Here is a 115,343-nt window from a genome sequence, read left to right on the forward strand (position 1 = left end):
CGCTTCGCCGCGCCGCTGGCCGACCGCTTCTACGTGATGGAGCACGGCAGCATCGTCGAACGCTTCGATGCCGGCGATCTGCAGGCAAAGATGCCGGTGCTGCATGAACTGCTGGGCGTATGAGTCTGACGAGGAGCACCCATGAACCTGTTTGAAATCCCCCTGCCGGCCCTGCTGTCGCAACTGCTGCTGGGGCTCGTCAATGGCGCCTTCTACGCCATGCTGAGCCTGGGCCTGGCCGTGATCTTCGGCCTGCTCAATGTCATCAACTTTGCCCACGGCGCGCTGTTCATGCTGGGCGCGGTGCTGGCCTGGGCCGGCATGTCGTATGCCGGCCTGAGCTACTGGGCGATGCTGGCACTGGCGCCGCTTGCGGTGGCCGGCGTCGGCGTGTTGATCGAGAAAACCATGCTGCGCTGGATCTACAGGCTCGACCATATCTACGGCCTGCTGCTGACGCTGGGCATCACGCTGGTGATCGAAGGCGTGCTCCGTTCGGCCTATGGCGTTTCAGGCCTGCCCTATGCCCCGCCTGAAGCGCTGCTGGGCGCAACGGACCTGGGCTTCATGCGGCTGCCGAACTACCGCGTGTGGGTGGTGGTCGCATCGCTGGCGTCGTGCCTGTCGACGTGGTACGTGATCGAGAAGACCAGGCTCGGCGCGTATCTGCGCGCCGGCACCGAGAACCCGAAGGTGGTCGAGGCATTCGGCGTCAACGTGCCGAGGATGGTGACGCTGACCTACGGCTTCGGCGTCGCACTGGCCGGCTTCGCCGGCGTGCTGGCGGCGCCGGTGATGCAGGTGTCGCCGCTGATGGGGCAGAACCTGATCATCGTCGTGTTCGCGGTGGTGGTGATCGGCGGCATGGGTTCGATCCTCGGCGCGATCCTGACCGGCCTGGGGCTGGGCGTGATCGAGGGGCTGGCCAAGGTGGTCTACCCCGAGGCGTCGTCGACGGTGGTGTTCGTGGTCATGGTGGTCGTGCTGCTGCTGCGCCCGGCCGGACTGTTTGGAAAGGAGAAGTGATGAACGGATCGACTATCGCTACCCTCGGCATGCAGCCGGCACAGGCCGCGCGCCGCCTGCCGAAGCGGGCGCTCTACGGCGCGCTGCTGGCTTGCCTGCTGGCCGCGCCGCTGGCTGGCGCGTATCCGGTGTTTGTGCTCAAGGTGCTCTGCTTCGCGCTGTTCGCGTGCGCGTTCAACCTGCTGATCGGCTATGCCGGCCTGCTGTCGTTCGGCCATGCGGCGTTCTTCGGCGGTGCGGGCTATGCGGCCGGCCACGCCATAAAGGTGTGGGGCGTGACGCCCGAGATCGGGCTGCTGCTGGGCACCGGAACCGGCGCGCTGGTCGGCCTGGTGATGGGGGCGCTGGCGATCCGGCGCCAGGGCATCTACTTCTCGATGATCACGCTGGCGTTGGCGCAGATGCTGTTTTTCCTCTGCCTGCAGGCGCCGTTCACCGGCGGCGAGGACGGGCTGCAGGGCATCCCGCGCGGCAAGCTGTTCGGCGTGCTGCCGCTGTCCAATGACCTGACGCTGTACTACGTGGCGCTGGCGATCGTCGTGGCGGCGTTCGCGCTGATCGTGCGCACGGTGCATTCGCCGTTCGGCCAGATCCTGAAGGCGATCAAGGAGAACGAGCCGCGCGCGATCTCGCTGGGCTATGACGTCGACCGCTTCAAGCTGGCTGCCTTCGTGCTGTCGGCGGCGCTCGCGGGTCTGGCGGGTTCGGTCAAGGCGCTGGTGCTGGGCTTCGAGACCCTCAGCGACGTGCACTGGTCGATGTCGGGGCTGGTGATCCTGATGACGCTGGTCGGCGGGCTGGGCACTTTGGCCGGCCCCATCGTCGGCGCCTTCGTGATCGTGGCGCTGGAGAACAAGCTGGGCGACATCGGCAACCTGCTGGCCTCGGCCACCGGGCTCCAGTGGTTCAACGGGCTTGGCGAATCGGTGTCGATGGTGACCGGCTTCATCTTTGTCATCTGCGTGCTGGCGTTCCGCAAAGGCATTGTCGGCAGCTTCGGGCGGCAACCGGACTAGCTGCATTCGCTACGCGTTAACCCTTGGTTGACCCGCTACCCCACTCGCGCATAGACTTTTTATGAACATATAGTTCATTTATGAACATAAAAGTCAGCGCGTGCCCGACCGATTCCGGAACGCCCCGCTGGCGTTACCGGAACGGCAACATGACTTTGAAGATCGGCATCAACGGCGCCGGCATCGGCGGACTGGCCGCGGCCATCGCGCTGCGCAGGCTCGGCCTGGACGCGGTGGTGTATGAACAGGCGCCCCGCTTTGCCCGGGTCGGCGCGGACATCAACCTGACGCCCAACGCGGTGCGCGCGCTGGACGGCCTTGGCGTCGGCGACGCGCTGCGCGAGACCGCCGCGCGGCCTTCGCACCGGATCAGCCGCATGTGGGATACCGGTGAAGAAACGTCGCGCCTGCCGATGCAGGAAGACGCCGAGCGCCGCTACGGCGCTCCGCAGCTCACCATGCACCGCGCCGACCTGATGACCGCGCTGGAAGCCGCGGTGCCCGCCGCGACCGTACGCCTGGATCACAAGGCCGTGGCGATCGTGTCGGACGCCGACGGCGCCACGCTGCGCTTTGCCAGCGGCACGGAAGAGCGTGTCGACGTGCTGGTCGGCGCCGACGGCATCCATTCCACGGTGCGCACCGCGCTGCTGGGCCAGGAAAGCCCGATCTTCACCGGTGTGGTCGCGTACCGTGCCGTGGTGCCCGCCGATAAGCTGGCCGGCGTGCCCAACCTGGGCGCCTTCACCAAATGGTGGGGTCCGGATGCCGCCACGCAGATCGTCACCTTCCCGCTCAACCGTGGCCGCGACATCTTTGTCTTTGCCACCGTGGCACAGGAAGCGTGGCGGCACGAGTCGTGGACCACGCCGGGCCGCGTGGAAGACTTGCGCAGCGCCTATGCCGGCTTCCATCCGGAAGCGCGCGCGCTGCTCGATGCCTGCGACGACGTGCTGATTTCTGCGCTGTACGTGCGCGATCCGCTGCCGCGATGGTCGTCCGGCCCGGTCACGCTGCTGGGCGATGCCTGCCATCCGATGATGCCGTTCATGGCGCAGGGCGCCGGCATGGCGATCGAGGATGGGGTGGTGCTGGCGCGCTGCCTGGCCGATGCGGCGAAAGATGGCGCTGCCGCCGTGCCCGCGGCGCTGGACCGTTACCAGGCTGCGCGCCATGAGCGCACCAGTCGCATCCAGATCGGCTCGCGCAGCAATGCGTGGCTCAAGGAAGGCGGCAATGCCGACTGGGTGTACGATTACGACGCCTGGAACGTGGCGCTGGGGTGAACGTATCCTTTGGGGGGTTGCTCCCCCACTCCCGCTTGCGGGGAGCGCCTGCCAGGGGTGGTAGTGAACCATAGCGCGCTCACATACCAACGGGCCCGCAATAGAGATCACCAGCCTGACGGCCGCGCGCGCGGCCGTCTTCCGTTAACACCAAAACCTCAGATGCCCAAGTCCCGTCCGCCGACCGAACCCGACCTCGACGACAGCGCCGAAGCCGAAGACGCCCGCGAAGCCCAGCTGGTTTCGCCGGTGATCCGCGGCCTGCGTCTGCTGCGCTATATCGCCGAAGGCGGTCCCACCGCCAACCTGAGCGAGGTCGGCCGCCGCATCGACGTGAACCGCGTCACCGTGATGCGGCTGCTGGACACGCTGGAGCACGAAGGCATGGTCGAACGCCTGCCTCATGGCGGCCACCAGGTCGGCTTCAATTTCCTGAAGCTCGCGTCGCGCGTGCTGGCATCGAACGACCTGACCAGCCTGGCCGCGCGCGTGCTGGCCACGCTGAGCGGTTCGCTGCAGCTGTCCGCGTACCTGGTGGTGCGCGACGGCGGCGACGCGCTCTACCTGCTGCGCCACATGCCGGCAGCGACGCTGGTCAGCAATATCCAGGTGGGCAGCCGCGTGCCGGCGCACCTGACCACGCCCGGCCGGATGCTGATCGCCGGCCTGCCGCCGGAAACACGGAAGGAATTGCTGGGCCCGGACCCGCTGCCGACCGTCACCGGCCAGAGCCCGGCCACCCATGCGCGGCTGGCCGATATCCTGGCCGCCGACCGCGAGCGCGACTGCGCGTGGAGTTTTTCGGCCTACGAACCGGGGATCGATTCGTGCGCGGCGCCGGTGCGCGGCGCCGATGGCGAAGTCGTCGCGGCCCTCAGCGTGGCGGGACCGCAGCAGCGCTTCGAGTCGGACGGCACGCTGCGCGCACGCGTGGAAAAGGAAGTCAAGGCAGCGGCGCGCGACCTGTCGGCGCTGCTCGGCCATCGCCCCGAGCGCCAGCGCTGACGCCAGCGGCAGCTATTTCGCCGTCATTCCGCGGTAATCCCGTACTCGCGGATCAGCTTTGCCCACGACGCGGTCTCCTGGCGAATGCGCGCGTCCAGCGCCTGCGGCGTGCTGCCGGCGGGCTCCATGCCCTGGCGCTGCAGTTCCTCTCGCACTGCCGGCGTAGCCAGCAACGCGCGCACGTCAGCGCTGAGCGCATCCGCCGCCGGCTGCGGCGTCGCCCTGGGCACCAGCAGCGCATACCAGGAACTGACATCGATGCCGGCCACGCCCTGCTCCGCCAGCGACGGCACGCCCGGTGCCGCAGGCGAGCGTCTGGCCTGCGTCACGGCCAGCGCGCGCAGCTGGCCCGACTGGATGAACGGCGCCAGCGTAGGCCAGGTGCCGAACAAGATCGGCACCTGCCCGCCCACCACGTCATTGAGCGCCTGCGTGGTGCCCTTGTACGGCACGTGCAGCAGCGCAATGCCGGCCTTGTGCCGGAACAGCTCGCCCGCCAGGTGCAGCCCGCTGCCGACGCCTGGGCTGGCGTAGCCCAGCGGCTTGCCGCTCTTGTCCGCCTGCTGCGCCAGCTTCACCAGCTCCTGCACGCTGTTGGCCTTGACCGACGGATGCACCGCCAGCACGTTGGGCGACCCTGCCAGCAGCGACACCGCGCGGAAATCGCGTTCGACGCTGTAGGTCAGCGCCGGCATCAGCGTGGGATTGATGGTGAGGTTGCCGGCCGGCGCCACCAGCAGCGTGCAGCCGTCGCCAGGGGCGCGCCGCACGGTGTCGATGCCGATATTGCCGTTGGCGCCCGGCTTGTTGTCGACCACGAACGGCGTGCCGCGCTTCTGCTGCAGGCCGTGCGCGAGCGTGCGCGCCAGCTGGTCGGCCGGGCCGCCGGCGGGAAACGGCACCACGATACGCACATTGGCGCAACTGGCCGCCTGCGCCACGGTCCACGGCATCGCCGCCAGGGCGATTGCCGCACCCAGCCATCGGCGTCGTCGCGGCGAATGCTTCGATTGCCTGGATTGCTGCATGTCGCTGCCTGTACAAACGCCTATACAAACGGTTTCGGCATGACCGGACGGTAGTCGAGCAGGCGCGACAGCTCTGCCGCCGCCTGCCGGACTTTCTCGACCATGCCGTCCAGCTGGTCGGGTTCGATGCGCGCGGCGGGGATGGTGGCACCGAGCGCCGCCACAACCTTGCCGGTGCGGTCGCGCACCGGCGCCGCGATGGTGGAAATGCTGGCCTCGAAGAAGCCTTCATGCAGCACGTAGCCGCGCTCGCGGTCGCGCTGGACCATCTCGTACAGCTCCTGGACCGTGCGCGGGGTGCTCTCGGAATACACTTCAAGGCGGTCTTCGGGATACAGCGCGCGCAGTTCTTCCAGCGTCAGGTCTTCCAGCAGCACCCGGCCCAGCACGGTGGCGTGCGCCGGCAGCCGCGTGCCGACGTTGACCGTGCTGGCGAACGGCCGCGCCGCGACCGACTTGGCCACGTAGACGATCGAGCGCCCGTCGCGCACCACCAGGTTGCACGGATAGTGGATCTCGTCGCGCAGCCGGTCGAGCAGCGGCCGGCCCAGTTCGGTCAGTTCCAGCGAAGCCAGGTAGTCAAAGCCCAGCCGCAGCACCGCCATGCCCAGGCGGAATTCGCGCCCGCCATCGGTGCGCTCGACAAATCCCATCATTTCAAGCGTGGCCAGCAGCCGGAACACGGTCGAGCGCGGCACCTTGAGGCGGCGCGCCAGGTCGGCGGCGGACAGCGTGCGCTCGCGGCTGCTGAACTCGCCCAGCAGCCGCAGGCCGCGCTCCAGGCCGGGCACGATGTACTTGTCCTGGCCGCTGTCCTTGTCGTCCTCTGGCGGCGTTTCGGTGGTCATGGTCTGTCTCTGCAGGTTTCGGTCTTGGCGTAACGCTTTCATATACCACGCCTGAAACCGATAGGGTACCTGTTCCGGGGATGAGACCCGCGATTCGGCCAGGTTTGGGGCTTGACGACCAGCACTTTGTTGATGCTCCGGCCCTCTCCCCCGGCCCCTCTCCCGCGAGCGGGAGAGGGGAGCAAACAAGCGGGATAGAAAGGATTGCGGGCAGCGCCGCGACGGCGCCAAGCGGGCGGAACCGGGCATCCCAAGCGCCACCAGATATCAGCCGCAGCGCCTAGCCCCCAAGAGCCTCACCGCAAATACTCCCGCAACCAAGCCACACACTGCTCCCCCTGCGCCGCCGGCCACCGCACCACAATGGTCTCGTCGCGACGCCGCAACTCAACGCAAATATCGCTCAACGGCCTAGCATCGCCACGCCCAAGCAGCCGCGCAAACAGTCCCGGCGCAGCAATTGGCGCCCGAACCGCATGACCATTGGCCGCAGGCACGGCAGCGGGTTGCAAGCGCACCGCCGAAGACAGCTGCGGTTGTGCCTGCCCTTGCGGCGGAGCCTGCAATTGCCCCTGCGGCGACAACCGCACCAGCAGGTTGGCGCCAAACTCATCCCACATCCGGTCTGCCTTGGTCTTCATCACACTCAGCCCGAACGTGCCGAGCCGCCCCAATACATCCACCTGCACCCTGATGCGCAGCTGCGTCGAGCCATCTTCCTGTGGGGTCAGGAAGATCTCGCTCGACTGGCGCAGCGAACTTGCCACCGACGCATCCTCGCCGGTGCCCTCGGTGCGCAGGTAATGCGGGGCGCGGGTTTCGACGATCTTCGTATGCAGCCGGAAGCGCGCGTTGATAAAGGCAATCTTCACCGCCATGTGCGCGATGTACTCGACATCGCTCAGCACCTCGATCGATTCCATGCCGGGGACGCACGCGCCCATTACGTTGGGGTCGAGCAGCAGTTCCCATACGCGCGCCGGCGGCGCCGCGGTCACAAGGGTCTTTTCAATTTCCACGCATTTTCTCCGCGGCGGACAGCACGGATTCGACGATGCCCACATAGCCGGTGCAGCGGCACAGATTGCCGTTCAGGCCGTGGCGGACTTCGTCCTCCGTCGGGTTGGGATTGTTGGCAAGCAGCGCGCACGACGCCATCAGGAAGCCCGGCGTGCAATAGCCGCACTGCAGCCCGCCGTTGTCCATGAAGCACTGCTGCAGCGGATGCAGCTGGCCGTCGGCGGCCAGCCCTTCCACCGTCATCACATGACGCCCGCGCGCCTGCACGGCAAGCATCAGGCAGGACTTGACCACCTCGCCGTCGACCAGCACGGAGCAGGCGCCGCAGATGCCGGTCTCGCAGCCGCGCTTGGTGCCGGTCAGGCTGAGGCCGTCGCGCAGCAGGTCGGAGAGCAGGCGCCGGGCCGGCACTTCCACCTGGTGTTCTTCACCATTGACGGTGAGTTCGATGCTGACTTTGTTCATGGCGATTCCTTACTCCGAGGCCACGCCGAACAACTCGGCGATAGTGCGGCGCGCGACCACGCGCACCATCTCGCGGCGGTACGTGTCCGAGCCGCGCATGTCCGAGACCGCATTGATGTCGGTGGCGACGATGGCGGCCGTCTCGGCAGCCAGTTCGGCGGTCACGATCTTGCCGGCGAGCAGCGCTTCGGCGCGGCCCAGCCGCGCCGGGATCGGCGTCGACGCGCCCACTGCGAGCCTTGCTTCCACGCAGAAAGCGCCTTCACGGCGCACCGCCAGCGCCACGCTGGCAAGTGGCCGGTGCTCGGCGGCGGTGCGCAGGAAGCGCGCGTAGCGGCCGTCGGCGCCCGCGCCCGGTGCGGGCACGCGGATCTGCGTGAGCACCTCGTCGGGCGCCAGCGCGGTCACGTAGTAGTCGACCAGGAAATCTTCGATCGGGATCGCGCGCTCGCCGCCGCTGCCGCTGACCACGACCTGCGCCCCCAGCGCCAGCAGGCAGCCCGGCGGATCGGTGGCCGGGTCGGCGTAGCAGAGGTTGCCGCCGATGGTGCCCTGGTTGCGCACCTGCGGGTTGGCCACGCGCGCGGCCATGCTGGCCAGCATCGGGTAATGCGCCTGCACCAGCGTCGAACGCGCCACCTCGGCATGCCGCGTCAGCGCGCCGATGCGCAGGCCCTCGCGCGCATCGAAGCTGATGCCGCGCAGCGCTTCCAGCCTGCCCAGCGACACCAGGTGGCCGGGCGTCAGCATGCGCTGCCGCATGCCGAGCATCAGTGCGGTGCCGCCGGCAAAGACGCGGCAGCTGTCGCCAAGGTCGGCCAGCATGCGGCTGGCCTCGGCCACCGACGCCGGCTCCAGGAACTCGAAATCACGCATGGGCGGCCTCCCCGTCCTGCTGCTGCAAGGCGCGCAAACCCGCCAGCACCTTCTCCGGCGTGATCGGCAGCGACTGGATGCGCACGCCCACGGCGTCGAATACGGCATTGGCGATCGCCGCCGCACCAGGCAGGATCGCGGTTTCGCTGGCACCCTTGGCGCCATACGGCCCGTTGGGATCGTTCGATTCAACCACGTCGGTGCGCAGCATCGGCACCGCGTCGGCGGTGGGCATGGTGTAGTCGGCAAGGTTGCCGTTCATCAGGCGGCCTTCCTCGTAGTGCAGGTTTTCGTACAGCGTCCAGCCGATCGCCTGCACCGTGGCGCCATGGGTCTGGCCATGCACCGCAAGCGGGTTGATGGCCTTGCCGCAGTCGTCGGCGACAAAGCTGTCGACCACGGTGACCTGGCCCGTGCAGGTATCGACTTCCACCTCGACCGCATGCGCCGCGAACGAGTGCGACGGCGCGACGTTGCCGTAGTAGTTGTCGTCATGCATCACGGTGGGCGCGTCATAGGTGGCCCGCACATGGATGCCTTCGCCGCCGTGGCGGAAGATGTGCAGCCGCGCGATCTCGGCCAGCGTGGCGGACTTGTCCGGCTGTCCGGATGCAACGATGCGGCCATCGGCAATCGTCAGGAGCTCGGCCGCGACGCCCAGCTTCTCCGCCGCCAGCGCCAGCAGCTTCTGCCGCGCCTCGCGCGCGGCGCGCAATGCCGCGTTGCCGGCGATGATGGTCACGCGCGACGCCAGCGATCCCAGGCAGAACGGTGCGGTGTCGGTGTCGGGCACCATCACCGTCACGTGCGACAGCGGGATGCCCAGCTCCTGCGCGCAGATCTGGCTGAGCATGGTGTTGGCGCCCTGCCCCATGTCGCATTCGCTGGTCTGCAGCATCACGCGGCCGTCTTCGTTGAGCTTGAGCAGGATAGTCGAGCCGTCCCAGTTGCCCAGCGTACGGTTGCCGCTGACATGCATCGCCGCCGCGATGCCGACGCCGCGCCGGCGCGTGCCGGTGCCGCGCGCGGCGAAGTTCAGGGTGGCGCGCTTCTGATCCCATCCGATCGCCTTGCGCGTCATCTCCAGGCACTCGGCCATGCCGGTGCTGCTGATCTTCCAGCCATGCACGCTGGTCGCGCCGGCGGGAATCGCATTGCGCTTGTGCACTTCAATCGGGTCGATGCCGAGCATGCCGGCCAGCACCGTCAGGTGGCAGTTCAGCGGAAACTGCATCTGCTGGCCGCCGAAGCCGCGGAACGCGCCGCGCGGCGGGTTGTTGGTATAGGCCATCACCGCGTGCGAGCGCACGTTGCGCACCTGGTGCATGTTGTCGCTGCGCATGGCGGTGACATGCATCACGTCGCCGGCCAGGCCGGCATACGCGCCGCACTCGGCGGTGATGCGCACGTCCTTGGCCACGATCATGCCGTCCGCGGACAGGCCCATGCGCAACCAGACCGTCATCGGCACGCTGGCGCGCGCGCCCTGGAAGTCCTCCAGCCGGCTGTTGACCAGCCGCACCGGCCGGTCCAGCTTGCTGGCCAGGAACGCACAGATCAGGCTGTTGTTCTCCTCGACGATCTTGGCGCCAAAGCCGCCGCCGGTGGTGGCCTGCACCACGCGGATGGTCGACACCGGCCGGTCCAGCGCCTCGGCCAGCCGCATGCGAGCCAGGAACACCGACTGGGTCGAGGCCCACAGCGTCAGCCGGCCGTTGCCGTCCTGCGCCGCGACCGACGCCATCGGCTCCAGGTAGCCCGGGTACTGCGAATGCATGTCGTAGGTGGCCTCATACACAACGGCGGCGCCGGCGAAGCCCGCTTCCACGTCACCGCGTTCGATCCGCATCTGGTGGCCGATATTGCGCGTGCCGGGGTGCAGCTCAGGCGCGCCTTCGGCCAGCGCCGCTGCCGGCGTCAGCAATGCCGGCAGCGGTTCATACTCGACGCGGATCAGGTCCAGCGCATCGCGCGCCACCTCGTCGCTGACTGCCGCCACGGCCGCCACTTCCTCGCCCACGTGGCGCACCACGCCGCAGGCCAGGATGCGCTGTTCCTTGCGGTGCGGGCCCCAGCTGCGGGTGGGCACGTCGTGTCCCGTTACCACCAGCTTCACGCCGGGCAATGCGCGCGCCGCCGACGTGTCGATGCCGACGATGCGCGCATGCGGGTGCGGGCTGCGCAGCACCTTGGCGTGCAGCATGCCGGGCAGCTTGATGTCGCCGGCATACTGCGCGCGCCCCATGACCTTTTCCCGCGCGGTCACCTGCGGCGTGGACGTTCCCACGATGGCCTTGCTCATGCCGGCCTCCTGCGTGTCGTGCTGCAAATAGCGTGTTGCATGAATCGATGCGCTGGATGCTCTCACTCCGCGGTGATGCCGAGGTCGCGGATCACCTTGCCCAGGCGCTCGTAGTCGCCCGCATTGACCTTGTCGAGCGCGGCCGGCGCGCCGCCCACCGGGATGGCACCGAACGTGGCCATCTTCTCGGCCACGTCGGGCAGGCGGATCACGTCATTGAGCTGCTGGTTCAGCACCTTGACCACTTCCGGCGGCGTGCCCTTTGGCGCCATCACGCCATGCCAGGCACCGACTACCACGTCCTTGTAGCCAAGCTCGGCCAGCGTCGGCACGTTGGGCAGCAGCGGCGAGCGCTTCGCGTCCGTGATCGCCAGCGGGATCAGCCGGCCAGTGTTGATGTACTGGGCCACCGGACCCAGCGTGACGTAGGCGAAGTTCACATGCCCCGCCACCACGTCGTTGACCGCCGGCGCCACGCCCTTGTACGGCACGTGCTGGATCTTCACGCCGGCGGCGCGGTTCAGCATTTCACCGGCGATGTGCATCGGCGACCCGGCACCCGGGCTGCCGTAGGTGAAGGTCTTGCCCGCCCTGGCCGCCGCGATCATTTCCGGCAGGGTCTTGACACCAGCGGCCGGGTTGGCCACCAGCAGCACCGCCTGCACCGCTGTCTGGATCACCGGCGTGAAACCGTGCAGCGGGTCGTAGCTGGCGGCCGGCGCCAGCTTGAGCACCATCGGCGCGAGCGTGAACGGGTTCGGCGTGTAGAGCAGCGTGTAGCCGTCGGCGGGCGCCCGGCTGACAAAGCTGGCGCCGACCACCCCGCCGGCGCCGGGACGGTTCTCGACGATCACCGGCTGCTTCAGGCGCGCGGACAGCTTGTCGGCATACAGCCGCGCCATGGCGTCGGTATCGCCGCCGGGCGGATAGGCGACGACCATGGTCACGGTCTTTGCCGGATAGGGCGCGGCCACCGCGCTGCCCGCGGCAAGTGCAAGCGCGGCCATGGCAGTGGCGGCGAGAAAATGGCGGCGGGGGCGATCATGTCTCATCAACAGCTCCTGTGGGGGCGCAGTCGCGGCGTTGGAGGTGGGCTGTTGTGCACACCGCGAAAACAGGGTTGGCTTATGGATCACAACACTGCGGTTGTTTTATTGGTAAAACATATGTTCACATCAGGAACGTGACTACTGTAGGTGGCAAATATTGACAACTCAACTTACTGAAAACACCAATTGACTTTTTATATTCGCTCATTGATTTTTTCTGGTGGTAATGACGAGACATTGGCACCGGACTCGCTGCGGCCTGTGAGACAATCTGGCCCGCCCACCGGCCCCGACCAACCTGCCGGCAGACCCCAGACAAGAGGACCGCATGCCCCGTGACGCCGCGCCCGCCCAGGGCCAGCCCGCGCCAGAACTGACCGCCAGCCCCTGGACCGATCTCGACGAGGCCGGCAACGGCCTGACTGTCGACAATTTCCTGACCACCATGCTGAGCCAGCTGGTGACCGCGCTGCGCAGCACCGTCACCAAGCCCTACGCCGAGCAGTTCGGCCTGACCGTGCCGGAGTGGCGCATCCTGGCGCTGCTGGCGCATGCGAAAGAACTGCCCTTCTCCGAGCTGGTCACGCAATCGACCTCGGACAAGGCGCTGGTCAGCCGCACGCTGCGGCTGCTGGAAGACCGCGGGCTGGTACGCCTGACTTCGGCCGGCAACACGCCGCGCAAGAAGCTGATCTGCGCCATCACCGAGGCCGGCTCGACGCTGCACGACCAGGTGATGCCGCTGGCACGCAAGGGCCAGGCAGAAGTGATCCGGATGCTGTCGCCGCAGGAAAGGGAGGCGGTTTATCAGGGGCTGCGCAAGCTGCTGCGGGCGCAGGGATAGCGCAGCGCCAGGTCGCACAGCAAAAGAAAAAGGCCGCCCCGGATCCCGGCGCGGCCTTCAAAGATAAACGGGACAAGCACGCGCCCGTTCAGACCTCCAGTTCCTCCAGCACCTGCCCCTTGGTCTCGATGCCGAAGAAGTGAACGGTGACGGCTGCCAGCGCGGGCACCACGGCCAGCGCGAAGAACGCCACGTTGAGGGTGCCGTTGCCGATGGTGCCGGCGATCAGCGTCGGCGCGAAGATCGCGGCCAGTTTCAGCCAGGCGCCGCCCAGGCCGCAGCCCATCGCGCGCACGCTGGTCGGGTACAGCTCGGGCGTATAGACATAGGCGGTGATAAAGCCGCTGGCCAAAAAGCCCATCGCCAGCGCGCAGAAGGTCGCCACCACATACACCGACGCGGCGTGGAACACGCCGGCCAGCACCAGCGACAGCGCGCACAGCAGGAACGACACGTTGATCACCGGCTTGCGGCCGACCTTGTCGACGATCATCGCGCACACCAGCGAGCCGACCACGCCCAGCACCGAGGCGCCCGCGGCCAGGTTCAGCGCCAGCTGCAGCGGCGCGTGGTAGACGGTCTTGTAGACCGTGGGCAGCCAGGTCGACAGGCCGTACTGGATAAAGCCGCAGGTTGCCCACAGCATCCACACCGCGATCGTGCGGCCCAGGTAGGCCTTGCTGACCAGGTCGCGCACGCGCCGGCGCGGATGCTGGGTCATGCGGTCATAGGCGCTGGCATTCTGCGGCGGCGGCAGCGGTCCCCTGGCGCGTGCCTCGAACGCACGCAGCGCCGCGTCGGCTTCTTCCAGGCGGCCCTTCTCGGCCAGCCAGCGCGGCGATTCCGGGATCACGCGCTTCAGGATGAAGAACAGCACCAGCGGCACGCCGCCGATGAAGTACATCACCTCCCAGCCGTAGTGCGGCACCAGCCAGGCGCCGACGCCGTTGGACACCATCAGGCCGATCGGGAACACCACCTCGTACAGCAGCACGAAGCGGCCGCGGCCATGCGCGCGTGTGACTTCATTGATATAGGTGGCGGCCACCGGCAGCTCGCCGCCCAGGCCCAGGCCCTGCACGATGCGCAGCAGCAGGAAGATCTCGAACGACGGCGCGAAGCCGCAGGCAATGCTCATCAGGCCGATGATGCCCGCGCTCCAGCCGATCGAGCGCAGCCGGCCGAAGCGCTCGGCCAGCCCCGGGAACAGCAGCGCGCCGACCAGCTGGCCGACCGACGGCGCGGCGATCAGGACCCCGATCTGCGCCGGCGTCAGCGACCATTGCGCGATCAGCAGCGGCAGCGTGGCGGCAATGGCGATGACATCGAAGCCGTCGAAGAAGGTGGCCAGGCCGATCAGCAGCCGGGCGCGGATATGCATGGCGTTGCCCGGCATGCGTTCGATGCGGGCGACGATGTTGCCGCGCGTGACCGGGCCGCTGCGGGCAGCCGCAGCGCTTTGGCCGGCGCTGTCGGCCGTGGTCACGATACCTGCGGTGGCGGCCACCGGTGCGCCGGGGGACGCTGCGTCTTGTCTCTGTGTGAACACGGTACTTCTCGGTTTGATTCTTCGGGGGTTGCTCCCCTCTCCCGCTTGCGGGAGAGGGGTTTGGGGAGAGGGCAGGCGCTGCAGGCGGCATACGCCCGGCTTGCCCGGCGGCCTTGGATGAGGAAATCGGGACCTGGCAACGCGCTGGCTGCGGCCAGCGCTGGCCCTCTCCCCCGCCCCTCTCCCGCGCGCGGGAGAGGGGCGAAAACACTCTCGGAACGAGCAATCGCGAATTACAAGTCCAGCACCAGCTTGCTGCCCTTGCACCCGGACACGCATACCATCATGGTCTTGTTGCTGGCGCGCTCGCTGTTGCTCAGCACGCTGTCGCGGTGGTCCGGGCAGCCTTCCAGCACGGCGGTTTCGCACGAGCCGCACACGCCTTCGCGGCAGCTGTACTCGACCTCCACGCCGGAATCGAGCAGCGCATCGAGCAGCGACTTGCCCGACGGCACCTTGACCAGCGAGCCGGTGCGCGACAGCTGCACCACGTATTCGCCCTCCTGCACCGCCTCGGTCGACGGGTCGGCGGCAAAGCGCTCGATATGGACATTGGGGTAGGCATGCGCCTCGCATGCGGCCTCGAACGCATTCAGCATCGGGCCCGGGCCGCAGCAATAGAAATGCGTCTGCGCGTCCTGTCCGCCCAGCATCGCCTTCAGGTCCGGCGGCGCGCCCGCTTCGTCGTCGAAGTGGAAGCGCACCGCATCGCCATAGGCCGACAGCGGTTCGACGAATGCCGCCTCGGCGCGCGAACGGGCGCAGTAGATCAGCGTGAACGACTTGCCCAGCTCCGCCAGCCGGCGCGCCATGCAGACGATCGGCGTGACGCCGATGCCGCCGGCCACCAGCACGGTATGCGCGGCGCTCTCGTCCAGCTCGAAGTTGTTGCGCGGCGCACCCACCGTCAGCGTGGCACCCACGCGCAGCTGCTCATGCACGTAGCGCGAGCCACCGCGGCTGCCGCGGTCCAGCAGCACGCCCACGGTGTAGCGGTTGCGCGCTTCCGGCGCGCCGCACAGCGAGTAGCTGCGCACCAGGCCATTGCCCAGGTGCAGGTCGATATGGGCGCCCGGGCTGTACTCGGGCAGGGTCTTGCCTTCGGGATCTTGGAGTTCGATGCTGACCACGCCGCGCGCTTCAAAACGCATGGCCTGGACGCGCAGGGTCAGGGACTGGTGGGCACTCATTGCTGCTTCCTTCTGTCGCGCTTCTCTCTCTTACCGCTTCTCGGTCAGGAACTTGCCTGCCGGGCCGCCCGCGTTCTTCTGGCGGCGGGTGTTGCCGTCGATGCCGCCCTCGATCGCCCATTCGGCGAACATGGTCGGGCCCGGCTCGAAGGCGCGCGGCTCCCAGTGCTCGTCGAGCTGGTCTTCATCGGCGTAGTATTCGATCAGGCCGCCGGCCGGGTTCTTGAAGTACCAGAAGTAGGCCGAGGAAATCGGATGCCGGCCCGGGCCGAGCTGCGTGTCCCAGCCCTTGCGCGAGACATGCATGCCGCCGCCGAAGACTTCATGGATGTCGCGCACGGTGAAGGCGACGTGGTTCAGGCCGCTCTTCGGTTCCGGCAGCTGTAGCAGGAACAGGTCGTGGTGGCCGCCATCCGCGGTGCAGCGCAGGAACGCGCCGCGGTCCGGGTAGCGGTCCGACGGCACGAAGCCGAACTTCTCCACATAGAACTGCTCGGTGGCCTTGACGTCCTTCACGAAGAACACCACGTGGCCGACTTCGATCGGCGTGGCGTGGTCGTAGATCGGGCTGCGCTGGTTCAGGCGCGGCTTGTCGTTCCACGTATTCATCAGCGCGCATTCGACCTGCACGTCATGCTTGCGCGTGACCTGGAAGCGCACCGCCAGGCCGTTCGGGTCGGTGCAGCCGATGCGCAGCGTGGCGCCTTCGCCTTGCTTCACGAAGCCCGGCGCATCGGCGATCGCGTCAGCCAGATGGTCGAGCGATGCCTGCGACTCGACGCCCCACACCACTTCGCGCAGCGTCGGGCCGGCCTCGATCGCGGGCGGCAGCGAAGCATCGTCGATGCGGCGCACCAGCACGCGGCAGCCGTTCAGCGTTTCGAAGTCCAGGCCCTGCGCGTCATCGCGCTTGATGGCCAGGCCCCAGTCCGAGAAAAAGCCACGGCAGGCGTCAAAGTCATCCGCGCCGTAGACGATCTCGTCGATTCCCAATACCTTGATCATTGCTTCTCTCCTGCCTGCCGGGCTCAGTGGCTGGCCCACGGCAGCGGTTGTTCGTTCAGGCCCCAGTACACGCTTTTCTGCTCCATGTACTGCAGGATGCCCAGCCGTCCCTTCTCGCGGCCCAGGCCGCTGTCGCGCCAGCCGCCGAACGGCGTCGAGATCGAGAACTGCTTGTAGGTGTTGATCCACACATTGCCCGCCTGCACCGCACGGGCCACGCGCCAGGCGCGCTTGTAGTCGCGCGTCCAGATGCCGGCGGCCAGCGCGTAGACGCTGTCGTTGGCCTGTCCGATCAGGTCGTCCTCGTCGTCGAACGGGATCGCCACCAGCACCGGCCCGAAAATCTCTTCCTGGCAGATGCGGGCGTTGTTATCCAGGCCTTCGATGATGGTGGGCGTGTAGAAGTAGCCGTTGGGCAGGCCGGCCACGTCGGGACGCACGCCGCCGGTGCGCAGCTGGCCGCCTTCGTGCACGCCGGTCGCGACGTACGATTCGATGCTGTCGCGGTGGCGGTCGGTGATCAGGGGGCCCATCTGGGTACGTTCATCGGCGGGGTCGCCAACGCGCAGGTGCGAAGCGGCGGCCGCCAGGCGGTCGATGAACGGCTCATACTGCGAACGCGCGACGAACAGGCGCGAGCCGGCGATGCACGACTCGCCCGACGAGCTGAAAATGCCGTACAGCACGCCGTTGACCGCGTGGTCGAGGTCCGCGTCGTCGAACACCATGGTCGGCGACTTGCCGCCCAGCTCCAGCGACACCGGCATCATCTTGTCGGCGGCGATATGCGCGATGTGCTTGCCGGTGGTAGTGCCGCCGGTGAACGACACGCGCCGCACCAGCGGATGCTTGGTGATGGCATCACCGATCACCGAGCCCTTGCCCGGCAGCACGCTGATCAGGCCCTTGGGCACGCCGGCTTCTTCGCAAATGCGCGCCAGTTCCAGTGCCATCAGCGGCGTGACTTCGGCCGGCTTGACCACCACGGCATTGCCGGCGGCGAGCGCGGGGGCCATCTTCTGCGCCTCGCTGGCGATCGGCGAGTTCCACGGCGTGATCGCCGCGACCACGCCCATCGGCTCGTAGACGCTCATGGTCAGGCAGTCGCCGCGCTGCGGCGTGATGGTTTCTTCCAGCGTTTCGCAGGCGGCGGCAAAGAACTGGAAGGTGCCGGCTGCGCTGGCGACCAGGGCGCGCGTTTCGCTGATGGGCTTGCCGTTGTCCAGGCGCTGCCGTTGTGCCAGCGGCTCGGCTTGTGCGCGGATCAGTTCGGCCACGCGGTACAGCACAGCGGCACGCTCGTGCGGCTTGCGCTGGGCCCAGCCGCTGGTAAGGAAGGCATGGTGCGCGCCCTGCACGGCTTCTTCCACGTCAGCCGGGCTGGCGGCATTCAGTTCTGCGACGACCTCGCCGGTCGCTGGATAGCGCGTGCCGTAGCGGTCGCCCGTGCCGAGGCGCCATTCGCCGGCGATGCAGATGGGGAGGACTTCTTGTGGGTTCATGTCGTTGCCTGCTAAGTCTGTGGGGCGTGGCTGCCGGAACTAGATCGATACCGCATGCGCGCGGTTGCCCAGCGCCCGCACCACGCTGAACACCGTCAGCGCCGACGTCTTCGGATTCGCCGCCAGCGGCTTGCCCCGCATCGTCAGCTCGAACCCGCCAAACGCCCCGCGCGCTTCCACGTGATGCACGTTCTCCACCGCATGCGGATCGGCCAGCAGCTTCACCGCAGTGCGATCCAGCCCGAGGCCGGCCAGCGACACCGTGGCGGCGACGTTGGCGTTCTTCGGGTACAGGCGCGCGGCGTCGCGCGCCGTGCCTTCGAAGATCACCGTCGCCTCGGTCAGCGCATCCAGGTCGAACAGCTTCTCGGCCGGGGTGCCAGCCCAGGCGCGCGCCGGCTTGCGGCCGGTGTAGATCACTTCATCCAGCCCGCCGACGCGCGCCGCGGCCAGCGCGTCGATGGCGCCGATGGCACCGGACAGCAGCTGCACCTGCGTGCCGCCACGGCGTGCCGCCGCTTCCAGCCGCTCGGCCATGCCGGGCTCGGACAGCGCGCCCACCGACACCACCATGCACGGGATGCCGCGCTCCAGCGCCGGCACGATGTGCTCTTCCAGCGCATGGTGGCCGGCGCACTCGACCAGCAGGTCGGGGCGCTGGTCGTCAAGGTGCGTGGCCACGCGGGCGCTGGGCGCCAGCGCGGACAGCGCGCCGCGGGCCTCGTCCATCGCGCTCTCGGGCACGATCACCACGTCGAAGGCGACGTCGGGATCGCTCTTGAGCAGCTCAAGCACGCCCCGGCCGATCGCACCGCACCCAATCATGGACACATGCAGCATTTTTCTGCTCTCCTCAGGCGCTGACGGTGGCCTGTTCCGAAGCCGGGGTTTCCTTGTTCACCGGCGGGCCGGCAAACACGGTCTTGAAGCTGCCGATCGACAGCATGTCGATTTCCAGCAGGAACGGGCCGGGCTCCACCGTGGCCTGCTCCAGCGCGGCGCCGACTTCGGCCAGGCTGCTGACGCGCGCATGGCGCAGCGACAGCGACCTGGCCAGCGCGGCGTAGTCGGGCGTATGCAGGTCGACGTAGTGGCGGCGGCCGCCGTACTGCGCGTCCTGGATGTTCTTGATCACGCCGTAGCCCTTGTCGTTCATCAGCACGATGACCATGTCGGCACGTTCCTGCACGGCAGTCGCCAGCTCACCCAGGTTCAGGATGAAGCCGCCGTCGCCGGCCAGCGTGAAGGTCTTCTTGCCCGACGCGGTGGCCGCCGCGCCGATCGCGGCGCCGATGCCCATGGCCAGGCCCTGGCCAATGCCGCCGCCCAGCGCATGCACGCCGGCGCGCGAGTCGAAGATGCGCAGTTCGCGATTGCCCCAGGTGCTGTTCGACACGGTCACGTCGCGCACCCAGTTGAAGTTGCGGCCGACTGCGCCTTGCAGCGCCTGCACCAGTGCCGAGTACGGGCCCAGGCCATCGACCAGGCCGTTGACGGCGACGTCATGCGCGCGGCGCAGGTCGGCGGCGAAGGCCGGATCGACCTTCATGCGCTTTTCGAGCCGATCCGCGAGCGCGTCCAGCGCCAGCGCGGCATCGCCGCTGACAAAGTAATCGCTCTGGTAGCAGCGGCCTTCGGCGGCGGGATCGGCGTCGATGCGCAGCAGCGGGCGCGGCAGCTTCAGTTCGTACTTCAGCGTTTCATTGCCGCGCAGGCGCGAGCCCACCACCAGCATCGCGTCGCAGGTCTGGTAAAAGGCCTCGACCGGCTTGTGCAGGTTGTAGGCGCCCAGCGAGCGCGGATCGTCTTCCGCCACGATGCCGCGGCCTTGCGTGCTGGTGACCACGCCGAAGCCCAGGTCCAGCAGGCGCTGCACCTGCTTGCTGGCGTGGCGGGCACCGCCGCCCAGCCACAGCAGCGGGCGTTTGGCATTCACCAGGCGCTCGGCCAGCGCGTCCAGCGCGTGCGCCGACGGCACATGCTTAGGCACCGGCAGCGGCTGCAGGTCGGCCGGCAGGTCGATCAGCGCGGCCTGTATGTCGATGGGGATCTCCACGCTGACCGGGCCGGTCGGCGCCGTCAGCGCGGTCTGCACCGCCAGCTTGATGGTGCTGATCGCGGTGTCGGCGCTGCGGATGCGGAAGGCGGCCTTCGACACGGCCTTCAGCATGGTGAGCTGGTCCGGCGCTTCGTGGATGTAGGCCAGGCTCTGGTCCAGGTACGGCGTCTCGATCTGGCCGGTGATATGCAGCATCGGCGTGCCGGCGGTCAGCGCTTCGACCATGGCGCCGGCGGCATTGCCCGCGGCGGTGCCGGTGCTGGTCAGGCACACGCCCAGGCCGCCGGTGGTGCGGGCGTAGGCGTCGGCCATGTTGGTGCCGCCCGCTTCGCCGCGTGCCGGCACGAAGCGGATGTGGCCGCGCTCGCCCATGGCGTCGAGGATCGGCATGTTGTGGATCGAGATCACGCCGAACGCGGCCTTGACCCCGCACTGCTCGAGAAACGCCGTGATGGCGCAGCCGACGGTGACCTGCTGTTGTTCGTACTGGTGTTGATTAGGCATGACGGGAGTGTCCTCCGGAGATATCGATATGGCTGCCCGTGGTGTACGAAGACAACGGCGAGGCAAGGAACAGGATGGCGCGGGCTGCCTCGACGGGCAGGCCCAGGCGGCCAAGGGGAATATGTTTCTGCTGGGCCAGGCGCGCGGTCCACGCGGCCCAGTCCAGGTGGCGGTCTGCTTCAGGACGCGCCTCGAAGCGGCGGCGCCACTGGCCCGATTCGACCAGCCCGATCAGGATGCCGTTGACGCGGACACCCTTGGGCGCGAATTCGGTGGCCATCGAGCGCACCAGGTTCAGCACGCCGGCGCGCGCGGCGGAGGTCGCCACCATGTGCGGCTCGGGCTGTTGCGCCAGCAGCGAGTTGACGCAGACGATCGCGCCCTGGCCCGACTTCTCCAGCTGCGGCAGGAAGGCGCGCGTCGGGTGGATCACCGAGAAGAACTTGAGCTGCAGTTCGTCCATCCAGGCCGCGTCTTCGGTATTGGCGAAGGTGGACACGCGGCCCTGGCCGGCGTTGTTGACCAGCATGTCGACATTGCCGAGCTTCTGCTGCACGTCGGCCGCGAAGGCGGCGACCTGTTCCGGCTTGAGCACGTCGCAGGTGGCGGCATGGAGCCGGCACCCGGGGAATTTCTCGCGCAACTGCGCTTCGGCGCTGCGCAGGCGGGCTTCGTCGCGGCCGCACATGGCGACGGCGGCGCCCGCTTCGAGCAGCAGTTCGACGGTCGCCAGCCCGATGCCGGAGGACCCGCCGGTAACGACGGCAACCTTGCCGCCGAGTTCAATCATGGACATTGTCCTCACTCCCGATACAGATTCACGACCTTGCCGGCGCTGTGCAGCGACAGCCGGTAGTCAAGCAGGCGCGACAGCTCGCCCGCTGTGCTCCTCACCTTCTCCACCATCGCGTCCAGCTGTTCCGGATCGATATGCGCAGCGGGGATGGTGGCGCCCAGCGCCGCCACCACCTTGCCGGTGCGGTCGCGCACCGGCGCGGCAATGGTCGAGATGCTCGATTCGAAAAAGCCTTCCTGCAGCACGTAGCCACGCTCGCGGTCGCGCTGGACGATGGCAAAGAGCGCATCGACCGTGCGCGGCGTGCTGTCGGAGAACACTTCCAGCTGCGCCTCCGGATACAGCGCGTGCAGTTCCGCCAGCGGCAGGTCTTCCAGCAGCACCCGGCCCAGCACCGTGGCATGCGCGGGCAGCCGCGTGCCGACGTTGACCGAGCTGGCGAAGGGCCGCGGCGACACCGCCTTGGCCACGTAGACGATCGAACGCCCGTCGCGCACCACCAGGTTGGTCGGATAGCCGATCTCGTCGCGCAGCCGCTCCAGCAGCGGGCGGCCCAGTTCGGTCAGCTCCAGCGACGCCAGGTACTCGAACCCCAGCCGCAGCACCGCCATGCCCAGCCGGAAATCGCGGCCGCCATCGGCGCGCTCGACAAAACCCAGCATTTCCAGCGTGGCCAGCAGGCGGAACACGGTGGAGCGCGGCACCTTCAGGCGACGCGCCAGTTCGGCGGCCGACATGGTGCGGTCCTTGCTGCTGAACTCGCCGAGCAGGCGCAGCCCGCGCTCCAGGCCCGGGACGATGTACTTGTCCGGGGTTTCGTTGGCGGCTGGCGTCGTCGGGATGGCGTTGGTGCTCATGGTCAGTGCGTGCGGACAGGCCGATGGCGCATCAGCGCTTGATCTTCGCGAGCGGGTGCTCGGGCGGGTAGGTCGGCGTGACCGGCTTCTTGGCGCCGAGCATCACGCACATCAGCGCGTCTTCCTCGCCGATATTGATTTCCTCGCGATACACGCCCGGCGGCACCGAGACCAGGTCGCGGTCGGTCAGGACGGTCTCGAAGCGCTCGCCATCCTTTTCCAGGATCAGCTTGATCTTGCCGCGCAGGACGAAGAACACCTCTTCCACGTCGGTGTGGATATGCGACGGGCCTTCATGGCCGGCCGGGATGATCATGGTGGAGAAGGTGAAGTGCTCCGACGGCACGGTGTTGGTGTCCGCGGCCACGCCGGTGCCGCCGGTGCCCAGGTAGCGCATCTGCGCGCGGCGGTACTTGGGGTCGTAGTCGGCCTGGAACTTCAGCGCGTCCCAGTCGTACTTGCGCGTGGAGAAGCGCGCCACGCGGCTTTCCATCCACTGGTCGAACGAGGCGCCGTCCGGCTGGTCCCAGGAACGCTTGATGTTTTGCTGTTGGGAAAGATCGCTCATTTGGATTCCTTCGGTTTTCTTCAGTGGATTTCGGATCAATGCATGACAAAGCCGCCGTTGACCGCCAGCGTCTGGCCGGTCACGAAACGGGCAAGGTCGGACAGTGCGAACAGCACCGCGCCGCAGACATCGTCGGGCAGCTGCTCGCGCGAGATCGCGCGTTGCTCGCGGTACAGGTCGTGCCGGTGCTGGGGCACGTACTCGGTGGCTTCCACCAGCGTCAGGCCCGGGGCCACCGCGTTGACAGTGATCTGGTCGCGGCCCAGCTCGCGCGCCAGCGAACGGGTCATGCCGATGATGGCGCTCTTGCTGGCCACATAGGCGAGCAGGTTGGGCGCGCCCCACAGCGGCGTGTCCGAGGCCAGGTTGACCACCGCGCCACGGCCGCTGGCGCGCAGCGCCGGCAGGCAGGCAGCGGTCATCAGCCAGGTGCCGCGCACGTTGACATTCATCACGCGGTCCCAGGTGGCGATGTCGATGGCGCTGGCATCGCGGCCGCCCGAGTCGGTCACGGCGGCGTTGTTGACCAGCCCGTCGAGGCCGCCCAGTGCCTTCACCGCGGCATCGGCGCAAGCCTGCACCGAGGCGGGGTCCGACAGGTCCAGCAGGACCGGCACCACCTTCAGGCCGCGGGCGCGCAGCGCGTCGGCTTCCTGCTGCAGGCGTTCGGCCAGGATGTCGGCCATGGCCACGCTGGCGCCGGCTTCCGCCAGCGACTTCGCGAAGGCCAGCCCGAGGCCGCGTGCGGCGCCGGTGACCAGCACCTTGCGGCCGGCCAGCAGAGCGTTGTTGGTGATGGCCTCAGGCATGGCTGGCGGCTCCGGCGGCTTGCGTGGGCTTGAGCATCGCCACCGGCTCGTCGGCGATTTCCTGGTCGGCGCGGCGCTTCAGCAGACGGCGCACGCGCGTGATGCCGGCGTCGTGCTGGTACAGCATCTCGTGGTCGCGTGCGTTGGGGGCCATCATTTCCAGCACCACGCGGTCCTGCTCCAGCACGTCCCAGTGCAGCTGCTCCAGGCGGTTGCGATAAAGGAAGCGCCACACGTCGCGCTCCCAGCCCTGCACGTGGCGGGTGCGCCAGAAGAACACCATGCAGTGGTCTTCATCCACCGGCGTGGCCATGCCGACGATGCCGAACGGGCCGCCGGGGCCGACCTTGGCGCGGTACGGGATCGCCAGGCGCAGCCACAGCGTGCCGGTCTCGCCGAACTCCACCCAGTCGAAGTTGACGCCGCGCTGGCCGGTCTTCTCGAACACCAGGCCGTGCTCGGTCTCGCGGATCTGCATCACGGCGGACTTCTCGCCGGATGCCATCGAGTGCGACACCGCGTGCAGGTAGGCGCCGTGCATCGGGTCCATCACGTTGTCGATGGCGTAGCGGTAATTGCAGTCCCAGTGCGCCACGCACAGGAAGTTGCTGTGTTCTTCGCTGACCAGTTCTTCCGGCAGGCGCAGCTCGTCGGGGCTGCCTTCGCCCTGCGGGGCCTGGTCGCCGAACCACAGGAAGATCGCGCCGGCCTTTTCCTGCACCGGGTAGCTGCGCACGCAGGTGCGGCCTTCCAGCGGGCAGCTTTCCACCGCCGGCACGCTCTTGACCTGGCCGTCGCCGCCGACTTCCACGCCGTGGTACCAGCAGGCGACGCGGTCGCCCAGGTTCCAGCCCATCGACAGGCGCGCGCCGCGATGCGGGCAGCGGTCTTCCAGCGCGTGGACCTGGCCGGCGCCGTCGCGCCACAGCACGATGTTCTGGCTCAGGCGGGTGATGCCGATCGGGGCATGGCTCACCGCCCACGAGGCGGCGACCGGGTACCAGTAGTTGCGCAGGCCGGTGTTCAGGCGGGCTTCGGCGCGGGCTTGCTTGTTCGATTCCATCTTGTTCTCGCTAGGGACGCGGTTCTGGCGTGGTTCAGGCGCCCAGGCGGCGCATTTCGGAGAGGAAGCGCTCTTCGGTCCATGGCTGGCCGTCGACGCCCAGGAAGCCGGCGGCGTTGAACGCGCGCACGATGTCCTGCGGGTTCTGCGCGCCGCCTTCGAAGGCGGCCTCAAGCGCGTCGCCCAGCGCGTTCTCGTAGGCGCTCGGCGCGGTGGCGCGGGTCTGCCAGACAATGTTGGCAACCTTGCCGGGTTGTTCGATATGGCCCTTGCCTGCGACGTTGTTCGGCGCCGGACGCTCCCAGGGCACCAGGTTCGGGTTGTACGAGAGGCTTTCCATTGCGCTTTGCTCCATGTCTTGCAGCTTGGGGGACCGTGTTCCGACGCCGCCCGGGCGCGACCTGCTTTTGCGCCCGTCGTGTTTTACTAATGAAACACTGGTTTAGATATTGAACACAGGTACGACTATAGACAACACAACCGTAAAAATTGACTGGGGTAAACCCGCGAAGCCGGGGCCAGGCGGCGCAGTCGGCGCATGACAGGCGCGCCAGCTGAGTGGTGCCGCGCAGTTGGCGGCGCCGGAAAGGGTAAGGCGTTGCCTTGGGGCAGTTAGGGCAGCGCCGAGCGGATCAGGCGCGCCGTAGCGGCGGCCTGCTCGATATAGCAGGCATGGCCGGCGTCGGGGATCAGCGCAATCGGCAGGTCAAAGCGTTCGGCCAGCGTGCCGCAGGCCAGCGGCGTGGTCACCACGTCGTGGCTGCCGCAGGCGATGCGCGTGGGCAGTGACGCCGGCCGGCGCGACAGGTAACGGTCGATATCGTCGCCGCACAGCATCGCCACGGCCTGGCGGTAGCCGTCCGGGTTGAGCCGCTGCATGTTCCACTGCACCCATGCCTGCGCGCCGGCATCGGCCAGTTCGCTCAGCAGCCGCGCCGGTCCGCGTTGCGCCAGCCCTTCCACGCCGAGTGTGTCCAGTGCCGCCAGCCGCTGCTGTGCCACCTGCCGGGCCTGCGCCTCCTTGCCCGCCCCGCCGTAGCCCTGGGCCACGCTCAGCAGCAGCAGCCGCGCCGGCAGGTTCCTCGCGTTGGCGACATAGGCCGCGGCCATCAGCGCGCCCAGCGAATGGCCGACGATCAGCGCCGGCGCAATTCCCAGCCCCTGCAGCAAGCCGTCGAGCCGCTCCGCGTAGTCCGATGCCAGCGGGCGCTCCGGCGCCAGCGGCGTCGAATTGCCGTAGCCCGGCGCGTCCCAGGCGATCACGCGCGCCTGCGCCGACAGCAGGCTGGCGCACGGCAGCCACGAGGCCGCGCCGGAGCTGATGCCATGCAGCAGCACGACGGCCGGCCCGCCGGTCCCGCCGCTGCGGTAGGCCACCTGCGCGCCGCCGTCGACCGTCACCACGCGTTCCGCAAACCCGCTGTTCAGGGCCTCCAGTAGCTGCCGGTCCGGCTGCGTACGAAGGGGGGGGTTATTTTGTTCCATATATGAAACTCAGGTTTGTAAATAAAACTTCTGCAGCATAGGCGTGCGTATTGGGAAACGGGATGAGGGTAAACGATAGGCACATCCGACCCGAAACGTAATCGCGCCGAGCTGGTGCATGCAACGGCTTGCCAGTCCCTGCCCATGGCATCGGGCGCGGCGCCTTTGCCGGTGCGGCAAAACGCGTAGACGGCAAGTCCTCCGGCAGCGCGCGCCGCGCCGTGCCGATGCACCCCCGCGCTCACGCCGGGCCCTGCTCGGGTGCAGCCGGCGGCTGTCCGGCGCGTCGCCGCCCTGCCGCACTAGGGGATAACCCTCCTCGCAGGTTTTGGAAACTCGCGGCTATATTTTGCTCAACGTTTCTTATGTTGTTTGATGTTCCATATATAAAACACAAAAGCGGCTATGGCAGCATTTTTGCTAGACACTGCGGCTTTTGACAGCCTGCGGGATCCACAAGAGGAGAACACCCTGCCAATAACAAGCCTGCCCTGAAACCCGGGCGCCATCGCAGCGCCCGGACCACAAAGACGATTACAAGACGGAAAAACGGAAGGAAACTGGTAGATGAAACTTGCACGAACCGCCGCGGCGCTGCTCGCGGCTTCCCCCCTGCTGGCCTCGGCCCAATCGTCGGTGACGCTGTACGGCGTCATCGATAGCGGTGTCGAGTACGTGAGCAATGTCGGCGCCAACGGCGACAGCCTGGTGCGCATGCCCAACAACACCGCCACGGTGCCGTCGCGCTGGGGCATCCGCGGCACGGAAGACCTCGGCGGCGGGCTGAAGGGCCTGTTCGTGCTGGAATCGGGCTTTTCGCCGGACACGGGCAACGCCAACCAGGGCGGCCGCCTGTTCGGGCGCCAGGCGCTGGTCGGCCTGAGCAACCAGTATGGCCAGCTGTCGTTCGGCCGCCAGTACACGATGCTGTTCTGGGCCATCCTCGACAGCGATATCCTCGGGCCGAACGTGTACGGCTCGGGCTCGCTCGACAACTACCTGCCCAACACGCGCGCCGACAACGCGGTCGCATACAAGGCCAACTTCAACGGCTTCGTGGTCGGTGCCACCTACAGCTTCGGCCGCGACGCGGTCAACGCCGGCCCCAGCCCGGCCGGCACCAACTGCGCCGGCGAGAACCCGGCCGACAAGAAGGCCTGCCGCGAGTGGTCGGCCATGATCGGCTATGACAGCAAGACCTGGGGCCTGATCGCAGCCTACGATTCGCAGCGCGGCGGCCCCGGCGCCTTCGGCGGCCTGACCAACAGCAACCTGACCGACGACCGCCTGTCGCTGGGCGGCTACATGCTGCTGAAGAACACCAAGCTTGGCGCCGGCTGGATCCGCCGCGACAACGAAGGCAGCCCGACGCCGATCAGCGACCTGTACTACGCCGGCGTCTCCTACGACATCACTCCGGCGGTCAACCTGGCCGGCCAGGTCTACTTCCTGAACTACCACGGCAGCGACAACGAGGCCATGCTCTACGCGCTGCGTGCGACATACAGTTTCAGCAAGCGCACCTCGGTCTACGCCACCGCGGGCTATATCAATAACGACGGCCAGCTCGCCATGTCGGTGAGCGGTGGTTCGCCCGGCTCCAACCCCCGCCCCGGCGCGAACCAGTGGGGCTCGATGCTGGGCATCAAGCACATCTTCTGAGTCGGCCGAGTTGGCCACCATGCCCCGGCGCCGCGCGCCGGGCTTCACCAGCCGCTTCACCAGCCATGTTGGCCCCCGGCCCCCGCCGGGCGCCAAGTCTTACCGAGGTCTGAACATCATGAAGTCTGCACGCCGCAAAGTCCTGGCCACGCTGGCCGCCGCCACCACCGTGCTTTGCACCGGCGCCGCCCTGGCCCAGGGCGCGTACCCGAACAAACCCATCACCATCGTCGTTGCGTATCCGGCCGGCGGCGATGTCGACGTACTGGCCCGCATGTTCGCGGAAAAGCTGGCACCGCGTCTGAAGCAGTCGGTGGTGGTGGAAAACCGCACCGGCGCCGCCGGCACCATCGGCAGCGCCTATGTCGCGCGCGCCAACCCCGACGGCTACACGCTGCTGCTGGCGCCCAACACGGTCGCCATCGCTCCGCTGGTGCTGAAGGCCGGCACCGGCGCCAGCTACGACGTGCAGCATGACTTCACGCCGATCTCGCAGATCGGCACGCAGTCCCTGTTCGTGGTGGTCAACAAGGGCACCGGCATCACCAAGGTCAGCGACCTAGTGGCACGCGCCAAGTCGGGCAAGGTGGAAACCTATGCCACGCCGGGCAACGGCTCGCCGATGCACATCATGGGCGAACTGTTCAACAAGTCCGCCGGCATCAAGATCAGCCAGGTGCCGTATCGCGGCCTGGCGCCCGCCATTGTCGACGTGATCGGCGGGCAGGTGCCGGTGACCTACGTCACCTACGGCGCGGTGGCGCAGTACGTGGGCAACGGCAGCCTGGTGCCGCTGGCGGTGGCGGACCTGAAGCGCTCGCCGTTCGCGCCCAACGTGCCGACGCTGGCGGAGCTGGGCTACAAGGATGTCGAGATCGGCGCCTGGCAGGCGCTGCTGGGTCCGAAGAACATGCCCGCCGACGTGGTGCGAACGCTCAATACGCACGTCAACGACATCCTGAAGATGCCCGACGTGGTTTCGCGCATGGCCACCATCGCGGTCACGCCGGCGGGCGGCGAGCCGGCCGCGCTGTCGAAGCTGATCGCCGCGGATACCACGCGCTATACGAAGATCGTGAAGGAGTTCGGCATCCAGGCCGACTGATCCTCGCACCGGCGGCTTCCTGCGGAAGCAGGAGCCCGCCCGGCTGCGCGACGGCAATCCGTACGCAGCCGCTGCAAGAATTACCGTCAGCGCGGCGGCGTGGCGTGCACAAGCGCCATCGCTGCAATGTGGTCCGGAAGTTGCTGTGTTTCGGGCATGGACTTCTCGTTCGACTGGCGCGAAGCGCTCTTCTTCACCGTCTCGCCACTCGAGATCGTCGTTCGCGGCACGGTGATGTACTGGGCGCTGTTCCTGCTGTTCCGTTTCGTCGTGCGGCGCGACATCGGCTCGATGGGCATTGCCGACCTGCTTCTGGTCGTGATCGTTGCCGACGCGGCGCAGAACGGCATGGCCGGCAAGGGTGAAGGCGTTGCCGACGCCATGCTGCTGGTCGTCACGCTGATTGCGTGGAACCGGTTGATCGACCTGTTGGCCTACCACTTCCCCACGTTCCAGCGCTTTGCCGAAGCGAAGAAAATCCTGCTCGTGCGCGACGGCACCAGGCTGCAAGAAAACATGCGGCGCGAATCGATCACCGACGACGAGCTGGAAGCCAAATATCGCGAGCAGGGGGTAGAAAAGCTCGAGGAGATCAAGGCGCTGTACCTGGAGGCGGATGGCAAGGTCAGCGTGATCAAGAAGAAGTAGATGCTCCCCGCCCCGCTCGCGGGACAGGGAGCCAGGCTCAGTTCACCTGCCGGTTCATCCCCTCCCAGAACGGCTCGCGCAGCTTGCGCCGCAGCAGCTTGCCGGACGGATTGCGCGGCAGCGCGTCGACGAACTCGATGCTCTTCGGCACCTTGAAGCCGGCCAGCCGCTGGCGCGTCCACGCGATGATGCCGTCGCGATCGGGCGATTGTCCCGGCTTCAGCACGACGATGGCCTTCACCGCTTCGCCCCACTTCTCGTCCGGCACGCCGATCACCGCCACGTCAGCCACCTGCGGGTGGCCGTAGATCGCGCTTTCGACCTCGGCCGGATAGACGTTCTCGCCGCCGCTGATGATCATGTCCTTGACGCGGTCGTGGATGTACAGGTAACCCTGCGCATCCATGTAGCCCGCGTCGCCGGTGCGCAGCCAGCCATCGGCGTCGATGGTGCGCGCGGTCTCCTCGGGCTGCTTCCAGTAGCCGGCCATGTTGTGCTGCGAGCGCACCACGATCTCGCCGACTTCATCGGGACCCAGCCCGCGCCCCTCATAGTCGACCACCTTGATTTCCACGCCTGGCAGCGGCTTGCCCGCGGCACGCATGCGCGGCACCTCTTCGGTGGTGTGGTCCTCGGGCGGCAGCGCGACGATGGTGCCGGTGGTCTCGGTCATGCCGTACTGCTGCACGAAGCCGCAGCCGAACACCTCGATGCCCTCGCGCAGCAGCGCCGCCGGAATCGGCGCGGCGCCATACAGCAGGTACTTCAGCCGCGAGTAATCCACCTGGCGCGCGCGCGGATCGCGCAGCACGATCTGCATGGCCGCCGGCACCATGAACAGCTTGCTGACGCGCTCGTGCTCGATGAAATCCAGCACCGCGCGCGGGTCGAATTCGCGCGCGACCACGCCCTTGGCGCCAGACAGCAGATTGCGCAGTCCCCAGCCCGAGCCGCCGATATGCGCGACGGGCATCGCCACCAGCGAGATATCGTCGGCCGTCCAGTGCGACCAGGCAATGCCTTCGCGCTCGCTGACCTCGGTGCCGATGGTCAGGTTGCGGTGCGTCAGCATCGCGCCCTTGGGCCGCCCGGTGGTGCCAGAGGTGTACAGCTGCAGCACCACGTCGTGCGGCGCCGGCCGGTGTGCCGGCGGCGTGGCCGGCTGCGCGTCGCGCCAGTCGGTGTAGCAAGGGGCATCGCCGCCGTCGGCGCACGGCTCCATCAGCACCACCGTGCGCACCATCGGCAGCGCCGGCAGCAGCGACTTTGCCATCGCCGCCGATTCCGGCCCGACGAACAGCACCACCGCGTCGCAATGGCCGACGATAAACTCGATCTCCGGCGGCGCCAGGCGCCAGCTGGCCGGAGTGGTGACGACGCCAGCCTTGGCCGCGCCGAGCAGCAGTTCGAAGTAGTGGTCGCTGTTCTTGCCGATATAGGCAATGCGGTCGCCGGCGTGGATACCCTCGGCCAGCAGCGCCTGCGCGACCCGGTCGGTATTGCGCTCGAAGTCGGCGTAGGTAGTCTGGCGGCCCTCGAACGCATATGCCACCGCGTCGGGCCGCAGTCCGGCGAAATGGCGCACGGCATCGGGCAGCGTGCTCAGGTAGCTGAAATCCATCCGCGTCTCCGTGTTGATTCCATCCAGGCCGCTTCGCTCAGCGCGGCGCCATCCGGATGGCGCCGTCCAGCCGCACGGATTCGCCGTTGAAATAGCCGTTGCGGCACATCTCGACCGCCAGCGAGGCGAACTCTTCCGGCTGGCCCAGGCGCTTGGGAAACGGCACCGAAGCGGCCAGCGCGGCCTTGACGTTCTCGGCCGCGCCCTGCAGCAGCGGCGTATTGAAGATGCCCGGCAGGATGGTATTGACGCGGATGCCCTCGCCCGCGAGGTCGCGCGCGATCGGCAGCGTCATGCCGACCACGGCGGCCTTGGACGCCGAGTACGCGGCCTGCCCCATCTGGCCATCCTGCGCCGCCACCGATGCGGTGCTGATGATCACGCCGCGCTCGCCGCCCGCGGTGTCCAGCGTCAGCATGCCGGCCGCCGAGCGCGCGATGCAGCGGAAGGTGCCGATCAGGTTGATCTGGATGATGCGTTCGAAGGCATCGGAGGGAAAGTGCTTGATCTGGTCCGGCGCTTCCTTGGAACGCGACGCGGTCTTGATGGCATTGCCGGTGCCGGCGCAGTTGACCAGGATGCGCTCCTGGCCGATGGCGGCACGTGCCCTGGCGAAGCCGGCCTCGACTTCAGCTTCCGAGGTCACGTTCACCTGGCAGAACACGCCGCCCAGTTCGCGCGCCAGCGCTTCGCCCTTCTCGGCGTTGAGGTCGAACAGCGCCACGCGCACGCCGTGCGCCGCCAGCGCGCGCGCCGTTGCCGCGCCCAGGCCCGAGGCGCCGCCCGTGATCACTGCCGATACCGATGCATTGAGTTCCATGCCGTCTTTCCCTTGTGTCTTGTTGCTGGCCGGACGGGCCACCGGTTCTGGTGCGCGCGCCCGCGATCTGAGAGTGGCCGGCGGGCGCCGAAATGCCCACGCCGGAGTGGGTTCGAGATTCGTGGATCGGCGCAAGCGACGCATCGTCCGAAGCGACGAATGGTTCCGACGTGGACCCAGACGTGGACCCGGGGTGGCCCGACGTGCCGGATGCGGCGGTGCGTCACCCGGCACCGCCGATGCGCTACAGTGGCGCGATCGACGTTCATTCCCGCGCCTCCGCCGGCAGCGTCACGCCGGGCCGGGTGCGGACATCCAGCCATGCGCAAACCCGATCGCAACGCCCCCTCCCGATCGATGTGGCCACGCCGGCTCACGCCAGGTGCGAGCCTGGCCATGCATGCCGCGCTGCTGGCGCTCGCACTGCTGTGTTGTACGGTTCCAGCGCCCGCTATGGCGGCAGGCCCGCTTGCCACCCTGCTGGCACCGGCCAAGCCCGCTCCGGCGCCGGCCAGCGCGCCGGCGGCCCCGGCCAGCGTGCCGCTGGCGCAGTCGCTCGACCAGGTCATCGCAACACTGCAGGACGATCGCGAACGGCGCGCGCTGGTCGGCCAATTGCAGGCCTTGCGGCGCGGCCTGGACGCTTCCGCGGTGGCGCCGGCGCCGGCGTCCGCCGCTGCGGCCGGCGCTTCGGCACCCGGGCTGATCGGAGCCGTGGCCGAGGTGCTCGACGAAGTCGACACGCACCTGCGCAAGGACCGCGGCCCGTGGCAATACTGGGGCTGGCGCTCGCGCTTCGCAGGCGAGGAATGGCGCGCCGCGCTGACCCACCGGGGCACCCGCTCGGGGCTGGAATCGCTGCGCGAATTCGCGCTGGTGCTGGCGGTATGGGCGGCGAGCGGCTGGGGCCTGTGGGAGATCGGCCATCGCATCCGGCGCCGGCGCGCGCCGCCGCGCCCGCGTACCGAGCGCGCCAGGCTGCCCGAGGTGCCGTCCTGGGTGGATGTCGGCGTCTTCATGCTGCGGCATATCGGGCCCTGGGTGATCGCATTCGGCATCACGCTGCTGATGGCGACGCGCACCTTCGCGCAGTCGCCAGCAGCCGTGGCCGCGGTGCTGGTCGCATACGCCATCGTGGCGGGTGCCGTCGCCGCCGCGATGTGCCAGGTCATCTTCGTCCTGTTCCGCACCGCGCACCGCCAGCTTGCGGTCCGGCAGCTGCTGGCGCGCTCGCCGTGGCTGCTGTTCTGCACCGGCGCACTGGCGGCCCTGGGCGACAGCGCCACCGACAGCCGCGTCGTCGCGGTGCTCGGCACCAACCTCGCCGCGCTGGTGTCGACCACGGCCAATATCGCCGCAGCACTGGGCATCGGCGTGTTCGCGCTCGTTTTCAGTCGCCAGATCGGCCAGCTGATCAGCCACCGGCCGCTGGCCTTCCGCCAGTCCCACCCGGGCCTGACCGACCTGCTGCGGCTGATCGGCCAGGCCTGGCACTTGCCGGTGCTCGCGGTGGTGGTCGCGTCGGTGATCGGCACGCTGCTCGCCGCCGGCCACGCCGATGTATTCCTGCGCCGCACCGTGGCTTCGGTCGCGCTGTTCGTGGCGGCACTGCTGCTGACGATGGTCGCCAGGCGCTCGCCCAAGGCAACGGCACGGCCGCCCCGCTTCCGCGACCGCCGGCGCTCGGCCTATGTGCAGCGCTTTGGCCGCTTCGCCATGGCGCTGCTGCGGGTGGCGATCTGGGTGGTATTTCTTGCCATGGTGATGCGCGTCTGGGACACGTCGCTGATGCAGCTGGCGGAATCTTCCGCAGCGGGCCGCCATATCACCGAGACCGTGTTCAGCGTGACCAGCACCGTGCTGCTGGCCTGGCTGGTCTGGCTGCTGATCGACACCGCCATCACGCAGACGCTGTTGCCCGCGCATGGACGCGGCGCGCAGCCCAGCCTGCGCGCCAAGACCATCCTGCCGCTGGTGCGCAATGCCTCGTTCATCGGGCTGCTGCTGATCGCGGTGATTGCCGTGCTGGCCAACCTGGGCGTCAACGTGACACCGTTGCTGGCCGGCGCGGGGGTGGTCGGGCTGGCGATCGGCTTCGGGGCGCAGAGCCTGGTGCAGGACCTGATCACCGGATTGTTTATCGTGGTCGAGGACTCTATCGCCATCGGCGACTCGATCGAGCTGCCTGACCATGCCGGCGTGGTCGAAGGTATGACCATCCGCACGGTCAAGCTGCGCGACGGACGCGGCGCGCTGCATACGCTGCCGTACAGCCAGATCAAGGCGGTCAAGAACCTGTCGCGCGGCTATGGCTATGCCGTGTTCAGCATCGGCATCAGCTACCACAGCGACCTCGACCGCGCCCTCGAGCTGATCCGCACCACCGGCACGGAAATCGCGCGAGATTTCCGCTACTCGCGCAACCTGATGTCGGGGCTGGACATCCTCGGCCTGGACCGCTTCGACCCGAGCGGGCCGGTGGTGATGGCACAGTTCAAGACCCGGCCGCTGACGCAGGCGGAAATCACGCGCGCGTTCAATGCACGCCTGAAGCGCAACTTCGACGCCCACGGCATCCGCATGGCATCGCCCAGCCTGACCATTCAGGTCGATGGCAAAGGGCTGCAGGTGGGGGGCGACGAGCAAGCGAACCCGGCGGCGCCATAGCAGCCGGTTCGAATGCCGGTTCGAATGCCGGTTCGAACCGGCCCGTTCGCAGAAACACGGGTATGGCAACCTATTCTCGGCCCGGCAACGGGGGCTTTTTGCCGCCAACATTCTGGACACGTGTGGCGTGTGTGAAACGCCCGGCACTATTTCCGTGCTGAAAATTTCGGCGTTCTCGTCACCCGCATTACCATCACGCCTCACAAGTCGGTAGTGCGCCCGACCTCCCATACGCTGCAAAGCAGCAATTTGGTATGGCCCCAGCTAAGTGTTATGCCTGCAATCCGTGTTTTCCCTCCCGACACGGGGGACAAAAGAAACAACATTGTTTGGCATGATTGCCTTATCGCAGCGCGCCGGATGAGCCTGACGGGACCGCTGCGAGCCGTATCGGCGCAGGTACAGAACGCCAGAGCGGCACCGATAACACAAAAGAAAGTGGCCACTTGCCGTGGCACAAGCAGGAGGCGTTTGCCGCCGGGGGGAATGTGAACATGGGCGAACACCCGACTACGGACGAGGACTTCCATCGTCTGGTCGACTCGATCTACGAGTCCGCGCTGGACGTTGCGGCAATGCCGGCGGCACTCGACCTTTTCTCCCGGTACACCTCCACCGGCAGCCCGCGTTACCTGATCTGGGACAAGCTCGCCGGCCATGCACGCCTGGGCGTCACGCCCCACGGCTGCTTCACCAACGGCGCAAGCGTTGGCGGCTGGCTGCCCAATCCGCTCGAGCTGCCCTACGCCGGCGCCTGCTGTATGCCGGCCGACACGCCTGACAGCCCCGCCTGCGCGCCGCTGCACACGGCCTCTCACGATGGCGCCGTGGCCGAGCGTCCAGTCTCCACGCTGGCATGCAGCGGACTCGAACATGGCATCCGCCTGGTCGAGAACGCCGAGGTCTGCGTACTGATGAGCGGCACCAGCGCGGGCAGCATCAGCGCCGGCCAGCGCGAGCGGCGCCTGGCCCACGTCATGCCGCATTGGGTGCGTGCCGCGCGCATGCAGCAGCGCAACTTTGAACTGAGCGGGCTGGCCAGCCTTGGCCTGGCCGGGCTCGATACCCTGGATTTTGGCGTGATGGTGCTGCAGGCCAACCTGCGCGTGCGCTACGCCAACAGCTGGGCCGAGGCGCTGGTGCAGGCCGACAGCCACCTGTCGCTGCAGGACGGCGTGCTGCGCGCCCACAGCGACACGCTGCAGGCGGTGCTGCGCAAGCTGCTCGACGGCGCCATGCGCGGCCGCGGCGCCGAAGCCGCGTCGGGCTCCTGGATGCACATCACCTCCGGCGGGCAGCCGGTGCCGATCATCGTCACGCCGCTGGTCTCGCGCCAGCCGGTGGAAGGCCCGTGGCAATTGCCGGCCGCGATGATGCTGTTCGGCAATTCGGAATCGCGCGCGGTGCTCGATGCGGGCGTGCTGGCCTCGCTGTTCGGGCTGTCGCGCAAGGAAAGCATCATCGCCGTCCGTCTCGCCGCCGGCGAGACGCTGAATGAAATCGCCGAGCGCGAGTTCCTGTCGCCGCATACGGTGCGCGTGCATATCCGCGATACGCTGCGCAAGACCGGCACGCACCGCCAGTCCGAGCTGGTGCGCCTGCTGCACCTGCTGCCGGGCGTCAATCTCGAACGCGCCGGGGTGACCTCGGCGGTCCGGCCGCGTACGCCGCGAGCGGGGACGGCCTGAAGCACTGGCACCGGCCCCCAAGGGTGACCCGGCCGGGGGGCACCTCCATATCGAATCGGTATCGCTTCCCAATAAATCAATATTGGACTGGCGCTCGACGCGTGAACTACGCTGTGGCCCACCCTGAGCCATCCGGAATGCAAGGCAGCCGCCGCCGCGTTCCGCAGGGCTCGCGTGCCACAGCTACCGGACTTCACCGTGACCGCCTTGCTATCCACCTTCGACCTGACGCCCCTGCCGCCGCACGCGCTCGCGTTCCGCGCCGAGGTCCGCGCCTTTCTTGACGAGCACCTGCCCGCCCTGCCGCCGGAAACCCGCGCGCGCTCGTGGATGGGGTTCGATGCGGCGTTCAGCCGCGCACTTGCGGCGCGCGGCTGGGTCGGCATTACGCTGCCGGCGCAATACGGCGGCGCCGGCCTCGATCCTTACTCGCGCTTCGTGCTGGTGGAGGAGTTGCTGGCCTGCGGCGCGCCGGTGTCGGCGCACTGGATCGCCGACCGCCAGAGCGGCCCGCTGATCCTGCGTTACGGCAGCGACGCGCAGAAGGCCCGCTACCTGCCCGCGATCTGCCGCGGCGAGGCGTTCTTCTGCATCGGCATGAGCGAGCCGAACTCCGGCTCCGACCTCGCCAGCGTGACGACCCGCGCCGTGCGCCAGCCCGATGGCTCGTGGCGCCTGACCGGCCGCAAGATCTGGACGACCAACGCCGACCGCTGCCACTTCATGATCGCGCTGGTGCGCACCTCGGGCACGCCGCAGGACCGGCAGGCGGGCCTGTCGCAGTTCATCGTCGACCTGCACGCGCCCGGCGTCTCGGTACGGCCGATCCACGACCTGGCCGGCGATGCGCACTTCTCCGAGGTCACCTTCGACGACGTCGCGCTGGCCCCGGATGCGCTGGTCGGCCAGGACGGCAGCGGCTGGGAGCAGGTCAACGCCGAACTCGCGTTCGAGCGCAGCGGCCCCGAGCGGCTGTACTCCAGCGTGGTGCTGCTCGACACCTGGCTCGACGCCATGCGCCGCCTGCCGCCGGCACGGCGCGACACCGTGACCGCGGGCCGCCTTGCCGGGCACCTGGCGGTGCTGCGCGCGATGTCGCTGGCGGTGACCGCGCGCCTGGCGGCCGGTGAAAGCCCCGTGGTCGAGGCCGCACTGGTCAAGGACCTGGGCACGACCTTCGAGCAATCGGTCCCCGCGCTGGTGGAAGCGGCGCTCGGCGACGAAGCGGCACTGGCCGCCGACGGCGCGCTCTATCGCACGCTGGCCTACGTCACGCAGATCGCCCCGTCGTATTCGCTGCGCGGCGGCACGCGCGAGATCCTGCGCGGCATGATCGCGCGCGGCCTCGGCCTGCGCTGAAGACCCGCCGCACCGTCCCGACGTCCCGCCCCCCCGACGAGACCCATCATGCATAACGCTTACTCCGACGCCCTCGACGCGCTGCTGCGCGATTGCTGCACGCCCGCCACGGTCCGCGCGCTGGAACGGCAGGCCGATCCCTCTCCCTTGTGGCAAACCCTGCGCGACAGCGGCTTTGCCGACTGCCTGCTGCCCGAGGCCGCCGGCGGCGCCGCGCTGCCGCTGCCTGAACTGGCCCCCGTGCTGTTCGTCACCGGCCGCCATGTCCTGCCGCTGCCGCTGGCGCAAACCATCTTCGCCCGCGCCCTGCTGCACGCGCAGGGCATCGCCCTGCCCGACGGACCCATCGCCCTGGCGGGCTTCGACGACGGCGCGCCCGCTACGCTCGTCGCCGATGCGCGCCATGCCCGGTGGTTCCTGGTGCAGGACGGCGAGCGTTGCCTCTTGCTGCCGGCGGCCGACGCGCGCGCCGAGCCCACCGGGGCGCACGCCGACCTGACCCTGCGGCTGCCGCGCCCGGACGCGGCCATGCCGGCTGCGTTCCGGCTGGCGCCCGGCACGCTGCGCACACTCGGCGCCTGCCTGCACGCGGTCCAGCTGGCCGGGGCGCTGTCGCGGGTGCTCGACCTGACGCTGCAGTACGCCAACGACCGCCAGCAGTTCGGCCGCGCCATCGGCAAGTTCCAGGCGATCCAGCATCAGGTCAGCGAGATGGCCGAGCATGTGGCGGCAGCGCGCGTGGCGGCGCAGCTGGCCTGCGCCAGCACCACCGGCCAGCCCGAGCGCCTGCGCGCCGCGCTCGGCAAGCTGCGCGCCAGCGATGCCGTCACGCCAGTGGCGGCCATCGCCCATGCGGTGCACGGCGCGATCGGGATCACGGAGGAATACGACCTGCAGCTCTGCACGCGCCGGCTGCATGCGTGGCGCGTGGCGGACGGGTCGGAGCGCTGGTGGAGCCGCGTGCTGGGCGAGGCGGTGCTCGACGGCACGGACAGCCGGGCGGTCGAACTGGTGCGTGGATGGTGCGAGTAAAAATGAAAACGCGCATTGCCTGAGGTTTCAGGCAACGCGCGTGGCAAGCACTGCGAAGGATCAGGCGATCACGCGGCCAGGCTCAGCCCGCTGTGCGACTTGCGGTGCCGGCGCTCCGGCTTGCATTCGTACTTGAGTTCGGTGCGCCCGTCTTCATAGGCCACTTCCAGGCGCACGGTAAAGCCCCACAGCCGCGTCACGTGCCGCACCACTTCGTCGAAATTGTGCGCCAGCGGCCGGCGGTCATTCTGCAGGTGGCGCAGCGTCAGCGAACGGTCGCCGCCGATATCGACATTGGTGACCTGGATATTGGGCTCCATGGTCGACAGGTCATACTGCGCCGCCATCAGCTGGCGGATCGCGCGATAGCCCTCGTCGTCGTGGATGGCGGTGACGCGCAGCTTGCCCTCGCGGTCGTCGTCCAGCACCGAGAACAGCTTCAGTTCGCGGATCACGCGCGGCGACAGGAACTGCAGCAGGAAGCTCTCGTCCTTGAAATTGCGCATCGCAAAGTCCAGCGTCGTGCGCCAGTCGCTGCCGGCGATCTCCGGCGCCCAGCGGTAGTCCTCGTCGGTCGGGTTCTCGCACATGCGGCGCAGGTCCTGGAAGATCAGGAAGCCCACCGTGTACGGGTTCAACCCGCTGTAATACGGGCTGTGGTACGGCGGCTGGTAAATCACGTTGGTGTGCGCCTGCAGCAGCTCCATCATGAAGGCATCGTTGACCAGCTTTTCTTCGTAGAGCTGGTGGATGATGGTGTAGTGCCAGAACGTTGCCCACCCTTCGTTCATCACCTTGGTCTGGCGCTGCGGGTAGAAGTACTGCGCGATCTTGCGCACGATGCGCACGATCTCGCGCTGCCACGGCGCCAGCTTGGGCGCGTTCTTCTCGATGAAGTACAGCAGGTTCTCCTGCGGCTCGGGCGGGAACGTCATTTCCGGCGCCTCTTCGTCGGCCGTCAGCGCGTGCGGGCGATGCTTGGGCAGCGTGCGCCACAGATCGTTGACCTGCATCTGCAGGTAGTTCTCGCGATCGGCCTGGCGCGCCTTCTCTTCGGTGATGGAGAGCTTCTTGGGCCGCTTGTAGCGGTCCACCCCGTAGTTCTGCAAGGCATGGCAGGAGTCGAGCAGCAGTTCCACTTCCTGTTCGCCGTAGCGCTGTTCGCACTCGGCCACGTAGTTCTTGGCGAACAGCAGGTAATCGACAATGGCGTCCGCGTTGGTCCAGGTGCGGAACAGGTAGTTGCCCTTGAAGAAGGAGTTGTGGCCGTAGCAGGCATGCGCGATCGTCAGCGCCTGCATCGGCATGGTGTTCTCCTCCATCAGGTAGGCGATGCAGGGGTTGGAGTTGATGACGATCTCGTAAGCCAGGCCCATGTGGCCGCGCTGGTAGCTGCGCTCCGACGCCAGGAAGTGCTTGCCATAGGACCAGTGGTTGTAGCCCACCGGCAGCCCTGCCGACGCGTAGGCGTCCAGCATCTGCTCGGCCGTGATGATCTCGATCTGGTTGGGATAGGTATCCAGCCCGAACTCGCCGGCGATGCGGGCGATCTCGCGGTCATACCGGTTGACCAGCTCGAAGGTCCATTCCGAACCCGTGGACAGATAAGCCATCTTCGCCCCTTGTTGCGGGCAAGGCGCCAACCGCGCAGGCGCGCGCGCTGGCGCGCCGCGTGGTCCGCGTTGCCTTGCCACCAGACTTCACTGCGGCCTTCGCTGCCGGTTGCCCCGGCAGCAGGCCCCAACTAAGCCGCCCGCTTCTGGAACAGGTCGTGCAGCACCGGGTAGATTTCGTCCGCGCCGATGATGCGCTGCATCGCAAAGTGCTCGAACTGGCCCTTGACCGTCAGATACTCTTCCCAGAGGTTCTGTGGTTCCTCGGACGCCACTTCCACGTATGCGTAGTACTGCACCAGCGGCAGGATCGACTCGCGCAGCAGGCGTCCGCACAGTTCGGAATCGCCAGCCCAGTTGTCGCCGTCGGAGGCCTGCGCGCAGTAAATGTTCCACTGGCTTGGCGGATAACGGTCATGGACCACCTCCACCATCAGCTTCAGCGCACTGGACACCACGGTACCACCGGACTCGCGCGAGTGGAAGAAGTCTTCCTCTTCGACTTCCTTGGCCACCGTGTGATGCCGGATGAACACCACGTCGATACGCTCGTAGTTGCGCTTCAGGAACAGGTACAGCAGCATGAAGAAGCGCTTGGCCAGGTCCTTGCGGCTCTCGTCCATCGAGCCGGACACGTCCATCAGGCAGAACATCACCGCCTGGGCCTGCGGGCGCTTCTTGAGCACGCGGTTGTTGTAGCGCAGGTCGAGCTTCTCGATAAAGGGCACGCGATCGATGCAGGCGCGCAGGTGCCGCATCTTCTCCATCAGTTCGAGCGTGCCTTCGGCGTAGGGGCCGTCCTTGTCCAGCGCCTCGGCGTACTCCAGCTCCAGGTCGCGCAGGCGCTTCTGGTAAGGGCTGGACAAGGCGATGCGCCGCCCGATCGAGCTGCGCATGGTGCGCAGGATCGACAGGTTGGACGGGGTGCCGTCGATGGAATAGCCGGCGCGCACCTTGCGCACTTCGGCGATCTTGGCAAGGTGGCGCTTGGCCAGGTCCGGCAGCGCCATGTCCTCGAAGAAGAAATTGAGGAAATCCTCGCGCGACAGCGTGAAGACGAAATCGTCCTCGCCTTCGCCGCTGTCGCTGGCCCGCGAACCGCTCCCGCCACCGCCCTGCTGCTGCCGGTCGAAGGAATCGCCCTTGACGAACTTCTTGTTGCCAGGGTGGATCCACTCGCGCCGGCCGCCCGGGCCGTGGTGGAAGATCGGTTCGGTGATGTCCTTGACCGGAATGGACACCTGGCCGCTCTGCTCGATGTCCATGATCTTCCGGCCGGACACCGCCTTTGCCACCGCCTGCCGAATCTGTTCGCGGTAGCGCTTGATGAAGCGTTGCTGGTTGACGGCACTCTTGTTGCCGCCGTTCTCGCGCCGATCGATGACCGTAGCCATATGTTGCCCTCGTTGAGAGACTGCTTCCGCGGCGCCGTTACGATGATTTTCTTACGCGCAGATACCACTCCACCAGAAGTCTCACTTGCTTGGGCGTGTACCCCTTCTCGACCATGCGGTTGACGAAGTTCTCGTGCTTGTCCTGGTCTTCGCGAGAAGACTTGGCGTTGAACGAGATCACCGGCAGCAGGTCCTCCGTGGTGGAGAACATGCGCTTCTCGATCACCATCCGCAGCTTTTCATAGCTGGTCCAGACCGGGTTCTTGCCACTGTTGTTGGCCCGCGCCCGCAGCACGAAGTTGACGATCTCGTTGCGGAAGTCCTTCGGGTTCGAGATACCCGCCGGTTTTTCCACTTTCTCCAGCTCGTCGTTCAGCGCGTTGCGGTCGAGGATTTCGCCGGTGTTGGGATCACGGTACTCCTGGTCCTGGATCCACAGGTCGGCGAACACCACATAGCGGTCGAAGATGTTCTGGCCATATTCGGAGTACGACTCCAGGTAAGCGGTCTGGATCTCCTTGCCGATGAACTCCACGAACGGCGTGGTCAGGTACTCCTTGATGTACGACAGCAGCTTGGCTTCCTGCTCCGGCGGGAACTGCTCGCGCTCGATCTGCTGCTCGAGCACATACAGCAGGTGCACCGGGTTGGCCGCAACTTCGGTATTGTCGAAGTTGAAGACCTTGGACAGGACCTTGAACGCAAAGCGCGTCGACAGCCCGTTCATGCCCTCGTCGATGCCGGCGTAGTCGCGGTACTCCTGGTACGACTTCGCCTTCGGGTCCACGTCCTTCAGGCTTTCGCCGTCATAGACGCGCATCTTCGAGAAGACGTTGGAGTTCTCGGGCTCCTTGATCCGGGTCAGCACCGCGAACTGCGCCATCATCTTCAGCGTGTTCGGCGCGCACGGCGCGGCCGACAGCGAACTGCAGCGCAGCAGCTTGTCGTAGATCTTCACCTCGTCGGACACGCGCAGCACGTACGGCACCTTGACGATATAGATACGGTCCAGGAATGCCTCGTTGTTCTTGTCCGACTTGAAGGTGGTCCACTCCGCCTCGTTCGAGTGCGCCAGGATGATGCCGTCGAACGGAATCGCGCCGAAGCCTTCCGTGCCCTTGTAGTTGCCTTCCTGGGTCGCGGTCAGCAGCGGGTGCAGCACCTTGATCGGCGCCTTGAACATTTCGACGAACTCGAGCAGGCCGCGGTTGGCCAGGCACAGGCCGCCGGAATACGAGTACGCATCCGGATCGTCCTGCGGGAAGTCCTCGAGCTTGCGGATGTCCACCTTGCCCACCAGCGACGAGATGTCCTGGTTGTTCTCGTCGCCCGGCTCGGTCTTCGAGATCGCGATCTGCGACAGCACCGACGGGCGCAGCTTCACCACCTTGAACTTGGTGATGTCGCCGTTGAACTCGTGCAGGCGCTTGACTGCCCATGGCGAGGCAATCGTGTTCAGGTAGCGGATCGGGATGCCGTAGTCCTCTTCCAGGATCTTGCCGTCTTCTTCCGGCGAGAACAGGCCCAGTGGCGACTCGTGGATCGGCGAACCCTTCAGCGCGTAGATGGGGATCTGTTCCATCAACGCCTTGAGCTTCTCCGCGAGCGAGGACTTGCCGCCGCCGGGAGGCCCGAGCAGATACAGGATCTGCTTGCGCTCTTCCAGGCCCTGCGCGGCGTGCTTGAAGAATGAGACGATCTGCTCGATCGTGTCCTCCATGCCATAGAAGTCGCGGAAGGCCGGATAGATGCGGATGACCTTGTTGAAGAAGAGCCGGGACAGCCTCGGATCGTGGTGGGTGTCCACCAGTTCAGGCTGGCCGATCGCGGCGAGCATGCGTTCGGCAGCGGTCGCGTAGGCAGTCGGATCCTTCTTGCAGATCTCCAGGTACTCCTGGATGCTGTATTCCTCTTCCTTGCGGGCTTCGAAGCGCGTAGCGTAATGGCCGAAAATGTCCATACCTCACTCCCGTCAGAGTTCACATCCGAGGCGAAGGTAGTTCTACCCTTCAAGACTTCGCAAGTTCCGCGGTTCGCCACCCCGGCTTGACGACCGGTGAATGTTGCGAAGACTTTACTTCATCATAGTCAAATAACGGCGATGGTGGAGTCCGAGTTGACGAATCTTGCATCGACGCAACGCTTGTTTCCACGCTGCGTTTATCGCCTGATTCCGCTGGTGGCGCTGTCAGCTTTTGGCTGATATTTCCACTCGGTGCCGCACCCCGCGCGCGACGGGCCATTGACTATGCTTGTGACACACCTTACACCTTTCCGCCGATCCGTGCACAGCCGGTTTTGTAACCGGAAACACAAAAGCCGGCATCCTGTGCCGGCTTTTGTGTTGCTTTCAGAATTAGCTTAGACGCGCATCAGCAAACGCAGAGTGCTGATAGCAGTTGGCACTGCGCGCGGCCATCAGAGCGTGCGTGCCACCAGCTCTTTCATGATTTCGTTGGAGCCGCCGTAGATCTTGCCGACGCGTGCGTTGGCGTACATGCGCGCGATCGGATATTCCAGCATGTAGCCGTAGCCGCCGTGGAACTGCAGGCACTCGTCGATGATCTCGCAATTCTTTTGCGTGCACCACCACTTGGCCATCGCGGCGGTCGCGGCATCCAGCGTACCCGCCATCAGGCGCATCATGCAGTCGTCGACGAAGGTGGAGGCGATGGTGGCCTCGGTCTTGCACTCGGCCAGGCGGAAGCGGGTGTTCTGCAGGTCGGCCAGCGCCTGCCCGAAGACCTTGCGCTCGCGCACGTATTCGGTGGTGAGCTCGATCGCGCGATGCATCGAAGCGGTCGCGCCCAGCGCGATGATCATCCGCTCCTGCGGCAGCTGCTGCATCAGTTGGTAAAAACCCTGCCCTTCCTGCTCGCCGAGCAGGTTCTCGCACGGCACCAGCACGTCGTCGAAGAACAGCTCGGCGGTGTCCTGGCCCTTCTGTCCGATCTTCTCGAGGATGCGGCCGCGGCGGAAGCCTTCGAGGTCGCGCGCCTCGATCATGATCAGCGAGACGCCACGCGAGCCGGCTTCCGGATCGGTCTTGGCGACCAGGCACACGAGGTCGGCGTGGTAACCGTTCGTAATAAACGTCTTTGCACCGTTTATGCGATAGCAGTCTCCGTTTGCGGTCTGTTCGCGCACCGCGCGGGTGCGTACCGATTTGAGGTCCGAGCCGGCGCCAGGTTCCGACATGGCGATGGCCGCGACCATCTCGCCGCTGGCCATCTGCGGCAGCCACTTCTTCTTCTGCGCTTCGGTGCCGTAGTTGAGCAGGTAATGTGCCACGATGCCACTGTGCACGTTGTTGCCCAGGCTGGTGAAGATGGCGCGCGCCATCTCGCGCGTGATCACGGCTTCATGCGCGAAGTTGCCGCCGCCGCCGCCGTACTCTTCGGGGATGCTGGCGCACAGCAGGCCGGCCTGGCCGGCGCGGCGCCACACGTCGCGGTCGATATAGCCCTGCTCGGCCCAGCGCGCTTCATTCGGTGCCAGTTCGCGCTCGATAAAGCGGCGTACGGTGTCCTGGAACATTTCCAGGTCTTCGGTCATCCAGGGAGTCTGGCGTGCGGCGGGCGCCGCATGGTGGTGTTGGGTTGCCATAAGTATTCGGATACGGGGATAGACGGATGATCGACAGGGGCAAGCGGCGTCTCGCGCGGCCTGCCTGTATACGTAAACAACTGTGAGTCGCCATGCTGCGGAGCAACATGGCAGCGGCGCTCAGTCGGGCCAGCGGTAGCGCAGCGGCTGCCTGGCCATGAAGCGGTCTGCGGCCTCGCGGCGATAGCCGGTGGAAAAGGCGATGCCCTGTCCGTCCGCTTCCATCGCCAGCATGGTGTGCAGGTCCTGGTTGAGCGACGCGTTCAGCGCCTGCTTGGTCAGGCCCACCGCGACCGGCGAGGCCTCGGTGAAGGCGCGTGCCAGCGCTTGCGCGCGCCCGGCCAGGCTTTCTTCCGGCACGATTTCCATGACGATGCCAAGGTCTTGCGCGGCCTCGGCATTGAGCTCGCGCATCGAGAACATCAGCGCCTTGGCGCGCTGCAGCCCGATCATCCGCGGCAAGGTGTAGAAGACGCCACAGTCGGGAATCAGGCCCATGCGCAGGAACGGCAGCCCGAAGCGCGCCCGCGGCGTGGCCAGGATGATGTCGGCGGTCAGCGCCAGGCTGAAGCCGGCACCGTAGGCCGCGCCGTTGACGGCGGCAATGACCGGCACGTCCAGCTGGATCAGGTCTTCCAGCCAGCCGTGCGCCTGCTGCAGCCGGCGGCGGCCCCGCGGCGCGTCGATCTCGACCTGCATCGAGCTGATGTCGCCGCCCGAGCAGAAGTCGGTGCCGGCGCCGGTCAGGATCAGCGCGCGCACGCTCTCGTCGGCACGCACCTGGCGGATGGCTTCGCCGATTTCGCCGCGCATCGGGATCGACAGCGCGTTCTTGCGCTCGGGGTAGTTCAGGGTCAGGGTGGCGATGCCGTCTTCGATGGCAAAGCGGATGGTTTCCATGGATAGACTCCGGTATGCGGTGCCGTGGGCGCTCAGTCCAGCTGGATGTTGGCGTCGCGCACGATCTTGGCCCACTTGGGCATGTCGCCGCTGACCACCTCGGCCAGTTCCTGCGGGCTCGAGCCGACCGGCTGCAGGCCCATGCCGGCCAGCTTCTGCGAGACCTCGGGCAGCTTCACGATGCGCGCGGTCTCGGCCGCCAGCCTGGCGGTCACGTCCTTGGGCGCGCCGGACGGCAGGAACAGCGCGAACCAGCCGTTCGGCTCGAAGCCCTTCAAACCCAGCTCGGCAAAGGTCGGCACATTGGGCAGCGCCTTGTAGCGCTGGCTGCCGGTGATGCCGAGGATCCTGAACTTGTTGCTGCCCAGGTAGGGATTGGCCGACGTCACGTCGACAAAGGCCGAATCCACCTGCCCGCCAAGCACGTCGCTCATCAGCGGCGCGGCGCCCTTGTACGGGATATGGGCCATGTCGATGCCGGCCTGCTGGCGCAGCAGCTCGCCATGCAGGTGCGACGAGGTGCCGTTGCCGTAGGAGCCGTAGCTGAGCTTGCCTGCCTTGGCCAGCGCCAGGAACTCGCGCATGTTGCTGGCCGGCACGCGGTTGGGCACGACGAACAGGTCCGAGGACTTGGCGATCAGCGACACCGGCGTGAAGTCCCTGGCCACGTCGTACGGCATGCGCTTGTATAGGCTGGGCGACTGGATCATCGCGGTGATGGCCAGCAGCAGCGTGTAGCCGTCGGCCGGCGCCTTGGCGACGGTGTCGTTGCCGAGCATGCCGCTGGCACCGGGCTTGTTCTCCACCACCACCGGCTGGCCCAGGATCTCGGCCAGGCGCTGGCCGACCAGGCGGCCGACGGTATCGGTGCCGCCACCGGCGGGATACGGCACGATCAGGCGGATCGGCTTGCTCGGATACGGTTGCTGGGCGAAGGCCTGGCCGGTGCTGCCGAGGATGGCCGCGCCGGCCAGGGTGCCGGCCTGCGCCAGCCAGTTGCGTCTGCTTTGCTGCATGCTGTGTCTCTCTTTGTTCCGGGTTTCGCCGCCCTCAGGCGCGCGGGGCTTCGGCCTGCATCTCGCGTTCCTGCAGGGCGCGCCACTGGATCTTGCCGGTGCCCGACTTGGGCAGCGCCTCGACGAACTCGACGATGCGCGGCACCTTGTAGGCAGCCAGCCGCTCACGGCACCAGGCCATGATGCGTTCGGGATCGGCCTCGGCGGTGCCGCGCGCCTCGGGGCGCAGCGCGATCACCGCCTTGACGGTCTCGCCGCGGCGCTTGTCGCGCGCGGCGATCACGCAGGCCTCGTGGATGGCCGGGTGGCCATACAGCAGGTTTTCCACCTCCGCCGGCCAGACCTTGAAGCCCGAGGCGTTGATCATGCGCTTGAGGCGGTCGCGCATGAAGAAGTAGCCCTCTTCGTCCATGAAGCCCAGGTCGCCGGTGCGCAGGAAACGCTTGCCGTCGAGCTCGACGAACGAGGCCTCGTTGGCTTCGGGGTTGCGCCAGTAGCCCTGCATCACCTGGCCGCCGTGGGCGACGATCTCGCCGGTCTGGCCTTGCGGCAGTTCCTGCAGCGTCTGCGGGTCGATCACGCGCGCGTCGACGCCGAAGGTGGCGATGCCCAGGCATTCGCGCTTGGGCTTGTTGCGCGGGTTGGACAAGAGGAACGAGGCGGTCTCGGTCATGCCGTAGGCTTCCACGTAAGGCAGGCCGAAGCGTTCCTGCAGCATGTTCGCGACCGCGTCGGGCATGGCCGCACCGCCGCCGCCGAGGAAGGCCAGGCTCGACAGGTCGCGCTGCGCGATGCCGGGCTGGGAGAAGAAGTCCACCATCATCGCCGGCGGCGCGCCCCACACCGAGACGCGGTAGCGCTCGATCAGGTCGGCGGCGAGCGCACGGTCCCAGCGCGGCATCAGCACCACGGTGGCGCCGAGGTAGATCGGCGAATTCATGCAGTTCTGCATGCCCAGCAGGTGGAACATCGGCGCCACCGCCAGCACCACCGATTCGGGCGTGCTGCTGCGCCAGATCTGCGAGCCGACTGCGGCGGTCATCATGGTGCCGTGCGTATGCATGCAGCCCTTGGGATTGCCGGTGGTGCCCGAGGTGTAGGCCAGCATGCACAGCGTGTCGAAGCCGGCCTGGTGCGGCAGCGGGCGATGCCCGGCCGCGCTGGCGGTCTCCCATGCCACCGGCATTGCGCCGGACGGCGCCGCCCGCAGCGCCGGCGCGGGCTCGCGCAGCCATGCCGGCACCGGCAGGCCGCCGTCGTCGCGCAGCATGCCGGCGTAGTCGTGCACGATCACGTGGCGCAAAGCCTGGCCATGCAGCGGCGACAGGCACTGGTACAGCTCGCTGCCGGCAAAGGCGGCAACCGCGCCGCTGTCGGAGACCACGTGCGCCAGCTCGGCCTCCAGCCACATCGGGTTGGCGGGCACCACCACGCCTTCGGCGCGCAGGATCGCGTAGTAGGCAATGATGAACTGCGGGCAGTTCTGGCTGAACAGCAGCACGCGGTCGCCGGGCTGGATGCCGCAGGCCTGCTGCAGGTAGCCGGCCATGCGCTCGATCTCGTCCTGCAGCTGCGCGTACGAGATCGCGGTGCCGAAGTACCGGATCGCGGCCTTGTCCGGATAGCGGCGCGCGGCGGCCTCGACGTTGTAGTACAGGCTGGTGCGCGGCGTGTGCAGCGTGGCGGGCAGGCCCGGCGGCCAGGCCGGAGAGCGGAACGGCAGGTTGGTACTTGTAGCAGGCTTCATTTGCAGCAGGGGTGAGCGGTTCAAGCGGTTCAATTCAAAATGGAAAATCAGTCCAGCCGGATGTTGTTGATACGGATCACCTTGCCCCAGCGGGAGTAGTCGGCCTGCACGGTCTGCGCGAAGGCGTCTGGCGTGCTGCCGGTCAGCACGATCCCCATTTCGCCCATGCGCTTGCGCAGCTCGGGCTGGGCCAGGATGCGGTTGACCTCGGCGGCGTACTTGTCGACCACCGCGCGCGGCGTCGCCGCCGGCAGGAACAGGCCGAACCAGCCCTGGCCGTCCATGCCGGCCACGCCGGCTTCGCGGAAGGTCGGCACATCCGGGAGTTGCGGCGAGCGCGCCGCGCCGGTCACGGCGAGCGCGCGCAAGCGGCCCGAGGCGTTGTGCGGCTTGGCGCCCATCACGGAAATGACGGCGGCCGGCACCTGGCCGCCAAGCAGGTCGTTCAGCTCCGGCGCCTCGCCCTTGTATGAGACGTGCACCATGTCGAGCCTGGCCGACTCCTTGAAGATCTCGCCGTACAGGTGGCCGCTCGAGCCGGTGCCGTACGAGCCGTAGGAGAACTGCTTCGGCTTGGCGCGGACCAGTTCGATGAATTCCTTCAGGTTGTTGGCCGGCACCGAGCTGTGCACGGCAAAGACGAGGTTGGTGGTGGCAAGCTCCGACACCGGCACGAAATCCTTGACCGGGTCGAACGGCGGCTTGGCGTAGAGGCTGGGCGCCTGCACCAGCGTGGTAATCGTCAGCAGCGCGGTATGGCCGTCGGCCTCGGCACGGGCCACCGCTTCGGAGCCGATCATGCTGCTGGCACCGGGGCGGTTCTCCACCACCACCGGGCGCTTCCAGGCCTTGCCCAGGCCATCCGCCACCGCGCGCCCCAGCACGTCGGTGGCGCCGCCGGCCGGATATGGCACCACCAGGCGCACGGCCTTGCTCGGGAAGGCTGCCTCGGCCCAGGCGGTGCCCGAAGTCAGCAGGCCCACGCCCACCGCCGCCAGCAGCCCTGCACCGAAGCGCCTCGATGCATGACGAAGATCCGCACCACGACGATTTGCCTGCATGTGTTGTCTCCTTTGGTTTTTTCCGGGGCGGTTGGGGCGCCTGGCCCCGGTTCACCCGGTACTGGCCGCGCTGGCGGGCCGGTTCTCTTGTATTAGCCGGAGAGTGCGCGATGCTGCGGTGCGTGGACAATGACCAGACGGGCCAAAATGATTGGCCGAATCGTTCAGGCAAAAGGCAGGCTTTGGCAAATCCCGATTGTGCGGTGCTGCAGGCGCTTGATAAGGTGGCGCAAAGACCGGAAATGTCCGCGCCGGCGCGTCACGTGACGAGGAGACCCATGCACACCGCTGTCCTGCCATCGCTGCGCCCGCCAGTACCGGGCAAGCTGCACTTCGCCGGCGCCCTGACGCAGGGTCCGCTGCCCGGCAGCGCCGCGCGCCTGACCGGCGCGGCACAAGCCCAGGGCGCCAAGGGAGCCGTGGCAGCCACGACTGCCCAGGCCCCGGCACGCCACACTGTCGCGATCCAGCACGTGCACCGCATCCTGCAGGGTGCGCGCCGCCTCGGTCACGACGTCGACGCATTGCTGCGCCGCGCCGGCGTTTCGCCGGCGCTGCTGGCCTCGCCCAGCGCGCGCGTGACACAGGGGCAGTACGCGGCGCTGATCCGCACGCTGCGCCGCGTCATGCGCGACGAGCTGTGGGGGCTGCTGGAGCGGCCGGTCCCGCCCGGCACGTTTGCCCAGGCGGCGCGGGCCATGATCCATTGCGCCACGCTGGAAGACGCAATCCACGCCGCCATGCGCCTGTACCGGCTGCATCTCGATGCCTTTACACCGCGCCTGCATGTCAGCGCCGACGGCAGGGTTGCCTCCATCCGGCTGCAGCGGCGCGCACCGACCTCCGCCTGCCGCAGCTTCGCGGAATCGACCTTCGTGTTCCAGGGCTATGCGCTGGTGAGCTGGCTGGTGGCGCAGCATATCCCGCTGCTGCGCGTCGACCTGGCCAACGAACGCCCGCAGGGCGGCAGCGACACCGAACGCGTGTTCAAGACCGCCGTGCACTACGGCCAGCCGTTCACGGCGCTGCATTTCGATGCCGCCTGCCTGCGCCTGCCGGTGATGCAGGACGGCGACAGCCTGCGCGCCTTCCTGCAGGAAGCGCCGCGCAACCTGCTGATCCGCTACCGCGACAGCTGCTGCCTGGCCGAACGCATCCGCCAGCACCTGCGCTCGCATCTGAGCGACGAACTGCCATCGCTCGAGCAGATGGCGCAGATGCTGCGGCTGACGCCGCAGACGCTGCGCCGCCGGCTGCGCGACGAGGGCCGCGGCTACCAGAGCATCAAGGACAGCCTGCGCCGCGATGTCGCCATCGGTATGCTGGAACACCCCGGCATGACGCTGCAGGAAGTGGCGCTGCGGCTCGGCTTCTCGGAGCCGAGCACCTTCCATCGCGCGTTCAAGAAGTGGACCGGGGTGGCGCCAGGCGAGTACCGGTTGCGGGGGATGCGCGGCGAGCTGGATCCCGCCTGAGCCGCGCTATTCAAGCTGGATCTCGCCGTCGAATTTCGCCTTGAGCTTTGCCGCCGGCAGTTCCAGCGTCATCGTCACCGGAAAGCGTCCGGTGGCGGAGATGGTGCCATCGGCAATGGCCTGGGCGATCGCCTGCTCGATCTCGCGCTGGGAACTGACGCCGACGACCTTGAGGAACTTGCGGATGCTGAGGTTGAAGGTTTCCTCATCCATGTGCTGTCTCCGGGAGTTAGGCGCTCGGTGCGCCCTGGAAACAGCCTAGGCGATGCGGGGGCCTTGTGCAGGCGCCCCCGGGGACCTGTGCTTCAGATGACGCCCTGCTCCCGCAGCGCGGCAATGCGTGCGGCGGACAAACCCAGCACGTCTTCCAGCACGCGCCCGGTATGCTGTCCCAGCCGCGGCGGCGGCGCATCGTACTGCACCGGCGTTGCCGACAGCCGCAACGGGCTCTTGACCGTCGGGCACAGGCTGCCGTCGTCGCGCACCAGGTCGACCTGCAGCTCGCGGTGCCGCACCTGCGGGTCTTCCAGCACCTGGCCGTAGTCGTTGATCGGCCCACACGGGATGCCCTGCGCCTCCAGCGCCTGGACCCAGTGGGCGGTCTCGCGCGTGCGCATGTGCGCCTCCAGCATCGGCACCAGCGTCTCGCGGTGGACGATGCGGCCGGGGCCGGTGGCAAAGCGCTCGTCGGCCGCCAGGTCAGGGCGTTCGATGCCGCGGCAGTAGGCCTGCCACTGCCCGTCGTTGCCCGCCGCCACGATCATGTAACCGTCGGCGGTGGCGAACACATGGTAGGGCACCATGTTGGCGTGCGCGTTGCCAAAGCGCGGCATGGCCTTGCCGGTCACGCGCTGGGCGATGATCGGCGTGGCACCGACCGCCACCACCGCGTCGAGCAGCGCCATGTCGATATGCTGGCCCTCGCCGGTACGTTCCGCATGGCGCAGCGCGGCCAGCACCGCCACCGTGGCATACATGCCGGTCAGCATGTCGACCACCGCGACGCCGACCTTCTGCGGCCCGCCGCCGGGCAAGTCGTCGCGCTCGCCGGTGACGCTCATCAGGCCGCCGAGGCCCTGGAAGATGAAGTCGTAGCCGGGCTTGTGCGCGCTCGGCCCGGTCTGGCCGTAGCCCGTGATCGAGCAATAGACAATCGCCGGGTTGACCGCCTTCAGGCTGTCATAGTCCAGCCCGTAGCGCTTCAGGTCGCCGACCTTGTAGTTCTCCAGCACGATCTGCGACTTCGCCGCCAGTTCGCGCACGATCGCCTGCCCTTCCGGGCTGGCGATATCCAGCGTCACCGACTGCTTGCCGCGGTTGGCGCCGGCAAAGTAGGTGGCGTCGCGCGACGGCTGGCCGTTCGCATCGGGCAGCCAGGGCGGCCCCCACGAACGGGTGTCGTCGCCGGCGCCGGGGCGCTCCACCTTGATGACCTCGGCCCCCAGGTCGGCCAGGTTCTGCGCGCACCACGGTCCGGCCAGGATGCGCGACAGGTCAAGCACCCGCACGCCCTGGAGGGCGCCGCGGGCGGTGCCGGGCAGCGATTGCGCCCCCGCCATCTCAGATCGGGTCCCAGCCGATCACGTCGGGCGAGCGCTCCAGCTTGAAGAAGCTGTTGCGCATCGCCGGCATGGCGATCTCGGCCACGCTCTCCGGGGTCCAGCCTTCGCTCATGTGCACCGAGCGCACCGGGCGCGGCTGGCTCATCAGCATGATCTCGTTTGCGCGCACCGCGAAGATCTGGGCGTTGACTTCGGACGCGGCGTCGCTGGCCAGGTACACCGCCACGGGGGCGATCTTGCCGGCTTCCATCTTCTGCAGCTTGGCGACACGGGCCTTCTCTTCCGGCGTTTCAGCGGGGATCGAGCTGGTCATGCGGCTCCACGCGAACGGCGCGATGCAGTTCGAGCGCACGTTGAAGCGCTGCATGTCCAGCGCGATCGACTTCGACAGCGCGGCGATGCCCAGCTTGGCCGCCGAGTAGTTGGCCTGGCCCAGGTTGCCGATCAGGCCCGAGGTCGAGGTCATGTGCACGTAGGCACCGCTCTCCTGGTCCTTGAAGTAGCTGGCGGCGGCGCGGCTGACGAAGAAGGTGCCGTGCAGGTGCACGTCGATCACCGAGCGCCATTCTTCTTCATTCATCTTGAAGAACATGCGGTCGCGCAGGTTGCCCGCGTTGTTGACCACCGCGTCGATGCGGCCGAAATTGTCCAGCGCGCACTGCACGATGGCGTTGGCGCCGTTCCAGGTCGAGACGCTGTCGGTGTTGGCCACGGCCTCGCCGCCGGCGGCGCGGATTTCTTCCACCACGCGCTGCGCGGGGCCGGTGTCGCCACCCTCGCCGGTCATCGACACGCCCAGGTCATTGACCACCACCTTGGCCCCGGCGGCGGCCATTGCCAGCGCGATGCCGCGCCCGATCCCGCCACCCGCGCCCGTCACCAGCGCGACCTTGCCTGCCATCAAACCGCTCATTGCCTTGCTCCTCTGAAATCTTCTGAAATCCTGTCGTCCGGTCACTGCCGCCGTGGGCGGGGTGATCACCGTGCGTACGGCGCGATGATCGTCCGGATTCGCCGTTCACATGCCGGTCCGGTCCAAATTCCGGTGCGATTATCGGCACGGCGCGACCGGCGACGCCCGAGTGCTGTCATTCCGGATGTCAATGCCACGTGGGATACGATAAATTGGCACCCGCGTCTTTGGAATTCACGAATCACAAAAGTGGCCTTTGGCCTGACGGAAGCCCATGCATTACGACCTGACCGATCTGCGCCTTTTCCTGAACGTCGGCGAGACGGAAAACCTCACCCGCGCCGCCGAGCGCAGCTTCCTGTCGCTGCCGGCGGCCAGCACCCGGATCAAGCAGCTGGAAGAGGCGTTCCAGACACAATTGCTGATCCGCCAGGTCAAGGGCGTGCGCCTCACCCCGGCGGGCGATGCGCTGCTGCGCCATGCGCGCGAAGTCTTCCGCGAGCTGGAATGCCTGCACGCAGACCTGCGCCCCTATGCCAAGGGCATCAAGGGGCGCGTGCGGCTGCTGGCCAATACCACCGCCACCAATTCCTTCCTCGCCACCGGCGTGTCGCGTTTCCTGACCGAGAATCCCGACATCGATATCGAACTGGAAGAGCATCTGTCGCAGGAAATCGTGTCGGCCATCAGCGCGGGCGCAGCCGACCTCGGCATCGTGGCGGGTGAAGTCGCGACCCAGGACCTGGACGTGATGCACCTGTGCAGCGACGAGCTGATCGTGATCGCACCGGTGAACCACCCGCTGCCGGCGTTCAAGCGGCTGCATTTCGCCGACCTGCTCGATACCTGCCGCTTTGTCGGGCTGAACCAGTTCAGCGCGATCCAGTCGTTCCTGGACCGCATCGCCAGCGGCATGGGCAAGCGCATCAGCCTGCGCATCCAGGTCGGCAGCTTCGACGCGGTGTGCCGCATGGTCGAGGCCGGCGCCGGCATTGCCATCGTGCCCAACAGCTGCGCGCGGCGCTACGCCAGCCGCAAGGTGCTGCGCTTTATCCAGCTGGAAGACGAATGGGCCAAGCGCGAGCTGCGCCTGGTCCGGCGCCCCGGGCGCGAGCTGCCCCAGTTCGCCGAGACCCTGATCCAGTACCTGGTCGACGCGTCGCGCGAGCCGGTATAAGCGCCGGTATAAGCGCCGTGCCCTAGCCGGCGGCCAGCCCCGTGGAGTGCGCCACCAGCCCGGCCAGCGGCCGCAGCGAGACCGCCATGACCGCCAGAAGCAGCCCCATGGCGAAGACTCCCGGCCAACTGGTGCGGCCGCAGCGCGCCAGCGAATCGTGGACCAGTTCCGGCGACCAGTGGTATTCACGCAGGCGCCGGATGGTGGACTCGGCCTGCCAACGGTACAGCTGGTTGCCATACATGCCCAGCAGCAGCGCCAGCGCATAAAGCAGCGGCCGGGACAGCGCCAGCGGCATGTCGACGCGGAATAACGCGTGCAGCACCGGCTCCATGCAGACGATCAGCGCATAGACGCCGACTTGCCAGTACATGCGCCGGTAGGCCATCCAGAACGGGCCGAACAGGCACGCCGCCCAGTTCCACGACATGCCGCCGCGCGCCTCGGCCAGGGCCCAGCGGCCGCTGTAATACGCGTAGCGCGGGCCCACGAAAGCGGCCAGCGCCGCATCGTCACGGATCGATGATTTCATGCCCCCTCCCCTGCCTGCTGCCTGCCCCGTCATCGCGGAACAGCATTTGCAGCATAGGCCGGTACGCGCCGGCGCAGCGTGCGCTGGCGCGCATTGAAAGGAGATTGGCGCAGTCCGGTGGGAGAACCGGCCTGTAGTGTCCCGAAGCGCTATTTCAAGCGCAGCAGGAGCTGCAGGATGACCAGCGTGAAAACCGTGGCGATGACTGCCGTGGTTTCGCGCCCGAGGCCGGCCGCCACGCCGATTGCCGCCACCATCCAGATGCTGGCTGCCGTGGTCAGGCCCTTGATATCGGATTCGCTGCCGTGTTTCAGGATCGCACCCGCGCCCAGGAAGCCGATCCCGGCGGTCAGCCCCTGCAGCACACGGCTGATGTCCGCCAGCGGCACGCCCGCCTGCAGCGGCACCAGCACGAACAGCGCCGAGCCCAGCGCCACCAGCATATGGGTGCGCAGCCCCGCGGCCTTGCCCGAGGCCTCCCGCTCATAGCCGATCAGCCCGCCCAGCACCACCGCCATGGTCAGCCGCACCAGCAGGCGGGTGGCTTCGCCGGCGTCGGGCAAATCGCTGAATTCGGCGCGAAGGGCGCCGTAGATTTCCGACCAGACCCCGTCCATCGCTCGCCCCCAAGGTGCTTTGGTACAGACCTGAGCCTAGCACGCACCGCTGGCCTCCGGCGCTGGCCGCAGCCGAATGCGGCTACGCCTTACCTGGCCGTGCGGCGGCGTCCTACACGGCAAGCGGAACCTCCCCGACAGTGCCGCCACGGGCCCGACCCTATATTGGAATCACCACGACTAGTGCAAAACAGGAGCTACACCATGCCCTACATCCTTGCCTGGCTACTTGGTGTCCCGGCCTTTGTCCTGATCCTGATCTGGCTGTTCGTACACTGATACCCACCCGCAGGCCCGCGCGTCTGCCTTTGAAGCGCCCCTGAAGCGCCCCCCGGACGCCCGGCACAGCCGGGCGTCTTGCGCTATGCAACCAGGTGCACAGCGCGCCGCAAGCGCTTCCGGCGGCCCTAAGCCGCTCTTTCGCAAATCCGAATTTCGGCGGGCAGGGGGGTCGGGAATAATGGCCCCATTCGAAATAGACGGGGCCTCCCCATGCTTGCAGAACAGGATCCGGAACTGCTGTATCCCGAAATCCGCGAGGCCGTGCGCGACCTTTGCGCCGGCTTCGATTCGGCATACTGGCAGCGCGTGGAAGAGCAGGAAGCCTTTCCCGAGCGGTTCGTGCAGGCGCTGACCCAGGCCGGCTGGCTGTCGGCCCTGATTCCCGAGGCCTACGGCGGCTCGGGCCTGTCGCTGACCGCGGCCTCGGTCATCATGGAAGAAATCAACCGCAGCGGCGGCAATTCCGGCGCCTGCCATGGCCAGATGTACGTGATGGGCTGCCTGCTGCGCCACGGCTCCGAGGGACAGAAGCGCCGCTGGCTGCCCGGCATCGCCTCGGGCGAACTGCGCATGCAGTCGATGGCCGTGACCGAGCCCACCACCGGCACCGACACCACCAAACTCAAGACCACCGCGGTGCGCCAGGGCGACAAGTACATCGTCAATGGCCAGAAGGTATGGATTTCGCGCGTGCAGCACTCCGACCTGATGCTGCTGCTGGCGCGCACCACGCCGCTGGACCAGGTCAAGCGCAAGTCCGACGGGCTGTCGGTGTTCGTGGTCGACCTGCGCGACGCCATCGGCAAGGGCCTGACGGTCAAGCCGATCCGCAATATGGTCAACCACGAGACCAACGAACTGTTCTTCGATAACCTCGAAGTGCCGGCCGCGAATCTGATCGGCGAGGAAGGCAAGGGCCTGAAATACATCCTCGACGGCCTCAACGCCGAGCGCATCCTGATCGCCGCCGAGTGCATCGGCGACGGCTACTGGTTCGTCGGGCGCGCCAGCAACTATGCGCGCGACCGCATCGTGTTCGACCGCCCGATCGGCCAGAACCAGGCCGTGCAGTTCCCGATCGCGCGCTCGTACGTCAATGTCGAGGCCGCCAGCCTGATGCGCTACAAGGCGGCGCGGCTATTCGATGCCGGCAAGGCGTGCGGCAAGGAAGCCAATATCGCCAAGCTGCTGGCCGCCGATGCCTCGTGGGAAGCGGCCAACGCCTGCCTGCAGACGCACGGCGGCTTCGGCTTTGCCGCCGAATACGACATCGAGCGCAAGTTCCGCGAAACGCGCCTGTACCAGGTCGCGCCGATCTCCACCAACCTGATCCTGTCCTACGTGGCCGAGCACGTGCTCGAACTGCCGCGTTCGTTCTGAGGTTTTTTTCGCATGTCCCCCAATAACTCCAAGGGCATCCGCCCGCTCGACGGCATCCGCGTGGTTTCGCTGGAGCACGCGGTTGCGGCCCCCTTCGCCACGCGCCAGCTTGCCGACCTTGGTGCCCGCGTCATCAAGATCGAGCGTCCCGGCGTGGGCGACTTTGCGCGCGGCTATGACCAGTCCGTGCACGGCCAGGCCTCGTACTTTGTGTGGCTCAACCGGGGCAAGGAAAGCCTGACCCTGGACCTGAAGGATCCAGAGGCGCAGACCATCCTGCACCGGCTGCTGGCTGATGCCGATGTACTGGTGCAAAACCTCGCCCCCGGAGCGGCCGCGCGCATGGGCCTGGACTTCGACAGCCTGCACGGCAAGTACGACAAGCTCATCGTCTGCGACATCTCGGGCTATGGCGACTCCGGCCCCTATCGCGACAAGAAGGCCTACGATCTGCTGATCCAGGCCGCCGCCGGCCTGGTGGGCCTCACCGGCGGCCCCAACGAGCCGTCGCGCGCCGGCGTTTCGATCGCCGACATCTCGGCCGGCATGTACGCCTACAGCGGCATCCTTTCGGCGCTGCTGCAGCGTGGCCGCACCGGCAAGGGCCTGCGCGTGCAGGTGACCATGCTCGAGGCGATGGCCGAGTGGATGAACCAGGTCCTCTACTTCGGCCACTACGGCGGCAAGCCGCCGGCGCGCTTCGGCGCTTCGCATCCGACCATCGCCCCGTATGGCGTGCATCGCACCGGCAACGGCAGCGTGATCTTCAGCGTGCAGAACGAACGCGAGTTTGCCAGCTTCTGCGAGATCGTGCTCGGCAACCGGGAACTGGCGCAGGACGAACGCTTCTCCAGCAATACGGCCCGCGTGCGCAATCGCCCCGAGCTCACCGCCATCATCGAGGAGCGCTTCGCGTCGATGACCGTGGCGCAGGCCGAGGCACTGCTGGACGAGGCGCAGATCGCCAATGCCCCGATGAACGACATCGAGGGCGTATGGAACCATCCGCAGTTGCAGGCACGCCAGCGCTGGCGCGAAGTGGCCACGCCGGGCGGTCCGATCGGCGCGCTGCTGCCGCCCGCCAACCTGTCGGGCGTGGAACCTGTCATGGGCGACGTGCCGGCACTGGGCGCGCACAGCCGGCAGATCCTGGCCGAGCTCGGCTATGCCGATGGCGACATCGCCGCGCTGGCCGACAAGCAGACCATCTGAAATCGAACACACCACGCCCGGTCATCTCGCAACTGGGCCCCGGGCTTTTTCCATTTCCACGAAATCCAATTCCGCATCGGAGCCTGCATGAGCCAAGCCGCAGACACCAACTACCCGACCCGCCAGCTGTGCCAGTTCCTGGCCGACTTCAAGCTGGCGCACGTGCCCGCGCCCGTGATCGAGCGCACCAAGGACCTGTTCCTTGACTGGATCGCCTCGGCCATCGCCGGCAAGGACGCACCGGCCGTGCGCCGCCTGCAGGAATTCGCGGCCGCCATGGGTCCGGGCCAGGGCGACGCCGAAGTGCTGGTCGACCGCCGCCGCACCTCGCCCTACTTCGCCGCGCTGATCAACGGCGCTTCGTCGCACGTGGTCGAGCAGGACGACGTGCACAACGGCTCGGTGCTGCACCCGGCCGCGGTGGTGTTCCCGGCCGTGGTGGCCGCGGCGCAGGCCGAAGGCAAGACCGGGGCCGAAGTGCTGCTGGCGTCGATCGCCGGCTATGAGGCCGGCATCCGCATTGGCGAGTTCATGGGCCGCTCGCACTACACCGTGTTCCACACCACCGGCACCGTCGGCACGCTGGCCGCCGCTGCCGCCGTGGCCAAGCTCTACAACCTGGATGCCGAAGGCATCAACCAGGCGCTGGGCTCGGCCGGTACGCAGGCCGCAGGCCTGTGGGAATTCCTGCGCGACGCCGCCGACTCCAAGCAGCTGCACACCGCCAAGGCCGCGGCCGACGGCCTGCAATCGGCGTGGCTGGCGCGCGCGGGCTTCACCGGCGCGAAGCAGATCCTGGAAGGCAGGCAAGGCATGGCCGCCGGCATGTCGAGCGACGCCGATCCCGCCGCGCTGACCGACGGCCTGGGCACGCGCTGGGCCACCGCCGAGACCTCGTTCAAGTTCTTTGCCTCATGCCGCCACACGCATCCGGCAGCCGATGCACTCAAGGTGCTGATGCAGCGCGAAGGCCTCAGCGCCGACCAGGTCGCCAGCGTCACCACCCATGTGCACCAGGGCGCGATCGACGTGCTCGGCCCGGTGGTCAACCCGGTCACCATCCACCAGGCCAAGTTCTCGATGGGCACGGTGCTGGGCCTGGTCGCCGTGCACGGCCACGCCGGCCTGGCGGAATTCGAGCAGCACGCGCTGCCCGATGCCAAGGTCGTCGACTTCCGGGAGAAGGTCACGATGGAACTCGACCCGGAGATCAACGCCGCCTACCCGCGCCAGTGGATCGGCCGCGTCACGGTGAAGACCACCGACGGCCGCACGCTGGCCGCGCGCGTGGACGTGCCCAAGGGCGACCCGGACAACACCCTGTCGCGCCCCGAGCTGGAAGCCAAGGCGCTGCAGCTGGGCGCGTTCCGCAACGGTGCCAGCGAGGCCGAGATGCGCGCCATCATCGCGCGCGTGTGGGCACTGGAGCAGGCGCCCAACGTCAACGACTGGCTGCCCGCCGCACGCTGAGGAACGCTGCATGACTACTGCCGTCACCTACCTGTTCGTCCCCGGCGACCGGCCGGAGCGTTTTGACAAGGCCGCCGCCGCGGGCCCCGACATGATGATCCTCGACCTCGAGGACGCCGTGCACCCCGACGCCAAGCCCGCCGCGCGCGAGGCGATCGGCGCGTGGCTGGCGGGCAAGCCCGCCGCGCGCGCCATGGTCCGCATCAACGACAGCGCCTCGCCCGCGTTTCCCGCCGACCTGGCCTGGCTGCGCTCGCTGCCGGCCGGCACGGCGCTGGCCGGGCTGATGGTGCCCAAGGCCGAAGACGCCGCCGCGCTGGCACAGATCGCGCAGGCGCTGCACGCCATCAATCCGCAAGGTGAGCTGGTCGCCATCATCGAGACCGCCCTAGGCCTGCACCAGGTCGACACGGTGGCCACGGCCAGCGGCGTGGCACGGCTGGCGTTCGGTTCGCTCGACTATGCGGTGGACCTCGGCTGCAGCCACACCCGCGACGCGCTGGCGTTCGCGCGCGCCCGCATCGTGCTGGCTTCGCGCGTGGCCGGGCTGCCGCCGCCGGTGGACGGCGTCACCACCGCGCTGAAGGATGAAGCCGTGCTGGCCAGCGACGTCGCCTACGCGCGCGAACTCGGCTTTGCCGGCAAGCTGTGCATCCACCCGGCGCAGCTGGGCGCGGTGCGCGCAGGCTTCCTGCCCAGCGCAGAACAGCTCGACTGGGCCCGCCGCGTCCTCGCAGCCACCGCCAGCGGCAGCCATGCCGTGCAGGTCGATGGCAAGATGGTCGACCGGCCCGTGATCGAGCAGGCGAAACGCCTGCTGGCGCTGGCGCAATAGCGCCCCGCTTTTCCTGTCCACCCCGAACCTGCAAGCCCATGACTGACGCCACTTCCGAACTCGAACGCCTGCGCGGCTGGATCGGCCGCAGCGAATCGCGCACCGAAACGCTGTCGCCCGAACCGGTGATCGGCCTGGCCGCGACCTTCGACCTCGACCCCGAGGCGGTCGCCGCCGGCCCGCTGCCGCCGCTGTGGCACTGGCTGTATTTCCTGCCGCGCGCGCAGCAACGCGACATCGGCCGCGACGGCCACCCGCACCTCGGCGGCTTCATGCCGCCGGTGCCGCTGCCGCGCCGCATGTGGGCCGGCAGCGAACTGACCTTCAGCCATCCGCTGCATATCGGCGATACCGTCACGCGCACCTCCACCATCGCAGACGTGCAGTACAAGACCGGCCGCAGCGGCGAACTGTGGTTCGTCGCGGTCGACCATGAACTGACCGTCAACGGCAAGACCGCGATCAACGAGCGCCACGACATCGTCTACCGCGCCATGCCGGACCCGTCCAAGCCGCAGCCGCCGCGCCCGCGCCTGGAACACACCGCGCAATGGCAGCGCACGCTGCAGGCCGACCCGGTCATGTTGTTCCGCTATTCGGCGCTGACCTTCAACGGCCACCGTATTCACTACGATCGCAGCTATACCCGCGATGTTGAAGGGTATCCCGGCCTGGTGGTGCATGGGCCGATGCAGGCCATGCTGATGCTGGACCTGGTGGCACGCGAGCAGCCGCAGGCGCGCGTGAAGCGTTTTGGGTTCCGGGGGCTGGCGCCGCTGTTTGATCAGGACACCATCACCGTTGGCGGCGCGGCCGATCCGGAGCAGGCTGGCCGGCTGGTGCTTTGGACGGGCGATGATGCTGGTGGGCAGGCGATGCAGGGGTGGGCTGAGATAGAAGGGTAAAGGGGCGAGGGCCGCAGGCGGATGCTGCAGGCGCTGATTCTCTGAGCATGAAGGGCGCCTGCCATCTCAGGGAATCAGCGCCCAACCTCGATTGGTTACCCGGGCATCGCGTCCTCAATTCCCTCCGCGACTTGTTCTACCCTGTCGGCCAGCAATCCAAGTGAGGTCCGGCAGAGCTCTCGCAAGGCATCCAGCGTAGTCGCCCGCAAGACTACGCTTCCTTCTTCCTGTGCGTCGCAATCGCTGTGTGTCACCAATGTCAGTACGCAGGCCGCGCCTCGCACAATCGCATCGGCTTGATCCAGCAGATTCAATAACAAGAGTTGCCGGGGGACAGGTAGCGCGTCCTCACGCGCTGCGCGCCGGGTTTCGGGACTGAAACGCGAAAGCGAATCATCTAGTCGAGGCGGGATGAAGGCGTCGGGTTCGAGGCTGGATTGGAGCATTACTGACCTCCGTAAGATCGAAGATGAGGTAGCGTTAACCAGGTTCTCACTCCCGGCTCCTGCTGTGTCAGGAGCCCAGTCAGTCTAGAGCCGCTTGCCGTTCACAATCAAGGCGCAGATTGTGAAGGATCGATACGTCAAGGCAGTTTCAGAAGCGGCCAAGCTCCATGTTGCGAAGAATTGCGGGTTCGGGCCACGACTTGATCTGTGGCACTGGTGAAATGTTGTCGCAGTTTGAACCGCCTGGTTCAACGGCCGACAACATCAAATCAAAGGCGCCATGCACGGGCACGGCGAAAGGACGCCGAGCTAACCGTAGCGCCCCCAAAATCCCCCTTAATCCGCCTGAATCCCCGCCTTCTTCACCACCCCACCCCACAGCGCCAGCTCCCGCTGGATCCGATCCCCAAGCTGCTTCGGCGTGCTGACATTGACGTCATACCCACCCGCCGCCATCCGCTGCCGATAAGCAGGATCGTCGCCGATGGCCTTCTGCGCCTTCACCAGCTTGTCGACCACATCCGCCGGCAGCTTCTGCGGCCCGATCAGGGCATACCATCCAGTCAGGTCATAGTCCTTCTGCCCCGACTCGATCATGGTCGGCACCGTGGGCAGCGCCGGATTGCGCGTCTTCGACGTGACCGCCAGCGCGCGCACCTTGCCGCCGTTGATATGGCCGATGGCGGTGCCGGTGATATCGAACATGAAGGTCACCTTGCCGCTCATCACGTCCGCCATCGCCGGCGAATTGCCTTTGTACGGCACGTGCAGCATCTTCACGCCATTCATCTGCGCCAGCAGTTCCGCCGACAGGTGGTTCGATGCGCCCACGCCGGCCGAGCCGAACGAGACATCCTGCGGATGCTTGCGCGCGTAGTCGACCAGCTCCCCGACGTTCTTTGCCGGGAAATCCTTGTTCACCAACAGCACGTTGGTGTAGTCGGTGATCAGGCCGATGTAGGTGAAATCCTTGACCGGGTTGAAGTTGACCGAACGCTGGATCAGCGGGGTCATGGTCATGGTGGGGCTGGCGACAAAGTACAGCGTATAGCCATCCGGCGTCGCCTTGGCGGTCATGTCGGCGGCGATGGCGCCGCTGGCGCCGGCGCGGTTGTCCACCACCACCGGCTGCTTGAGCACGCGGCCCAGCTGCTCGGCGTAGATGCGCGCGGCGGTGTCGACCGGGCCGCCGGGGGCATAGCCCACCAGCAGCTTGACCGGCCGCGACGGGTAGGCGTCCGTCGCCCAGGCCGCGCCCTGCAGCAACAGGGTCGTGGTCAGTGCCGCGAGTGTGGTCCAGGTTTTCATTGTTGTCTCCTCCAGATAGGGCTGAAATGCCCGGGCCGGCGTATGCCGCCAGCCCGGTAAAGGGATTCAGGCGCTCAGTCCAGCAGCGCGCGCAGCGGCTGCTTGAGCAGCTTGCCGCTGGCAGTAGTGGGAATGACGTCGACGGTGCGGATCTCGGCCGGGCGCTTGTAGGGGGCCAGGCTCTCGCGCAGGTAGGCGTCGAGCGCCTTGGGATCGACGCTGGCGCCTTCCTGCGTCTCGATAAAGGCGACCACCTCCTCGTTGCCGTCGCTGGCGGGGCGCCCCACCACCGCCGACTGGCGCACGCCGGGGAAGGCGTTGATCACCGACTCGACTTCGATCGGGTAGACATTGAAGCCCGAGCGGATGATCAGGTCCTTGGAGCGGCCGGAGATAAACAGCGCCCCGTCGGCATCCAGGTAGCCCAGGTCGCCGGTGTTGAGCCAGCCGCCCGGCAACAGCGCATCAGCCGTCTGCTCCGCGTTGCGGTAGTAGCCAAGCATCACGCCGGGACCGCGCACGCGGATCTGGCCGCGCTCGCCTGCGGGCAGAGGCGTGCCGGCATCGTCGGTAATCTCGATTTCGACGCCTTCGACGATATGCCCGGCCGAGCAGTCGGCACGCGGCGCGTCCAAGCGCGTGATGAAGAGCGAGCCGGCATATTCGGTGATGCCGTAGCCATGGTGCAGCGGCTGGCCGAACAGGGCTTCTACGTCGCGCTTGAGCGTGGGATCGAGCGGCGCGCCGCCGGTGTACAGGTAGCGCAGGCGCGGATACTTGCCCGGGCCTGCCCCATGTTGCGCCGCCACCGCAAGGATGCGCGTGAACATGGTCGGCACGCCTTGCAGGATGGTGACGCCGGGCGACGCCAGCGCCTCGAACACGTCGTTGCCGTCGAAGCGCGGGCGCAGGAACAGGCTGGCACCGGCGTAAAGGGTAGCCATCAGCACCGTGGCGATGCCGAAGATATGCGACATCGGCAGTGCCCCGTAGGCCACGTCCGCCTGCCCCATGTCGCGCGAGGTGGCGGAGATGCGGGCAAAGTGCGTCAGGCCGACATGCGGCACCATCACGCCCTTGGGCGCGCCGGTGGTGCCGGAGGTATAGATCAGCGTGGCGACCTGGCGCGCCTGTTCGCTGGCCACGCGTTCCGGCGCGCTGGCTGCGCGCAGTGCGAGCATGCCGTCGGCAAAGACGGGGCAGGCGCTGGCCTGCGCGCCGAGCCGCGCACCGTGCGCGGCGGCCACGTCGGACACATGGCCGGTGAACAGCACCAGCGCCGGCTGGGCGTGGTCGCGGATATTGTCGATTTCGCGCGCGGACAAGCGCGCGTTGACCTGGATCGGCCAGGCATGCAGCAGGCTGCTGGCGAACAGCGTCACCACCATCTCGTTGCAGTTCTCGCCGACCATCATGACCCGGTCGCCTTCGCCCACGCCCTGCGCCGCCAGCCAGTCGCGCGCCGCTTCGATGCGCTGCCACAGTTCGCCATAGCTGATCACCGCGCCGCTTTCGAACAGGCAAGGCGCGGCGGGCGTCTGCGCGGCCCAGTGGCGGGGGATATCGTGGATGTATTCGGGGCGGAAGGAAGACATGCGGCTGGGCTCGTTCGGGATACGGCTGGGTTGGCGATGCTTGCCGGCGGCAAATGCGCCGGAATGCACCCCGACGCACTTGAGCAGGCCGTGCCAGTTTGCGGCAAGGCTGCGCGCCGCGGTATTTGGAATTGGCTAAGGCCGTGTTCGTCCACGCCACCACCACCCGGCTCAGGTGGTTCCGCCGGCACGAAGGGCGACTTTATGATTGATAAAGCAATGGAGAACGCCCCGCGCCCTACAATCGGCCGGCACACCTAGGGCTGCACCGGTTGCTTGCCAGCAGCGGACGCCCGCGTAACGAGGGGACATTCAGATGGATTTGCGTTTCACCGCCGAGGAACAGGCCTTCCGCGAGGAAGTCCGCGCTTTCGTGCAGGCCAGCCTGCCGGAAGACATCCGCAACAAGGTGCTCAACCACCAGCGCGTCGAGAAGGACGACTACGTCCGCTGGCACCGCATCCTGCAGGCCCACGGCTGGGGCGCTCCCACCTGGCCCACGCAATGGGGCGGAACCGGCTGGACCGCGCTGCAGCGCCTGATCTTTGAAATCGAGACGTTCCGCGCCGGCGCGCCACGCCTGCTGCCGTTCGGCCTGACCATGATCGGCCCGGTGCTGATGAAATACGCCAGCCCCGAGATGCAGCAGCGCTTCCTGCCGCGCATCCCGGGCGTGGAAGACTTCTGGTGCCAGGGCTATTCCGAGCCGGGCTCCGGTTCCGACCTGGCCTCTCTGAAGACCCGCGCCGTGCGCAAGGGTGACAAGTACATCGTCAACGGCCAGAAGACCTGGACCACGATGGCCCACTTCGCCGACTGGATCTTCTGCCTGGTGCGCACCGATCCCGATGCCAAGGCGCAGGAAGGCATCTCCATGCTGCTGATCGACATGAAATCGCCCGGCGTGACCGTACGCCCAATCAAGACGCTCGACGGCGGCCACGACGTGAACGAGACCTGGTTCGAAGACGTGGAAGTGCCCGTGGAGAACCTGGTCGGCGAAGAGAACCGCGCCTGGACCTACGCCAAATACCTGCTCGGCCACGAGCGCACCGGCATTGCCGGCATCGGCCACTGCCACCGCGAGCTGCGCCAGCTCAAGCACTACGCCAGCCAGGCCACCGACGGCGCCGGCCGCCCGCTGATCGAGGACGTGCGCATGCGCGACAAGATCGCCCGCGTCGAGATGGACATCATGGCGCTGGAAATGCTGCTGCTGCGCGTCGCCACGCAGGCCGCCGGCACGCCCGGACCGGAAGCGTCGATCGTCAAGATCCGCGGCTCGGAAGTGCAGCAGGACCTGGGCATGCTGATGATGGAAGTGGCCGGCCCCAACGCCTGGCCGTATTCGCCGGACTGGCTCGAGCCGGGCGCCACGCAGCCGGTGTCCGGCCCCGAGTGGGCCGCCCCCGCCTCCTCTACGTACTACGACATGCGCAAGACCTCCATCTACGGCGGCGCGACCGAAGTGCAGAAGAACATCATCTCCAAGATGATCCTGGGTTTCTGAAGGGATAGCTGACATGGACTTCACCTACAGCGAAGAGCAACAGATGCTGGCGGACAGCCTGCGTCGCTTCATCGATACCGAATACACCTTCGAGGCCCGCCGCAAGAGCGCGCGCCAGGGCGAAAGCCTGGATCGCGGCGTGTGGAACAAGCTCGCCGAGATGGGCGTGCTGGGCCTGACCGTGCCGGCGGACTTCGGCGGCTTCGGCGAAGGCGCCGCCAGCCAGCTGGTGGTGCAGCGCGAGCTGGGCCGCGGCCTGGTGCTCGAGCCGGTCACGCCCAGCGGCGTGATGGCCGCCTCCATCCTCAACGCCTGCGGCAGCGACGCGCAGAAGCAGGAATGGCTGCCCGCGATCGCCTCTGGCGAGCGCATCGTCACGCTGGCCTATCTGGAGCCAACCACGCGCTACCGCCCGGAATCGGCCCGCGCCAGCGCCGAGCGCAGCGGCGACGGCTACGTGATCAGCGGCAGCAAGAGCGTGGTCTGGCACGGCGCCGCCGCCGACGCCTACCTGCTGACCGCACGGGTATCCGGCAGCAACGAGATCGCACTGTTCCTGGTGCCGCGCGACAGCAAAGGCCTTGGCGTGACCGCCTATCCCACCATCGACGGCCTGCGCGCCGCCGACCTGTCGCTGCAGAACGTCACCGTGCCGGCCAGCGCACTGGTGGGCCAGGCCGCCGACGGCCTGGCGGCGCTGGGCGTCGGCCTCGAGCACGGCATCGCTGCGCTGTGCGCCGAAGGCGCGGGCGCCATGGAAAAGCTGATCCAGATCACCGGCGAATACCTGGGCACGCGCCAGCAGTTCGGCAAGCCGCTGGCCAGCTTCCAGGCACTGCAGCACCGCATGGCCGACATGCTGGTGCAGAAGGAACTGGCGCTGTCGATGGCCTACGTGGCGGCGCAGGCGCTGGACGAAACCGATCCTGCCGCGCGCCGCCGCATGCTGTCGGCCGCCAAGGTGACGGTCGCCCGCGCCGGGCGCTTTGTCGGCCAGCAGGCGGTGCAACTGCACGGCGGCATGGGCATGACCGACGAGCTGTCCGTGGGCGACTACTTCAAGCGCCTGACCATGCTGGACCAGCTGCTGGGCGACAGCGACTATCACCTGCAGCGCTTCGGCGAAGTGATGGAAGCCTGATCCGGCCAGCGGCCGCTGGCCGCCAGGTTGCTATGAGGCCGGGTAGTTACCCGGCCTCTTCTTGTTTACACCTCGCTCCGACAGGCTAGGGAAATCCACTAGTCCGTTCCAACGATTCCCGGCCGCGGCGCCGTCACTACCCTGTGACCACAGGCACGGACGTCGCCGGCCATTCCCCTAGGAGCGAGACTGCAATGACATCCACTACACATAGACTGCTGCGCGGCAGCCTGCTGGTGACCAGCATGGCACTGGCCGCGGCATCGTGGGCGAAGGTCACCCCCGAAGACCTCAAGCAGCTTGACGGCAACCTGACGCCGATGGGCGCGGAGCGGGCCGCCAGCAAGGACGGCGATGTGCCCGCATGGTCCGGCAAGTGGCTGGGCACGCCGCCAGGCGTCAAATACCAGCGCGGCGATCGCTATCCCGATCCGTACGCCGACGAAAAACCGCTGTTCGTCATCACGGCGCAAAACGTGGCGCAGTATGCCGAACGCCTGACCGACGGCCAGAAGGCGCTGTTCAAGAAGTACCCCGATACCTTCAAGATGCCGGTGTACGCCAGCCATCGCGACTTCCGCTACGAAGACACCGTCTACAAGGACGTCCGCACCTACGCCACCACCGTCAAGATGACGAGCGATGCCAACGGCCTGAAGGACGCGGGCCCGCAAGTGCCCTACCCGATCCCGAAGACGGCCATGGAGCTGCTGTGGAACCAGCGCTTCTCGTCGGCCGTCGGCACCGAGAAGGCGCAGTACGACCAGGCCGTGGTCTACCCGAACGGCTCGATCGCATGGGGACGGGTCTCGTACAGCATCCTCTCGCCGCGCAACAACGGCAAGTTCGACCCGCACAACACGCTCAACGAGCGCTCCTTCTTCCGCACTGCAACCGACCTGCCGCTGCGCGACCGGGGCCAGGTGATCGTGGGTTATGCCGTGTGGGACCAGGAAGGCTCCGACACCAACCGCACCTGGATCTACAACCCGGGCACGCGGCGCGTGCGCCAGGCGCCGGAATTCGGCTTCGACCAGCCGCAGGGCCCCGGCGGCTTCCGCACCGTGGATGACGACCGCCTCTTCAACGGCTCCGGCGAGCGCTACAACTGGAAGATCGTCGGCAAGAAGGAGATCTATGTCCCGTACCACAACTACAAGCTGCTGAGCACGTCGATCAAGTACAAGGACCTGCTGACCAACGGCCATGCCAGCCCTGACGTCATGCGTTATGAGCTGCATCGCGTATGGATCCTGGAAGCAACGCTCAAGTCCGGCTTCCGGCACCAGTATGCGAAGCGCGTGCTGTATCTCGACGAAGACACCTGGCAAGCCCTCGCCGCCGACAACTACGATGGCCGCGGCCAGCTGTGGCGCACCAACCTGCAGGCCTCGGTCTACGCCTACGATGCGCGCCGCTATCATCCGACCGCGGTGTTCTACCATGACCTGATTTCCGGCGCTTACTTTGCGGACCGCCTGACCAACGAAGGCCCGATGTTCCAGCTGAACAACAGCCCTGAGTTCACCGAAGCGTTCTTCTCCCCGGACGCCGCGCGCGGATCGGGTACCTGACCACATCGCATGATCCGGCCGGGCGAGTCTTCGCCCGGCCGCGCCACGTCTCCCCTTCCTTCCTCCTTCCCTCGCCACTGCGCCGGCGTAGCCATGCGCCATAAGCCCCTCGTGGATTGGCCGCAAGCCCACCTTTGAGAAATTCCCGTCTCAAAGTCGGATTCGTCCCAGCAACTTATCGGCCTGCCGTCGATACCCTTGCACATTGCGGTGCGTGCCTCCTGCCGTGCACCGCTGCTCTGGCGGTGACCTCAACCCGTCCGCCTTTTCTTTGACCGCTGGCGATCCAGGCCCGGTGCACATCAACGATGGCAGCGCGATGCCAGTGCCCGGGGACGGTGTTCTCGCCGGGTGAAGCTGTGCAAGACAAGAGCCATCATGAACACAAGACTCTATCGGCTGGTATTCAATGCCGTTCGCGGCATGCTGGTGGCAGTTCGCGAAAGCGCGACGGGATGCGCCAAGGGCCGCCATGGCGGAACGCGCGGCGGCGCGACAACGGCGTTCGTGCCGGTGCTATGGCTCACCGCTGTGACGACGGCAATGATGGGCGTCCCCGTAGCGGCGCAGACGCTGCCGATCCAGGCGGACAGGAATGTGCCAGGGCAACGTCCGGTGGTCGGGGTCGCGTCCAATGGCGTCCCGGTCGTGAACATCGCCCCGCCCCAACGCAACGGTGGAACCAGCGTCAACAATTTCATCCAGTACAACGTAGGCCCGTCCGGCGTGGTGCTGAACAACGGCGGCCAGAACTCGCAGACCCGGATTGCGGGCTGGGTTCAGGGCAACGTGCAGCTGGGCAACAGCAGTGCCGGCAATATCGTGGTTCAGGTGACGCAACCCAATCCGTCACAATTGCTAGGGGCGCAGGAAATCGCCGGCAATCGCGCCAACCTGGTCCTGGCCAACCCCGCGGGCATCACCTGCTCGGGCTGCGGCGTGATCAATGCAGACCGCTTCACGCTTTCAACGGGGCGCCCGGTGTTTGGGGCCGATGGCAGCCTGACCGGGTTCGATGTGCGGGAAGGCCATATCGGGATTGATGGCCCAGGCCTGTCCAGCCCGCAGGCGCAGGTCGATCTGCTGGCGCGCTCAATCAGCATTAACGCCGAACTGTGGGCCAGGCACCTGAACGCCATTGCAGGCGCGAACCATATTGACCACTCGACGCTCAACGCCACGCCGCAGGCGGGCACGGGCGCCGCGCCGCAGTTCGCGCTGGATGCGGCGGCGCTGGGGTCGATGTACGCGAATTCGGTACGTCTCATCGGGACCGAAAAAGGCATCGGCTTCAATGTCGGCGGCGGCATCACAACCCGCGCTGGCGATATCGTCGTGGACAACAATGGGGACGTGCGCATCGTGCCGGGTGGCCGCCTGCAGTCCGAGGGTGGCGCCAACGTTGCCGGGACCAACATCGATAACGCCGGCACCATCACTACGCGCGGCGCCATCAATGGCAGCACGCCGGGGCAGCTGGCCAACAGCGGAACGATGGCGGCCGGCACGGATCTGCTGGGCTTCGCCGAGCGTATTGTGAACACCGGGACCATCGGCGCCGGGGTCGATGCCAATGCCAGCGTCACCGGCGCGGGCACGGCCAGCCTTGCCGCGCGCACCGCCATCCAGTCCAGCGGCAAGCTCGTCACCGGGGCCGATTCCAACCTGTCGGCGCCAACGCTGGACCTGTCCAACGGTACGACCGTCGCGCACAACACTGCCACCCTGAACGCCTCGGGTGACATCACGCTCCAGAACGCGCGGCTCGAAGCCACTGCCTTGCAGGTCAATGCCGGCGGCAGGGTGGATAACCGGGGCGGCGCCATCGTGGCCGGCACCAACGGCGGCCAGGTCAGCGGCGCTACCGTGTTGAACCAGAACGGCGCCATCACCAGTGCCGGCGCACTGCGCGTCGCCGCATCGCATACCGTGGACAATGCCTGCGCCACCGTAGCCGGCACCGGAGCGACGACTGTAGCTGGGGCGACCATCGCCAACCGCGGCGGCGTGATCGGCTCCGTGCAGGACAACCTGACCCTGAATGGCGCTCTGGACAACACCGCCGGCAAGGCCCTGGCGACCAGGGACTTGGTCATTGTCGGCGGCGCCATCACCAACGACCATGGGCAACTGTCGGCAGTCCAGGCGCTCAAGGCCGATACCGGCGGCCAGGCGCTCACGAACAACGCCGGTGAGATCTCGGGTGCCAGCGTCCAAACCGACACGGGCCTCTTCGACAACCGCGGAGGTGTGGTGCAGTCCACCGGACTGCTGGTGGCAGACACGCACGGGCACCTGTACGACAACGGCAACGGTGGCCTGACAGTCGCCGACGGGCCATTGACGCTCGCCACGGGGGTCTTCAGCAACCAGGCCGGGACGGTCTCCGGGCAGCAGTCGGCTAAGGTCAATGCGACGATCCTCGATAACTCCGGAGGCAAGTTCGTTACCGGTGGGCCGCTTGACGTGACCGCCGGGAGCCTGGCCAACAACAGCGGCTATCTCGCCTCGAAAGGCGACGCGACAATCCGCCTGACCGGCGGCTTCGACAACACGGCGGGCTTTGCCCATGCCGGCGGCCTGCTCGACGTTCAAGCGAGCACGGTGGTGAACCGCAGCACGCTCGGCGGGACCGACGCGGCGCCGAAAGGTATGGAAGGCGGCAGCGTCCGGATCGCCGCCAGCACCATCGACAATATCGATGGTGCCCTACGGGCCGACACAGCCATGACGGTCGCCTCGGCGACGTTCAACAACACCCGGGGCGAGATGACTTCGGGCGGCACCGCGCAGTTCAATGTCGGCGCCACCACCAACACCGATGGCCTGCTGGCGGCCGACACCCGGCTCGCCATCGTTGGCAATAGCCTTTCCGGCGACGGTACAGTGCGGTCCAAGGGGGATGTTGATATCCACCTGACCAACGACTTCACCAACACCAAAACGCTCGCCGCCGGCGGGAACCTGACCTTCGACACCGCTGGCAATATCGTCAACAGCGGCAAGATGCTGTCCGCCAACTCGATCGACGTACATGCCCGCAATGTCGACAACTCGGGGGAGTTGTACGGCGAAGTCGCCAACACCGTGCGCGCCGACGAGGCAGTCACCAACAGCGGCCTGATCGAAGGCGGCACGGTGCGTGTGCAGGCCGGCACGACGGTCACCAATACCGACCGCATCTTCGGGGACGCTGTTGCCATCGGCGCCGGCGTGCAGATCCTGAACGACCAGGACGCCGCCACTGGCAAAGGGGCCGTGATCGCCTCGCGCACCGGGGATGTCAACCTGGGCGCGCCGGACATCGTCAACCGCGAGCACGCGCTCATCCTGTCGTCGCAGGACCTGAACGTCGGCGGTGCGCTGGACGCCGAGGGCAAAGCCACGGGACAGGCCAGCTCGCTCACCAACGCCTCGGCCGTCATCGATGTGGCACGCGACGCCAACATCAACGCGGCCAGCATCCGCAACGAAAACAGCCATTTCGAGGCCCAGGAGACGGACACCGGCGTGAAAAGGACTCTGGTCTACCGCCTCAAGGGGTCAATGGACGATATCGACCCGACCACAGCGCTTATCTTCGACTGGAGCGGCAAGGACGATTACTTCCATCCAGGCACGGACCTTGGCTGGCTGTACCGCGATGGCAACCAGAAAGGCGTGGCACGCGTGCTGCTGCTGCCCTCGGAGCAATATCCATTTGCTGAATTCGGTCCGCCGTTCGACTGGTCGCGCCGCCCCGACGGCGAGGCCGGACCAGTGATGCCTTGGCAGGACCCCTATTACCTGGACTACTACGGCGGCCTGCCACAAGAACAGTGGTCGCCGCTGGGTCTGGCCTACACCTCGCACTACGAGAAGGATGCAAACGGAAATCCGGTGCTGGTGACGCAGCAGTACAACTATCCACCCGACCACCCGATCTGGGACAAGCTGAAGGTCGAGCGTCCCGACAGTGCGCCTCCTCCTTATGCCGCACCGTGCGAGATCGACGCCCCGCCGGCGTGCAATGCCGCATACCAGAAGTACCGCGACTGGCAAGGCGCCAATGTTGCGAAATATGAAGCGCTAAACGAAAGGATCGTTGCCTTCAACAAGGATTTTCACGCGCGCACTGTCGACAACTTTTATTCCGTGGACAAGCAGACGCAAGTGCGCGAGGAGGTGGTCTTGCATACCGATCCCGCCCGATTGCTGGTTGGCGGCAATGCCACGATCAACGGGGCCGTGGCCAACGACAAGAGCGAGATTGCCGTCGGCGGCACACTGACCGCGCCGGCACCAGTACGCAACGAAGGCTATACCGGCACCCGCTTCGAGACTAGCACCGGCACCCAGGCGTGGCACTACATCAATCGCGGCGTCAACGCACCGGACCGGCGCAGCGACAGCTCCCCCTTGGCTCCGCTCAATCTGACGCTTCCGCTGGTTCTGGCAACGGGCACCACGCAGGAGCATCTGCAAACGGTCCCTGGCAGCGGTGCGTCCGTCGACCCGAAGGCCGGCACCGGCCCGATTGCCAGCGCGCCAAGCTTGATGCAGGTGTCGCTAAATCCCGGCGGCAGTACGGCCGGAGGGCGCCTGGGCGGCGAGCTGATCCGCACTGTCACCCCGTCGCTGGCGATGCCCGGCAACGCGCTATTCGTCACGCGCACCGACCCCGGCGCGCGCTACCTGATCGAGACCGACCCGCGCTTCACCAACCAGCGCCAGTGGCTGTCCAGCGATTACATGCTGACCCAGCTCGGCCAGGACCCGACCAGGGCCCTCAAGCGCCTGGGCGACGGCTTCTATGAGGCGCGGCTGGTGGCCGACGCCGTGATGCTCGGCACCGGCCAGCGCTTCGTTGGGGACTACACCGACAATGAGGCCCAGTACAAGGCGCTAATGCAGTTGGGCGCCGAATTCGCCAAACAGTTCTCCCTGACCATTGGGACGGCACTCACCGCTGAGCAGATGCAGGCGCTCACCACCGACATCGTCTGGCTGGTCGAGAAGACCGTCACGCTGCCGGACGGCTCCACGCAGCAGGTGCTGGTGCCACAGGTTTACCTAAAGGTGCGCGAGGGCGACCTCAAGGGCGACGGCACGCTGATCACGGCGCGCAACATGGCGATCCAGACCGGCGGGGATGTGAAGAACACCGGCACCATCGCGGCGCGCGACGTGATGCTGATCGATGCCGGCAATATCCGTAACGAGCGCGGCACGCTGTCAGCCGGCAACATGGAATTGCACGCGAAGCAGGATATCGAGAATCTGGCGGGCAGGATCAGTGCCGGCGAGTTGGCAGCCACGGCCGGCAGGGACATCAACCTGTCCACCACCACAGCCTCGGACAGCAACAAGGCCGGCGAATCCACCGCCAGCCGCACCGTAATAAGCGGCGTCGCGAGCGTGGACGTGGACAATGCCGTGCTCGTAGCGGGCCGGGATATCAATAGCCAGGCGGCCAGCATCACGGCAACCGGCAGCCTCGGCATGGGCGCCGGGCGGGATATCAACCTGGACACGGTGAAGGTCGCCGAGAGCTTCGATGCCGTCGCGGACGCGAAGAACCGCTCCAGCGTGGCGCGCAGCGCGGAGCTCGGCTCACAGATCATCGGCCACGATGTAGCGCTCGTTGCCGGCCGGGATATCAATGCCAAGGCCGCGTACGTGAACGCTGACGGCGCCCTCGCCGTCAGCGCGACCCGTGACATCAACGTGAAGGCCGTTGAGGCAAGCGCGGCGATACGCGACGAGCAGTCGAAGCAAAGCGGCGGCGTCCTGTCGAAGAAGTCCACCCATACCATCGACGCGGCAAGCCGCACTGAGGCGCTCGGCAGCACCTTCTCGGGCGACACGGTTGACATGACGGCGGGTCGTGACCTGAACACCTCTGGCAGCACCATTGCCGCCACGCACGACGTGACCCTCGACGCCGGACGCAATATCGCCATCGGCACGGCAGAGACCACGTCCTCGTCCTACAGCTTCAAGGAGGAGAAGAAGACCGGATTTGGCGCCACCGGTTCCGGCCTCTCCTACGGCAAGCGCGAACAGAAGGACACCGTCAGCGACAACAGCACGCAGCAAGTGGGCAGCCTGGTAGGCTCCACGGGTGGCAGCGTGCACATGAATGCGGGCAGTACGCTGAAGCTCACTGGCAGCGACCTGATCGCCGCCAAGGACATCACCGGTGTGGGCGCCGACGTGACCATCGAGGCCGCGCAGAACCGCCAGCACCATGACGAGACGCATGAGGTCAAGCAAAGCGGCTTCACGCTGGGCGTGTCGGGCGGCGCCATCGGCGCGGCGATCAATGCGGGCAACAAAGTCATCTCGGCCAGCCAGAGCCAGGACGGACGCGCCTCGGCGCTGTGGGGCATGGCCGCCGGGCGCGATGCCTACGACGCCGCCACATCGCTCGCCAAGGATGGACTTGCCGGCGGCGCCGCGCTTACCCTGTCTTTCGGCAATAGCCGGAGCAAGCAAACCCTTACCGAGGACAGCACCCTTCACAATGGGTCCAACGTGTCAGCGGGCGGCACGACCGCCTTTACTGCCACGGGCGTGGATGCCAATGGCAACGGGACGGCCGGCAACCTGAACATCATCAGCTCGAACATCGACGCCAACAAGGTGGTGCTCGGTGTGAAGAATGACATCAACATCGTGTCGGCCACGGACACGAACGAGAGCCACAGCACCAACAAGTCGAGCAGCGCCAGCGTCGGTGTCTCCTACGGCATGGGTCCGAACAACGCAGGCTTTGGCGCCTCGGCCTCGGCCTCGACGGCCAGAGGCAACGCCGACAGCCAGGGCGCCACGCAGGCCAACAGCCATGTGACCGGCAAGGAGTCCGTCACCTTGGTGTCGGGCAACGACACCAATATCCTGGGCGCCACGGTGAGCGGTGGCAAGGTGCTGGGCGATGTCGGCGGCAACCTGAACATTGCCAGCCGCCAGGACACCGAAAAGGTGCGCGCCCGGCAGGAAAGCACGGGTGGCGGCTTCAGCATCAGCCAGGGCGGCGGTTCGGCCAGCGGCTCCGCGAGCCAGGGCAAGGCCAGCGGCAACTACGCGAACGTGAGCGAGCAATCGGGCATCTACGCAGGAGAAGGCGGCTTCGACATCCGGGTGGAGGGCAATACTGACCTCAAGGGCGCGGTGATCGCCAGCGCCGCCGGCAAGGACAAGAACCAGCTCGACACCGGCACGCTCAGCTTCAGCGATATCCGGAGCCACTCCGACTACAGCGCAACCTCGTTCGGCGTTTCGGGTGGCATTACCGCTGGCCCACAGAACAGCGAGAAGAACAGCGGCCAGACCTCGGGCAGGAACACCGGCGGCATCAGCCCGATGATCCCGCAGCATGAGAGCGGCAGCCAGGACGGCGTGGCGCTCAGCGCCATTGCGGATGGCACCATCGCGATCCGAGACGAGGCGCATCAGAAGCAGGACTTGTCGAGCCTCAAGCGCGACACCGCCGCCACGAACACTACGGTGGAAAAGAATCCCGACCTGAAGAACGTGCTCGACAAGCAGGCGGACACGATGGCTGCGGCGCTGGCGGCGGGCGAGGCAATAGCGAAGACGGTAGGTCAGGTTGCCAATGCTAAGCAGGCGGCGGCGGAAGAACGGTACAAGGCTGCTGCGGAGGCGTATCGCCAGGATCCGAGCGCCGAAAACCAGGCGGCCATGGCGGCAGCCCAGTCCGATATCGACGGCTGGAAGGAAGGGGGTGAGTATCGCGCTGCACTCCACAGCGCGGGCGGTGCACTCGTCGCCGGCCTGGGTGGAGGCAATGCGTTGGCCGGAGCGGCTGGCGCGGGCGCGGCATCCTTGGCCGGCGGCAATTTAAGCCAGTTGGCTAACGCCGCCAATAGCGCAGTTAGCACCGGCAGCAGCGAACTTGATCAAGCGATTGGTAACCTTGCAGCCAATATTGCTGCAGGCAGTATTGGTGCGGTTCTCGGCGGCGGCTCCGGCGCGGCTACGGCGTCCACTACGGATCGCTTCAACCGCCAGCTCGGCAATGACGAACGAGCATTGGCGATCAAGCTGGCAAAAGACAGCGGCGGAAAGTACACGACAGAGCAGATCGAGAACGCGATGCGCGCGGGTGGCAACTCCCTGCGTGGCGAGAATGTGACGAGCGGCATGGTTGTCGATGGTAAGAACAACCCCAACGGTGTCAGCGACATGGGCGCAAAATGGGAGGTGGGTCAGGACGAAAACGGAAATGGCCGCTATTTGGTTCAGCAGGTTCAGTCCAACGTTGATCCCGGGCTTGCCGCCTATATTCAGGGGAAGACCGGGGGAGAAATGTCGCCCTACAACTGGAGTACGGATACCCTCGGTCAGTCAACTGCATCGACATCAACTTCTCCGCAGAACCTGTTTACCCCTGCTGCTAGCGGATGTATCACTGCGGAATGTGCCGCTGGCATCGGAGGTACCGGTGGCCGTGGCTTGCTACCCGACTACGTAACAGTCAGCGGAGGAGCATTGTCGGGCACCGTCGGCGGAGCGATGAATCTTCATGACGGCACGAAGTATCTTTCCACGGGGGTGGTCCTGACAAATCCATCCGCAGTTTCATTTTCACTTGGTGGAGCAATGAGCTTTGGCTGGATATTCGGGGCAAACAATGGGAATGATACCAATTCGTTCATAAATGGCGACGGAAACCAAGCCTTCATTTCTATTCCAACACCTTTCCGCGTCAATGGTTATGCCGCGATTACGCACGCGTACGGCGGTGCCACGGCAATTGAGTTTGGCGTTGCGTCACCAGGAAGGATCAGCTTTGGCTTAATGCCATGGGGTCATTCCTCACCGACAAAAGAGAATTCAAGGTAAAGGAAAAAACTATGGCAATCGGCGGTGGCCCAACACCGGATCAATGGAAGAAGATGAGTCGATCGGAAAAGATCTCCTACGTCCTATTCCTTGCATTCGTCTTCGGCGTGATTCTCTATTTCGCCTACGAAAAATGGATTGCATAGCGTTACAGGTTGTGCAAGCCCGTTTGATGTTTCTGGCATTTTAATTCATGCTTCCCAAGACCAAGAACGCGCGTCACAAGGCGCGCGCTACCTCTCCATTTGTCCCGTTCCTCCTGTCGTTCCCCTCGCTGGCGGTTGCCCAGGCATTGCCGTTCTTCCCGGCCGTCACTCCGAACGACGCCATCGAGCGCCGCCAGGAACAACAGCAGGGGGCCGCGCGTGAACGCGCCCTGGCCCGTCCCGACGTATTGACGCCCGCGCCCGAGACACCCACCGTAACCGGGCAGCTGATCCTGCCCACCGAGGCGCCGTGCTTCCCGATTCTGACCGCGGAATGGGAAGGCGCCGAAGACTTCGAATGGCTGCGCGCCGAGGCCGGCATCCTGCCCGGCCAATGCGTCGGCGGCAAGGGATTGGAGACTATTCAGCAATACTTCGCCGCACGCCTCGTCGCCCTGGGCTATGTGACCACGCGCGTGCTGATCCCCGAACAAAACCTCGCCAGCGGCACGTTGCGCCTGCGCGTGGTGGCCGGGCGCATCACCGGCGTCAAGGCCGACGGCACGCCCGGCTGGTGGCGCACGGCCCTGCCGACTGGTCCCGGCGGACTGGTCAACCAGCGCGACCTCGACCAGGGCATGGAGAACATGCGCCGCCTGCAGGGCCAGGCCGATGCCGGCATCGACCTCGTGCCCGGTGACAATCCAGGCGACACCGATCTGGTCGTCAAGCCCGGCACGGGCAAGCGCTGGCATGCGCTGGTGACAGGCGACAACGGCGGCCTGGAGTCCACCGGCAAGTACCAGATGGGCGGCACGCTGACCGTAGATTCGCCGCTGTTCCTGTATGACAGCCTGACGATCTCGGGCAACACCAATGCCGACGTCGGCAACGGCGCCGCCGGCACGCGCTCGTCGGCCATCAACTACAGCATTCCGTTTGGCTACTGGAACGCATTCGTCGATGCCAACCAGTCGAAATACCACCAGACCGTAGCGGGCTTCGAGGGCGATATCGTCTACGGCGGGCGCAGCACGCAGATCGAGGCGGGCCTGGGCTATGTGCCATTCCGCAATGCCTCGGGCAAGACCAGCCTGTACGGCAAGGTTTTCCGCAAGACAGCGAGCAGCACGCTGGACGGCATCGACCTCGCCGTGCAGCACCGCGACTTCGTCGGCCTGGAGTTCGGCGCAGCACACCGCCAGTTCTTCGGCGCCAATGTGTTCGACATTGGCGCGGCGTGGCGCAGATCGCTGCCGGCGCACTCGAAGGCGCCGGGCTTCGTCCTCGGCGATCCGTCCTGGGCTGGCAAATCGGAGATCGTGCTGGCGAATGCCGGTCTGATGGTGCCGCTCCAGGTGGCTGGCCAGCACCTGCGTTACCAGACCAATGTCCGCATGCAGTACGCGCGCACACGCATCCTGCCATCCGACTATTACACCATCGGCAACCGCTATTCGGTGCGCGGCTTCGATGAGCAACTCACCCTGGCGGCCGAAAACGGCATCACTTGGCGCAACGACCTCGCCTGGCAACTCGGCAACGCCCGTCAGGAGGCGTTCGTCGGCTTTGACGCCGGTCACGTAGGCGGTCCCTCCGCGCAGTTCCTGGTGGGCCAGACACTGATCGGCGCGGTGATCGGGGCGCGCGGGCGCTGGGCCATGTGCCACGATGCGGCGCTGACTTACGAAGTGACGCTTGGCTGGCCCGTCAAGAAGCCGGAACTGTTCCGCACCAAATCGCACAACGTCGCCGCCCAGGTCGGGCTCGAGTTCTGATCCCCCTATGCCACGGCAAGGCTTTCCGGCCGTGTCGCGAGGGCAAACCAGGCGGCATTGGCACATGCCGCCACCGCTTCAGAACGTCAGCGGACGCTGCGCGGCATCGACGCCGCCGTCGATGAACACCACGTTGCCATGCATATAGCCTGCCTGCGGCCCGCAAAGGAAAGTAATCAGACCAGCCACCTCCTCAGGCTGCGCACGGCGACCCAGCGGTGGCAGGAAATCGCGTATGGCATCGCCGTAGCGCGGATCCTTCAACCCCGCCTGCAGCAGCGGTGTTTCCACCGCACCCGGCGCCACCACGTTGAGGCGAACACCCGCCTGCCCCCAGGCTCCGGCACGTTGCCGCGCAGCTGCCGTCACCGCATGCTTGGAGCTGGCATAGGCGATATAGCCAGCCTGGTCCCGCGTCGCTTCCGCCGCCGCGGCAGCTTCGAGCAAGGCACGCACGCCGGCCTCATCGACGGCGAGGTAGGCATCGCGCAAAGGGCTGCCCTCCCAGCACTGCAGCGTGGCGGAACTGGAAGACACCACCACGGCGCACGGATCCCGCCCGTGGCGCAGCGCATCGAACAAGCCATCCAGCAACGCCACCACGCCGAAGTAGTTGACCGACGCCACCAGTGTCGCGGGATCGACATGCGGGCCCAGGCCGGCACAGCAGATCAACTGGTCGATGCGGCCGCCCGAATGCGACAGCACAGCATCGATCGCCGCAGCGCGGCCTTGCGCGGTGGAAAGATCGGCAAGGATGTCCGCGTCGCGCAGGTCGACGCCGATGACCCGGCAACCGTCGGCCAGCATGCGCGCCCGCACGGCCGCGCCCATGCCGGACGCGGCACCGGTAATGACTGCGGTTTTCATGGTCAGTCCTCGAACACGTGCCGCAGGGCCGGCGGCACGATATTGCCCGGGTTCAGCTCGATCACGCGGCGCGCCACGCTGGACGGCCGTACCTGCTCGACGTCCGTATAGAACTGCTGGTACCAGTCACGCATCTGGTACATGGGCCCGTCGCCTTCGCACAGCAGCGGGTTGTCGATGCGGATCTTGCTGTCCCAGATGGCCACGTCCTCATAGAAGGCCTGGCGCGCCTGCTCGACGTAGGCTTGCGCCATGGCGCGGTTCTGCTCGTCGCTCAGCCCCGGAATCTTCTTCACCAGCACGCCGTAGCGCAGCACGAAGCTGTTCAGGTCGATCGGCACATGGCAGTTGAGCAGGACGGAGTGGATCTCCTGGTCGCCCATGCGGCCGCTCATGTCGGTGATGTGGTACGCCGGACCGAAGTAAGTCGACAACGCCGTCAGCTGCGCATCGCCCGACAGCCGGGCACTGCGCCCGATCATCAGCTGTGTGGCCTTGTGGTCTTCGAACAGATTGGCGAAATAGTCGACAGGCGACCCGTGTACGGTGCCGAAATGCGCCATGTCGGAGATATTGTCTACCAGCTCCCGGCAGTTGGTGCGGATCACCATCTCGTCCATGGCCCATTCCGACCACTCCGGCGAGAAGCAGGCGTCAATGCGCGGAATCGCCACCTCCGGCGGCGCCGGACGGCCCTCTGGATCGTGCCAGATGAACAGCAGCCGGTTCTGCTCGCAGGTCTGCCACGCGCCGACGCGCGCCTTGGGCGGCACGCGTTTGCAATAAGGGATCGACTTGCAGCCGCCGTCGCCGCCCCACTGCCAGCCGTGGAACGGGCATACCAGGTTGTCGCCCTGCACTGTGCCGGTGCTGAGGTCCGCGCCCATGTGCGGGCAGAAGCCGTCGATCACGCGGATGGCGCCGGTAGAGTCGGCGAACGCCGCCAGGCGCCTGCCAAAGATATCGAGTGTGTGCGGCTTGCCGTCGCGATAGGCGTCGGCCAGGCCGAGGCAGTGCCAGCCGCGCGCGTAGCGGGCCTCGGGCGGGCGTGATTCGATCTTGTAGCCGCTGATGCCGGTTTGGCTCATGGTGTCTCCTTGAAATCCCGTGGGAACTTCAAGATAAGAGCCTCCGGCCGCTGCCTCATCGTCCCATCGGACTACTGCAGTGCGACCAGGCGCGTCAGCGCCGGATCGTTGCCCGGGCCATGCACGCAGCTGACGCCGGCGGGATCGTAGATCCTGGCCACGCAGCCATTGCAGCTGTCGCAGGCCGAGCGCCGCACCGCGCCGCTGCGCCAGTTGGCGACCAGCGCGGGATCGTGGATCAGCGCGCGTGCCAGCGCGATGCAGTCGAAGCCTTCCGCCATCAGCTGCGCCACGTTGTCGAGCGACTTGACGCCGCCGACATAAGCCAGCGGCATGCGCACCGCCTGCCGCACCACGCGCGATGCCTCGAGGAAATACAGCTCGCGGAACGCCAGGTCGCGCGGCGTGCTGCGCTCCAGCATGGTAATGCCGAAGCGCGCCAGCGCGGTCGGGGCCGCGGCCTTCATCTGCGCCGTAGGCATCGGGCTGCCGAACAGCACCCACGGGCTTTCCACGTTGCGGCCGCCGCTGAGCGTCAGCAGGTCAGCGCCTTCCGCCTCCAGCATGCGCGCGGTCACGGCGGAGTCCGCGGGCTGGTTGCCGCCCGGCACGCCGTCGCTGACGCTGAGCTTGCAGCAGACGGCCAGTCCGTTGCCGACGGCATCCTTGACCTGCCGCAGCACCGCGGCCGGGAAGCGGGTGCGGTTCTCCACGCTGCCGCCGAACGCGTCGCGCCGCCGGTTGCTCAGCGGCGACAGGAACTGGTTGAGCAGGTAGCCGTGGCCCATATGGATCTCGACCGCGTCGAAGCCGGCTTCGCGCGCCAGCCTGGCCGCCGCGGCAAACTGGCCGGCCACGCGCGCCATGTCCGCCTCGCGCATGGCGCGCTGGAAATACACGCCGTGCATCATGCCGAAGGCATTGAGACCGGATGAGGCGCTGCCCGGCGCGCGGCTGCCGCCGTGGCGCATGGTGGTGAACGACCCTGCATGCGTGATCTGCAGGCAGGCCGCCGCGCCTTCGCGATGCACTGCGTCGGTCAGTACGCGCAGGTATGGCACCTGCTCCGGGCGCATGCTGAGCTGGTGCGCGAAGGTCAGTCCGTCGTCGGCCACGGCGGCGTAGGCCACCGTGGTCATGCCCACGCCGCCGGCGGCGAGATCGCGGTGGTGCCCGACCAGCGCCTGCGTCGGCAAGCCGTGCGGCGTCATGCCTTCATTGGCGCCCGCCTTGATGAAGCGGTTGCGCAGCGTGAGCGGACCGATGCGCAGCGGCGTGAAAGCCGTTGCTGCGGATGCCTGGGTGTCGTGCATGCTGTCTCTCCGCTTTTTATCCGCGACGTTCAAGCCGCATCGGACTTGAGGGCACGCGCGGGCGGCGTCGTGTCTCCGCCTGCCGCAATATCTGCCGCAACGCCTGCCTTCACGCGGGCGCGCTCCTCCTGCTCGACACCCAGCCACGCGGCCAGCGCCGGCAGCAGCGACACCGCGCCGAACAGGTTCACCAGGAACATGAAGGCCAGCAGGATCCCCATGTCGGCCTGGAACTTGAGCGCGGCAAAGGCCCATGTGCCGACCCCGATGCACATCGTCAGCGCCGTGAACAGCGCCGCCGAGCCGCGCTGGCGCATCGCCTCGGCGAATGCCTGCGGCAACGCCTGCCCTTCCTCGCGGATCTGGTGCTGGATGCGCTCGTACAGGTAGATGCCATAGTCCACGCCAACGCCAACACCCAGCGTGATGACCGGCAGCGTCGATACCTTCAGGCCGATGCCGAGGCGCGCCATCAGCGCATTGCACAGCACCGACACCAGCGTCAGCGGCACGATGATGCACAGCACCGCGCGCCACGAGCGGAACGTCAGCAGGCACAGCAGCGTGATCGCGCCGAAGATCGCCAGCAGCATCGCCACCTCGGCCTCTTCCACGGCCTCGTTGGTGGCGGCCATCACGCCGATATTGCCGCCTGCCAGCCGGAACGCGACATTGGGAGTCTTGTCGGCGGCGGTAAAGCGGCGGATCTCACGGACGATATGGGCAATGGTGGCGCCCTCGTGGTTGGCGGTGTAGATCAGCACCTGGATCGCCTGGCAGTTGGACGTGTTCATGCCGTTGTCCGGGTCGTAGGCCTTGGCGCCCTGCCCCAGGCCCTCGCTGCTGCGCGGCAGCGCCTCCCAGCGCGGGTTGCCCTCGTTGTAGGCGCCGATCACCACCTTGGCCAGCGACGACACGCTCACCACCGACTGCACGCCGGACACGCCGCGCATATGCATTTCGAAGCGTTCCACCGCGCTCATCACCGGGTAGTGCAGGCAGCCGTCGTCGAAGCCGGTCGGCTCCACCACCACGGTGAGCGCATCCGAGCCGATGTTGTACTGGCTGACGATGCTGGCGCTGTCGCGGTTGTAGCGCGAATCCGCGCGCAGCTCGGGCGCGCCGCTGCCGACATCGCCGATCTTCAGGCCGCGCGACTCGATCGCGCCCGCCGCCAGCAGGGCGAGCGCGGCGACGAAAACGCCGAGTGCCGGAGCCGGACGGGCCAACGCGCCGAACTTGTGCCACAGCCCGCCGCCACCCTGCGCGCGCCGCGCCTGCGACCGTGCCAGCGCCGACGGCTCCAGCCGCGTGTACGACAGCAGGATCGGCAGGAACACCTTGTTGGTCACGATCATCAGCAGCACGCCCAGGCAGGCGGTGATGCCAAGCTCGCGCACGATATCGATCTCGATGCGCATGATGACCATGAAGCCCAGCGCATTGGTCAGCAGCGCCACCGTGCCGGGAATGAACAGCTTGCGGAAGGCCGCGCTGGCGCTCTCCCGCGGGCTGTGCCCCTGCACCACCTCCTGCTTCCAGGCATTGGTCATCTGCACCGCGTGCGAAACCCCGATCGAGAAGATCAGGAACGGCACCAGGATCGACATCGGGTCGATGCCATAGCCCAGCAGCGGCAGCAGCCCCAGCAGCCAGCCCACCGGCAGCAGCGCTACCACCAGCGCCAGCACGGTGATGCGCAGCGAGCGCGTGTACAGCCACAGCAGCAGCGCCGTGACAGCAAAGGCCAGCGCGAAGAAGCCCATCACGCCGGCGATGCCCTCCTCGACATCGCCCACCAGCTTGGCAAAACCGACGACATTGACTTCGACGTCCTGGCCGCTGAATTGCGCGCGGATCTTCTCCAGCTGGCGCGCGACGGAGCCGTAGTCGATGGTCTTGCCGGTGGCCGGATCGGTCTCGCGCAGCTCCGCGCGGATCAGCGCGGACCTGAGGTCATTGCTGACCAGCCGGCCGATCTGCCCGGAGCGCGCCACGTTGCGCCGCACCTTGTCGAGCTCGTCCGGCGCGCCCGAGAAGCGCCCCGGCACCACCACGTCGCCGCGGAAGCCGGCCTCCGTCACCTCGGTGTAGCGCACGTTGGGCGTGAACAGCGAGAACACGCGGGAGCGGTCCACGCCCGGGATGAAGAAGACTTCATCAGTGGCGTGGCGCAGCTTGTCCATGAAGGCGGCGTTGTAGATGTCGCCGTCGCCCTTCCAGCGCAGGCTTACCAGCACCGTATTGGCACCGGAGAAGGTGCTCGCGTACTTGGTGAACACCTGCATGTAGGGGTGCTGCAGCGGGATCATCTTGTTGAAGCCGGGATCGAGCCGCAGGCGCGTGGCCGAGAAGCCCAGCGCCACGGTCACGGCCAGGCACAGCAACAGCAGCAGGCGGCGCCGGTGCATCAGCACGCTGGCGCAGGCATCGACGAAGCGGCCCAGGCGGCCGGAGGATTGGGGGCGGGTCATGATCGTTCTCGCGTTCGGTCAGGCGGGGGTTCAACCGGGGGTTCAGCGATTTGCGGCGAGCGTCGCGCCGGCCAGGCCGCTGCTGCCGCCCAGCGCCAGCTTGTCCGTGCCGGCAGGCACCAGCGCGGCCAGCGTCTGCGGGCTGCCGGCCGGCAACGGCGCGAAGTGGCGTCCGCCATCCGCGGACATCACCAGCGTGCCGCCCTGCCCGGCCAGCACGATGCGGCCGTCGGGCAATTCGGCGCCGCCGAAGAACGAGGTCCGCAAGCCGGTTTCCGCGGCCTGCCAGGTGGTGCCGAAGTCGTCGCTGCGCAGCGCATTGCCGCGCATGCCGAAGGCCAGCCAGGCGCCGTCGCGCAGCGGCAGCACGCCGTACAGCGAGCCTTCATAGGGGGTCTTGACTGGCTCCCAGCGGCTGCCGCCATCGGTGGAGCGCAGCACCAGCCCTGCTTCACCGACCAGCATCAGGCGTCCGTTCCCGTCGCCGGCGATGGCGTTGAGATGGCGGTCCTGCATGGCTGAGTTGGCATTGCGGGCGGCCTCTTCCCAATGCCTGCCCTGGTCGCGCGAGACCAGGAACCGCCCGAAGCTGCCCACAGCGAACCACGGCCCGTTGCGTTGCGCCAGGGCACCCAGCAAGGGGTCGGACGATTTCGCGTCGAAGGCGACCTGCTGCCAGTGCGTGCCGCCATCTTCCGTGCGCAGGATCAGGCCGCTGTGGCCGACGGCGATGCCATGGCGGCTGTCGGCAAAGGCCACCTGCGTCAGCGTGGCGCCCTGGGGCTTGTCCACGGCGGCCACGCGCCAGTCGCCGCCCCGGTCATCGCTGAACAGGATCTTGCCGCGCTCGCCCACGGCCACCAGGCGCTCGCCGGCGCGGGCGATGCCGTTGATCTGCAGGCCGTCGGCGCGCAGTGCGGTGGCCGGGAACGGCGGCAGCGGGCGCGGCGCGAAGGCCCAGACCGCGGTGGCCAGCACCGCCAGCGACATGGCGAGGCCGATCAGTCGTTTCATGATGTGTCCTCCGAGTGGAGCGGTGGCAGGTGGCCTCGTGGCGGGCCGTCCGTGCCGGGGCTGCTTCCATAAGCTGAATGTTTGCTACAGGACGTCGAACAGCGCCGCAGCACCCATCCCGCCACCAATGCACATCGTCACCACCGCCTGCTGCACGCCGCGGCGACGCCCTTCGACCAGCGCATGCGCAGTCATGCGCGCGCCCGACATGCCGAACGGATGCCCAACCGAGATCGCGCCGCCATTCACGTTCAGCCGCGCATCCGGGATACCCAGCTCCCGCTGGCAGTACAGCACCTGGCAGGCAAAGGCCTCGTTCAGCTCCCACAGGCCCACATCCGCCACCGTCATGCCATGGCGCGCGAGCAGCTTCGGCACGGCAAACACCGGACCGATGCCCATCTCGTCCGGCGCACAGCCCGCCACCGCCATGCCGCGATAGCGGCCCAGCGGGCGCAGGCCGCGGCGGCGCGCCTCGTCCGCGCTCATCAGCAGCACCGCGGCGGCGCCGTCAGACAGTTGCGAGGCATTGCCGGCGGTGATGTGCTCGCCCTCGGCCACCGCCTGCCCGCCGCTCCAGACCGGCTTGAGCGCAGCCAGGCTTGCAGCCGTGGTATCGGGCCGGTTGCATTCGTCCTGCGCCAGCGTTACGGTCTCGTGCCCGGCCAGTGCGCCGGCCTTGTCGAACAGCGCGCGGCGCGTTGCCAGCGGCACGATCTCGTCGTCGAAGGCGCCGCGCCGCTGCGCCTCGGCGGTGCGCTGCTGGCTGCGCCAGGCGTAGGCATCCTGCTCGGCGCGACTGATGCCGTAGCGGCGCGCCACCACCTCGGCGGTCTCGATCATCGCCATGTAGGCGGCCGGCTGGCGCGCCACCACCGCTTCGGACTGGGCGCGGTAGCCGTTCTTATGCTTGTTCTGCGTCAGCGAGATCGACTCCGCGCCGCCGGCGACGATGATGCCGGCCTCGCCGCACTGGATCGCACGGGCGCCCGCGGCGATCGTCATCAGGCCCGAGCCGCACATGCGGTCCATGGTCATGCCGGGCACGCTGTCCGGCATGCCGGCCGCGACCGCGCACAGGCGGCCCAGGTTGTAGCCCTGCGTGCCCTGCTGCGCGGCCGCGCCGATCAGCACGTCGTCCACCTCGGCCGGGTCCACGCCGGCGCGCTCGACCACCGCGCGCACCACGTGGCCGCCCAGCACCGGGGCTTCGGTATCGTTGAAGGCGCCACGGAACGCCTTGCCGATGGGGGTGCGCGCGACGGCGACAATGACTGCTTCATTCATGCTGGATTCCTGTTTCAGAAGTAGTAGCGGCTGATCGTCTCGGCCACGCAGGCGGGCTTGGCTTCGCCTTCAATCTCCACCGTCATGCGCACCACCGACTGCACGCCGCCCTGCAACGGCTCGGCTCGTATCAACTCACCCACGCCGCGCACGCGGGCGCCCACCCTCACCGGGGCCGGGAAGCGCACCTTGTCGCAGCCGTAGTTGACGCCGAACTTCATGCCTTCGACGGTGACCAGCTCGGGCAGGAACTGGTTGACCAGCGCTAGCGTCAGGTAGCCGTGGGCGATGCAGGCGCCGTAGGGACCTTGCGCGGCGCGTTCGGGGTCGACGTGGAGCCACTGGTGGTCGCCGGTGGCGTGGGCGAACTGGGTGACCTGGTCCTGGGTGATGCGCGTCCAGGCGCTTTCGCCGAGGGGTTGGCCGACGGCGGCGTGGATGTCTTCGGCTGAACGGAAGATTCTTGGCATTGCTGTTTCCTGTGTTTCTTCACCATGGCGGCCTGACTTGCCGACGAGTCCATCACTCCCGTCTGGTTTGCTCCCCTCTCCCGCGCGCTGGAGAGGGGAGCGCCTGCGAGGGGTGGTGGCTAGCCCCAACGCTTTCGCATACCGCCGGCACCAACTTTCAGCCTTTCAGGCCCGCTGGCTGCTCACCGGCAACACTTCCCCCGTCATGTACGACGCATAGTCACTAGCCAGAAACACCATCACATTGGCCACCTCCCACACCTCCGCCGCACGCCCGAACGCCTCGCGTTCGCTGAGTTGCCGCAGCAGGTCCGCCGGCGCCGACTTCTTCAGGAAGTCGTGCAGCGCGATGCTCGGCGCCACGGCATTGATGCGCACACCAAATTCCGCGGCCTCCATCGCGCTGCAGCGCGTCAGCGCCATCACCCCGGCCTTGGCCGCGGCATAGTGCGACTGCTCCTTCTGCGCGCGCCAGCCGAGCACCGACGCGTTGTTGACGATGGCGCCGCGCCGGCGCGCCTGCATATGCGGCAGCATCGCGCGCGTCATGCGGAAGGTGCCGGTGAGGGAAATATCGATCACGCGCGACCACTCGGCATCGTCCATATCAACTAGGCGGCGCGAGCCGCCCAGGCCGGCGTTGTTGATCAGCACGTCTGTACCGCCGAGCGCTTCCTCGGCAGCGGCCACGAGTGCGCGTACCTGCGCTTCGTCGGACACATCGCACACCTGGCCGTGAATGGCTTGCAGGCCGGTTTCCGCGCGCAGGCTTTCGACCGCCTCGTCCAGCCGCTTCGGATGGATATCGGAAATCATTAGCGCGCGGCAGCCCTCCTCCGCACAGCGGCGCGCGGCGGCAAAGCCGATGCCGGCGCCGGCCGCGGCGGTAATCAGAACGCTCTTGCCGGCGAGCAGTTGGTGGCCGGGCACATAGGCCGGGACTGCGGGAGCTTCGGTGTTCAGGGTCATGACTGTCCTCGGGCCTCGCGCGGCATGCCCAGCCCGCGTTCGGCGATGATGTTGAGCTGGATTTCGTTGGTGCCGGCGTAGATGGTGTCGGCGCGCGAGAACAGCGCCATCTGCTGCAGCCGGGTGCGGCGCGTGTCACCGGGGTCGAGCACGTTGGCGAGCGGGCCCAGCACGTCCAGCGCGAGCTGGCCAAGGTCGCGGTGCCAGTTGGACCAGTAGTACTTGTAGATCAGCGCCTCCCGCTGCAAGGCAGTGCCGCCGTCCTGCCCGGCCTGCGCCGCACCGGCCAGCATGCGCAGCGCATTGGCGCGCATCACGCGCAGGCCGGCCCAGGCGCGCGCGATGCGCTGGCGCACCAGCGCGTCGCGGCTGCTGCCGTTGTCGCGCGCGGCCTGCGCCACCCATTCCAGCTCATGCGTGAACTGCATCTGCTGGCCGAGCGTGGAGATGCCGCGCTCGAAGCCGAGCAGCGCCATGGCGATGCGCCAGCCGTCGCCAGGCTCGCCCAGTACGTCGGCAGCCGCGGCGCGCGCACCGTCGAAGAACACCTCGTTGAATTCGGCGCCGCCGCCCATCTGCCGGATCGGGCGGATCTCGATGCCGGGCTGGTCCAGCGGCAGCATCAGGAACACCAGCCCCTTGCTGCCGCGCGAGCCGGGCTCGCAGCGCGCCAGCACGAAAATCCAGTCCGAATCGTGCGCGAGCGAGGTCCACACCTTCTGGCCGCTGACCAGCCAGTCGCCGCTGGCGGCATCGCGGACCGCGCGCGTGCGCACATTGGCCAGGTCCGAGCCCGCGCCGGGCTCTGAATAGCCCTGGCACCAGAATGTGGTGCCGTTGCGGATGCCGGGCAGCAGGCGCGCCTTCTGGTCCGCGGTGCCGAAGGCGATCAGGGTCGGGCCAATCAGCCCTTCGCCGATATGACCCATGCGGCCCGGGCCGCCGGCGCGCGCGTATTCCTCGTGGAAGATCACCTGCTGCATCACCGGCAGCTCGCGCCCGCCATGCGCGCGCGGCCAGCCCAGCCCGGTCCAGCCGCCCTCGGCCAGGCGCCGTTCCCACGCCTTGCGCAGTTCGGGGAAGGCCTCTTCGTCGCCGGGGCCGCCGCGGTGCTTCAGGCAGGCGAACTCGCCGGCCAGGTTGGCGACCATCCACTGCGCCACCTCGGCGCGGAATGCCTGCTCTTCATGCGCGCTCATGCTGTCCTCCAGGCTTGCGGGCCATGGTCTGCGAGATATGCGAGCGCTGCCCGGGCGCCGCCCAGCCAGTGGCCGGCAGCCTGTGCGCGCTTGAAATAGAGCTGGGGGTCATATTCCCAGGTAAAGCCAACGCCGCCATGCAGCTGGATGGCCTCCTGCGCACAGAAGCGCAGGGCATCGTCGGCCGCGACGGAAGCGGCGGCGATGTCGAGGCGGGCCTGGTCGGCAGGCTCCGATTCCCACGCCTGCGCCGCGCCATACACCGCCGAGCGCGCGGCCTCGACCAGCACCATCATCTGCGCGCAGCGGTGCTTGACCGCCTGGAACGAAGCGATGGCGCGGCCGAACTGGATGCGCTCCGACGCATAGGCGACGGTCAGGTCCAGGCACTGCTGGGCCGCGCCGAGCTGCTCCGCCGCCAGCATCAGCTTGCCGTGCCACCAGGCCCGGGCCAGGCCCTGCGCCGCGTCGTTCCCGCGTACCAGGCAGGGACCTGGCGCAACGGACAGGCCGTCCAGCCGCAGCGATGCCAGCGGCCGCGTGCGGTCGAGCGTGTCCAGCGGCGCCAGCACGAAACGCACATCCTGCGCCAGCGCAGCGGGTTCCAGCAGGAACAGCGCGGGCGAGCCGTCATCGAGCCGTGCCGGCACCAGCAACCAGTCGGCGCCAGCGGCATCGGCCACCTGGCCGGCGCTGCCGCGCAGCACGAAGCCGTCCGCGCCTGCCTGCGCGGTGATCGCGACACCGTCGTAGTGCCAGCCGCCATCGTCCGGCAGCACTGCCGCGGCGCGGCACTCGCCAGCAGCCAATCGTTCCAGCCACTGCGCGCTGTGGCCGACGCTGCCCTGCAGCCACGGCGCCGCCACGCACGCCGTCGACCAGAACGGCACGCAAGCCAGGCGCTGTCCCAGTTGCTCCTGCAGCAGCACCAGCCCGGGAGCGCCCAGGCCGGCGCCGCCCACCGCTTCGGGCAACGCGATGCCGCACCAGCCAAGCTCGCCCGCGATTGCGCGCCACAGCGCGTCATCGTGCGCCGGACCCGCCTCGGTCGCGCGCCGCACCGCCGCCGAATCGCTGTGCACGGCGAGGTAGTCGCGCGCGCTGTCGCGGACCATCTGGTGTTCGACGCCAAATTCCACGGAATGAGAGAAGTCCATGGCCGTCGCGCTCAGGTGCCGTAGACCGCCTGCGGCGGCTGCGCCTGCGCCAGCAGTCCGGCCACCGCCGCGCCCACTTCTGCCGGCTGCCAGCGCCCGCCCTTGTCGGCTTTCGGCCCGGTGCGCCAGCCATCGGCAAGCGACACCATGCCGCCGGCCGCCTCGAACATGCGGCCGTTGACCTGCGCCGAGTCCGCGCTGCCGAGCCACACCACCAGCGGCGCAACGTTGGCCGGATCGTAGTAGTCGAAGCCGCCTTCCGGCGCCTTCATCATGGCGGCGAACACCTGCTCGGTCATGTCGGTGCGCGCGGCCGGCGCCAGCGCGTTGGCGGTGATGCCATAGCGGCCCAGCTCGGCGGCCTGCACCAGCGTCAGCGCGGCAATGCCGGCCTTGGCGGCGGCGTAGTTGGACTGTCCGACCGAGCCCTGCAGGCCCGCGCCGGAGCTGGTGTTGATGATGCGCGCGTCGACGGCGCGGCCGGCCTTGGCCGCATCGCGCCACCGCCTGGCCAGCAGGTTGGCCAGGCAGAAGTGGCCGCGCAGGTGCACACGCATCACGTCGTCCCAGTCCGCCTCGGTCAGGCTGACGAACATGCGGTCGCGGCAGATGCCGGCGTTGTTGACCAGCACGTGCACCTCGCCGAAGGCCTCGACCGCGGCATCGACGATGCGCTGCGCGGTGGCCAGCTGCGTGATGTCGTCATCGCTGGCCAGCGCACTGCCGCCGGCTGCGCGGATCTCCGCGCAGACCGCCTCGGCCGCCTCGCGCCGGATGTCGTTGACGACCACATTAGCGCCCTCGGCGCCGAAGGCCAGTGCATAGGCGCGCCCCAGCCCGCCGCCGGCGCCGGTGATGATGACAGTGCGTCCGTCGCAGATTCCCATGGCGGTCTCCTTACAGCCGTTCGATGATGGTGACGTTGGCCAGCCCGCCGCCCTCGCACATGGTCTGCAGGCCGTAGCGGCCGCCGGTGCGTTCGAGTTCGTGCAGCAGCGTGGTCATCAGGCGCGCGCCGGTGGCGCCCAGCGGGTGGCCCAGCGCGATCGCGCCGCCGTTGGGGTTGGTGCGCTCGGGCGCGTAGCCGGTCTCGGCCAGCCAGGCCATCGCCACCGAGGCGAAGGCTTCGTTGATCTCGACCACGTCGATATCCGCCAGGCGCAAGCCGCTGCGCTCCAGCGCGCGCTTGGTCGCGGGGACCGGCGCCGTCAGCATCCACAGCGGGTCGTCGCCCATCACGCTCATATGCGCGATGCGCGCCCGCGGCTTGAGCTGGTAGCGCTTGAGCGCGTCTTCGGAAACGATCAGCAGCGCGGCGGCGGCGTCGGCGGTCTGGCTGGACACCGCGGCGGTCAGCGCACTGCCCGGCATCAGCGGTTCCAGCGCGGCCATCCTGGCCAGCGTGGTATCGGGGCGCGGCGTCTCGTCATGCTTCACGCCCTCGCACGGCACGATCTCGCGGGCAAAGCGGCCGCCCTCGATCGCGGCCGCGGCGCGCTGGTGGCTTTGCAGCGCATAGGCTTCCATCGCCTCGCGCGACAGCTTCCAGTGCTCGGCAATGCGCTGCGCGGCATGGAACTGCGACACCGGCGCATCGCCGAAGCGCGCCTGCCAGCCCTTGCTGCCCGAGAACGGATCGGCAAAGCCCAGCGCCTGCCCGGCCAGCATGGCCGACGAGATCGGGATCTGCGTCATGGTCTGCACGCCGCCCGCGATCACCACGTCCTGCGTGCCGCTCATCACCGCCTGCGCGGCAAAGTGCACGGCCTGCTGCGACGAGCCGCACTGGCGGTCAACGGTCACGCCCGGCACCGTCAGCGGCAGGCCGGCGGCCAGCCACGCGCTGCGCGCGATATTGCCGGCCAGCGGGCCGATGGTGTCGACACAGCCGAACACAACGTCGTCGTAGTCTTCCGCGGGAATGCCGTTGCGGCGCACCAGCTCGGCCAGCACGAAGCCGCCCAGGTCGGCGCCGTGCACGTGCGACAGTCCGCCCTTGCGGCGCCCGGTGGGCGTGCGCAGGGCATCAACGATATAGGCGTCTTTCATGGTCATGGTTCTCCTTGGGATCGGGCAATTCAGGCAAACGTGGCGCCGGCGCCGAGGGCATGCTCGCCGTCCAGGATGTGCGCGCCCAGGCGCGCCTTGTGGAAGGCGCGGTCGCCCCAGCTTCCCGCCAGGGCCCAGGCACGCTTGGTGAAGATCTGCAGGTCCAGCTCCCAGGTGTAGCCCATCGCGCCATGCACCTGGATGGCCTGGCGTGCCGCGGTCCATGCGCAGCGCGCGGCCGCGACGCGGGCATGCGAGACATGCATTCCTGCGTGCGGCAAGCCATGCGCCAGCGCCGCGGCGGCGCGCAGCAGCACCGGCTTGGCGAACTCGAGCTGGATCGCCACGTCGGCCAGCAGGTGCTTGACCGCCTGGTAGGCGCCGATGGCCTTGCCGAACTGCTTGCGCTGCGCGCTGTAGTCGATCGCCAGGTCCAGCATGCGCTGCGTCAGGCCCATCTGCTGCGCGGCCACGCCGAGCGCGCCGCGGTTCAGTGCCATGTCCCACAGGCCAGTGCCGGCGGGGATCAGCTCAGTGTCAGGGGCCGGCGTCCACGCCAGCTCGAACAGCCGGCGCGACGGATCGAGGCCGCTGCGCGCCGTCAGCGTGGCCTGGGCTGGCCGCAGCAGGTGGACCGTGCCTTCATGCGCGCACAGGATGGCGTCGGCGACATGGGCGTCGGCCACCAGCCGCTCCTGCGGATGCGCGACCGCCACGCGGGCATCGCCGCCGGCGATGCGCTCCAGCAGCGCGGCGCAGCGCTCGCGCGCCGCCGCGTGGGGCGCCGGGTGTGGCCCGAGCGCCAGTGCATCGCGCAGCAGGCCGGTTGCCACCAGCGCGGTGTCGAGCAGCGGCTCAGGCAGCGCGAAGTAGCCGCATGCCTGCGCCAGCGGCGCCCATTCCACCTCGCCCAGCCCCAGCCCGCCCTGCTCCTGCGGCACCATCAGCGCGGTCAGTCCCTGGTCGGCAAGCTGGCGCCACAGCGCGTCGGAGCGGCCGGTCCCGGTGCTCCACAGCTCGCGCGTCAGCTCGGGCGTCATCTCGGTCATCAGGAAGCGCCGGATCGCCTCGGCAAACTGTTCCTGCTCTTCGGTCAATGCGAAATCCATGGTGTTTCCCCCGGGTGCCGTCATGCGCGCGGCATGCCAAGCAGGCGCTCGGCGACGATGTTGCGCTGGATCTCGTTAGTGCCGGCATAGATCGGCCCGGCCTGCGAGAACAGGAAGCCATCCAGCCAGTGGCCGAGAGAACCCGGCGGCTGGCCCGCTGGCGCGACTTCTGCGGCCTGCCCCAGGATGGCCAGCGCGGTATCGTGCATATGGATGTCCAGCTCGGACCAGAACACCTTGTTCGTGCTCGATTCCGCGCCGATATGAGCATTCGGGCCGCCCCGCACCAGCCGGCTCGCGGTGGCGTAGGTCGAGAGCGTGTAGGCCTCCGCATCCATCCATGCGCGCAGCACCGCGTCGCGCAGCGAGGGGTCGCGGTCAGCCGCATCGCGGTTGGCCTGGTACAGCCTGACCAGCGCGCGGGCGGTCTCCTGGAAGCGGGCGGGCGAACGCAGCATCAGTCCGCGCTCGAAGCCGGCAGTGGCCATGGCCACCTGCCAGCCGGCGCCTTCCGCGGCCAGCCGGTTCTCCACCGGCACGCGCACGTCGTCGAAGAAGATCTCGGCAAAGCCGGTCTGGCCGTTGAGCTGGCGGATCGGGCGCACGGTGATGCCCGGCGTATCGAGCGGCACCAGCACGAAGGTCAGCCCGTGGTGGCGCGTCGAGGCCGGGTCGGTGCGGAACAGCCCGAACAGCCAGTCCGCCCAAACCGCCCGCGTCGACCAGATCTTCTGGCCGTTGATCACATAGTCATCGCCATCGCGGATCGCGCTGCAGCGGATCGCGGCCATGTCGGAGCCGGCGTTTGGCTCGGACCAGCCCTGCGCCCAGATATGCTCGCCGGAGGCCATGCGCGGCAGGAAGCGCGCCTTCTGCGCCGCGGTGCCGAACTCCATCAACGTCGGACCGAGCAGGAAGATGCCGTTCTGGTTGACGCGCATCGGCGCGCCGGCACGCCAGTACTCCTCCTCGAAGATCAGCCACTCGATCAGGTCGCAGCCGCGCCCGCCCAGTTCGGCCGGCCACGTGACCATGCTCCAGCGGCCCTGGTTGAGGGTGGCTTCCCAGGCGCGGTGCTGGGCAAAGCCTTCCCCGGTGTCGAAGCTGGCCAGCGGCGAACGTGGTACGTGCGCGGCCATCCAGTCGCGCACCTCGGCGCGGAAGGCGCGCTGGGCGTCGGTGTATTCAAGCTGCATCGCGCGCCCCTTGTGAAAAGCTGGCTTCGCGCCGTTCGACAAACGCGGCGCGCGCCTCGCCGGAATCCGCACTCATATAGGCCTGCAGCGTGAAGCCCTGCTCCCAGCGGTACTTGTCCTCCAGGTTGCCGTCTTCGACGCCGTTGAGCGCTTCCTTGGCGAGCTGCAGCATGGCAGGGCTCTTGGCGGCGATCTGGCGGGCCAGGGTCATGCCCGCGTCGCGCAGCTCGACACGCGAAACCACGCGCTCGACCGCGCCGAGCCGGTACGCTTCGGCGGCATCGATCATCTCGCCGGTGAAGTACATCGCCCTGACCTTCTGCACGCCGAACATGCGCTGCAGGTGCGCGCCGCCGCCCATGGCGCCGCGGTCGATTTCGGGCACGCCAAAGCGCGCGCAATCCGACGCGACGATGATGTCGGCGGCGCCGCAGATGCCGATGCCGCCGCCGAGCACAAAGCCGTGCACGGCCACGATGACCGGCTTGGGATTGCGGTGCACGGCGCGGAAGGTGGCGTAGTTGCCGGCATTGACCTCGACGATGCGCTCGGGGTGTGCGGACAGCTCCTTGATATCGACGCCCGCGCAGAAGCCGCGCCCTTCGCCGCGCAGTACGATCACGCGCACGGCGGGGTCCGCGCCCAGGCGATCAATGGCGGCCGCCAGCGCGTGCCAGCCGGCGTTGTCGAGCGCGTTGACGGGCGGATGGTCGATCACCAGTTCGGCGATGCCGTCGGCGGTGTCGATGCGGAACGGCCCGGTCTTGTGGTTCATTTGCATGGTCTCATCTGTCTGTAGGTCAGGCCGCTGCAGCCAGTCCGGCTCCTGCCAGCGCCTCGAGCCGTGCCTGCGCCTGCGCGGCCATGCCGGAAACGATCTGCTCGCACGATTCGATCGCGCCGATCACCGCCGCTGCCTGCCCGCTGGGCAACACGCCTTCATCCGGACACCCTTCCACCATCGCGCGCTGGATCAGCACCGGCGCGTTGGCGGCCATCAGCGTCTGCGCGGCGCTGTAGTCCTGCTCGCGCATCGCGCGCCAGGCAGTCGCCAGCATCTGTGCGCTGCGCATGCCGGTGCGCGCCTGCCATTTGCGCGCGGCCGACAGCGCCAGCCAGGTGCGCCGCCACGGGCCGGCTTTCTCCAGTTCCAGCAGCAGCGTGTTGTCGATCATCCGCTGCGGCAGCCCGTCAATGGCCAGCGACACGCGGATCCGGCCCGGGTCGCGCACCTTGACGTAGCGCTCCAGCGTCTGCGCCGGCACCGGCGATTCGGCCGACATCAGGAAGCGCGTGCCCATGGCCACGCCGGCCGCGCCATAGGCCAGCGCGGCGGCCAGCCCGCGGCCGTCGAAGAAACCGCCCGCGGCCACCACCGGCACGCTGACACTGTCCAGCACCTGCGGCAGCAGCAGCGTTGTCGGCGTGCCGCCGGTATGGCCGCCACCCTCGCCGCCCTGCACGGTGACCACGTCCGCACCCATCTCCACGGCCTTGGCCGCATGCTTGCCGGCGCCGACCGTCGGCATGCAGACGATCCCCGCCGCCTTGAGCCGACCGACCATCTTCGCGTCAGGGCCGCGCCCGTAGCTGACCGCGCGCAGCCGGTGGCGGATCGCCATTTCGATCACTTCGTCCGCGTTCGGCTGGAACATGTGGAAGTTGATGCCGAAGGGCCGGTCGCTGAGCGCCTTGACGCGCAGGATCTCCTGCTCGACCTCGCCGGACGGAATGGTTGCGCCGGCCAGGAAGCCAAAGGCCCCGGCGTTGCCGCTGGCGGCGACCAGCTTTGCGTCCGCCACCCAGCCCATCGCGGTCTGGACGATGGGGTAGCGGCAGCCCAGCAGGTCGCAAAGCACGGTGTGCAGGCTCGCGTTGCTCATGCCGGTGCTCATGCCTTCTCCTCGCCGCCGCTGCGTTGCGACGCCGCCATGGCGCGCGCGTCATAGCCGCCGAGCTTGTCGCCGCTGACCAGCTCGTTGTGCGCATGCGCGAAGTGGTGCCAGGCAAAGACCGCATCCATCGCCGTACGCTTGCCCTGCAGGTCTTCCACATGGTTGACCGCCTGCTTGGTCAGCGTCAGGCCCAGCCGCGGCATCTGCGCGACCCTGGCGGCCATGCCGTAGACGGTGTCCTCCAGCGCATCCCGCGGCACCACGCGGTTGACCATGCCCATGCGCTCGGCGCGCTGCGCGCCCATGCGCTCGCCCAGGAACAGGAACTCCTTGGCGATGCGCGGGTGCAGCTCGTAGGCATGCGCGAAGTACTCCACGCCCGGGATGCCCATGCGCACCACCGGATCGGCAAAGAAGGCATCGTCCGAGGCCACGATCAGGTCGCACACCCAGGCCAGCATCAGGCCACCGGCAATGCAGGCGCCGTGCACCATCGCAATGGTCGGCTTGGGCAGTTCGCGCCAGCGCCGGCACATGCCCAGGTAGACCTCCTGCTCGCGCGCATAGAGGAACTCGCCGCCGGGCTTGTTGACGTGGTCGTACCAGAGCGAGGCGCGCTCGAACGACTCGTTGATGTCGCGCCCCGGCGTGCCGATGTCGTGCCCCGCGGAGAAGTGCTTGCCGGCGCCGCGCAGCACGATGACCTTGACCGCGTCGTCGGCGGAAGCGCGCCGGTAGGCCTCGTCCAGCGCATACGTCATCTTCGAGTTCTGGGCGTTGTGGAACTGCGGCCGGTTCATGGTCACGGTGGCGATGCCGTCCGTAACCTGGTAGAGCACCTCGGCGTTCGGGCCCAGGCTGATGGGTTCGATGGCAGGCGATGTCATGTCAGTTTCACGCGCGTCCGGAAGGGTTGCCGCGCACGATCGTGGCGCGCAGGTTGTGCGGATCGAGCCGGGCCATCAGCCGCAGCTCTTCCGGCGTTGGTGGCGCCGTTTCCGGCAAGGCTTCGCCGGGGGCGTTTGCCAGCGCAAAGCCGGTCGCCGCCTGCACCTGCTCGAAGCTCACGCCCGGGTGCAGCGAGCGCACGCGGATGGCATGGGCAGGCCCGCCGAAATCCATCACGCACAGGTCGGTGACGATCACGCGCAGGTCGACGAAACTGCGCATGCCTTCGATCTGGCGCGCCGGGTTGTAGCCGGCGCTGCAGACCATGTCGACTTCGCCGCCGACAAACGCGCGCGTGCTGTGCCCCGGCACGAAGAAGGAGTTTGCGTGGTGGATGCTGTTGCCCGGGAAACCGCGCGCGCCGAGCAGCTGCGTCTTAGGCTGCGCATGGGTGCCGCCCAGGCAGGAAATATTGGCCTGCCCGAAGCGGTCGATCTGCGTCGGCATCACCAGCGCGTGGCGGCGCCCGCCCCACAGGCAGTCGAACACGCGCGAATAGCCCATCCAGCCGCTGGCGCGGACCTTGTAGCCGGCCTCGCGCGGACCCAGCGGCACCGGCGTCTCCACCAGGTAGGCCTCGCCGTCGGTCATCAGCAGCCCTGGGTTGTGCGCAAGCCGCGCCAGGCCGGCGGCGATGCGCGGGCCGGTGCCGATGCCGGTGGCCAGCACCTCGCCGTCGTCGCGCCAGGCGCGGGCGGCGGCGGCGATCATCAGCTCGGCGCGGGTGAATTCATAAGTGGCGCTCACGGTCGCTCCTTGGGTTGGCGGGTTCAGACGGCGGTTCAAAGGACGGGCAGCGGCAGGTCGTGCACGTGGCCGAGGCCGCCGATGCGCTCCAGGTAGGCCGCTTCGCTGGCGCCCACCACCTCGTCGCGGTACGCGCGGAAGCCGTCATCCTCGGCCTCGGCGCTGGCACAGTACGCCTTCAGCGCCGGCAGGTCCCAGCCATAGGCGGGTGCGCACGAGGTGGGATGAGCACCGGCGGGCGCGTGCACCACGCCTGTTACCAGCGAGCGTTCGAAGGGGTTGCTGCGGGCGTGCGCCAGGTCCTCCTCTTCAAGACGCGGATGCAGCGTTTCGCAGCTCACATAGCAGCGCCGCGCGGCGCGGGCGAACCACTCATCGAAGAACGGATCGGGGCCGTCGATGCGGGTGTTGCCGAGCACATCGCTCTCGTTCACATGCAGCAGCGCCGCGTCGAGTTCGATCGCCGGCATCGCCAGCAGCACCTCGCCATCGGCATAGGGCGAGCGCACGGTCTTCAGCTGCGGATTCCTCGCCTGCACGTCGGTGCCCAGCGATGCGCGCGTCGGCAGGAACGGCAGCCGCGCCGCCGCCGCGCGCAGGCCGAGCTGCAACATGCCTTCGTCAAGCTCGGTCACTTCCAGCGCGCCACGCTCGCGCGCCTGGCGGAAATATGGCTCGAGCGGGATCACGTCGAGCGAGACAAAGCCGAACACGAGCCGGCGCACCTTGCCGGCCGCGCACAGCATGCCGACCTCGGGGCCGCCATAGGCGACCAGGGTCAGGTCCTTCAGCGGCGAGCGCAGGATCTCGCGCACCAGCGCCATCGGTTTGCGGCGCGGGCCCCAGCCGCCGATGCCGATGGTCATGCCATCGGCGAGCTGGCCGACCACGTCGGCCGCGCTCATGGTCTTGTCGATTGTCTTGGTCATGGTGTCTAGCGGTATCCGATGCTGAAGTCGTGTCCCCACAGGCTGACGCGCGTGGCTTCGTAGGCGGCGTGGTGGCCCCAGTCCACCACCAGTCCGCCGTGCCCGTATTCGAGGTCGAAGCCGCCCGGCGTCTTCATGTAGAAGGAAGTCATGCGGTCGTTGCAGTGCTGGCCCAGCGTGGCGGACAGCTTCACGCCGTGCTGGTGCACGCGGTCGAGCGCGCGCCCCACCTCGGCCATGTCGGGCACTTCGGCCATCACGTGGATGCAGCCGGCTTCCGACGGCATCTCGAAGATCGCCAGGCTGTGGTGGCGGCCGTTGGCGCAGTGCAGGAAGTGGATGCGCTTCTCCGGCTCATCGGGATCGCTGCTGAAGCGCACGCGGTAGATGTCGGACAGGCCGAAGCCCATCACGTCGCGCAGGAAGGCGTAGGTCTGGTCGAAGGCCGGCGCGGGCAGCACGGTATGGCCGGCGCCCATCGGGTCGGTGATGAAGCGCGGCACGCCGACCGGCGAGACAAAGCGCAGGAAGTCCGAGCGCATGCCCCATGAAATCTCGTGGCGGTTGCCCGACGGATCGGTGAACCACGCCATGGCCTGCACGCGGCGTTGTGCCAGCTCCGCGGGGCTGGCGTGCACGACTTCGACGTCGGCATGCCGCAGCGTGTCGAGCGCATGGCGATAGGCCAGCTCGTCGGCCAGTTCCCAACCCGATGCGAGATAGCGGTCTCGCGCGCCCCGCACCACCAGGTAGCGGTAGTCGCGCTCATCCATCTTCACGTACAGCGCGCCGCCCGGGGCGCCGGAGCAGGCCATGCCCAGCACCTGCCCGGCATAGTGCCGCCACTGCTCCAGGTCGGTGGACTCGACCACGATGTAGCCAAGCGCACGGATATCCAACATGCCGGTCTCCTCTGTTCGTTGCCACTGCTGGCTGATGAGACCTATTCTTCCGTGCGCGGCCACCCGGCACATCGTCCAGTGGGACTAGCCGATCCGGGGCCGGATTCAGGCGCTGGCGGGGCGGACGACGTACTGGCTGGTGGGGACCACGTCGATCCTGTCGAAGTCGATGAAGCGCTGGCAGCTGGCCATCATGGCCTGCAGGTTGCGCTGGAACTTCTCTTCATCGCCGACGGCGTCGAAGAACGCCTGCGGGTCGGTCATTGCCGCGTCGGGGAAGCATTCCTCGACGATCGCGTCGCAAGGTGGCGCGGCGTAGCTGAGCGGCCGCACCACCACGTTCTGCACGTACAGGAAGTTATCCTGGGTCTCGACCGCCACCTGGGTGTGATGGTTGTGCCAGGTATCCAGCCACGCCTGCGGCGTGAGCCGCGGCGGGCGCGTCAGGAAGGCCAGTTGCGCGAAGCCGGGGGTGCGCTCCCCCGTCGCGACGGGGAAACGCGTATTGCGGATCGGCTGGGACTCCGTGACGAGGTACGCTGCCATGCGGCCGACCGCGGCCTCGACCGCCTGGTCGAACGGCTGGCGCAGGCGGTCGACGGCGCTGTCGATCCAGAGCGAGACCAGCCCTTCCATTTGCGGCCGGGTGTTCGTCTGCCGCAGGCCCGCTGCAGGCAGCACGGCGTCATCCGCCACGTTGACCTGCAATCCGCGCGCGCCCAGCGCCAGCAGCTTGTCGGCCAGCGTCGTGCGCAACCGGCGCGCGAACTCCGCCGGCTCGTTCCGCGGATCGCGCCAGACGATATAGATGACTTTTTCCATGCTCCACGCTCCCTGGTAAAGTTGCCGGCCGTGGCCGGACAGGTTGAAGCGTGCGCGGAACCGGATTGATTGCGGAACCCATGCCTCGCTGCGTCCGCATGACGTGCCATCCGGCTGCCGCGCCCGCTGGTCCTGTGCATGCTAGGCGCGTGGATGGCGGCGATCATCCTCCAGTCGGACTAGAGGGAGGACGACACGCTGGCGCTCAGCCGAGCGTCACGACACTGCTCAGCAGCATGCGCACCAGCGTGGCCTGCCGCGTGACCCCGGTCTTGGAGAAGATCGCGCGCAGGTGGGCGCGTACCGTGTTCTTGCTGGTACCCAATGCCTCCGCGGCTTCGTCAAGGGTCATGCCGTCGGCAAGCACCAGTGCCAGCGCCGTTTCGGCGGGGGTGAGGTCGAACAGCTTGCGCACCACCTCGTGCGAGGCGCGCGACTTGCGCTCGGGATCGCGGATAAAGACCGCGCACGCTGGCCGGTGCCGGTTTTCTTCGGACCATTCGCTGAGCGGGATGGTGCGGATCAGCACGCCGAGCTTGCCGCGCCCGGACGGGCGGGTGATGGACATGGCTTCGGCCAGTGCCGGCGCGCTGCCGTGGTGTCCCATCTGCGCGCGGCGCAGCAGGTACTGGAACTTGCGGCTCTCCTGGGCGTAGGCAATCTCGAAGATGTTCCCGTTGAGGCGGATGCCGTCGTTCTCCGCCAGGATCTCGTCGGCCTCGGGATTCTTCTTGAGGATCGTGCCGGAGGCGTCGAGGATCACCATGCCCACCAGCATGCGGTCGATCGCCCCCGCATAGAGCGAGCGCTCGGATTCGACCACGTCCAGCCGGGAATGCAGCCGGATCGCGCGCTTCAGGTGCGGCAGGATGGCGCCACAGGCCGCCTTGTCCACTTCGGAGAAATCCTGCGTGTCGTCCTGCCGGCAGATGCGCAGGCGGCACTCGACACCGTCCTCGGTACGAATGTCCGCGCCCAGCAGGTAGCGGATGCCTAGCGGCTGCAGGAACTGGCGGTAGATCTCGCTGCGGCACCAGTTGCCCGCGCCCAGCGCCTCGTCGACCGTCACCGCGCGGTCGGTGGGCAGGTTGATGAACGGATCGATCGCGTAGTAGTAGCTGTTGTAGGAAGCCTCTGCCTCCAGCGAGGTGCCGTGCGCCGACGCATGCACCGCCAGGCCGCTGCGGTCGCTGGCGGGCGAGCGCAGGATAAAGCTCACATAGCTGGCATCGAGTTGCTTGCGCAGCATTTCGAGCGCGCGGCCCCAGGGCACGGGTTCCATCGGCCCTTCATAGACCGCGGCCAGCAGCGCGCCGAACTGCGTGACGCTCAGACCTGACTGCGCAAGCAAAGGCGACGCCATTTCCTGCGCCTCAACGGTCGCCATCAACATACCTTGTCTCCTGTTTCCACACCACGTGTGTGCCTGCCGGCGCTCTGCGGCACCTGGAGGCAGCGCAGATTATAGGGATGCTGCCCGCCCGTTGCCCGCCAATGCGCAGCCCTCGGTGTTTTCCCTGACCTGCAATCGGACGATGTTCGTCCCGCCAGGCGCGGATCAAATGCGCGCATTCCCGCAGTGCAACCGAAGGAGAGCAACCGAGATGGATTTCACCGACAAGACCGTGCTGGTCACCGGCGGCGGCGCCGGCATCGGGCTCGCTACCGCGCAAGCCTTTCTGGACCAGGGCGCGCGCGTGGCGATCATCGAGATCGACGCGCAGCGCGCCGACCATGCCCACACGCTGCTGGGCAAGGCCGGCGCCGATGTGCTGGTGGTACAGGGAGACGCCGCCGACGCCGGCACCGTACGCGAACTGGCCGCGCAGCTCGAACAGCGGTTCGGGCGGCTCGACGTGCTGGTCAACAACGTCGGCGACTTCCTGCGCATCGCCAAGCCGTTCGAGCACTATGACGACGCCGAGATTGCCAGCCTCTACGCGGCCAACCTCGGCCACGTCTTCACCGTCACGCGCGCCATGCTGCCGCTGCTGCGGCGCAGTGAAGCCGGCAGCATCGTCAGCGTGTCGTCGATCGAGGCCTTCCGCGGCATTCCGTACTGCAGCGTCTACGGCGCCTTCAAGGCCGCCATCACCGGCTTCACGCAGAGCCTGGCGCTGGAGCTGGCGCCCGCGGGCATCCGCGTCAACCTGATCGCCCCCGAAACCACCGAAACGCCGCAGGTCCCCGTATCGCAGATGGTCGCCGCGGAGCACCAGCACCATATCCCGCGCTGGATCCCGCTGGGCCGCTTCGGCACGCCGCAGGACATCGCCGACGGCATCCTGTTCCTGGGCAGCCCGCGCGCCGCCTGGATCACCGGCACGGCGCTGCATGTCAACGGCGGCGCGCTGGCCGCCGCCGGCTGGTACCGCGATCCGCAGGGCGCGTGGACCAACATGCCGGTCATCGGCGGCAACGGCATGAACCTCTGATGGCGGCGCCACGCAGCCACACCACCCGGCCACACCATCCAACCAAGGAGACAAGCATGAAGATACTGATCGTCGGCGGCGCCGGCATGATCGGGGGCCACGCGGCCCTGCACCTGCGCAGCCGCGGGCACGAAGTCACCATCGCGGGCCGCAACCGACCCGCCCCCGGCACGCCGCTGGGCGGGCTGGACTTCCTGCGCTGCGACTACATCGCCAACGACCTGCCTGCGGCGCAGCTCGGTGCCTTCGATGCGCTGGTTTTCGCCGCCGGCAACGATGTGCGCCACGTCCCGCCTGGCGGCGACGAAGCGGCACACTGGGAACGCGCCAACGTCGAAGGCGTGCCGCGTTTTTTCCGCGCCGCGCGCGATGCCGGCATCCGGGTCGCGGTGCACGTCGGCAGCTTCTATCCGCAGGCGGCACCGCAACTGGCCGAAGACAACGCCTATATCCGCTCGCGCAAGCTGGCCGACGCAGGCGTGCGCGCACTGGCGACGGCTGCCTTCCGCGTCAGCAGCGTCAATGCCCCGTTCGTCGTGGGCACGGTGCCGGGCCTGACTGTTCCGATGTTCAAGGCCTATACCGACTACGCCAGGGGCGGCTTTGCGCCGATGCCGGACTTCGCGCCGCCGGGCGGCGTCAACTTCATCTCGGCCATGTCGCTGTCCGAAGCGATCGAAGGTGCCTTGCTGCGCGGCGAGAATGGCAAGGCCTACCTCGTGGGCGACGAGAACCTGACCTTCCAGGAATACTTCGGCGCATTCTTCCGCGATGCCGGCCGCCCGGTACCGCCGGTCATCGACCAGGAGCACCCGTTGCTGCCTGACTCGGCGATCTGCTTCGGCCGGGGCAACACGCTCTACTACGAGCCGGACGCGGCCGAGACTGTCCTGCTCGGCTATCGCCGCCGCGACATCCTGCGCACGGTGAGCGAAATCGTGGCGCAGTACAGCTAAAGGCGGCACCGCGGCGGCCCGCGCAGGCCGCCGCGGCGGGTCTTACAGCCCCGAGATCAGTTGCGCGTTGTCGATGCGCAGTTCCGCGCCATTGATGAAGCGCGATGCGTCCGAAGCCAGGAACAGCACCAGGTTGGCCACATCCTCCGGCTGGCACATGCGTGCCATCGGGTCCGTGCCGATGCCCAGCGCCACCGGGTCAAGATCCGGCACCAGCGCCTGCGTCATCGGTGTCCAGATGCCGTCGGGGTGGATCGAGTTGCAGCGGATGCGATAGCCGTTGCGCTTGCAGTGCACGGCCACGCTGCGCGCCAGCGCTGTCACGGCGCCTTTCGCGCCGCTGTACGCGCACATCATCGGCAAGCCGCCCAGCGCTGCCACGGACGACATCACGATGATGGAGCCGCCGGCCGGATTGCCTTTCATCGCCTGCACGCCGAACTTGCAGCCGAGGAAATACCCGTCGGCATTGACGCGCATGACCTGCCGCCAGCAGTCGAGCGAGGTTTCCTCGATCGATCCCGGCGGGCAGATGGCCGCATTGTTGACCAGCACATCGAGCCGCCCGAAGCGGTCCTGTGCCGCGGCCACGGCCTTGCGCCAGTCGTCTTCGCTGGCGATGTCGTGGCGTATAAACAATGCCGCATCGCCGATCTCGCGGGCGAGCGCCTGCCCGGCTTCCTCATTGACGTCGCTGAGCACCACGCGCGCGCCTTGCGCAGCCAGCAGCAGCGCGTCGGCGCGCCCTACCCCACTGGCCGCGCCGGTGACCAGCGCGACCTTGCCCTTGACCTGATCCATCTTCTCTCTCCTTGTGTGGTCCGCTTCACGCGGCGTCGGGAATCCTGCCGGCCAGCACCGCGTGCAGCGCGGCTTCGCCGTACACCGCCGCCACGGTTTCGTCGAGGATGGGATTGCCGCGCAACTCGCTGCCGCCATCGACGGCAATGCTCTGGCCGGTGACCCAGCCCGATTCCGGCCCAGCCAGGTAGCGCACCGCGCTGGCAATGTCGTCCGGTTCGCCGGCGCGGCCGAGCGGCATCTGCGCGACGAACTTGTCGAGCATGGCGGGGTTGTCGAACATCGGCCCGGTCGCGCCGGACCGGGTCAGGCCCGGGCGCACCGCATTGACGCGGATGCCGCAGCCGGCCAGTTCCTCGGCCGCCGCGCGCACGAAGGCTTCCAGGCCCGCCTTGGCGGCGCAGTACGCCGACAGCCAGCGGCAGGTCATGCGCGCCGCGTTCGACGAAATGCAGACGATCGCGCCGCCATGCGGCGCCATCAGCGGCGAGGCGTGACGGATCGCCAGGAAGGCGCTGGCGATATTCAGCTCCAGCTCCGCCATCAGTGACGCGGTGTCATGCATCAGCATGGGACGGAAGCCGCCGCCGCCGACCGTCGCCACGACGATATCGAGGCGGCGTTCCATCTCCCAGGCCTGCCGCAGCGCGGCCTGCACATCCGCCTCGCGGCATGCGTCGCCGACGTTGATTTCAACCGCGGCGCCGGCCACTTGCGCAAGCAGGTCGCGCCGTGCTGCTTCCAGCGCTTCGCGGCGCCGCCCCATCAGCACTACCGCCGCGCCGTCGCGCAGCAGCGCCAGCGCGCTGGCCGCACCGATGCCGCCCGCGCCGCCGGTAACGAGGGCGGTCTTCCCTTCCAGTACACGATTCGTCGTCATCATGCCCCCCGCAGCGGCAGGTCCTGCGTCCAGTCGACCACCAGCTCGCGCGCTGCGATGCGCCACCGGCCCTGCCATCGCTCGAAGCGGTCCTGGTAACGGATGCCCCAGTCCAGCTTGCGCTGCATGCCGTCCTGCTCATACAAGTGGTTGGCGACGCAATAGGTTTCGCCGGTGGCGGCATCGCCATCGAGCTCAACCAATTGCTGGTGCATGTGGTGCTGCGTGGCGCTGTACTTGCCGAGTGCCGACATGCCCTCGGCAATCGCTTGCGGTCCGTCCATGCAGAAGCCTGGCCCGGTGAGCCGCGCATCCGGGGTGAACAGATCCGCCAGGCGCGGGAAATCGCGCCGGTCCACCGCCTGCGCATAGCGGCAGGTCAGCGCGTGAATGGCTTGCTTGTGCTCCAGATCGGACATGGCCAGGCTCACTCCTTGGTTGTGACCGGCCGGGGCAGGATGCGCGACCGGTCGTTGGGATGGCGACTATCGTCAACCCTGCCGCGCAGCCGGCCATCGTCCGCGTGTAGTAACCGGTACGGATGCCGTTTAGTCCGAACGAAGGATGTAGCGGTGCCTCGCCCGCCCCAAGCTTTCGACGAGGACGGGCGGCCCCAACGGCGCCCGCATATCACTGATACAGGAGACAGAAATGAAGCAGACGGAACAGCCCATCGTCGCGGTCGTCACGGGCGGCTCTCGTGGTGCCGGCAAGGGCATTGCGCTGGCGCTCGGCGCTGCCGGTGCCACGGTGTACGTGACCGGGCGTACGGAGCAGGAAGGCAGCGCGCCGCTGCCCGGCACCATCCACGCCACGGCGCGCGAGATCGATGCGCTGGGCGGTCGCGGCATCGCGGTCGCCTGCGATCATCGCGACGATGCGCAGGTGGCGCAGCTGTTCGCGCGCGTGCGCGAGGAGATCGGGCGGATCGATATCCTCGTCAACAACGCCACCTTCCTGCATGACGAACTCATCATGCCCGGCCCCTTCTGGCAGAAGCCGCTGGAGATGACCGGGATTCTCGACGTTGGCCTGCGCTCGGGCTACGTGGCCAGCTGGCATGCGGCGCCGATGATGGCGGCGCGCGGGCGGGGGCTGATCGTGTTCACGTCGTCGTTTGGCGCCAACTGCTATATGCATGGCCCGGCGTATGGGGCGCAGAAGGCCGGCATCGACAAGTTTGCCCATGACATGGCGGTCGACTTGCGCCCGCACGGCGTGGCGGCGGTCTCGGTGTGGATGGGGCCGTTGCGCACCGCGCGCACGCAGCGCGTGTGGGAACAGCATCCCGACAAGTACGCATCGTTCGCCACCGTGGCGGAGACCCCTGAATTCACCGGGAAAGTCATTGCGGCGCTGTATCGCGATCCCGGGCTGATGGAGAAATCCGGCCAGGTGCTGATCGCGGCGGAGGCCGCGCTGGGGTATGGGATTGTCGATGCGCAGGGGGTGCAGCCGCCTTCGTACCGGGAGGTGCTGGGCGGTCCGCCGGCGGTGCATCCTGCGATCGTGGAGTAGGGCCTGGGCTAGCCAACGCCCCACGCATACGCTCCCCTCTCCCGCGCAGTGGGAGAGGGGAGCAAACAAGCGAGGTTTTAGCTGCCCTGCGACAGCAACGCCGTCGCAAACTCCGTCGACCGGATCAACCACACCCCATCGATCCGCACATACTCATCCGCATAGCGCCCGGTCAGGAACGTGCGCGAACCGTTGACGTCATCCAGCGCCAGATACGCCAGATCCCAGCTACCCTGCGCCGACGCCTCATCCAGCACCCGGATCTCCGACTGCCCGGCAAAATGCATCTCCCGCAGCGTAGGCCGGCAAGCCAGCTCCGCAAAACACTGCACCAGCGCATCACGCCCGGCAAAGCTGCCAATGCGGTCATAGTGGATATGCGCGTTTTCCGGCACGAAGCAGGCCCGCATGGCTTCCGGATCCTTGTCATCGCACGCCCGCAGGTAGCGCAGCTTAAGCGCCCGGATCGCATCCGCGGCTTCCAGCCGTGAAAGGCGGTCGGCAATGCCGGCAATCTCGGTCATATTCAATCTCCGTTGATCAGGCTTCACGCAGCTGATACTTCAGCACCTTGCCCGCCGCGCTCACCGGCAGCGATGTGACGAACAGCACCTCGCGCGGCACCTTGTAGTTGGCCATGTGCCTGCGCGCCCAGACGATCAGGGTCTCGGCATCCAGGCGTGCGCCATGGCGCAGCACCACGTAGGCGCGCCCCACTTCGCCCAGCCGCTCATGCGGCATGCCCACCACCGCGACCTGGGCCACCGCCGGGTGGGCCGTCAGCAGCTTCTCCACCTCCGCCGGATAGCAGTTGAAGCCGCCGACGATGAACATGTCCTTGATGCGGTCGGTAATGCGCAGGTAGCCCCGCGCATCGAGCGTGCCGACATCGCCGGTATGCAGCCAGCCGTCGGCGTCGATGGCTTCGGCGGTCGCCTCCGGCAAGCCAAAGTAGCCCTGCATCACGTTGTAGCCGCGCACCAGCACCTCGCCCGGCTCGCCGGTCGCGACCGGCCGCCCCTGCGCGTCGACGCAGCGCAGCTCGATCCCCGGCATGGCGCGGCCGGAGGTGCCGGCCACCGTTTCGGCATCGTCGCCGGCGCGGGTCAGCGTGGCAAAGCCGCACGATTCGGTCAGGCCATAGCCGGTGATCACGGTGTCAAAGCCCAGTTCCTCGCGCATGCGTTCGATCAGCACCGGCGCGATCGCCGAGGCGCCGGTCACCGCAACCCGCAGCGATGACAGGTCGAACTCGCGCAGCCGCGGCGCGTTGAGCAGCGTCTGGTAGAGCGTCGGCGGCCCCGGCAGCACCGTAATGCGCTCGTTCTCCACGCGCGTCATCACGGCTTCGGCATCGAACACCAGGTGCGGCAGCACCGTGGCCCCGCGCGACAAGGCGGCAAGCCATCCCGCCTTGTAGCCGAAGGTGTGGAAGAAGGGATTGACGATCAGGTAGCGGTCCCCGGCGCGCACGCCCGTGATCGCCGCCCAGCCGTCGATGGCGCGCAGGTTCTGTGCGTGCGCGGTCATCACGCCCTTGGGCCGCCCGGTGGTGCCCGAGGTGAACATGATGTCCATCGGCGTGTCGCCGCGCACGCCGGCCTCGCGCTGCGCGAACGCCGCCATGTCCACCTGCTGCGCCTGTGCAAGGAAGCCATCCCACGCCAGCTCGCCGTCGCCCAGCGCCCTGCCCTGCCCCGGCCGCAGGATCACCAGCCGCTCCAGCGTGGCGGGACGATGCGGCGCCAGCATCTGCGGATAGCTTTCGCCGAGGAAGTCGTCGACGCAGACCAGCAGCCGCGCGCCGCTGTCGGCCAGCACGGCGCCCGCTTCGGCGCCCTTCATGCGCGTATTGAGCGGCACCAGCGCGGCACCCACGCTGTGCGTGGCCAGCGCCGCGATGATCCATTCCGAGAAGTTCGGCGCCCAAACCGCAACGCGGTCGCCCGGCTGCACGCCGAGCGCCATCAGCGCGCGGCCCGCTTCGGTCCGGCAGGCATCCAGCGCGGCGTAGCTCAGGCGCAGCCCGTCCTCCTGGATGGCGATACGCTCGCCGTGGCGCAGCGCCGCGCGCCGCACCAGCTCGGGAATGGTGGCAGCGATATCCTCGTTGGCGGCGGCTTCCTGGGCGTCCTGGCCGGCCAGCACCGCAATGTCGTCGATGGTGTCAGATGGGGTCATGTCAATCCGGGAACTTCAGGTGGAGTTCGTCGCTCGCGGGGCGCGCCTGGCAGGCCAGCGTCCAGCCCGCGTCGAGGTCGGCGCGATCGAGCACGTGGTTTTCGCCGAGCGTCACGTCGCCCTGCGTCACCTGGCACATGCAGGCGCCGCACAGGCCCGCACGGCAGGAACTGGGGGCGGCGACGCCGGCGCGCTGCAGCGCATCCAGCACCGTCTCGTCGGGCGCGACATTGAGCTGGTGGGCTGCGCCGTCGAGCTGCACGGTCAGCGCCGCGCCGCGCATGGCGGCGGGCTCGTTCGGGACAGGCGCCGCCGGTGTCTTGGCCGCTGCCACATCCGGCAGGGACACGAAGCGCTCCACATGCAGCTTGCCGCGCGGCACGCCAAGCTGCTGCAGCGCCGCCTGCGCCGCGTCCATGAATGGACCAGGCCCGCAGACAAAGCACTCGGCCAGGCTCCACGGCCGCACCAGTTCCTCGACCTGGCGCTGCGTCGGCGGCCCCTGCACGCTGTCCAGCCAGTGGATCACGCGCAGCCGGCCGGGGTGGCTGTTCGCCAGCTCGCCGAGCGCCTCGCGGAAGATGACGGAGCGCTCGTCGCGGTTGGCATAGACCAGCGTCACCGCGCCGCGCCCCTGGCGCAGTGCGGCCTTCGCGATCGACAGCACCGGCGTGATGCCGCTGCCGCCGGCCAGCAGCAGGAAATCGCCATGCAGCGTGGGCGGGGTGAAGACGCCGGCCGGCGGCATCACCTCGACCGTATCGCCCGCGCCGAGGTGGTCGCAGATCCAGTTGGAGACGCGCCCGCTTTGCACCCGCTTGATCGTCACGCGCAAGGCGTGGTCGACCTCGGGTGTGCTCGACAGCGAATAGCAGCGCTGCAGCGGCACGCCGTCGACGGCCACGCGCAGCGTCAGGAACTGGCCGGGACGGTAGGCAAAGGCGTCGCGCAAGCCGTCAGGCAGCGCGAAGACCAGCGAATGCGCCTGCTCCGTTTCCGTGATGACTTCGGCGATCTGCAGCCGATGGAATTGCACTGGCGCCATGATTTCCTTCTCTCGCCGGGGGTGGCGTCAGGCCACGCCCATGATGGTCTGTGCGTTGTCGATGCGCAGTTCCGCGCCGTTGATGAAGCGCGATTCGTCCGACGCCAGGAACAGCACCAGGTTGGCGACGTCGCGCGGATGGCACATGCGCTGCATCGGCTCGGCGCCGCCCACCTCTTCCGGCAGGGCCGCCGCGCCGCCCGGCAGGAAGGCAGCGGTCATCGGCGTGAGGATGCCGTCGGGATGGATCGAGTTGCAGCGGATGCGGTAGCCGCTCTGCTTGCAATGGCCCGCGACGGCACGCGTCAGCGCCGCCACCGCGCCCTTGCTGGCGCTGTAGGCGCAGAACGCACCCATGCCGCCCAGTGCTGCCACCGACGACATGTTGACGATGCTGCCGCCGCCTGCCTTCATCGCGGCCACGCCGTACTTGCAGCCCAGGAAGTAGCCGTCGGCGTTGATGCGCATCACGCGCTGCCATTGCTCCAGCGTGGCATCCTCGACCGAGCCCAGCATCAGGATGGCGGCGTTGTTGACCAGCACGCCGGGCGCGCCGAAGCGCTGCTCGGTGCGCGCCATCACCTGCTGCCAGCCGGCTTCGCTGGCGATGTCGTGCGGCACGAACAGCGCGGTCTCGCCGATCTCGCGCGCCAGCGCGTGGCCCGCTTCCTCGTTCAGGTCGGTCAGCACCACGCGCGCGCCTTCGCGGGCCAGCAGCAGGGCGTCTTCCTTGCCGACGCCGCTGGCGGCCCCGGTGACGATCGCGATCTTGCCTTCAGTACGTCGGCTCATGGGTAATCTCCTCGTTGGTGTGTGCCTGCCGCTCGCCGGCGGGCTGTTGTGTCAGGTGGCGGCCGGCATTGCGCCCCGACCAGATGCAGTCGGCAAGCGACAGGCCGCTTACGTAATGGTTGGAGGCGATGCCCACCGCGGTCCGGCCGACGGCGTAGAGGCCCGAAATGGGGGCGCCGCCTGCGACGGCCAGTACACGGCCGCTCGGCTCTTCCACGGACAAGCCGCCGAGCGTGATCGCCGGACAGGGGAAGACGCGGGAGTTCGCCGAGATGTCGATGGCGAGCCATGGCCCGGCCTCCAGCGAGGCGCACATCGGCGCGGACTTGCCGGCCGGGTCGGGAATCTCTCCGCGGGCAGCGGCGCTGCAGGCGTCGACGGTAGCGCGCAGTGCGGCCGGCGGCATGCCCAGCTTGCCGGCCAGCGCCTCGATGCTGGACGCACGCCTGGCGCCGGCGAGCAACAGCATCGCCGCGGGCAAGGCCTGGAACGCCCACAGGCGGCCGCCCAGGCATTCACGCAGTGCGGCGCGCGCCAGCGCGCGGTCCAGGATCAGCCAGGCGCGCCCGCCATGCCGCTCGCAGATGGCGTGGCCCAGCGTGGCGCCATAGGTTTCCTCGTTGCCGATGCGCTCGCCCCGAGCGTCGACCACGCAACCGCGCGCCCAGTCGAACGGCGGATTGATAAAGCGCCAGGCCGACACGCGCTCCAGGTGTCGCGTGACCGCGCCCGCCGATTCGCCGAGCCGGATGCCGCTGCCGTCGCACCCGGTCGCGCCGAGGCGCCAGTTCTGCAGGTACTTGCCGGCATGGCGCGCCACCATGGCGCGGTTGAAGATAAAGCCGCCGGTGGCCAGCACGACGGCGCGGGTGCGCACTGCCACGGGCTGCGCATGGCGCAGCTCGAGCTGCAGCACGCGCTGGCGCAGCAGGTCGGCAACGCCCGGCACGGCGTTGTGCAGGCGCTCGGCCAGCCGCGCCAGGCGCGCGTGGCGCTTCTGGTGGCGTCCCGGCGGCACCTGCCACAGCTCGATGCCGATGACTGCGCCGTCCTTGTCGACGATCAGCCGGCGCGCCGCGGCCTGGCGCATGACCGTGATTTCCGCCCGGGCTTCCACGGCGCCGCGCAGCGCGCCGTACAGCGTGCGCCCGGACATGCCGGGGCCTTTCACGCGGTGCCCGCGCGGGGCCGGTGCGGCATGCTGCGCGTACGCCGGCACGGCTTCGTTGCCGGAGTAATAGAGGTAATACGGCTGCGCCGGGTACGACGTCTTGCGCGGCGGCACGGTGGCGGCAAAGCGCACGCCCACGTCTTCCAGCCAGGCCAGCATGTCGCGGCTGCGCTCGCAGAAGGACTGCAGCGTGCCTTCGCTGACGACGCCGCCGGTCTCCTGGCGCAGGTAATCCGCCATCGCCTGCGGCGTATCGGCATAGCCCGCTGCGGCCTGGTAGGACGTGCCGCCGCCGGCATACACCACGCCGCCACTCTTGGCGCTGGCGCC

General features: G+C 67.7%; 96 protein-coding genes and 1 pseudogene (1 of these 97 running past the window's edge). 29 read left to right on the forward strand and 68 right to left on the reverse strand.

All coding sequences use genetic code 11. The features are described 5' to 3' along the window. The 5 genes and pseudogenes from IPF36_RS34595 to IPF36_RS10090 all read left to right on the forward strand — a co-directional run. Positions 1-123, forward strand: a pseudogene (locus IPF36_RS34595) (ABC transporter ATP-binding protein); the annotation flags it as partial. 18 nt (positions 124-141) lie between these two features. After that, positions 142-1,026, forward strand: a complete 885-nt coding sequence (locus IPF36_RS10075; protein WP_195427906.1) for a branched-chain amino acid ABC transporter permease — start codon at positions 142-144, stop codon at positions 1,024-1,026. Positions 1,027-1,055: 29 nt separating this feature from the next. Then, positions 1,056-2,042: a branched-chain amino acid ABC transporter permease gene (locus tag IPF36_RS10080; protein ID WP_240745847.1), complete on the forward strand. Its 987-nt coding sequence runs from the start codon at positions 1,056-1,058 to the stop codon at positions 2,040-2,042. A gap of 149 nt (positions 2,043-2,191) precedes the next feature. Then, positions 2,192-3,328 carry an FAD-dependent monooxygenase gene (locus IPF36_RS10085; RefSeq protein ID WP_195427907.1) on the forward strand — a complete coding sequence of 379 codons (1,137 nt, stop codon included), beginning with the start codon at positions 2,192-2,194 and terminating at the stop codon, positions 3,326-3,328. A 162-nt stretch (positions 3,329-3,490) separates the two neighbouring features. Further along, positions 3,491-4,333: an IclR family transcriptional regulator gene (locus IPF36_RS10090; RefSeq protein ID WP_195427908.1), complete on the forward strand. Its 843-nt coding sequence runs from the start codon at positions 3,491-3,493 to the stop codon at positions 4,331-4,333. Between the two features lie 23 nt (positions 4,334-4,356). Here IPF36_RS10090 and IPF36_RS10095 read toward each other — a convergent pair whose 3' ends face one another. The 7 genes from IPF36_RS10095 to IPF36_RS10125 form a co-directional block, all read right to left on the reverse strand. Next, a complete protein-coding gene (locus IPF36_RS10095; RefSeq protein WP_135703661.1) occupies positions 4,357-5,361 on the reverse strand; it encodes a tripartite tricarboxylate transporter substrate binding protein in 1,005 nt (334 codons plus the stop codon). Between the two features lie 20 nt (positions 5,362-5,381). Then, positions 5,382-6,209 (reverse strand): IclR family transcriptional regulator, encoded by an 828-nt coding sequence (locus IPF36_RS10100; RefSeq protein WP_133094917.1) that lies wholly within the window; start codon positions 6,207-6,209, stop codon positions 5,382-5,384. Positions 6,210-6,505: 296 nt separating this feature from the next. After that, a complete protein-coding gene (locus tag IPF36_RS10105) occupies positions 6,506-7,228 on the reverse strand; it encodes a CoxG family protein (protein WP_135703660.1) in 723 nt (240 codons plus the stop codon). Continuing rightward, positions 7,218-7,694: a (2Fe-2S)-binding protein gene (locus IPF36_RS10110; protein WP_195427909.1), complete on the reverse strand. Its 477-nt coding sequence runs from the start codon at positions 7,692-7,694 to the stop codon at positions 7,218-7,220. The genes IPF36_RS10105 and IPF36_RS10110 overlap by 11 nt, the downstream gene beginning before the upstream one ends. A gap of 9 nt (positions 7,695-7,703) precedes the next feature. Next, complete coding sequence (locus IPF36_RS10115) at positions 7,704-8,570, reverse strand: xanthine dehydrogenase family protein subunit M (protein ID WP_195427910.1); 867 nt, start codon at positions 8,568-8,570, stop codon at positions 7,704-7,706. Next, positions 8,563-10,872, reverse strand: coding sequence for a xanthine dehydrogenase family protein molybdopterin-binding subunit (locus IPF36_RS10120; RefSeq protein WP_195427911.1), 2,310 nt, complete (start codon positions 10,870-10,872; stop codon positions 8,563-8,565). The genes IPF36_RS10115 and IPF36_RS10120 overlap by 8 nt, the downstream gene beginning before the upstream one ends. A gap of 62 nt (positions 10,873-10,934) precedes the next feature. Then, entirely contained in the window at positions 10,935-11,879 is a 945-nt protein-coding gene (locus tag IPF36_RS10125; protein ID WP_135704012.1) for a tripartite tricarboxylate transporter substrate binding protein, read from the reverse strand. Positions 11,880-12,249: 370 nt separating this feature from the next. Between IPF36_RS10125 and IPF36_RS10130 the strand changes: the two genes are divergently transcribed. Beyond that, positions 12,250-12,765, forward strand: coding sequence for a MarR family winged helix-turn-helix transcriptional regulator (locus IPF36_RS10130; protein ID WP_133094912.1), 516 nt, complete (start codon positions 12,250-12,252; stop codon positions 12,763-12,765). Positions 12,766-12,853: 88 nt separating this feature from the next. Here IPF36_RS10130 and IPF36_RS10135 read toward each other — a convergent pair whose 3' ends face one another. From IPF36_RS10135 to IPF36_RS10195, 13 genes are all read right to left on the reverse strand, one after another. Then, on the reverse strand, positions 12,854-14,272 hold the full coding sequence (locus IPF36_RS10135; protein WP_135704011.1) for an MFS transporter: 1,419 nt from the start codon (positions 14,270-14,272) through the stop codon (positions 12,854-12,856). 275 nt (positions 14,273-14,547) lie between these two features. Further along, the gene (locus IPF36_RS10140) at positions 14,548-15,504 is read right to left on the reverse strand and encodes a PDR/VanB family oxidoreductase (protein WP_133094911.1); all 957 of its coding nucleotides are present in this window, start codon (positions 15,502-15,504) and stop codon (positions 14,548-14,550) included. A gap of 30 nt (positions 15,505-15,534) precedes the next feature. Continuing rightward, positions 15,535-16,509 (reverse strand): VOC family protein, encoded by a 975-nt coding sequence (locus IPF36_RS10145; protein WP_135703657.1) that lies wholly within the window; start codon positions 16,507-16,509, stop codon positions 15,535-15,537. 23 nt (positions 16,510-16,532) lie between these two features. Beyond that, positions 16,533-18,011 (reverse strand): aldehyde dehydrogenase, encoded by a 1,479-nt coding sequence (locus IPF36_RS10150; RefSeq protein WP_135703656.1) that lies wholly within the window; start codon positions 18,009-18,011, stop codon positions 16,533-16,535. Between the two features lie 39 nt (positions 18,012-18,050). Next, positions 18,051-18,851 carry an aspartate dehydrogenase gene (locus tag IPF36_RS10155; RefSeq protein WP_135703655.1) on the reverse strand — a complete coding sequence of 267 codons (801 nt, stop codon included), beginning with the start codon at positions 18,849-18,851 and terminating at the stop codon, positions 18,051-18,053. Between the two features lie 13 nt (positions 18,852-18,864). After that, positions 18,865-20,574: a thiamine pyrophosphate-binding protein gene (locus IPF36_RS10160; protein ID WP_195427912.1), complete on the reverse strand. Its 1,710-nt coding sequence runs from the start codon at positions 20,572-20,574 to the stop codon at positions 18,865-18,867. Further along, positions 20,567-21,370: an SDR family oxidoreductase gene (locus IPF36_RS10165; RefSeq protein ID WP_135703653.1), complete on the reverse strand. Its 804-nt coding sequence runs from the start codon at positions 21,368-21,370 to the stop codon at positions 20,567-20,569. Before IPF36_RS10165 ends, IPF36_RS10160 begins: the two co-directional genes overlap by 8 nt. Before the next feature lie 5 nt (positions 21,371-21,375). Then, positions 21,376-22,227 (reverse strand): IclR family transcriptional regulator, encoded by an 852-nt coding sequence (locus tag IPF36_RS10170; protein ID WP_133094905.1) that lies wholly within the window; start codon positions 22,225-22,227, stop codon positions 21,376-21,378. 31 nt (positions 22,228-22,258) lie between these two features. Next, complete coding sequence (locus tag IPF36_RS10175) at positions 22,259-22,795, reverse strand: cupin domain-containing protein (RefSeq protein ID WP_133094904.1); 537 nt, start codon at positions 22,793-22,795, stop codon at positions 22,259-22,261. A gap of 35 nt (positions 22,796-22,830) precedes the next feature. Beyond that, positions 22,831-23,604: an SDR family oxidoreductase gene (locus tag IPF36_RS10180; RefSeq protein ID WP_195427913.1), complete on the reverse strand. Its 774-nt coding sequence runs from the start codon at positions 23,602-23,604 to the stop codon at positions 22,831-22,833. Beyond that, complete coding sequence (locus IPF36_RS10185; RefSeq protein WP_133094902.1) at positions 23,597-24,667, reverse strand: aromatic ring-hydroxylating dioxygenase subunit alpha; 1,071 nt, start codon at positions 24,665-24,667, stop codon at positions 23,597-23,599. The genes IPF36_RS10180 and IPF36_RS10185 overlap by 8 nt, the downstream gene beginning before the upstream one ends. Positions 24,668-24,701: 34 nt before the next feature. Next, a complete protein-coding gene (locus IPF36_RS10190) occupies positions 24,702-25,022 on the reverse strand; it encodes a recombinase-like helix-turn-helix domain-containing protein (protein ID WP_133094901.1) in 321 nt (106 codons plus the stop codon). A gap of 257 nt (positions 25,023-25,279) precedes the next feature. Further along, positions 25,280-26,152, reverse strand: coding sequence for an alpha/beta fold hydrolase (locus tag IPF36_RS10195; protein WP_195427914.1), 873 nt, complete (start codon positions 26,150-26,152; stop codon positions 25,280-25,282). A 567-nt stretch (positions 26,153-26,719) separates the two neighbouring features. Between IPF36_RS10195 and IPF36_RS10200 the strand changes: the two genes are divergently transcribed. From IPF36_RS10200 to IPF36_RS10210, 3 genes are all read left to right on the forward strand, one after another. Continuing rightward, complete coding sequence (locus IPF36_RS10200) at positions 26,720-27,814, forward strand: porin (RefSeq protein WP_135703650.1); 1,095 nt, start codon at positions 26,720-26,722, stop codon at positions 27,812-27,814. A gap of 118 nt (positions 27,815-27,932) precedes the next feature. Further along, positions 27,933-28,919: a tripartite tricarboxylate transporter substrate binding protein gene (locus IPF36_RS10205; RefSeq protein WP_133094898.1), complete on the forward strand. Its 987-nt coding sequence runs from the start codon at positions 27,933-27,935 to the stop codon at positions 28,917-28,919. A 156-nt stretch (positions 28,920-29,075) separates the two neighbouring features. Next, positions 29,076-29,567, forward strand: a complete 492-nt coding sequence (locus IPF36_RS10210; protein WP_133094897.1) for a DUF421 domain-containing protein — start codon at positions 29,076-29,078, stop codon at positions 29,565-29,567. A 37-nt stretch (positions 29,568-29,604) separates the two neighbouring features. Here IPF36_RS10210 and IPF36_RS10215 read toward each other — a convergent pair whose 3' ends face one another. Both IPF36_RS10215 and IPF36_RS10220 read right to left on the reverse strand, forming a co-directional pair. Then, on the reverse strand, positions 29,605-31,188 hold the full coding sequence (locus IPF36_RS10215; protein WP_135703649.1) for a fatty acid--CoA ligase: 1,584 nt from the start codon (positions 31,186-31,188) through the stop codon (positions 29,605-29,607). A gap of 37 nt (positions 31,189-31,225) precedes the next feature. Continuing rightward, positions 31,226-32,008, reverse strand: a complete 783-nt coding sequence (locus IPF36_RS10220; RefSeq protein WP_133094895.1) for an SDR family NAD(P)-dependent oxidoreductase — start codon at positions 32,006-32,008, stop codon at positions 31,226-31,228. Between the two features lie 321 nt (positions 32,009-32,329). Between IPF36_RS10220 and IPF36_RS10225 the strand changes: the two genes are divergently transcribed. The 4 genes from IPF36_RS10225 to IPF36_RS10240 all read left to right on the forward strand — a co-directional run bounded on the left by IPF36_RS10225 (position 32,330) and on the right by IPF36_RS10240 (position 38,754). Continuing rightward, positions 32,330-34,675 (forward strand): mechanosensitive ion channel family protein, encoded by a 2,346-nt coding sequence (locus IPF36_RS10225; protein ID WP_195427915.1) that lies wholly within the window; start codon positions 32,330-32,332, stop codon positions 34,673-34,675. A 494-nt stretch (positions 34,676-35,169) separates the two neighbouring features. Continuing rightward, on the forward strand, positions 35,170-36,363 hold the full coding sequence (locus IPF36_RS10230; RefSeq protein WP_195427916.1) for a helix-turn-helix transcriptional regulator: 1,194 nt from the start codon (positions 35,170-35,172) through the stop codon (positions 36,361-36,363). A gap of 198 nt (positions 36,364-36,561) precedes the next feature. Further along, entirely contained in the window at positions 36,562-37,722 is a 1,161-nt protein-coding gene (locus tag IPF36_RS10235; protein ID WP_135704010.1) for an acyl-CoA dehydrogenase family protein, read from the forward strand. Between the two features lie 48 nt (positions 37,723-37,770). Continuing rightward, entirely contained in the window at positions 37,771-38,754 is a 984-nt protein-coding gene (locus IPF36_RS10240; RefSeq protein WP_195427917.1) for an acyl-CoA dehydrogenase family protein, read from the forward strand. A gap of 68 nt (positions 38,755-38,822) precedes the next feature. On the opposite strand, the gene IPF36_RS10245 is transcribed toward IPF36_RS10240, so the two are convergent. From IPF36_RS10245 to IPF36_RS10280, 8 genes are all read right to left on the reverse strand, one after another. Then, on the reverse strand, positions 38,823-40,367 hold the full coding sequence (locus IPF36_RS10245) for a SpoVR family protein (RefSeq protein WP_135703645.1): 1,545 nt from the start codon (positions 40,365-40,367) through the stop codon (positions 38,823-38,825). Between the two features lie 131 nt (positions 40,368-40,498). Further along, positions 40,499-41,761 carry a YeaH/YhbH family protein gene (locus IPF36_RS10250; RefSeq protein ID WP_133094890.1) on the reverse strand — a complete coding sequence of 421 codons (1,263 nt, stop codon included), beginning with the start codon at positions 41,759-41,761 and terminating at the stop codon, positions 40,499-40,501. A gap of 37 nt (positions 41,762-41,798) precedes the next feature. Then, entirely contained in the window at positions 41,799-43,721 is a 1,923-nt protein-coding gene (locus IPF36_RS10255; RefSeq protein WP_133094889.1) for a PrkA family serine protein kinase, read from the reverse strand. A gap of 458 nt (positions 43,722-44,179) precedes the next feature. Continuing rightward, complete coding sequence (locus tag IPF36_RS10260; RefSeq protein ID WP_195427918.1) at positions 44,180-45,367, reverse strand: acyl-CoA dehydrogenase family protein; 1,188 nt, start codon at positions 45,365-45,367, stop codon at positions 44,180-44,182. Between the two features lie 120 nt (positions 45,368-45,487). Then, positions 45,488-46,267, reverse strand: coding sequence for an enoyl-CoA hydratase/isomerase family protein (locus IPF36_RS10265; protein ID WP_133094887.1), 780 nt, complete (start codon positions 46,265-46,267; stop codon positions 45,488-45,490). Between the two features lie 32 nt (positions 46,268-46,299). After that, positions 46,300-47,283 (reverse strand): tripartite tricarboxylate transporter substrate binding protein, encoded by a 984-nt coding sequence (locus tag IPF36_RS10270; protein ID WP_135703643.1) that lies wholly within the window; start codon positions 47,281-47,283, stop codon positions 46,300-46,302. Positions 47,284-47,317: 34 nt separating this feature from the next. Continuing rightward, positions 47,318-49,030 (reverse strand): long-chain fatty acid--CoA ligase, encoded by a 1,713-nt coding sequence (locus tag IPF36_RS10275; RefSeq protein WP_195427919.1) that lies wholly within the window; start codon positions 49,028-49,030, stop codon positions 47,318-47,320. Positions 49,031-49,077: 47 nt separating this feature from the next. Next, the gene (locus tag IPF36_RS10280) at positions 49,078-50,091 is read right to left on the reverse strand and encodes a tripartite tricarboxylate transporter substrate binding protein (protein ID WP_195427920.1); all 1,014 of its coding nucleotides are present in this window, start codon (positions 50,089-50,091) and stop codon (positions 49,078-49,080) included. Positions 50,092-50,369: 278 nt separating this feature from the next. Here IPF36_RS10280 and IPF36_RS10285 point away from each other — a divergent pair, with 278 nt between their 5' ends. After that, positions 50,370-51,566: an AraC family transcriptional regulator gene (locus tag IPF36_RS10285; RefSeq protein ID WP_195427921.1), complete on the forward strand. Its 1,197-nt coding sequence runs from the start codon at positions 50,370-50,372 to the stop codon at positions 51,564-51,566. 6 nt (positions 51,567-51,572) lie between these two features. On the opposite strand, the gene IPF36_RS10290 is transcribed toward IPF36_RS10285, so the two are convergent. The 3 genes from IPF36_RS10290 to IPF36_RS10300 form a co-directional block, all read right to left on the reverse strand. Continuing rightward, positions 51,573-51,779, reverse strand: a complete 207-nt coding sequence (locus IPF36_RS10290) for a DUF6494 family protein (protein WP_133094882.1) — start codon at positions 51,777-51,779, stop codon at positions 51,573-51,575. Between the two features lie 92 nt (positions 51,780-51,871). Beyond that, positions 51,872-53,125, reverse strand: a complete 1,254-nt coding sequence (locus IPF36_RS10295) for a CaiB/BaiF CoA-transferase family protein (protein WP_135703640.1) — start codon at positions 53,123-53,125, stop codon at positions 51,872-51,874. A gap of 1 nt (position 53,126) precedes the next feature. Further along, the gene (locus IPF36_RS10300) at positions 53,127-54,041 is read right to left on the reverse strand and encodes an SDR family NAD(P)-dependent oxidoreductase (RefSeq protein ID WP_133094880.1); all 915 of its coding nucleotides are present in this window, start codon (positions 54,039-54,041) and stop codon (positions 53,127-53,129) included. A 274-nt stretch (positions 54,042-54,315) separates the two neighbouring features. On the opposite strand from IPF36_RS10300, the gene IPF36_RS10305 reads away from it, so the two are divergent. Further along, entirely contained in the window at positions 54,316-55,218 is a 903-nt protein-coding gene (locus tag IPF36_RS10305; RefSeq protein ID WP_029047285.1) for a LysR substrate-binding domain-containing protein, read from the forward strand. Between the two features lie 22 nt (positions 55,219-55,240). Here the strand turns inward: IPF36_RS10305 and IPF36_RS10310 are convergent, their stop codons facing one another. Together IPF36_RS10310 and IPF36_RS10315 are read right to left on the reverse strand one after the other, a co-directional pair. Beyond that, entirely contained in the window at positions 55,241-55,750 is a 510-nt protein-coding gene (locus tag IPF36_RS10310; RefSeq protein WP_135703639.1) for a DUF2628 domain-containing protein, read from the reverse strand. A gap of 149 nt (positions 55,751-55,899) precedes the next feature. After that, positions 55,900-56,367 (reverse strand): MgtC/SapB family protein, encoded by a 468-nt coding sequence (locus IPF36_RS10315; RefSeq protein WP_133094877.1) that lies wholly within the window; start codon positions 56,365-56,367, stop codon positions 55,900-55,902. Positions 56,368-56,859: 492 nt separating this feature from the next. On the opposite strand from IPF36_RS10315, the gene IPF36_RS10320 reads away from it, so the two are divergent. The 5 genes from IPF36_RS10320 (at position 56,860) to IPF36_RS10340 (ending at position 62,451) form a co-directional block, all read left to right on the forward strand. Continuing rightward, positions 56,860-58,029, forward strand: a complete 1,170-nt coding sequence (locus IPF36_RS10320) for an acyl-CoA dehydrogenase family protein (protein WP_133094876.1) — start codon at positions 56,860-56,862, stop codon at positions 58,027-58,029. Positions 58,030-58,041: 12 nt separating this feature from the next. Continuing rightward, the gene (locus IPF36_RS10325; RefSeq protein WP_135703638.1) at positions 58,042-59,241 is read left to right on the forward strand and encodes a CaiB/BaiF CoA-transferase family protein; all 1,200 of its coding nucleotides are present in this window, start codon (positions 58,042-58,044) and stop codon (positions 59,239-59,241) included. An 87-nt stretch (positions 59,242-59,328) separates the two neighbouring features. Next, positions 59,329-60,711: an MmgE/PrpD family protein gene (locus tag IPF36_RS10330; RefSeq protein ID WP_135703637.1), complete on the forward strand. Its 1,383-nt coding sequence runs from the start codon at positions 59,329-59,331 to the stop codon at positions 60,709-60,711. A 10-nt stretch (positions 60,712-60,721) separates the two neighbouring features. Next, entirely contained in the window at positions 60,722-61,546 is an 825-nt protein-coding gene (locus tag IPF36_RS10335; RefSeq protein WP_135703636.1) for a CoA ester lyase, read from the forward strand. 38 nt (positions 61,547-61,584) lie between these two features. Further along, positions 61,585-62,451, forward strand: a complete 867-nt coding sequence (locus IPF36_RS10340) for a MaoC family dehydratase N-terminal domain-containing protein (RefSeq protein ID WP_135703635.1) — start codon at positions 61,585-61,587, stop codon at positions 62,449-62,451. Positions 62,452-62,546: 95 nt separating this feature from the next. On the opposite strand, the gene IPF36_RS10345 is transcribed toward IPF36_RS10340, so the two are convergent. The 3 genes from IPF36_RS10345 to IPF36_RS10355 form a co-directional block, all read right to left on the reverse strand. Then, on the reverse strand, positions 62,547-62,897 hold the full coding sequence (locus IPF36_RS10345; protein WP_195427922.1) for a hypothetical protein: 351 nt from the start codon (positions 62,895-62,897) through the stop codon (positions 62,547-62,549). A 336-nt stretch (positions 62,898-63,233) separates the two neighbouring features. Next, positions 63,234-64,205 (reverse strand): tripartite tricarboxylate transporter substrate binding protein, encoded by a 972-nt coding sequence (locus tag IPF36_RS10350; RefSeq protein ID WP_195427923.1) that lies wholly within the window; start codon positions 64,203-64,205, stop codon positions 63,234-63,236. A gap of 74 nt (positions 64,206-64,279) precedes the next feature. Next, on the reverse strand, positions 64,280-65,800 hold the full coding sequence (locus IPF36_RS10355) for a class I adenylate-forming enzyme family protein (protein ID WP_195427924.1): 1,521 nt from the start codon (positions 65,798-65,800) through the stop codon (positions 64,280-64,282). A 316-nt stretch (positions 65,801-66,116) separates the two neighbouring features. Here IPF36_RS10355 and IPF36_RS10360 point away from each other — a divergent pair, with 316 nt between their 5' ends. The 6 genes from IPF36_RS10360 to IPF36_RS10380 all read left to right on the forward strand — a co-directional run bounded on the left by IPF36_RS10360 (position 66,117) and on the right by IPF36_RS10380 (position 80,796). Then, a complete protein-coding gene (locus IPF36_RS10360; RefSeq protein ID WP_195427925.1) occupies positions 66,117-67,310 on the forward strand; it encodes an acyl-CoA dehydrogenase family protein in 1,194 nt (397 codons plus the stop codon). Between the two features lie 13 nt (positions 67,311-67,323). Then, positions 67,324-68,451 (forward strand): acyl-CoA dehydrogenase family protein, encoded by a 1,128-nt coding sequence (locus tag IPF36_RS10365; RefSeq protein WP_195427926.1) that lies wholly within the window; start codon positions 67,324-67,326, stop codon positions 68,449-68,451. A gap of 194 nt (positions 68,452-68,645) precedes the next feature. Continuing rightward, positions 68,646-70,025, forward strand: a complete 1,380-nt coding sequence (locus IPF36_RS10370; RefSeq protein WP_195427927.1) for a DUF1329 domain-containing protein — start codon at positions 68,646-68,648, stop codon at positions 70,023-70,025. A gap of 378 nt (positions 70,026-70,403) precedes the next feature. Next, positions 70,404-78,872, forward strand: coding sequence for a hemagglutinin repeat-containing protein (locus IPF36_RS10375; protein ID WP_135703628.1), 8,469 nt, complete (start codon positions 70,404-70,406; stop codon positions 78,870-78,872). A gap of 11 nt (positions 78,873-78,883) precedes the next feature. Next, positions 78,884-79,018, forward strand: a complete 135-nt coding sequence (locus IPF36_RS34600) for a hypothetical protein (protein WP_255519741.1) — start codon at positions 78,884-78,886, stop codon at positions 79,016-79,018. Between the two features lie 47 nt (positions 79,019-79,065). After that, a complete protein-coding gene (locus tag IPF36_RS10380; protein ID WP_135703627.1) occupies positions 79,066-80,796 on the forward strand; it encodes a ShlB/FhaC/HecB family hemolysin secretion/activation protein in 1,731 nt (576 codons plus the stop codon). 78 nt (positions 80,797-80,874) lie between these two features. Here the strand turns inward: IPF36_RS10380 and IPF36_RS10385 are convergent, their stop codons facing one another. The 22 genes from IPF36_RS10385 to IPF36_RS10490 form a co-directional block, all read right to left on the reverse strand. Then, on the reverse strand, positions 80,875-81,666 hold the full coding sequence (locus IPF36_RS10385; RefSeq protein WP_195427928.1) for an SDR family oxidoreductase: 792 nt from the start codon (positions 81,664-81,666) through the stop codon (positions 80,875-80,877). Between the two features lie 2 nt (positions 81,667-81,668). After that, complete coding sequence (locus IPF36_RS10390; RefSeq protein WP_195427929.1) at positions 81,669-82,754, reverse strand: Rieske 2Fe-2S domain-containing protein; 1,086 nt, start codon at positions 82,752-82,754, stop codon at positions 81,669-81,671. A 71-nt stretch (positions 82,755-82,825) separates the two neighbouring features. Then, complete coding sequence (locus tag IPF36_RS10395; RefSeq protein WP_195427930.1) at positions 82,826-84,067, reverse strand: NADH:flavin oxidoreductase; 1,242 nt, start codon at positions 84,065-84,067, stop codon at positions 82,826-82,828. Positions 84,068-84,096: 29 nt separating this feature from the next. Continuing rightward, entirely contained in the window at positions 84,097-86,541 is a 2,445-nt protein-coding gene (locus IPF36_RS10400) for an RND family transporter (protein WP_135703624.1), read from the reverse strand. A 42-nt stretch (positions 86,542-86,583) separates the two neighbouring features. Continuing rightward, positions 86,584-87,555, reverse strand: coding sequence for a YCF48-related protein (locus IPF36_RS10405; RefSeq protein WP_195427931.1), 972 nt, complete (start codon positions 87,553-87,555; stop codon positions 86,584-86,586). Positions 87,556-87,639: 84 nt separating this feature from the next. Beyond that, positions 87,640-88,842: an acetyl-CoA C-acyltransferase gene (locus IPF36_RS10410; RefSeq protein WP_135703622.1), complete on the reverse strand. Its 1,203-nt coding sequence runs from the start codon at positions 88,840-88,842 to the stop codon at positions 87,640-87,642. 14 nt (positions 88,843-88,856) lie between these two features. Continuing rightward, entirely contained in the window at positions 88,857-89,312 is a 456-nt protein-coding gene (locus tag IPF36_RS10415) for a MaoC family dehydratase (protein WP_135703621.1), read from the reverse strand. Between the two features lie 165 nt (positions 89,313-89,477). Next, on the reverse strand, positions 89,478-90,281 hold the full coding sequence (locus tag IPF36_RS10420; protein ID WP_195427932.1) for an SDR family oxidoreductase: 804 nt from the start codon (positions 90,279-90,281) through the stop codon (positions 89,478-89,480). Next, a complete protein-coding gene (locus IPF36_RS10425; RefSeq protein ID WP_195427933.1) occupies positions 90,278-91,480 on the reverse strand; it encodes an acyl-CoA dehydrogenase family protein in 1,203 nt (400 codons plus the stop codon). The genes IPF36_RS10420 and IPF36_RS10425 overlap by 4 nt, the downstream gene beginning before the upstream one ends. Beyond that, positions 91,477-92,637, reverse strand: coding sequence for an acyl-CoA dehydrogenase family protein (locus IPF36_RS10430; protein ID WP_195427934.1), 1,161 nt, complete (start codon positions 92,635-92,637; stop codon positions 91,477-91,479). Before IPF36_RS10430 ends, IPF36_RS10425 begins: the two co-directional genes overlap by 4 nt. 11 nt (positions 92,638-92,648) lie before the next feature. Then, positions 92,649-93,524 (reverse strand): SDR family oxidoreductase, encoded by an 876-nt coding sequence (locus IPF36_RS10435; RefSeq protein ID WP_195427935.1) that lies wholly within the window; start codon positions 93,522-93,524, stop codon positions 92,649-92,651. 10 nt (positions 93,525-93,534) lie between these two features. Continuing rightward, on the reverse strand, positions 93,535-94,686 hold the full coding sequence (locus tag IPF36_RS10440) for an acetyl-CoA C-acetyltransferase (protein WP_195427995.1): 1,152 nt from the start codon (positions 94,684-94,686) through the stop codon (positions 93,535-93,537). 29 nt (positions 94,687-94,715) lie between these two features. After that, positions 94,716-95,795: an acyl-CoA dehydrogenase family protein gene (locus IPF36_RS10445; RefSeq protein WP_135703616.1), complete on the reverse strand. Its 1,080-nt coding sequence runs from the start codon at positions 95,793-95,795 to the stop codon at positions 94,716-94,718. 20 nt (positions 95,796-95,815) lie between these two features. Then, positions 95,816-96,991 (reverse strand): acyl-CoA dehydrogenase family protein, encoded by a 1,176-nt coding sequence (locus IPF36_RS10450; RefSeq protein ID WP_135703615.1) that lies wholly within the window; start codon positions 96,989-96,991, stop codon positions 95,816-95,818. Continuing rightward, a complete protein-coding gene (locus tag IPF36_RS10455; protein ID WP_135703614.1) occupies positions 96,981-97,772 on the reverse strand; it encodes an enoyl-CoA hydratase family protein in 792 nt (263 codons plus the stop codon). The genes IPF36_RS10450 and IPF36_RS10455 overlap by 11 nt, the downstream gene beginning before the upstream one ends. 19 nt (positions 97,773-97,791) lie before the next feature. After that, positions 97,792-98,874, reverse strand: coding sequence for a nitronate monooxygenase family protein (locus tag IPF36_RS10460; protein WP_195427996.1), 1,083 nt, complete (start codon positions 98,872-98,874; stop codon positions 97,792-97,794). A gap of 8 nt (positions 98,875-98,882) precedes the next feature. Then, positions 98,883-99,773 (reverse strand): enoyl-CoA hydratase, encoded by an 891-nt coding sequence (locus tag IPF36_RS10465; protein WP_195427936.1) that lies wholly within the window; start codon positions 99,771-99,773, stop codon positions 98,883-98,885. A gap of 7 nt (positions 99,774-99,780) precedes the next feature. Further along, a complete protein-coding gene (locus IPF36_RS10470) occupies positions 99,781-100,581 on the reverse strand; it encodes a CoA-transferase subunit beta (RefSeq protein ID WP_135703612.1) in 801 nt (266 codons plus the stop codon). 35 nt (positions 100,582-100,616) lie between these two features. Next, a complete protein-coding gene (locus IPF36_RS10475; RefSeq protein ID WP_195427937.1) occupies positions 100,617-101,510 on the reverse strand; it encodes a CoA transferase subunit A in 894 nt (297 codons plus the stop codon). A gap of 5 nt (positions 101,511-101,515) precedes the next feature. After that, positions 101,516-102,412, reverse strand: coding sequence for a VOC family protein (locus tag IPF36_RS10480; RefSeq protein ID WP_195427938.1), 897 nt, complete (start codon positions 102,410-102,412; stop codon positions 101,516-101,518). A 105-nt stretch (positions 102,413-102,517) separates the two neighbouring features. Continuing rightward, on the reverse strand, positions 102,518-103,234 hold the full coding sequence (locus IPF36_RS10485) for an EthD domain-containing protein (protein WP_135703609.1): 717 nt from the start codon (positions 103,232-103,234) through the stop codon (positions 102,518-102,520). Between the two features lie 205 nt (positions 103,235-103,439). Continuing rightward, entirely contained in the window at positions 103,440-104,627 is a 1,188-nt protein-coding gene (locus IPF36_RS10490) for a helix-turn-helix transcriptional regulator (RefSeq protein ID WP_133094843.1), read from the reverse strand. A gap of 211 nt (positions 104,628-104,838) precedes the next feature. Between IPF36_RS10490 and IPF36_RS10495 the strand changes: the two genes are divergently transcribed. Both IPF36_RS10495 and IPF36_RS10500 read left to right on the forward strand, forming a co-directional pair. Further along, complete coding sequence (locus IPF36_RS10495; protein ID WP_195427939.1) at positions 104,839-105,669, forward strand: SDR family NAD(P)-dependent oxidoreductase; 831 nt, start codon at positions 104,839-104,841, stop codon at positions 105,667-105,669. Between the two features lie 56 nt (positions 105,670-105,725). Then, positions 105,726-106,625, forward strand: coding sequence for an NAD(P)-dependent oxidoreductase (locus IPF36_RS10500; RefSeq protein WP_135703607.1), 900 nt, complete (start codon positions 105,726-105,728; stop codon positions 106,623-106,625). 42 nt (positions 106,626-106,667) lie between these two features. Here the strand turns inward: IPF36_RS10500 and IPF36_RS10505 are convergent, their stop codons facing one another. The 3 genes from IPF36_RS10505 to IPF36_RS10515 are packed head-to-tail and all read right to left on the reverse strand — an operon-like array spanning position 106,668 to position 108,725. Next, a complete protein-coding gene (locus IPF36_RS10505; RefSeq protein ID WP_133094840.1) occupies positions 106,668-107,426 on the reverse strand; it encodes an SDR family oxidoreductase in 759 nt (252 codons plus the stop codon). A 25-nt stretch (positions 107,427-107,451) separates the two neighbouring features. Continuing rightward, the gene (locus tag IPF36_RS10510; protein WP_195427940.1) at positions 107,452-108,309 is read right to left on the reverse strand and encodes an SDR family NAD(P)-dependent oxidoreductase; all 858 of its coding nucleotides are present in this window, start codon (positions 108,307-108,309) and stop codon (positions 107,452-107,454) included. Beyond that, a complete protein-coding gene (locus IPF36_RS10515; RefSeq protein ID WP_135703605.1) occupies positions 108,306-108,725 on the reverse strand; it encodes a nuclear transport factor 2 family protein in 420 nt (139 codons plus the stop codon). The genes IPF36_RS10510 and IPF36_RS10515 overlap by 4 nt, the downstream gene beginning before the upstream one ends. Positions 108,726-108,957: 232 nt before the next feature. On the opposite strand from IPF36_RS10515, the gene IPF36_RS10520 reads away from it, so the two are divergent. Continuing rightward, positions 108,958-109,824, forward strand: coding sequence for an SDR family NAD(P)-dependent oxidoreductase (locus IPF36_RS10520; RefSeq protein WP_195427941.1), 867 nt, complete (start codon positions 108,958-108,960; stop codon positions 109,822-109,824). A gap of 77 nt (positions 109,825-109,901) precedes the next feature. Here IPF36_RS10520 and IPF36_RS10525 read toward each other — a convergent pair whose 3' ends face one another. The 5 genes in view from IPF36_RS10525 to IPF36_RS10545 are tightly spaced (at most 27 nt apart) and all read right to left on the reverse strand, a layout consistent with a single transcriptional unit that may run on beyond the window. Further along, complete coding sequence (locus IPF36_RS10525; protein WP_195427942.1) at positions 109,902-110,348, reverse strand: nuclear transport factor 2 family protein; 447 nt, start codon at positions 110,346-110,348, stop codon at positions 109,902-109,904. A 16-nt stretch (positions 110,349-110,364) separates the two neighbouring features. Next, positions 110,365-112,005, reverse strand: a complete 1,641-nt coding sequence (locus IPF36_RS10530) for a FadD3 family acyl-CoA ligase (protein ID WP_195427943.1) — start codon at positions 112,003-112,005, stop codon at positions 110,365-110,367. 1 nt (position 112,006) lies between these two features. Then, positions 112,007-113,050 (reverse strand): ferredoxin--NADP reductase, encoded by a 1,044-nt coding sequence (locus IPF36_RS10535; RefSeq protein ID WP_135703601.1) that lies wholly within the window; start codon positions 113,048-113,050, stop codon positions 112,007-112,009. 27 nt (positions 113,051-113,077) lie between these two features. Beyond that, positions 113,078-113,842 (reverse strand): SDR family oxidoreductase, encoded by a 765-nt coding sequence (locus tag IPF36_RS10540; RefSeq protein WP_133094833.1) that lies wholly within the window; start codon positions 113,840-113,842, stop codon positions 113,078-113,080. After that, positions 113,826-115,343 carry the 3' portion of an FAD-binding protein gene (locus IPF36_RS10545; protein ID WP_195427944.1) on the reverse strand. Its footprint extends 183 nt past the window's final position, so only the last 1,518 of its 1,701 coding nucleotides appear in the window; its start codon lies beyond the right edge, outside the window; the stop codon is at positions 113,826-113,828. Before IPF36_RS10545 ends, IPF36_RS10540 begins: the two co-directional genes overlap by 17 nt.

The organism is Cupriavidus sp. IK-TO18 (assembly GCF_015549295.1).
Taxonomy (GTDB): domain Bacteria; phylum Pseudomonadota; class Gammaproteobacteria; order Burkholderiales; family Burkholderiaceae; genus Cupriavidus; species Cupriavidus oxalaticus_A.

Bases quoted from the DNA above. Each gene is read 5' to 3' on its own strand.
- IPF36_RS10500 (WP_135703607.1), top strand. From the start codon at position 105,726: ATGAAGATACTGATCGTCGGCGGCGCCGGCATGATCGGGGGCCACGCG.
- IPF36_RS10345 (WP_195427922.1), bottom strand. From the start codon at position 62,897: ATGCTCCAATCCAGCCTCGAACCCGACGCCTTCATCCCGCCTCGACTA.
- IPF36_RS10295 (WP_135703640.1), bottom strand. From the start codon at position 53,125: ATGGCGGGGGCGCAATCGCTGCCCGGCACCGCCCGCGGCGCCCTCCAG.
- IPF36_RS10505 (WP_133094840.1), bottom strand. From the start codon at position 107,426: ATGGATCAGGTCAAGGGCAAGGTCGCGCTGGTCACCGGCGCGGCCAGT.
- IPF36_RS10360 (WP_195427925.1), top strand. From the start codon at position 66,117: ATGGATTTGCGTTTCACCGCCGAGGAACAGGCCTTCCGCGAGGAAGTC.
- IPF36_RS10160 (WP_195427912.1), bottom strand. From the start codon at position 20,574: ATGCCTAATCAACACCAGTACGAACAACAGCAGGTCACCGTCGGCTGC.
- IPF36_RS10255 (WP_133094889.1), bottom strand. From the start codon at position 43,721: ATGGACATTTTCGGCCATTACGCTACGCGCTTCGAAGCCCGCAAGGAA.
- IPF36_RS10080 (WP_240745847.1), top strand. From the start codon at position 1,056: ATGCAGCCGGCACAGGCCGCGCGCCGCCTGCCGAAGCGGGCGCTCTAC.
- IPF36_RS10090 (WP_195427908.1), top strand. From the start codon at position 3,491: ATGCCCAAGTCCCGTCCGCCGACCGAACCCGACCTCGACGACAGCGCC.
- IPF36_RS10305 (WP_029047285.1), top strand. From the start codon at position 54,316: ATGCATTACGACCTGACCGATCTGCGCCTTTTCCTGAACGTCGGCGAG.
- IPF36_RS10210 (WP_133094897.1), top strand. From the start codon at position 29,076: ATGGACTTCTCGTTCGACTGGCGCGAAGCGCTCTTCTTCACCGTCTCG.
- IPF36_RS10385 (WP_195427928.1), bottom strand. From the start codon at position 81,666: ATGAAAACCGCAGTCATTACCGGTGCCGCGTCCGGCATGGGCGCGGCC.
- IPF36_RS10280 (WP_195427920.1), bottom strand. From the start codon at position 50,091: ATGCAGGCAAATCGTCGTGGTGCGGATCTTCGTCATGCATCGAGGCGC.
- IPF36_RS10365 (WP_195427926.1), top strand. From the start codon at position 67,324: ATGGACTTCACCTACAGCGAAGAGCAACAGATGCTGGCGGACAGCCTG.
- IPF36_RS10320 (WP_133094876.1), top strand. From the start codon at position 56,860: ATGCTTGCAGAACAGGATCCGGAACTGCTGTATCCCGAAATCCGCGAG.
- IPF36_RS10165 (WP_135703653.1), bottom strand. From the start codon at position 21,370: ATGTCCATGATTGAACTCGGCGGCAAGGTTGCCGTCGTTACCGGCGGG.
- IPF36_RS10415 (WP_135703621.1), bottom strand. From the start codon at position 89,312: ATGCCAAGAATCTTCCGTTCAGCCGAAGACATCCACGCCGCCGTCGGC.
- IPF36_RS10445 (WP_135703616.1), bottom strand. From the start codon at position 95,795: ATGGATTTCGCATTGACCGAAGAGCAGGAACAGTTTGCCGAGGCGATC.
- IPF36_RS10180 (WP_195427913.1), bottom strand. From the start codon at position 23,604: ATGCCTGAGGCCATCACCAACAACGCTCTGCTGGCCGGCCGCAAGGTG.
- IPF36_RS10370 (WP_195427927.1), top strand. From the start codon at position 68,646: ATGACATCCACTACACATAGACTGCTGCGCGGCAGCCTGCTGGTGACC.
- IPF36_RS10260 (WP_195427918.1), bottom strand. From the start codon at position 45,367: ATGGCAACCCAACACCACCATGCGGCGCCCGCCGCACGCCAGACTCCC.
- IPF36_RS10390 (WP_195427929.1), bottom strand. From the start codon at position 82,754: ATGAGCCAAACCGGCATCAGCGGCTACAAGATCGAATCACGCCCGCCC.
- IPF36_RS10400 (WP_135703624.1), bottom strand. From the start codon at position 86,541: ATGACCCGCCCCCAATCCTCCGGCCGCCTGGGCCGCTTCGTCGATGCC.
- IPF36_RS10095 (WP_135703661.1), bottom strand. From the start codon at position 5,361: ATGCAGCAATCCAGGCAATCGAAGCATTCGCCGCGACGACGCCGATGG.
- IPF36_RS10375 (WP_135703628.1), top strand. From the start codon at position 70,404: ATGAACACAAGACTCTATCGGCTGGTATTCAATGCCGTTCGCGGCATG.
- IPF36_RS10075 (WP_195427906.1), top strand. From the start codon at position 142: ATGAACCTGTTTGAAATCCCCCTGCCGGCCCTGCTGTCGCAACTGCTG.
- IPF36_RS10290 (WP_133094882.1), bottom strand. From the start codon at position 51,779: ATGGATGAGGAAACCTTCAACCTCAGCATCCGCAAGTTCCTCAAGGTC.
- IPF36_RS10425 (WP_195427933.1), bottom strand. From the start codon at position 91,480: ATGAGCGCGCATGAAGAGCAGGCATTCCGCGCCGAGGTGGCGCAGTGG.
- IPF36_RS10330 (WP_135703637.1), top strand. From the start codon at position 59,329: ATGAGCCAAGCCGCAGACACCAACTACCCGACCCGCCAGCTGTGCCAG.
- IPF36_RS10485 (WP_135703609.1), bottom strand. From the start codon at position 103,234: ATGGAAAAAGTCATCTATATCGTCTGGCGCGATCCGCGGAACGAGCCG.
- IPF36_RS10130 (WP_133094912.1), top strand. From the start codon at position 12,250: ATGCCCCGTGACGCCGCGCCCGCCCAGGGCCAGCCCGCGCCAGAACTG.
- IPF36_RS10420 (WP_195427932.1), bottom strand. From the start codon at position 90,281: ATGACCCTGAACACCGAAGCTCCCGCAGTCCCGGCCTATGTGCCCGGC.
- IPF36_RS10530 (WP_195427943.1), bottom strand. From the start codon at position 112,005: ATGACCCCATCTGACACCATCGACGACATTGCGGTGCTGGCCGGCCAG.
- IPF36_RS10225 (WP_195427915.1), top strand. From the start codon at position 32,330: ATGCGCAAACCCGATCGCAACGCCCCCTCCCGATCGATGTGGCCACGC.
- IPF36_RS10120 (WP_195427911.1), bottom strand. From the start codon at position 10,872: ATGAGCAAGGCCATCGTGGGAACGTCCACGCCGCAGGTGACCGCGCGG.
- IPF36_RS10350 (WP_195427923.1), bottom strand. From the start codon at position 64,205: ATGAAAACCTGGACCACACTCGCGGCACTGACCACGACCCTGTTGCTG.
- IPF36_RS10435 (WP_195427935.1), bottom strand. From the start codon at position 93,524: ATGGGAATCTGCGACGGACGCACTGTCATCATCACCGGCGCCGGCGGC.
- IPF36_RS10145 (WP_135703657.1), bottom strand. From the start codon at position 16,509: ATGATCAAGGTATTGGGAATCGACGAGATCGTCTACGGCGCGGATGAC.
- IPF36_RS10475 (WP_195427937.1), bottom strand. From the start codon at position 101,510: ATGACCAAGACAATCGACAAGACCATGAGCGCGGCCGACGTGGTCGGC.
- IPF36_RS10310 (WP_135703639.1), bottom strand. From the start codon at position 55,750: ATGAAATCATCGATCCGTGACGATGCGGCGCTGGCCGCTTTCGTGGGC.
- IPF36_RS10515 (WP_135703605.1), bottom strand. From the start codon at position 108,725: ATGTCCGATCTGGAGCACAAGCAAGCCATTCACGCGCTGACCTGCCGC.
- IPF36_RS10405 (WP_195427931.1), bottom strand. From the start codon at position 87,555: ATGAAACGACTGATCGGCCTCGCCATGTCGCTGGCGGTGCTGGCCACC.
- IPF36_RS34600 (WP_255519741.1), top strand. From the start codon at position 78,884: ATGGCAATCGGCGGTGGCCCAACACCGGATCAATGGAAGAAGATGAGT.
- IPF36_RS10300 (WP_133094880.1), bottom strand. From the start codon at position 54,041: ATGAGCGGTTTGATGGCAGGCAAGGTCGCGCTGGTGACGGGCGCGGGT.
- IPF36_RS10540 (WP_133094833.1), bottom strand. From the start codon at position 113,842: ATGAGCCGACGTACTGAAGGCAAGATCGCGATCGTCACCGGGGCCGCC.
- IPF36_RS10100 (WP_133094917.1), bottom strand. From the start codon at position 6,209: ATGACCACCGAAACGCCGCCAGAGGACGACAAGGACAGCGGCCAGGAC.
- IPF36_RS10250 (WP_133094890.1), bottom strand. From the start codon at position 41,761: ATGGCTACGGTCATCGATCGGCGCGAGAACGGCGGCAACAAGAGTGCC.
- IPF36_RS10190 (WP_133094901.1), bottom strand. From the start codon at position 25,022: ATGGAGCAAAGCGCAATGGAAAGCCTCTCGTACAACCCGAACCTGGTG.
- IPF36_RS10410 (WP_135703622.1), bottom strand. From the start codon at position 88,842: ATGAATGAAGCAGTCATTGTCGCCGTCGCGCGCACCCCCATCGGCAAG.
- IPF36_RS10155 (WP_135703655.1), bottom strand. From the start codon at position 18,851: ATGCTGCATGTGTCCATGATTGGGTGCGGTGCGATCGGCCGGGGCGTG.
- IPF36_RS10490 (WP_133094843.1), bottom strand. From the start codon at position 104,627: ATGTTGATGGCGACCGTTGAGGCGCAGGAAATGGCGTCGCCTTTGCTT.
- IPF36_RS10535 (WP_135703601.1), bottom strand. From the start codon at position 113,050: ATGGCGCCAGTGCAATTCCATCGGCTGCAGATCGCCGAAGTCATCACG.
- IPF36_RS10380 (WP_135703627.1), top strand. From the start codon at position 79,066: ATGCTTCCCAAGACCAAGAACGCGCGTCACAAGGCGCGCGCTACCTCT.
- IPF36_RS10215 (WP_135703649.1), bottom strand. From the start codon at position 31,188: ATGGATTTCAGCTACCTGAGCACGCTGCCCGATGCCGTGCGCCATTTC.
- IPF36_RS10185 (WP_133094902.1), bottom strand. From the start codon at position 24,667: ATGGAATCGAACAAGCAAGCCCGCGCCGAAGCCCGCCTGAACACCGGC.
- IPF36_RS10480 (WP_195427938.1), bottom strand. From the start codon at position 102,412: ATGTTGGATATCCGTGCGCTTGGCTACATCGTGGTCGAGTCCACCGAC.
- IPF36_RS10220 (WP_133094895.1), bottom strand. From the start codon at position 32,008: ATGGAACTCAATGCATCGGTATCGGCAGTGATCACGGGCGGCGCCTCG.
- IPF36_RS10455 (WP_135703614.1), bottom strand. From the start codon at position 97,772: ATGCAAATGAACCACAAGACCGGGCCGTTCCGCATCGACACCGCCGAC.
- IPF36_RS10150 (WP_135703656.1), bottom strand. From the start codon at position 18,011: ATGAACCCACAAGAAGTCCTCCCCATCTGCATCGCCGGCGAATGGCGC.
- IPF36_RS10275 (WP_195427919.1), bottom strand. From the start codon at position 49,030: ATGAAGCCTGCTACAAGTACCAACCTGCCGTTCCGCTCTCCGGCCTGG.
- IPF36_RS10465 (WP_195427936.1), bottom strand. From the start codon at position 99,773: ATGACATCGCCTGCCATCGAACCCATCAGCCTGGGCCCGAACGCCGAG.
- IPF36_RS10440 (WP_195427995.1), bottom strand. From the start codon at position 94,686: ATGAAAGACGCCTATATCGTTGATGCCCTGCGCACGCCCACCGGGCGC.
- IPF36_RS10240 (WP_195427917.1), top strand. From the start codon at position 37,771: ATGCATAACGCTTACTCCGACGCCCTCGACGCGCTGCTGCGCGATTGC.
- IPF36_RS10395 (WP_195427930.1), bottom strand. From the start codon at position 84,067: ATGCACGACACCCAGGCATCCGCAGCAACGGCTTTCACGCCGCTGCGC.
- IPF36_RS10335 (WP_135703636.1), top strand. From the start codon at position 60,722: ATGACTACTGCCGTCACCTACCTGTTCGTCCCCGGCGACCGGCCGGAG.
- IPF36_RS10460 (WP_195427996.1), bottom strand. From the start codon at position 98,874: ATGAGCAACGCGAGCCTGCACACCGTGCTTTGCGACCTGCTGGGCTGC.
- IPF36_RS10175 (WP_133094904.1), bottom strand. From the start codon at position 22,795: ATGAGCGATCTTTCCCAACAGCAAAACATCAAGCGTTCCTGGGACCAG.
- IPF36_RS10525 (WP_195427942.1), bottom strand. From the start codon at position 110,348: ATGACCGAGATTGCCGGCATTGCCGACCGCCTTTCACGGCTGGAAGCC.
- IPF36_RS10085 (WP_195427907.1), top strand. From the start codon at position 2,192: ATGACTTTGAAGATCGGCATCAACGGCGCCGGCATCGGCGGACTGGCC.
- IPF36_RS10125 (WP_135704012.1), bottom strand. From the start codon at position 11,879: ATGGCCGCGCTTGCACTTGCCGCGGGCAGCGCGGTGGCCGCGCCCTAT.
- IPF36_RS10315 (WP_133094877.1), bottom strand. From the start codon at position 56,367: ATGGACGGGGTCTGGTCGGAAATCTACGGCGCCCTTCGCGCCGAATTC.
- IPF36_RS10115 (WP_195427910.1), bottom strand. From the start codon at position 8,570: ATGCGTGATTTCGAGTTCCTGGAGCCGGCGTCGGTGGCCGAGGCCAGC.
- IPF36_RS10510 (WP_195427940.1), bottom strand. From the start codon at position 108,309: ATGATGACGACGAATCGTGTACTGGAAGGGAAGACCGCCCTCGTTACC.
- IPF36_RS10450 (WP_135703615.1), bottom strand. From the start codon at position 96,991: ATGCAGCTTGAATACACCGACGCCCAGCGCGCCTTCCGCGCCGAGGTG.
- IPF36_RS10495 (WP_195427939.1), top strand. From the start codon at position 104,839: ATGGATTTCACCGACAAGACCGTGCTGGTCACCGGCGGCGGCGCCGGC.
- IPF36_RS10340 (WP_135703635.1), top strand. From the start codon at position 61,585: ATGACTGACGCCACTTCCGAACTCGAACGCCTGCGCGGCTGGATCGGC.
- IPF36_RS10140 (WP_133094911.1), bottom strand. From the start codon at position 15,504: ATGAGTGCCCACCAGTCCCTGACCCTGCGCGTCCAGGCCATGCGTTTT.
- IPF36_RS10265 (WP_133094887.1), bottom strand. From the start codon at position 46,267: ATGGAAACCATCCGCTTTGCCATCGAAGACGGCATCGCCACCCTGACC.
- IPF36_RS10355 (WP_195427924.1), bottom strand. From the start codon at position 65,800: ATGTCTTCCTTCCGCCCCGAATACATCCACGATATCCCCCGCCACTGG.
- IPF36_RS10195 (WP_195427914.1), bottom strand. From the start codon at position 26,152: ATGGAACAAAATAACCCCCCCCTTCGTACGCAGCCGGACCGGCAGCTA.
- IPF36_RS10230 (WP_195427916.1), top strand. From the start codon at position 35,170: ATGGGCGAACACCCGACTACGGACGAGGACTTCCATCGTCTGGTCGAC.
- IPF36_RS10325 (WP_135703638.1), top strand. From the start codon at position 58,042: ATGTCCCCCAATAACTCCAAGGGCATCCGCCCGCTCGACGGCATCCGC.
- IPF36_RS10430 (WP_195427934.1), bottom strand. From the start codon at position 92,637: ATGGACTTCTCTCATTCCGTGGAATTTGGCGTCGAACACCAGATGGTC.
- IPF36_RS10110 (WP_195427909.1), bottom strand. From the start codon at position 7,694: ATGAACAAAGTCAGCATCGAACTCACCGTCAATGGTGAAGAACACCAG.
- IPF36_RS10170 (WP_133094905.1), bottom strand. From the start codon at position 22,227: ATGAGCACCAACGCCATCCCGACGACGCCAGCCGCCAACGAAACCCCG.
- IPF36_RS10245 (WP_135703645.1), bottom strand. From the start codon at position 40,367: ATGGCTTATCTGTCCACGGGTTCGGAATGGACCTTCGAGCTGGTCAAC.
- IPF36_RS10285 (WP_195427921.1), top strand. From the start codon at position 50,370: ATGCACACCGCTGTCCTGCCATCGCTGCGCCCGCCAGTACCGGGCAAG.
- IPF36_RS10270 (WP_135703643.1), bottom strand. From the start codon at position 47,283: ATGCAGCAAAGCAGACGCAACTGGCTGGCGCAGGCCGGCACCCTGGCC.
- IPF36_RS10205 (WP_133094898.1), top strand. From the start codon at position 27,933: ATGAAGTCTGCACGCCGCAAAGTCCTGGCCACGCTGGCCGCCGCCACC.
- IPF36_RS10200 (WP_135703650.1), top strand. From the start codon at position 26,720: ATGAAACTTGCACGAACCGCCGCGGCGCTGCTCGCGGCTTCCCCCCTG.
- IPF36_RS10520 (WP_195427941.1), top strand. From the start codon at position 108,958: ATGAAGCAGACGGAACAGCCCATCGTCGCGGTCGTCACGGGCGGCTCT.